This window comes from Macrococcus sp. PK (genome assembly GCF_022501545.1).
GTDB lineage: Bacteria > Bacillota > Bacilli > Staphylococcales > Staphylococcaceae > Macrococcoides > Macrococcoides epidermidis.
Genome location: NZ_JAEPRF010000008.1, coordinates 57,672 through 155,895, shown reverse-complemented (window position 1 = coordinate 155,895; position 98,224 = coordinate 57,672). Strand labels below are relative to the sequence as shown.

Annotated in this window: 92 protein-coding genes (1 of these 92 running past the window's edge); 22 read left to right on the top strand and 70 right to left on the bottom strand. The window is 32.2% G+C overall.

All coding sequences use genetic code 11. The features are described from left to right. The coding region (locus JJJ02_RS07225; RefSeq protein WP_240837646.1) for an IS3 family transposase at window positions 1-229 on the top strand (229 nt) is incomplete at its 5' end. 52 nt (window positions 230-281) lie between these two features. On the opposite strand, the gene JJJ02_RS07220 is transcribed toward JJJ02_RS07225, so the two are convergent. Genes JJJ02_RS07220 through cyoE form a run of 5 tightly spaced genes read right to left on the bottom strand, consistent with a single transcriptional unit; the run spans window position 282 to window position 5,195 of the window. Beyond that, window positions 282-635, bottom strand: coding sequence for a cytochrome C oxidase subunit IV family protein (locus JJJ02_RS07220; RefSeq protein WP_096076869.1), 354 nt, complete (start codon window positions 633-635; stop codon window positions 282-284). Beyond that, a complete protein-coding gene (locus JJJ02_RS07215) occupies window positions 635-1,264 on the bottom strand; it encodes a cytochrome c oxidase subunit 3 (RefSeq protein WP_239242898.1) in 630 nt (209 codons plus the stop codon). The genes JJJ02_RS07220 and JJJ02_RS07215 overlap by 1 nt, the downstream gene beginning before the upstream one ends. Then, window positions 1,264-3,126, bottom strand: a complete 1,863-nt coding sequence (gene ctaD / locus JJJ02_RS07210; RefSeq protein WP_170137303.1) for a cytochrome c oxidase subunit I — start codon at window positions 3,124-3,126, stop codon at window positions 1,264-1,266. Before ctaD ends, JJJ02_RS07215 begins: the two co-directional genes overlap by 1 nt. A gap of 52 nt (window positions 3,127-3,178) precedes the next feature. Beyond that, window positions 3,179-4,240 carry a cytochrome c oxidase subunit II gene (gene coxB, locus JJJ02_RS07205; RefSeq protein WP_099580742.1) on the bottom strand — a complete coding sequence of 354 codons (1,062 nt, stop codon included), beginning with the start codon at window positions 4,238-4,240 and terminating at the stop codon, window positions 3,179-3,181. A gap of 31 nt (window positions 4,241-4,271) precedes the next feature. Next, window positions 4,272-5,195 (bottom strand): heme o synthase, encoded by a 924-nt coding sequence (gene cyoE / locus JJJ02_RS07200; protein WP_096076873.1) that lies wholly within the window; start codon window positions 5,193-5,195, stop codon window positions 4,272-4,274. A gap of 252 nt (window positions 5,196-5,447) precedes the next feature. Here cyoE and JJJ02_RS07195 point away from each other — a divergent pair, with 252 nt between their 5' ends. Beyond that, window positions 5,448-6,356 carry a COX15/CtaA family protein gene (locus JJJ02_RS07195; protein WP_096076874.1) on the top strand — a complete coding sequence of 303 codons (909 nt, stop codon included), beginning with the start codon at window positions 5,448-5,450 and terminating at the stop codon, window positions 6,354-6,356. Between the two features lie 31 nt (window positions 6,357-6,387). Here the strand turns inward: JJJ02_RS07195 and JJJ02_RS07190 are convergent, their stop codons facing one another. From JJJ02_RS07190 to JJJ02_RS07180, 3 genes are all read right to left on the bottom strand, one after another. Then, window positions 6,388-9,825: a pyruvate carboxylase gene (locus JJJ02_RS07190; RefSeq protein ID WP_240838223.1), complete on the bottom strand. Its 3,438-nt coding sequence runs from the start codon at window positions 9,823-9,825 to the stop codon at window positions 6,388-6,390. Between the two features lie 229 nt (window positions 9,826-10,054). Continuing rightward, window positions 10,055-11,245 carry an FtsW/RodA/SpoVE family cell cycle protein gene (locus tag JJJ02_RS07185; protein WP_239242895.1) on the bottom strand — a complete coding sequence of 397 codons (1,191 nt, stop codon included), beginning with the start codon at window positions 11,243-11,245 and terminating at the stop codon, window positions 10,055-10,057. Window positions 11,246-11,295: 50 nt separating this feature from the next. Next, window positions 11,296-11,571 (bottom strand): Fpa/YlaN family protein, encoded by a 276-nt coding sequence (locus JJJ02_RS07180; protein ID WP_096076877.1) that lies wholly within the window; start codon window positions 11,569-11,571, stop codon window positions 11,296-11,298. A 118-nt stretch (window positions 11,572-11,689) separates the two neighbouring features. Between JJJ02_RS07180 and JJJ02_RS07175 the strand changes: the two genes are divergently transcribed. Continuing rightward, a complete protein-coding gene (locus JJJ02_RS07175; protein ID WP_239242950.1) occupies window positions 11,690-12,166 on the top strand; it encodes a hypothetical protein in 477 nt (158 codons plus the stop codon). A 58-nt stretch (window positions 12,167-12,224) separates the two neighbouring features. Here the strand turns inward: JJJ02_RS07175 and JJJ02_RS07170 are convergent, their stop codons facing one another. Then, on the bottom strand, window positions 12,225-12,566 hold the full coding sequence (locus JJJ02_RS07170; RefSeq protein ID WP_111745685.1) for a YlaH-like family protein: 342 nt from the start codon (window positions 12,564-12,566) through the stop codon (window positions 12,225-12,227). A 3-nt stretch (window positions 12,567-12,569) separates the two neighbouring features. Further along, window positions 12,570-14,414, bottom strand: a complete 1,845-nt coding sequence (gene typA / locus JJJ02_RS07165) for a translational GTPase TypA (RefSeq protein ID WP_239242894.1) — start codon at window positions 14,412-14,414, stop codon at window positions 12,570-12,572. A gap of 116 nt (window positions 14,415-14,530) precedes the next feature. On the opposite strand from typA, the gene JJJ02_RS07160 reads away from it, so the two are divergent. Both JJJ02_RS07160 and JJJ02_RS07155 read left to right on the top strand, forming a co-directional pair. Next, window positions 14,531-14,716 carry a DUF5325 family protein gene (locus JJJ02_RS07160; protein ID WP_239242893.1) on the top strand — a complete coding sequence of 62 codons (186 nt, stop codon included), beginning with the start codon at window positions 14,531-14,533 and terminating at the stop codon, window positions 14,714-14,716. A 93-nt stretch (window positions 14,717-14,809) separates the two neighbouring features. Continuing rightward, window positions 14,810-15,448, top strand: coding sequence for a hypothetical protein (locus JJJ02_RS07155; protein ID WP_240838213.1), 639 nt, complete (start codon window positions 14,810-14,812; stop codon window positions 15,446-15,448). Between the two features lie 300 nt (window positions 15,449-15,748). Here JJJ02_RS07155 and JJJ02_RS07150 read toward each other — a convergent pair whose 3' ends face one another. Continuing rightward, a complete protein-coding gene (locus tag JJJ02_RS07150) occupies window positions 15,749-16,570 on the bottom strand; it encodes an inositol monophosphatase family protein (protein WP_239242891.1) in 822 nt (273 codons plus the stop codon). Between the two features lie 134 nt (window positions 16,571-16,704). Between JJJ02_RS07150 and JJJ02_RS07145 the strand changes: the two genes are divergently transcribed. After that, on the top strand, window positions 16,705-17,316 hold the full coding sequence (locus JJJ02_RS07145; protein WP_239242890.1) for a YktB family protein: 612 nt from the start codon (window positions 16,705-16,707) through the stop codon (window positions 17,314-17,316). Window positions 17,317-17,338: 22 nt separating this feature from the next. On the opposite strand, the gene JJJ02_RS07140 is transcribed toward JJJ02_RS07145, so the two are convergent. The 12 genes from JJJ02_RS07140 to JJJ02_RS07085 form a co-directional block, all read right to left on the bottom strand. Next, window positions 17,339-18,181, bottom strand: a complete 843-nt coding sequence (locus tag JJJ02_RS07140; RefSeq protein WP_239242889.1) for a DUF4064 domain-containing protein — start codon at window positions 18,179-18,181, stop codon at window positions 17,339-17,341. 109 nt (window positions 18,182-18,290) lie between these two features. Then, window positions 18,291-19,364, bottom strand: a complete 1,074-nt coding sequence (locus tag JJJ02_RS07135; protein ID WP_239242888.1) for an ABC transporter substrate-binding protein — start codon at window positions 19,362-19,364, stop codon at window positions 18,291-18,293. Then, entirely contained in the window at window positions 19,361-20,173 is an 813-nt protein-coding gene (locus tag JJJ02_RS07130; RefSeq protein WP_188017933.1) for an ABC transporter permease, read from the bottom strand. The genes JJJ02_RS07135 and JJJ02_RS07130 overlap by 4 nt, the downstream gene beginning before the upstream one ends. Further along, window positions 20,170-20,976: an ABC transporter permease gene (locus JJJ02_RS07125; protein WP_239242887.1), complete on the bottom strand. Its 807-nt coding sequence runs from the start codon at window positions 20,974-20,976 to the stop codon at window positions 20,170-20,172. Before JJJ02_RS07125 ends, JJJ02_RS07130 begins: the two co-directional genes overlap by 4 nt. 1 nt (window position 20,977) lies before the next feature. After that, window positions 20,978-22,060, bottom strand: a complete 1,083-nt coding sequence (locus JJJ02_RS07120; RefSeq protein WP_111745705.1) for an ABC transporter ATP-binding protein — start codon at window positions 22,058-22,060, stop codon at window positions 20,978-20,980. A gap of 9 nt (window positions 22,061-22,069) precedes the next feature. Further along, window positions 22,070-22,612, bottom strand: coding sequence for a helix-turn-helix domain-containing protein (locus JJJ02_RS07115; RefSeq protein WP_096076890.1), 543 nt, complete (start codon window positions 22,610-22,612; stop codon window positions 22,070-22,072). A gap of 108 nt (window positions 22,613-22,720) precedes the next feature. Beyond that, window positions 22,721-22,996 (bottom strand): UPF0223 family protein, encoded by a 276-nt coding sequence (locus JJJ02_RS07110; protein ID WP_239242885.1) that lies wholly within the window; start codon window positions 22,994-22,996, stop codon window positions 22,721-22,723. A 66-nt stretch (window positions 22,997-23,062) separates the two neighbouring features. After that, complete coding sequence (gene lpdA / locus JJJ02_RS07105) at window positions 23,063-24,469, bottom strand: dihydrolipoyl dehydrogenase (RefSeq protein ID WP_239242884.1); 1,407 nt, start codon at window positions 24,467-24,469, stop codon at window positions 23,063-23,065. A gap of 4 nt (window positions 24,470-24,473) precedes the next feature. Beyond that, complete coding sequence (locus JJJ02_RS07100) at window positions 24,474-25,772, bottom strand: dihydrolipoamide acetyltransferase family protein (RefSeq protein ID WP_240838211.1); 1,299 nt, start codon at window positions 25,770-25,772, stop codon at window positions 24,474-24,476. A gap of 124 nt (window positions 25,773-25,896) precedes the next feature. Next, window positions 25,897-26,874, bottom strand: a complete 978-nt coding sequence (locus JJJ02_RS07095) for an alpha-ketoacid dehydrogenase subunit beta (protein ID WP_188017939.1) — start codon at window positions 26,872-26,874, stop codon at window positions 25,897-25,899. Between the two features lie 3 nt (window positions 26,875-26,877). Beyond that, window positions 26,878-27,993 carry a pyruvate dehydrogenase (acetyl-transferring) E1 component subunit alpha gene (pdhA, locus tag JJJ02_RS07090; protein WP_096076895.1) on the bottom strand — a complete coding sequence of 372 codons (1,116 nt, stop codon included), beginning with the start codon at window positions 27,991-27,993 and terminating at the stop codon, window positions 26,878-26,880. Window positions 27,994-28,185: 192 nt separating this feature from the next. Beyond that, a complete protein-coding gene (locus JJJ02_RS07085; RefSeq protein ID WP_239242882.1) occupies window positions 28,186-28,818 on the bottom strand; it encodes a YkyA family protein in 633 nt (210 codons plus the stop codon). A gap of 123 nt (window positions 28,819-28,941) precedes the next feature. Here JJJ02_RS07085 and def point away from each other — a divergent pair, with 123 nt between their 5' ends. Continuing rightward, entirely contained in the window at window positions 28,942-29,496 is a 555-nt protein-coding gene (gene def / locus JJJ02_RS07080) for a peptide deformylase (RefSeq protein WP_239242881.1), read from the top strand. Between the two features lie 44 nt (window positions 29,497-29,540). Here def and JJJ02_RS07075 read toward each other — a convergent pair whose 3' ends face one another. Next, window positions 29,541-29,804, bottom strand: coding sequence for a hypothetical protein (locus JJJ02_RS07075; protein ID WP_239242880.1), 264 nt, complete (start codon window positions 29,802-29,804; stop codon window positions 29,541-29,543). Window positions 29,805-29,815: 11 nt separating this feature from the next. Next, a complete protein-coding gene (locus JJJ02_RS07070) occupies window positions 29,816-30,592 on the bottom strand; it encodes a Cof-type HAD-IIB family hydrolase (protein ID WP_239242879.1) in 777 nt (258 codons plus the stop codon). 235 nt (window positions 30,593-30,827) lie between these two features. Here JJJ02_RS07070 and JJJ02_RS07065 point away from each other — a divergent pair, with 235 nt between their 5' ends. Next, window positions 30,828-31,040 carry a DNA-dependent RNA polymerase subunit epsilon gene (locus JJJ02_RS07065; RefSeq protein ID WP_096076900.1) on the top strand — a complete coding sequence of 71 codons (213 nt, stop codon included), beginning with the start codon at window positions 30,828-30,830 and terminating at the stop codon, window positions 31,038-31,040. Next, window positions 31,041-32,753, top strand: coding sequence for a ribonuclease J1 (rnjA, locus tag JJJ02_RS07060; RefSeq protein WP_111714467.1), 1,713 nt, complete (start codon window positions 31,041-31,043; stop codon window positions 32,751-32,753). 38 nt (window positions 32,754-32,791) lie between these two features. Here the strand turns inward: rnjA and JJJ02_RS07055 are convergent, their stop codons facing one another. From JJJ02_RS07055 to JJJ02_RS07045, 3 genes are read right to left on the bottom strand one after another with little or no spacing between them, the layout of a single operon-like run. Continuing rightward, entirely contained in the window at window positions 32,792-33,454 is a 663-nt protein-coding gene (locus tag JJJ02_RS07055) for a potassium channel family protein (RefSeq protein ID WP_099580690.1), read from the bottom strand. Between the two features lie 12 nt (window positions 33,455-33,466). After that, entirely contained in the window at window positions 33,467-34,486 is a 1,020-nt protein-coding gene (locus tag JJJ02_RS07050; protein WP_111714466.1) for a cytochrome d ubiquinol oxidase subunit II, read from the bottom strand. Further along, window positions 34,486-35,829 (bottom strand): cytochrome ubiquinol oxidase subunit I, encoded by a 1,344-nt coding sequence (locus tag JJJ02_RS07045; RefSeq protein WP_240838209.1) that lies wholly within the window; start codon window positions 35,827-35,829, stop codon window positions 34,486-34,488. The genes JJJ02_RS07050 and JJJ02_RS07045 overlap by 1 nt, the downstream gene beginning before the upstream one ends. 216 nt (window positions 35,830-36,045) lie before the next feature. On the opposite strand from JJJ02_RS07045, the gene JJJ02_RS07040 reads away from it, so the two are divergent. Both JJJ02_RS07040 and JJJ02_RS07035 read left to right on the top strand, forming a co-directional pair. Then, window positions 36,046-36,279, top strand: a complete 234-nt coding sequence (locus JJJ02_RS07040; protein WP_240838207.1) for a glutaredoxin domain-containing protein — start codon at window positions 36,046-36,048, stop codon at window positions 36,277-36,279. Continuing rightward, window positions 36,272-37,102 (top strand): metallophosphoesterase, encoded by an 831-nt coding sequence (locus tag JJJ02_RS07035; protein ID WP_240838205.1) that lies wholly within the window; start codon window positions 36,272-36,274, stop codon window positions 37,100-37,102. Before JJJ02_RS07040 ends, JJJ02_RS07035 begins: the two co-directional genes overlap by 8 nt. A 43-nt stretch (window positions 37,103-37,145) precedes the next feature. Here JJJ02_RS07035 and ptsP read toward each other — a convergent pair whose 3' ends face one another. From ptsP to auxA, 5 genes are all read right to left on the bottom strand, one after another. Beyond that, complete coding sequence (gene ptsP, locus JJJ02_RS07030; protein ID WP_255724818.1) at window positions 37,146-38,855, bottom strand: phosphoenolpyruvate--protein phosphotransferase; 1,710 nt, start codon at window positions 38,853-38,855, stop codon at window positions 37,146-37,148. Next, window positions 38,855-39,121, bottom strand: a complete 267-nt coding sequence (locus JJJ02_RS07025) for a phosphocarrier protein HPr (RefSeq protein WP_099580678.1) — start codon at window positions 39,119-39,121, stop codon at window positions 38,855-38,857. The genes ptsP and JJJ02_RS07025 overlap by 1 nt, the downstream gene beginning before the upstream one ends. Before the next feature lie 181 nt (window positions 39,122-39,302). Further along, the gene (locus tag JJJ02_RS07020) at window positions 39,303-39,836 is read right to left on the bottom strand and encodes a DUF697 domain-containing protein (RefSeq protein ID WP_111714461.1); all 534 of its coding nucleotides are present in this window, start codon (window positions 39,834-39,836) and stop codon (window positions 39,303-39,305) included. A 74-nt stretch (window positions 39,837-39,910) separates the two neighbouring features. Continuing rightward, window positions 39,911-41,080 (bottom strand): class I SAM-dependent rRNA methyltransferase, encoded by a 1,170-nt coding sequence (locus JJJ02_RS07015; RefSeq protein ID WP_111714460.1) that lies wholly within the window; start codon window positions 41,078-41,080, stop codon window positions 39,911-39,913. Window positions 41,081-41,281: 201 nt separating this feature from the next. Beyond that, window positions 41,282-42,562: a lipoteichoic acid stability factor AuxA gene (gene auxA, locus JJJ02_RS07010; RefSeq protein WP_240838198.1), complete on the bottom strand. Its 1,281-nt coding sequence runs from the start codon at window positions 42,560-42,562 to the stop codon at window positions 41,282-41,284. Window positions 42,563-42,702: 140 nt separating this feature from the next. On the opposite strand from auxA, the gene JJJ02_RS13320 reads away from it, so the two are divergent. Then, the gene (locus JJJ02_RS13320; RefSeq protein ID WP_255724817.1) at window positions 42,703-42,834 is read left to right on the top strand and encodes a hypothetical protein; all 132 of its coding nucleotides are present in this window, start codon (window positions 42,703-42,705) and stop codon (window positions 42,832-42,834) included. Between the two features lie 29 nt (window positions 42,835-42,863). Here the strand turns inward: JJJ02_RS13320 and purD are convergent, their stop codons facing one another. Genes purD through purE form a run of 11 tightly spaced genes read right to left on the bottom strand, consistent with a single transcriptional unit; the run spans window position 42,864 to window position 53,987 of the window. Then, on the bottom strand, window positions 42,864-44,096 hold the full coding sequence (gene purD / locus JJJ02_RS07005; RefSeq protein ID WP_239242872.1) for a phosphoribosylamine--glycine ligase: 1,233 nt from the start codon (window positions 44,094-44,096) through the stop codon (window positions 42,864-42,866). 9 nt (window positions 44,097-44,105) lie between these two features. After that, window positions 44,106-45,584, bottom strand: coding sequence for a bifunctional phosphoribosylaminoimidazolecarboxamide formyltransferase/IMP cyclohydrolase (purH, locus tag JJJ02_RS07000; RefSeq protein WP_111714457.1), 1,479 nt, complete (start codon window positions 45,582-45,584; stop codon window positions 44,106-44,108). 10 nt (window positions 45,585-45,594) lie between these two features. Then, a complete protein-coding gene (gene purN / locus JJJ02_RS06995) occupies window positions 45,595-46,161 on the bottom strand; it encodes a phosphoribosylglycinamide formyltransferase (protein WP_239242871.1) in 567 nt (188 codons plus the stop codon). 1 nt (window position 46,162) lies between these two features. Then, window positions 46,163-47,194: a phosphoribosylformylglycinamidine cyclo-ligase gene (gene purM / locus JJJ02_RS06990; protein ID WP_239242870.1), complete on the bottom strand. Its 1,032-nt coding sequence runs from the start codon at window positions 47,192-47,194 to the stop codon at window positions 46,163-46,165. A gap of 2 nt (window positions 47,195-47,196) precedes the next feature. Next, window positions 47,197-48,615 carry an amidophosphoribosyltransferase gene (purF, locus tag JJJ02_RS06985; protein WP_239242869.1) on the bottom strand — a complete coding sequence of 473 codons (1,419 nt, stop codon included), beginning with the start codon at window positions 48,613-48,615 and terminating at the stop codon, window positions 47,197-47,199. Beyond that, window positions 48,594-50,774, bottom strand: coding sequence for a phosphoribosylformylglycinamidine synthase subunit PurL (gene purL / locus JJJ02_RS06980; protein ID WP_239242868.1), 2,181 nt, complete (start codon window positions 50,772-50,774; stop codon window positions 48,594-48,596). Before purL ends, purF begins: the two co-directional genes overlap by 22 nt. Before the next feature lie 2 nt (window positions 50,775-50,776). Continuing rightward, a complete protein-coding gene (gene purQ / locus JJJ02_RS06975; RefSeq protein ID WP_239242867.1) occupies window positions 50,777-51,439 on the bottom strand; it encodes a phosphoribosylformylglycinamidine synthase subunit PurQ in 663 nt (220 codons plus the stop codon). Next, entirely contained in the window at window positions 51,439-51,699 is a 261-nt protein-coding gene (gene purS / locus JJJ02_RS06970; protein WP_099580658.1) for a phosphoribosylformylglycinamidine synthase subunit PurS, read from the bottom strand. Before purS ends, purQ begins: the two co-directional genes overlap by 1 nt. 2 nt (window positions 51,700-51,701) lie before the next feature. After that, window positions 51,702-52,403, bottom strand: a complete 702-nt coding sequence (gene purC / locus JJJ02_RS06965) for a phosphoribosylaminoimidazolesuccinocarboxamide synthase (protein ID WP_239242866.1) — start codon at window positions 52,401-52,403, stop codon at window positions 51,702-51,704. Next, on the bottom strand, window positions 52,400-53,518 hold the full coding sequence (gene purK / locus JJJ02_RS06960; protein ID WP_239242865.1) for a 5-(carboxyamino)imidazole ribonucleotide synthase: 1,119 nt from the start codon (window positions 53,516-53,518) through the stop codon (window positions 52,400-52,402). Before purK ends, purC begins: the two co-directional genes overlap by 4 nt. Beyond that, window positions 53,505-53,987, bottom strand: coding sequence for a 5-(carboxyamino)imidazole ribonucleotide mutase (gene purE / locus JJJ02_RS06955; RefSeq protein ID WP_111714449.1), 483 nt, complete (start codon window positions 53,985-53,987; stop codon window positions 53,505-53,507). Before purE ends, purK begins: the two co-directional genes overlap by 14 nt. Before the next feature lie 210 nt (window positions 53,988-54,197). Here purE and folD point away from each other — a divergent pair, with 210 nt between their 5' ends. Beyond that, a complete protein-coding gene (gene folD / locus JJJ02_RS06950; protein WP_111714448.1) occupies window positions 54,198-55,046 on the top strand; it encodes a bifunctional methylenetetrahydrofolate dehydrogenase/methenyltetrahydrofolate cyclohydrolase FolD in 849 nt (282 codons plus the stop codon). Window positions 55,047-55,083: 37 nt separating this feature from the next. Here folD and JJJ02_RS06945 read toward each other — a convergent pair whose 3' ends face one another. Then, window positions 55,084-56,232: a globin domain-containing protein gene (locus JJJ02_RS06945; RefSeq protein WP_111714447.1), complete on the bottom strand. Its 1,149-nt coding sequence runs from the start codon at window positions 56,230-56,232 to the stop codon at window positions 55,084-55,086. 176 nt (window positions 56,233-56,408) lie between these two features. Here JJJ02_RS06945 and JJJ02_RS06940 point away from each other — a divergent pair, with 176 nt between their 5' ends. Beyond that, the gene (locus JJJ02_RS06940) at window positions 56,409-56,822 is read left to right on the top strand and encodes an RrF2 family transcriptional regulator (RefSeq protein ID WP_240838196.1); all 414 of its coding nucleotides are present in this window, start codon (window positions 56,409-56,411) and stop codon (window positions 56,820-56,822) included. Between the two features lie 36 nt (window positions 56,823-56,858). Here JJJ02_RS06940 and JJJ02_RS06935 read toward each other — a convergent pair whose 3' ends face one another. From JJJ02_RS06935 to JJJ02_RS06870, 14 genes are all read right to left on the bottom strand, one after another. Then, on the bottom strand, window positions 56,859-57,443 hold the full coding sequence (locus JJJ02_RS06935) for a YdcF family protein (RefSeq protein ID WP_240838194.1): 585 nt from the start codon (window positions 57,441-57,443) through the stop codon (window positions 56,859-56,861). A gap of 16 nt (window positions 57,444-57,459) precedes the next feature. Beyond that, window positions 57,460-58,026, bottom strand: a complete 567-nt coding sequence (locus JJJ02_RS06930; RefSeq protein WP_240838192.1) for a YdcF family protein — start codon at window positions 58,024-58,026, stop codon at window positions 57,460-57,462. A gap of 79 nt (window positions 58,027-58,105) precedes the next feature. Further along, a complete protein-coding gene (locus JJJ02_RS06925; RefSeq protein ID WP_240838190.1) occupies window positions 58,106-59,242 on the bottom strand; it encodes a DegT/DnrJ/EryC1/StrS family aminotransferase in 1,137 nt (378 codons plus the stop codon). Window positions 59,243-59,271: 29 nt separating this feature from the next. Continuing rightward, a complete protein-coding gene (locus tag JJJ02_RS06920) occupies window positions 59,272-59,862 on the bottom strand; it encodes a sugar transferase (RefSeq protein ID WP_240838188.1) in 591 nt (196 codons plus the stop codon). After that, window positions 59,859-60,848 carry an NAD(P)-binding domain-containing protein gene (locus tag JJJ02_RS06915; RefSeq protein ID WP_240838186.1) on the bottom strand — a complete coding sequence of 330 codons (990 nt, stop codon included), beginning with the start codon at window positions 60,846-60,848 and terminating at the stop codon, window positions 59,859-59,861. The genes JJJ02_RS06920 and JJJ02_RS06915 overlap by 4 nt, the downstream gene beginning before the upstream one ends. Before the next feature lie 8 nt (window positions 60,849-60,856). Next, window positions 60,857-62,059 (bottom strand): hypothetical protein, encoded by a 1,203-nt coding sequence (locus tag JJJ02_RS06910; RefSeq protein WP_240838184.1) that lies wholly within the window; start codon window positions 62,057-62,059, stop codon window positions 60,857-60,859. Between the two features lie 38 nt (window positions 62,060-62,097). Beyond that, window positions 62,098-63,909, bottom strand: coding sequence for a polysaccharide biosynthesis protein (locus JJJ02_RS06905; protein ID WP_240838182.1), 1,812 nt, complete (start codon window positions 63,907-63,909; stop codon window positions 62,098-62,100). Between the two features lie 24 nt (window positions 63,910-63,933). Beyond that, the gene (locus JJJ02_RS06900) at window positions 63,934-64,635 is read right to left on the bottom strand and encodes a CpsD/CapB family tyrosine-protein kinase (RefSeq protein ID WP_099580633.1); all 702 of its coding nucleotides are present in this window, start codon (window positions 64,633-64,635) and stop codon (window positions 63,934-63,936) included. 26 nt (window positions 64,636-64,661) lie between these two features. Beyond that, complete coding sequence (locus JJJ02_RS06895) at window positions 64,662-65,330, bottom strand: YveK family protein (protein WP_099580631.1); 669 nt, start codon at window positions 65,328-65,330, stop codon at window positions 64,662-64,664. A 171-nt stretch (window positions 65,331-65,501) separates the two neighbouring features. After that, window positions 65,502-66,782: a flippase gene (locus tag JJJ02_RS06890; protein WP_111714439.1), complete on the bottom strand. Its 1,281-nt coding sequence runs from the start codon at window positions 66,780-66,782 to the stop codon at window positions 65,502-65,504. Window positions 66,783-66,809: 27 nt separating this feature from the next. Next, complete coding sequence (locus JJJ02_RS06885) at window positions 66,810-67,925, bottom strand: glycosyltransferase family 4 protein (protein ID WP_240838180.1); 1,116 nt, start codon at window positions 67,923-67,925, stop codon at window positions 66,810-66,812. Between the two features lie 42 nt (window positions 67,926-67,967). Beyond that, on the bottom strand, window positions 67,968-68,981 hold the full coding sequence (locus JJJ02_RS06880) for a glycosyltransferase (RefSeq protein ID WP_240838178.1): 1,014 nt from the start codon (window positions 68,979-68,981) through the stop codon (window positions 67,968-67,970). A gap of 10 nt (window positions 68,982-68,991) precedes the next feature. After that, window positions 68,992-69,615 (bottom strand): acetyltransferase, encoded by a 624-nt coding sequence (locus JJJ02_RS06875; RefSeq protein ID WP_240838176.1) that lies wholly within the window; start codon window positions 69,613-69,615, stop codon window positions 68,992-68,994. Further along, window positions 69,615-70,535 (bottom strand): glycosyltransferase family protein, encoded by a 921-nt coding sequence (locus tag JJJ02_RS06870; protein ID WP_240838174.1) that lies wholly within the window; start codon window positions 70,533-70,535, stop codon window positions 69,615-69,617. Before JJJ02_RS06870 ends, JJJ02_RS06875 begins: the two co-directional genes overlap by 1 nt. A gap of 129 nt (window positions 70,536-70,664) precedes the next feature. Between JJJ02_RS06870 and JJJ02_RS06865 the strand changes: the two genes are divergently transcribed. Next, on the top strand, window positions 70,665-71,234 hold the full coding sequence (locus JJJ02_RS06865; RefSeq protein WP_240838172.1) for a hypothetical protein: 570 nt from the start codon (window positions 70,665-70,667) through the stop codon (window positions 71,232-71,234). 40 nt (window positions 71,235-71,274) lie between these two features. Here JJJ02_RS06865 and JJJ02_RS06860 read toward each other — a convergent pair whose 3' ends face one another. The 8 genes from JJJ02_RS06860 to JJJ02_RS06825 all read right to left on the bottom strand — a co-directional run bounded on the left by JJJ02_RS06860 (window position 71,275) and on the right by JJJ02_RS06825 (window position 82,657). Next, window positions 71,275-72,528: a nucleotide sugar dehydrogenase gene (locus JJJ02_RS06860; RefSeq protein WP_240838170.1), complete on the bottom strand. Its 1,254-nt coding sequence runs from the start codon at window positions 72,526-72,528 to the stop codon at window positions 71,275-71,277. 267 nt (window positions 72,529-72,795) lie between these two features. After that, window positions 72,796-74,571 (bottom strand): hypothetical protein, encoded by a 1,776-nt coding sequence (locus JJJ02_RS06855; protein ID WP_240838161.1) that lies wholly within the window; start codon window positions 74,569-74,571, stop codon window positions 72,796-72,798. A 36-nt stretch (window positions 74,572-74,607) separates the two neighbouring features. Then, the gene (locus JJJ02_RS06850) at window positions 74,608-75,402 is read right to left on the bottom strand and encodes a glycosyl transferase (protein WP_240838159.1); all 795 of its coding nucleotides are present in this window, start codon (window positions 75,400-75,402) and stop codon (window positions 74,608-74,610) included. Window positions 75,403-75,406: 4 nt separating this feature from the next. After that, window positions 75,407-78,040, bottom strand: a complete 2,634-nt coding sequence (locus JJJ02_RS06845; RefSeq protein ID WP_240838157.1) for a glycosyltransferase — start codon at window positions 78,038-78,040, stop codon at window positions 75,407-75,409. Between the two features lie 2 nt (window positions 78,041-78,042). Beyond that, window positions 78,043-78,969, bottom strand: coding sequence for a hypothetical protein (locus tag JJJ02_RS06840; RefSeq protein WP_240838155.1), 927 nt, complete (start codon window positions 78,967-78,969; stop codon window positions 78,043-78,045). After that, on the bottom strand, window positions 78,969-80,174 hold the full coding sequence (locus JJJ02_RS06835) for a glycosyltransferase family 4 protein (RefSeq protein WP_240838153.1): 1,206 nt from the start codon (window positions 80,172-80,174) through the stop codon (window positions 78,969-78,971). The genes JJJ02_RS06840 and JJJ02_RS06835 overlap by 1 nt, the downstream gene beginning before the upstream one ends. A 155-nt stretch (window positions 80,175-80,329) precedes the next feature. Then, window positions 80,330-81,613, bottom strand: coding sequence for a glycosyltransferase (locus JJJ02_RS06830; RefSeq protein WP_240838151.1), 1,284 nt, complete (start codon window positions 81,611-81,613; stop codon window positions 80,330-80,332). 126 nt (window positions 81,614-81,739) lie between these two features. After that, window positions 81,740-82,657: an SGNH hydrolase domain-containing protein gene (locus JJJ02_RS06825; protein WP_240838149.1), complete on the bottom strand. Its 918-nt coding sequence runs from the start codon at window positions 82,655-82,657 to the stop codon at window positions 81,740-81,742. Window positions 82,658-88,573: 5,916 nt separating this feature from the next. On the opposite strand from JJJ02_RS06825, the gene JJJ02_RS06820 reads away from it, so the two are divergent. Next, a complete protein-coding gene (locus JJJ02_RS06820) occupies window positions 88,574-91,084 on the top strand; it encodes an N-acetylmuramoyl-L-alanine amidase (protein WP_240838147.1) in 2,511 nt (836 codons plus the stop codon). Window positions 91,085-91,199: 115 nt separating this feature from the next. Here JJJ02_RS06820 and JJJ02_RS06815 read toward each other — a convergent pair whose 3' ends face one another. Next, the gene (locus JJJ02_RS06815) at window positions 91,200-91,646 is read right to left on the bottom strand and encodes a MarR family winged helix-turn-helix transcriptional regulator (protein WP_111714420.1); all 447 of its coding nucleotides are present in this window, start codon (window positions 91,644-91,646) and stop codon (window positions 91,200-91,202) included. Window positions 91,647-91,837: 191 nt separating this feature from the next. Here JJJ02_RS06815 and JJJ02_RS06810 point away from each other — a divergent pair, with 191 nt between their 5' ends. After that, window positions 91,838-92,827 (top strand): acyltransferase family protein, encoded by a 990-nt coding sequence (locus JJJ02_RS06810; RefSeq protein WP_239242261.1) that lies wholly within the window; start codon window positions 91,838-91,840, stop codon window positions 92,825-92,827. A 156-nt stretch (window positions 92,828-92,983) separates the two neighbouring features. Further along, window positions 92,984-94,531: a M20/M25/M40 family metallo-hydrolase gene (locus JJJ02_RS06805; protein ID WP_240838145.1), complete on the top strand. Its 1,548-nt coding sequence runs from the start codon at window positions 92,984-92,986 to the stop codon at window positions 94,529-94,531. A gap of 65 nt (window positions 94,532-94,596) precedes the next feature. Here JJJ02_RS06805 and JJJ02_RS06800 read toward each other — a convergent pair whose 3' ends face one another. Continuing rightward, window positions 94,597-95,076: a competence protein ComK gene (locus tag JJJ02_RS06800; protein ID WP_111714417.1), complete on the bottom strand. Its 480-nt coding sequence runs from the start codon at window positions 95,074-95,076 to the stop codon at window positions 94,597-94,599. 217 nt (window positions 95,077-95,293) lie between these two features. Between JJJ02_RS06800 and JJJ02_RS06795 the strand changes: the two genes are divergently transcribed. The 3 genes from JJJ02_RS06795 (at window position 95,294) to JJJ02_RS06785 (ending at window position 96,656) form a co-directional block, all read left to right on the top strand. Beyond that, window positions 95,294-95,767 carry a sigma-70 family RNA polymerase sigma factor gene (locus JJJ02_RS06795; RefSeq protein WP_111714416.1) on the top strand — a complete coding sequence of 158 codons (474 nt, stop codon included), beginning with the start codon at window positions 95,294-95,296 and terminating at the stop codon, window positions 95,765-95,767. A gap of 102 nt (window positions 95,768-95,869) precedes the next feature. Then, the gene (locus JJJ02_RS06790) at window positions 95,870-96,052 is read left to right on the top strand and encodes a YkvS family protein (RefSeq protein WP_111714415.1); all 183 of its coding nucleotides are present in this window, start codon (window positions 95,870-95,872) and stop codon (window positions 96,050-96,052) included. A gap of 4 nt (window positions 96,053-96,056) precedes the next feature. Then, window positions 96,057-96,656 (top strand): CPBP family glutamic-type intramembrane protease, encoded by a 600-nt coding sequence (locus JJJ02_RS06785; RefSeq protein WP_111714414.1) that lies wholly within the window; start codon window positions 96,057-96,059, stop codon window positions 96,654-96,656. 7 nt (window positions 96,657-96,663) lie between these two features. On the opposite strand, the gene JJJ02_RS06780 is transcribed toward JJJ02_RS06785, so the two are convergent. Further along, window positions 96,664-97,533, bottom strand: a complete 870-nt coding sequence (locus tag JJJ02_RS06780) for a bifunctional UDP-sugar hydrolase/5'-nucleotidase (protein WP_239242263.1) — start codon at window positions 97,531-97,533, stop codon at window positions 96,664-96,666. Window positions 97,534-97,597: 64 nt separating this feature from the next. On the opposite strand from JJJ02_RS06780, the gene JJJ02_RS06775 reads away from it, so the two are divergent. Continuing rightward, window positions 97,598-98,224 carry the start of an ATP-binding protein gene (locus tag JJJ02_RS06775; RefSeq protein ID WP_239242264.1) on the top strand. 891 nt of this gene lie beyond the right edge of the window, so the window shows 627 of its 1,518 coding nt (coding positions 1-627); its start codon is at window positions 97,598-97,600; its stop codon lies off the right edge, out of view.

Below are 98,224 nucleotides of genomic sequence, written 5' to 3'. Positions count from 1 at the left end.
TCAAAGCATGTCTAGAAAAGGTAATTGTCTAGATAATTCTCCAATGGAGAATTTCTTTGGAATATTGAAACAAGAAATGTTTTATGGTGAATCATTTGATTCGTATGATGAGTTAGAAGAGGAAATTAATGATTATATGGAATATTATAATTTCGTCAGAAAGAAGAGAAAATTAAAAAGCAAGACTCCTGTAGAATACAGAAATCTTGCTTTAATGAAAGTAGCTTAATAAAAAGTTCAACTTTTTGGGTTCACTACACAATCGTCTCAGTTTTTATTGATTATTTTAATAATGGCTCACCTAACCACGTGATATATAAAGCCATTACTACAAAAGTCCCGGCAATAAACAATCCAGAAAGCATCATTAATTTAGCTGTCCCATGACCTGGATGTTTCATATGCATGAAATAATAGAATTGAAGTATGACTTGAATTAACGCCATTAATAATACTGCAGGAATAACAAATTCTTTACTTAATCCAGCTGCAACCATAGCAAAAGCAATTAACGTCAAGAAAATCATTATAGCAAATGTAGTAACCTGCATTCTCATTTCTTCAGTTCTTGTTCTTTTTTCGAAATTGTAACGATCCTGATTAAACTTTAAGTTGTTGTTAGTTTCATTTGACATTATCCTAACACCCCTAACAAGTAAACTACTGTGAAGATAAATACCCACACGACATCAATGAAATGCCAGTATAAAGCAGCTGTATTGAACTTCGCAGCGTTGTATACACTTAATCCACGTTTCATATTACGGATGATTAAAAGTATATTCCAAGTCAAACCAATAATTACGTGGAATCCGTGAGTTCCTACTAAGAAGTAGAAGGCTGAACCAAATGCACTTGATCTGAAAGTATGACCTTGATGGATATATTCAACGAACTCATAAATTTCTAAACCTAAGAAGCTTAAACCTAAAATTACAGTAACGATAAACCATGTAATCATTTTGCCGAAATCATAGTTTTTCATATGATATAGCGCATACACACTTGTTAATGAAGATGTTAATAATAACATCGTCATAACAAATGCTAAAGGTAAATTGAATAAATCTTTTGCTAAAAGGTGATCTTCACTTGGGACACGATCTTTTAATGCTAAGTAAGTAGCGAATAAAGATGCGAATAATGCAGTCTCTCCACCAAGGAATACCCAGAATCCTAATAACTTATTTTTACCTTCTAAAGAAGCTGTTTCAGGATGACTTGGCCATCTTTCAGCCGTCATTTTCTCTTCGTGATGTGCCATTATTTAACACCTCTTTCGTACTCAATTAGCTCATCTTTAGTAATATGATATCCTAAATCATCTTTTAGTGAACGCGCAATCATTGCGCCTGCTGTAATCGCTAAACCTAAAATTAATACAAATGGAGCCCAAGGTTGAGCTGGTAAATCTTTTACTGCATCTAACGCCCATTTTTGACCATCAGCTAAGTATAAAGTACCAAAAGCTGCTACAAATAATCCAAGTGATTGCATAAATGGCAAGATTGAATTATTAGGCATATGAATATCACCTAAAGATTCAGCAGGTAAAATCTCACCGTTACCTTGTTTTTTCTCTAAATCAAACGCATCTAAACCACGAACAAGTGGTGTTTGAGCAAAGTTGTAGAATGGAGTTGGTTGTGGAAGTGACCATTCTAAAGTACGACCGTCGCCCCAAGCATCGCGACCTACTTTTGGCGCTTTAGCTAAAGTAATCACAACGTTAACTAACAAGATAATTACTGCCACAGCCATCGTTAATGCACCGATCGTGGATACTAAGTTAAATGTATCGTAACCTTGACCAGGTAAGTATGTGAATACACGTCTTGGCATACCCCATAAACCTAAGAAATGTTGTACTAGGAATGTTAAATGGAAACCTGTTACGAATAAAACAAATGAAATTTTACCTAATTTTTCGTTTAAAATCTTACCGAACATTAACGGGAAGTAAAAATGTAATCCTGCAAGTAATGAGAATACTACCCCACCAACGATAACGTAATGGAAATGCGCTACGATAAAGTAAGAATCATGATATTGATAGTCAGCTGGCGCTGATGCTTGCATTACACCAGTAACTCCACCCATAACGAATGATGGAATAAATGCTAATGCATAAAGCATCGGCGTCGTAAATTCGATACTACCACCCCAGATTGTTAATAACCAGTTAAAGATCTTAACACCTGTTGGTACTGCAATTGCCATAGTAGCAACCGCGAAAATTGCGTTTGCAGTTGGACCCAGACCTACTGTAAACATGTGGTGAGCCCAAACCATGAATCCTAAGAAACCAATTAATACTGTAGCGAATACCATCGCTGAATATCCGAATAAACGTTTTCTTGAGAATGTAGCGAAAATCTCAGAGAAAATACCGAATGCCGGTAATACTAAGATGTAAACTTCTGGGTGACCGAAAATCCAGAATAAATGTTCCCAGATAATTGTGTTACCACCTTGTGATACTACGAAGAATCCTGTACCAAACATTCTATCGAAAATTAATAAGAATAATCCGATAGTAAGTGGTGGGAATGCGAATACGATTAATACTGAAGCAACAAACGTTGTCCATGTAAATAACGGCATACGCATATATGTCATACCTGGTGCACGCATATTCATAATTGTAACCACAAAGTTAATCCCTGCAATTAATGTACCAGCACCAGAAATTTGTAAACCTAAAGCATAGAAATCAATACCGTGTCCAGGTGATGCTAAAGATAATGAAGCATATGATGTCCAACCTGCGTCAGGTGCTCCACCTAGGAACCAAGATAAGTTTAAGAATATTCCACCAAAGAAGAATAACCAAAAACCTAATGCATTTAAGAATGGGAATGCTACGTCACGTGCACCAATTTGTAAAGGTACTACAGCGTTCATAAATGCGAATAATAACGGCATAGCCGCTAAGAAAATCATTGTTGTACCATGCATCGTAATTATTTCATTAAATAGACCTGCTGAAACAAAATCATTTTCAGGAACAGCAAGTTGAATTCGAATAATCATTGCTTCAATACCACCCATGGCGAAGAATAATCCACCCATGATAAGATATAATATTGCAATTTTTTTATGGTCAACTGTTGTTAAATATTCCATAATTAAACCACGTTTTTTTTGTGTAGCCAATTGTGTAACCTCCCTTTATTTATTACTCTTCAACTTTTCGTTCCATTAAGTATTTAGTTAATGCATCGATGTCTGAATCAGATACTTTATACGAACCAGTCATTTTATTCCCTGGTTTGTATTTTTCAGGATCTTTAATCCATTTTTTTAAGTTTTCTTCGTTATGTTCTAAAACGCCAGCAACTGTTGTTCTTTCTCCGAAAGTTGTTAAGTTAGGACCTTTTGCTCCTTTACCAGTTGGTGTTACCGCGTGACAACCTTGACAAGATTGTTTAAATACCTTTTCACCTTGTTTAGCATCAGTTGTTGCCACAGGTTTTTTCACATCCTGCATTTTAGATACCCAAGTTTTAAAATCATCTTTAGACATTGTTTTAACTTTAAAGTCCATCAATGCATGTGAAGGTCCACATAACTCTGCACATTTACCATAGAACATATTTTTAGCATCTTTAGCTTTATCACCATCAAATACTAAATAGAATTTATTGATGTTCTCAACATTCGTATCCATCTTACCACCAACTGCTGGAATCCAGAATGAGTGTTTAACATCTGATGAATGTAATTTGAAATAAACTTTTGTATCCGTCGGTACAACAAGTTCTTGGCTTGTCACAATCTTTTGGTTTGGATATTCAAATTCCCACCAGTAAAGATTTGCAGTTACATCGACTACGATTTCTTTATTCTTTCCTTTTGCATCTACTTTATCCATAGCTTTCGTATCAGCTAATTTAAAAGTTAGCATAACTGTTGGAATTGCTAAAATTATTAATAAAAGAATTGGAATAGTTGTCCAGATAATCTCTAACTTATGATTACCGTGCACATCTTTCGGTACAAAATTCTCTCCAACTTTACTACGTCTGAATTTTACAACTGCTAAAACGAAAATAACGACAACAACTGCAATAACAAATAGCATGATGTAAACCGCTAACATCATTAAGTTGAATTGATCTTTTGAAACTTCCCCTGCTGGACGTAAAGCTGATAAATGTGGTTCACCACAACCAGCTAAAGTCATTAATAATAATGAAATTAAGCCCATCAACTTTACATTCTTAAATTTGTTTTTCATTAAATTCTAACCCCTCTTTCACCATTCATAATCAAATCATTTGAATTAATGTAACTACTACTATCATAACAAAAAAGATCATCAAATAGTTTAAAGAATAAATAAACATTGTCATTGCCCATCTGTTTTCTTTAACATTTGACTTAAACCCTGATACAGCAAGCAAAAGCCAACCTAGATTTAAGATTGTGGCAAGTACTATAAAAATAGTTCCTAGTTCATCCATTAAAAATGGTGTTGGAAGAAGTAAAGCAACCCAGAAAAGCATTCCAAGTCTAGTTCTTTCAAAACCTTTAACAGATGGCAACATCGGTATCCCCGCCATAGCATATTCTTCTTTACGTTTTATAGCCAGCGCATAAAAATGTGCCGGTTGCCAAATAAACATAATGACGAATAACATCCATGCTACCTTTGAAAGATTAGGATCAATTGCAGCCCAACCCACAAGTGGTGGAATCGCTCCTGGAAAACTACCTATTATAGTATTTGACACTAAATGACGTTTAGACCAAACAGAATACATCACCACATAACCAAATATCCCTAAGAATCCGATTATTCCTGTTTCAATATTTATCATGAAAAGTAAAACTTCTCCGATGAACATCAATAATAAACTCAGCTGGAATAGTGATTGAGAAGCAATTTTCCCGGTAACACTTGGCCGTTCCTGTTTACTTGGCATAATGCGGTCAATATCTTGATCATAAAAATTATTTAATGCACAACTTCCTGCCATAATAAGTGTAGATCCCGTAAGCATCGTTAATAATTCAGGAATGCTATTTAAAAATGAACGTTGTGTCATCATGATAGCAAGAAATGCTCCCGCAAACGTCGGTATCAAATTACCTTGAACGAGACCAAGTTTGACAATTGCTTTGACATCTTTAAATGTCAATCGCGTTTGTTCGACCGATTTGACGCTCTTTAAGACTTGTTCATTTTGCATTTTCACCCTCCTTTAACAATACTAACGCATATAATAACAATAATATATGAAAACTGTCACATTTTCTATACATTTTCGAAATTAAATTGTGACATTTTTCTATTTCTCTACAATTATAAATAATTCACGAATGTGACACATTTACTTTAAAGTTAGATTGTTATACTATATCTTAAGTATATACTGAAGTCGCGATGTAATAAAGTTTACATTTACACTTCACGTGCATAATGATAATTAGAGGTGAAGTATTTGTTAAAAGAAAAGAATTTAAAATGGTTATCTTTGTTTACGACCGTACTGATGATACTAGTACAAATCGGTGGTGCGCTAGTAACAAAGACGGGTTCTGCTGACGGATGTGGTAATAGCTGGCCACTTTGTAATGGTAAGTTTGTACCGACACATATTCCTATGGAAACATTGATTGAACTCGCACATCGTGGTGTATCTGGACTTGCTTTGATTTCGGTAACATGGCTTGTTGTTTTAAGCATTAAATATATTGGTCATAAAAGAGAAACAAAGTTTTTATGCTGGATGAGTATCGGCTTTATTTTTGCACAAGCTTTAATCGGTGCAGCTGCTGTAATCTGGCAACAAAATGGATTTGTATTAGCATTACATTTCGGAATTTCATTAATTAGTTTTAGTTCTGTGTTTTTACTCACATTATTAATATTTGAAGTAGATCAAAAGTTCGACGCTACAAAATTAGTGATACATTCTCATTTAAGAAGACATACAATAGCTTTAACAAGCTTTATTTATATTGTAATTTATAGTGGCGCCCTTGTACGTCACGAAAAAGCTAGCCTTGCTTGTCTGAGCTGGCCACTTTGTAAACAAGGACAAATCGGTTTGCCCGAAACATTTTTTGAATGGGTACAGATGAGTCACCGTACACTAGCTTTTATCTTATTTATATGGTTAAGTTACGTTGTTTACCATGCCGTAAAAAATTATAGTCAGTATCGTGTTATTAAATACGGATACTCAATCGCATTTTTATTAATTTGTTTACAAGTAACGACAGGTGCGTTGTCAATATTTACGATGCTAAATTTATATGTGGCATTATTACATGCATTATTTATTACCTTACTATTTGGGTTGCTGTGCTATTTCTTACTTCTCATTTCTCGTGCAACGCAAAAATAACCTGCCACGGCAGGTTATTTTTTTCTATTTTTTAAGCTTCTGAAATTTCCACTAATAAATCTGTCGTTTGTATACTATCTCCCGTATTAACATAAACTTTGTCAATAGTACCTGAGAATGGTGCTTGGATTGTCGTTTCCATCTTCATCGCTTCAGTAATAATTATAGGTTGACCTTTCGTTACAACATCACCTTCTTTTACTTTTACGTCACCGACTGTTCCTGGCATTTGTGCACCGATATGACTTCTATTTTTCGGATCTGCTTTAGGAATTGTTGCTAGACTAGGTTCAACGTTTGTATCCTTAACATATACTTTACGACTCATACCATTAAAGTCGAAGTAAACCCATCTATATCCATCTTCATGAACATGTCCTACACTAATTAAATTCACAATCAATGTTTTACCTTCATCAATAGCTATTTCAACTTTCTCATTTTTACGCATTCCATAGAAGAATGTTGGTGTATCTAGTAACGATACATTTGCAAACTTTTCATGTGTTGCAATGTATTGTTCATAAACTTTTGGATATAAGGCATAACTGATAATATCTTGTTCTGTTACTTGTTTATGCTGTTTTTCCTCAAGTTCATTGCGTAACAAATCGAAATCAACCGGTGCTAATAATTCACCAGGACGAACATCGATACTTTCAATATCTTTCAGTACTACTTTCTTAAGTGCTTCCGGGAAACCATTCACTGGTTGGCCAATCTCACCTTTAAAGAACGATACAACAGATTCCGGAAAATCTAATGTTGCCCCACGCTCAATAACTGACGTTTCATCTAAGTCATTTTGAACCATGTATAAGGCCATGTCTCCTACTACTTTAGATGACGGTGTAACTTTAACGATATCCCCAAACATTAAGTTAACGCGTCTATACATATCTTTAACTTCACTGAAACGTTCTCCTAAACCTAAACTCTTTGCCTGCATCCCTAGGTTAGAGTATTGACCACCAGGCATTTCATGTTTATATATTTCTGTATGTGGCGATTTAATATCACTTTCAAAATCTTTATAGTAGTGACGTACGCCTTCCCAGTAATGCGATAATTTTTCCATACCATCAATGTCAGCTCTCATTTGACGCGTTTTACCATTTAATCCATAGAATAATGTATTGGAACTTGGTTGACTTGTTAACCCACTCATTGCTCCAAGTGCTGTATCTACGACGTCAACACCAGCTTCTATAGCTCTTGAATAAAGCATGACACCATTTCCACTCGTATCATGAGTATGCAAATGAATCGGCATATTTACAGTTGCTTTCAATTCACTTACAAGCTCAAATGCAGCTTCTGGTTTAAGCAGACCGGCCATATCTTTAATCGCTAAAATATGGAATCCTTCGCGCTCCATTGCTTTTGCCATTTTTTTATAATAATCTAGCGTATAAATGCTTGAACGTTCTGGGTTTAATATATCACCAGTATAACAAATTGCGCCTTCAGAAATCTTACCGGCTTTGAGAACCGCTTCATTTGCCACTTTCATTTGATCTAACCAGTTTAATGAATCAAATATTCTGAATACATCGATTCCAGCTTTCGCACTTTCTTCTACGAATTTTGTTACTACATTGTCCGGATAATTTTTATATCCAACAGCATTGGAAGCACGGAGTAACATCTGGAATAAAATATTCGGTATAGCTTTACGTAATCGCTCAAGACGTTGCCACGGATCTTCTTTCAGAAAATTATACGCTACATCAAATGTAGCTCCTCCCCACATCTCGAGAGAAAAACTATCCTTTAGATAATGACTAGTCATCGGTGCTACTTCTAATATATCTTTCGTACGGACACGTGTTGCAAGTAATGATTGATGTGCATCACGAAACGTTGTATCTGTTATTAAAACATCTTTTTGATCAAGCAACCATTGTTTAACATATTCAGGTCCATGCAAATCTAATAACTGTTTCGTTCCTGATTCTGCACTCGGTTCCATTTTTTCAATATAAAGTGGCTCGAAATTAGGTTTTTCTTTTTTCTCAACACCTGGAAAGCCATTCACAGTCACATTTGCAATATATTCTAACGTCTTCGTACCGCGGTCGCGCGGTGTTTTAATCTCAAATAGTTCTGGCGTATCATCGATAAAATTCGTTGTATAATTGCCACTCACAAACTTAGGGTGTTTCACGACATTGATTAAAAACTGCAAGTTCGTTTTAATACCACGGATACGCATTTCACGTAATGAACGTATCATTTTTTCTTCTGCTTGTTTAAAAGTAATCGCTTGGGTAGAAATTTTTACAAGTAAAGAATCATAATAAGGAGAAATTTCAGCTCCCTGAAAACCATCACCGGCATCTAAACGCACACCAAAGCCTCCGGTAGAGCGATATGCCATAATTGTTCCTGTATCTGGCATAAAATCATTCAATGGATCTTCTGTCGTAACACGACACTGAATTGCATAACCTAATGTAATAATATCCTCCTGCTTCGGCATAGCAATGCGCCCATCATGCATGTTCTCACCGTCAGCAATCAATATTTGTGTTTTTACAATATCAACACCCGTTACCATCTCAGTTATAGTATGTTCAACTTGAACACGTGGATTCACTTCTATAAAGTAAAAATCATTCCCGCTCACTAAAAATTCTACAGTACCTGCATTTATATAATTGATCTTTTTCATCAACTGAATAGCTGCTTCACAAATGCGCATTCTTAAATCATCATTTAAACCAACAGAAGGCGCAACTTCAACTACCTTTTGATGACGACGCTGTACTGAACAGTCACGTTCAAATAAATGAACCAGATTACCATGCATGTCTCCAAGTATTTGAACTTCAATATGTTTTGGTTGTTCAATATACTTCTCTAGGTAAACTTCTGCATTACCAAATGATTTTAATGCCTCTGACTGGGCACGTTGATAGGCATCTTCCAATTCTTCCTGATTGTTAACGATGCGCATCCCTTTTCCGCCACCACCAGAAATGGCTTTAATAATTATAGGGAAACCATATGAATCTGTAAATTCCTTTACTTCTTCAAAAGAAGTAACAGCATCCTTCGTACCAGGAATAATCGGTAATTCTGCCATTTCTGCTGTCGCACGTGCTTTCACTTTATCTCCAAACATATCTAAATGTTTCGTTTCTGGACCAATAAATATAATACCTTCTTCAGCACAACGTTCAGCAAAAGTCATATTTTCACTTAGGAAACCATAACCAGGATGAATTGCATTTGCACCACATTTTTTTGCTATTTCAATAATTCGTTCGATATGAAGATAACTTTCAGTCGGACCAATATCCTCACCAACTAAATAAGACTCATCCGCTTTGTATCTATGAAGAGAACCTTTATCTTCTTTTGAATAAATTGCTACAGTTGGTATATCTAGTTCGGTTGCTGCGCGGAAAATCCTTATTGCGATTTCCCCACGATTTGCTACGAGTAACTTTTTAATGTGTTTCATACAATTCCTCCTCGGCTTATTATGTTATCCTTTTCACATATATTATATACAATCCTTTACCGAAATAAAATTGTTAAGTCATATTATACATAAAATATTCATTTGCGTCATACTAATATTATAATGTGTTATACTCATAAAATGTGTTTACATCAATGATTAATTCAAAAATGCATGTGTCAAAAGACACATGCATTTTTGTAAACGTATTCATTTTTTTGAATAAAATTTATTGTTCTAATGATTTCTTTTTCACATCTTTTGCAGCCATTAATAGTAATCCAACCGCTATCGATAAGCTTAACAAGCTTGATCCACCATAGCTTAAAAATGGAAGAGGAACACCTGTTAAGGGAATTAAGCCAGATATACCTCCAAGATTAATAAAAGTCTGAATTCCGATATAACTTGCTACACCAACACATATAAGCTTATAGAAAACAGTATCTGCAAGTGCGGCATACATAAATCCTTTATATACGATAAAGAATAATAATGAAATAATGATAATGACACCAACGAGCCCTAATTCTTCAGAAATAACTGCAAAAATAAAGTCTGTATGTGGTTCAGGAAGATACCCCAGCTTCATTACACCATTTCCTAAACCTTTACCAAATATCCCTCCATTACCAATTGCCATTAAAGAGTTAGATAAATGATAACCTGCGCCTTCTTCATCTTTAAAAGGATTTGCAAGCACTTCAAAACGTTGTTGTTGATGCGTCGCTAATAGCTTTCCAGTGATTAAAAACATTCCGGTCATAATAAGTACAACCGCCCCACTTACTAAACCAACCATAATCATCATGGCACGAAACGCGATACCTGAATATAAAAAGATACATCCGATAATCATTAATATTATCATCGTTGAGCCAAAGTCATTCTGAATAATTACAAGCCCTGCACATATACCTACCAGAACAAGTGGCGCTATAATATCCCAGCTCATCTTTTCCAGGTTTTCTTTCTTATCATAGATATAGGCTAAATAAATAATTACAACAATTTTTAGTAATTCTGAAGTTTGTAACTGCATGAAACCAAGAGGCAACCAACTTTTTGCACCATTAACTTCTATTCCAAACAAACGCGTAAAAAGTAATAGAATCATAATCGCAATGATCGAAAATTGTTGGACACGTTTATTTTTAATGATTTTTATGGACATGAAATATGCCATAAAAAAGACGATTCCAAAACTTAAAATAATAGTCACTAATTGACGTATATAAAAATAATTTGGTGATTTAGGTATACCACCTGTCAACGTCCCACGCGTTGCAGCGACCATACTCGCACTGTAAATCATCACTAAACCTATCAATACGAGTGAAACATAACTCAATAGTAGAGGGAAATCCACGTACTTTGTATAATCTTTTATGTATTCGATAAAATTTCTTATGTGTTTCAAAAGAATCCGCTCCTGAAATAAAATTAAGTCTAAAGCAAACGCTCTAGACTTTAGACATTTGTGAAGGCATCATGTAATTTAGAAAGTTCTTTCTCGAGAGCAGATAAAATCTTTTTGCCTTCATCTTTTTCAATTAATCCGATACGTGTTGCAAAATCTACTTCACGACTTAAACCGAACATCTGTGTATCTAACACCTCTTCATAAAGAGGACATTGTGGCATTGTTAAATTGTCCATTTGAACTTTAATCAACTGCAAAATTTTCTCTGCATCTTGATTGAGCTGGTCATATGCCTTTTGTTTGTAATCTAAATGGTCACGCATAGCATACACCTTCATTTCATTATTCTTATACTTTAAAATTCTATATGACAAGTCCTTAAAAATCAAGCATTTACTTAAATAGAATATGGTATTATAAATATGAAAGGGTGATAGTATGATTATACAGATTAAAGGGAAAGTAAAATTCAATATTACATTAGATCCATCTACTTTTATCTTTGATGATCGCAAAGTTGAAATGGAAGCGCTTTTACAAGGTGAATCTTCAGGTGAAGAAAAAATAAGCTTCCAGGATAATTATGAATGGAACCGTGAAATATTAGAAGGTGGTTCAAAACCTCCGACACTTGTTTCTGAAAAGAAATTTAAGAAACAAGCATTATTAGAAGGTACTTTCTTAATGAATATGCATTCATTTATTATTAATGCAGAACCAGATAGCGATGCAACAAAAGTCGAATTATCGAATGAAGATACTAAAGTGCAAATTACTTTAGCTGAATTGAAGACACTATACTTCCAGTTTTCTAAAGACGGTAAACGTTTATACGACGATGGCATGGTTGATGCTTACTTATATAACGACGAACTCAAATTAATCATGAAACACGTTACAGGTATTGCGTTAATTTAATTATTTTAGTTAATCATTCGAAATTTATTATCACAAAAAGAAGCTCAAGACATTCGTCTTAAGCTTCTTTTTGTTGTCGCTCTTTATGCAATCGATATCGATACAATCCAAGTACAATCGCTGCAATGATTAAACTTTCACCGACAGGTAAAAATACTGCCAGGAAGTTTAATATAATACAACCCAGGAATAATAAAATATATATGACCACATTTTGCCAAGGTTTTAATTTTCTCGCAAATCCTAAATTATAAACTATTGCACTTAATATAAATATCGCAATCAGCAAATACCACATTCCACTCTCTGGATGTTTATCAACTGCAAAAAGTTTAGCAAGAAATGACATTCTTTGTTCAGGATCTACGCTGACTTGCGCATTGCCGATCATAAAATTCATTGATTACTCCTCCTCTTGTATCGCTGCTTTTGCTTTCTTTTGCTCTCTTTCACGTTGAGATTTATCTAATGTTTTCTTTCTTAAACGAATTGATTCAGGTGTAACTTCAACTAATTCATCGTCATTTAAATATTCTAAAGCTTCTTCTAACGTTAAAGTTCTTGGTTTTTTCATCGTTGTTGTTTGTTCTTTAGTAGCACTACGGATATTGTTTGCAGCTTTAACTTTAGTAATGTTTACTGTTAAGTCATTATCACGTGAGTTTTCACCAACGATCATACCTTCGTATACTTCAGTACCCGGTTCCATAAAGTTTACACCACGATCTTCTAGAGCTAAGATAGCATATGTTGAAGCTACTCCTTTATCCATAGAAACTAATACGCCGTTACGACGTCCACCGATACGCCCTTTTAATAATGGACGGTATTCATCAAATGTGTGATTTAAAATCCCATAACCACGTGTCATTGACATGAATTCAGTACGGTAACCGATTAATCCACGTGCAGGTACGTTAAAGATTAAACGTGTTTGACCATTACCACTGTTAACCATATCAACCATTTCACCTTTTCGTGTTCCTAAAGATTCAATAACTGATCCAGTATTTTCTTCTGGTACATCAATTTGAACGCGTTCATATGGCTCATATTTCTTACCATCAATTTCTTTTACGATAACTTCTGGTTTAGAAACTTGTAATTCGAATCCTTCACGACGCATATTTTCAATTAAGATAGATAGATGTAATTCACCACGACCAGAAACAGTCCAGCTATCAGGACCAACAGACTCAACGCGTAATGATACATCTGTCTCAAGCTGTGATTCTAAACGATCTTGGATATTACGCGCAGTAACAAATTTACCTTCTTTACCTGCAAACGGAGAATTGTTTACTGAGAAAGTCATTTGTAATGTAGGCTCATCGATACGTAATATCGGTAAAGCTTCCGGTGTATCTACAGGCGTAACAGTTTCACCTACGTTAATGTCTTCCATACCAGATACGGCAATTAAATCACCAGCATATGCTTTTTCAATTTCAACACGTTTTAAACCGAAGAAACCAAAGATTTTAGTAACACGGAAATTTTTAATTGTTCCGTCAATCTTTATTAATGAAACTTGTTGTCCTACTTCCATCGTTCCACGGAACACTCGGCCAATACCGATACGACCTACATAGTCATTGTAATCTAATAAAGCGACCTGGAATTGTAATGGCTCGTCACGGTTATCAACTGGTGCTGGTACATAATCGATAATCGTTTCGTATAAGCTTTGCATGTTTTCATCTTGAGTCGACGCATCAAGACTAGCAGTACCATTAATAGCTGAAGCATATACTACAGGGAAATCTAACTGCTCATCATTTGCTTCTAATTCAATAAATAAATCATATACTTCGTCTAAAACTTCTTCAGGTCTTGCTGAAGGTTTATCTATTTTATTTACTACCACTACAGGTTTTAAGTTTTGTTCTAATGCTTTCTTTAATACGAAACGTGTTTGAGGCATAGTTCCTTCGTATGCATCTACAACCAAACATACACCATCTACCATTTTCATGATACGCTCTACTTCACCACCGAAGTCAGCATGCCCTGGTGTATCCAGAATGTTGATACGCGTTCCTTTGTAATCGATTGCTGTGTTCTTTGCTAAGATCGTGATACCACGTTCTCTTTCGATATCATTCGAATCCATCGCACGTTCTTCAACGTGTTCATTTGAACGGAATGTACCTGATTGTTTTAATAATTCATCAACTAGGGTAGTTTTACCATGGTCAACGTGGGCGATAATTGCAATATTACGAACATCTTCTCTAAAATTTGTCATTAATTTGTTTCTCCTTAATCGAACTAGAGTTTATTATGTAACTGTGATATTATAACATATTATAGGTTAATTATATATCGATAAATTCCAGATTCAAAATTTAAGGGGTGTTTTTTTTGAAAAAAAGTAAGTTACCATTTTTTATGTTAGCAATTTTTGCCGTGTTAATGTTAATTCTCTTCAGCATCGGATTAGCTGAATTAAATTATTTATTAATCGTCATATCAATTATTTTATTCACAGTAACGTTTGGATATGGATTTACACTAAAAAGTCAATACCGAAAAAATGATTGGTTATAGTAATTTTGTAAAACTGCATAGTAATCTTTGCAGTTTTTCTTATATTTAGAATCAAAATTAATTTTCTGAACAAATATTTATTAAAAAATTGAAATGCTGCAATTTGCACACAATTCAATCGTCTATTATATTATGGATGTATTGATTCTATATAGAGGTGATAACATGATATTAAAACCAAGACAAAAGAATAAACATCTTGCTTATTTAGAAGCTTTAGAAGGAAGAATTGAATTTTCTGAAGACCAGTTAGAAAGATTAGCATTACTGCGTAATACCGAAAGATTAGAAATTGAATTTGAAACTTTTCTTAATCATTTAAACGCCGATTGTTTTGATATGATATGGCAATTTAATTATTCAGATTATCATGTTGATGCATTAATTAACGTCATATTAGTATCTGAATCTGCAATTTATCTTTTTAAACTCAACAATTATTCAGGTCCGCATTATGTTAATAACGAAGGCATTCTTGCGCACTACATTACTGAACAGCCGCAGTTGGATATATTGCAGTTAAACTGCGTAAAATATTCAATATATTCAATATTAGATACCAAATACAAACATTTACCAATATATATTAAATGTGTGTGCATGGATGAAATGTTTGAACTTGATTCCAATTCTGATCACTATCCATTTCTTTTTAGACACGATATCATTCCATATATAAAAAAAATCAACAAAATGAATAAAAAAAAAGCACTCAGAACAGTGAGTACTTAAAAAGTGCACATATTGAGCCAATCATTATCAAACAATCTACTTATAATACAGGCATCGTCTGCCCAAAATGTAAAGCATTAAATCACATTTCAAAATACAAATCACTTGCATATTGCAGTCAATGTCAGACGATACATACTATCGATGAAATTTTTAACTATACTTTGAATGCGTTAATACAATTACACTCCGATCAATCCATCACTAAAGCGAAAATACAAAGATTTTCTGATTACTTCTTTACGAATTATCAATTACAAAAACTTTTTCCGAAATCCAAAAAGAAACAAATAAACCAAATTATCGTTTAGAAAATCTACCTTGATGTATTTTTTCTAATTCAACTTTAAAAGGATTAAGATAATCATTCATTATTTCAGCATGTAGAGTCTTATTCGCTACGACGATTGAATTAGCAGTTAATAGATTAACCGTTTCACCTAACTGGTTAGTAACGACACCGCCAACTTCTTCGACAATAATTAATCCGCCAGCGAAATCCCATGGATGTAGTCGAAGTGTAATATATGCATTTATCTTGCTTGATGCTACATAAGCAAAGTCTAATGCAGCAGAACCATAACTTCTTGCACTGCGTGAATCTCTGACAAGCGGGATATAAATATCACGCGTAAAATCTTTCGTTAACCAATTGGGGTTCATAGAAATAATAGACGTCGCGAGTGGTGTTTCTATTAGATTTTCTAACTTTACACCGTTTTTGTATGCACCATGTCCTGCACGTGCTTCAAATAATATATCTCTCATAACATCATAGACAACACCTGCATATTTTTCACCGTCAATAAATATCCCGATAGATATCGCAAAATTTTCTTGTTGATGGACAAAATTTAATGTACCATCTATCGGATCTATAATCCAGAGGACGCCGTTTAAATTGTCTATATCTTTTCCACTACCTTCTTCACCAATAATTCGATGGTCAGGATATTTATCTTGTATACGATTAAAAAGGAATTTTTCTGTTGCTTTATCCATATTTGTAACAAGATCATTTGGATTTGATTTTGTTTCTATTAAAAGTGGTTCATTTAATTGTTTGCGGATATTTTCTCCAGCCTGCAATGTGATATCTTTTAAAAAATTATAAAGTTCCATAAGCACTCCTCCTGTTCCATATATTATACACAAGAATAAATATATGCAAAAAAGTTTTATCTTTATGTTTTTTCATGTAATGTTGTAATTATCATAATTCAAATGAATTTAAATTAAAAATAAGCGAGGTTTCTATGGTTAAATATACTTTTACAAAAAAAGATTTCGATGTTTTTAATATTGATGGCCTTGCACCACGTATGGAAGCATTGATTGAAACGACACGTCCTAAGCTAGAAGCTCTAGGAGAACATTTTAGTGCATATTTAAGTGAACATACAGATGAAACTTTCTATCCGCACGTTGCCAAACATCTACGCAGAAAAACTAATCCCCCAAATGATACATGGGTTGCCTTTGCTACGAATAAACGGGGCTATAAAATGTTACCACATTTTCAAATTGGATTGTTTGGCAGTCATGCATTTGTATTATTCGGAATTATTTATGAGTCTCCTGATAAGGAACGTATGGCGAAAAAATGGAAGAAACAAATCAAAACAATTCAAGAATTAGGTGATGAATATATCATTAAGGGCGATCATATGAAAGAAAATTATGATGTCATTAAAGATATAAAAAAGAAAGATATCGAAGCTTATATCGATCGGCTTATTAATGTCAAAAAAGGTGAATTAATGTTTGGTAAAGTGTTTTATCCTGGTGATGCTGCATTAAAATCGGATAAAGCATTTATTCAGGAAATTGAGAAAACATACTTTGAATTATTACCTTTATATCAATAAAAAACGCCCTAGGGCGTTTTTTTTATTGATTATGATTATTATTATAATTATCACGACGTTCGTCAACGGCATCTTTTGTATTATCTACATAAGTTACTCGGTCACGGTCACCATCATGATTGTTATCAAATGTGTTTCGCTCATTTGTAGCGTTGAAATCATGATCAACGTTTGAATGATTTTTCTGCTCGATTACTGTATCACGATCAGCTTCAACTGTACGATTGTTATAGTTAACTTCACGTTCTTTCGATACATCTGCATCATAAACGTATTCGTTATTACGTTCACGTTCGATATTTTCATCACGTTCCACATAATCAGGTGCAACGTTACGTTTTCTTTCAACAGTTTCTACTTCACGATGATCTTCATAAAAATCATTATTAGTTATTACTTTATCTTTACGCGCAAACAATAAAATTGCTGCGATAAAGAAAAATAAAGGGATAAATCCTAATACGATAGTTAAGAATAATGGTGCAGTAAGTAATCCTGCTAGTAATAACATAACTCCCGCTAAAATGCGCTTTTTCATTTTAAGTAAACCAATTAGACCAAATAATAACGGTAAAATTGTATATGCTATAATGCCCCATACACTCTTAATCATTAATGGAACTAATTCATCAACTGACATATTTGCTTCATTTAATGAATTCTGCAAATCAGGATTTTTTCCTAATTCATTATTCAATGCTTCTTTTAACTGTGTCACAAACTCAGGATTATTACCATTCACTAATAATTGATAAAGACCGAAGATTGATAGTGCAAGTAATGGTAGCCAAGCTAACCAACCAAAGATTTTTTCCGGAACGCGGCTTACAGGTTTAACTGTTTGTGTGTATTCTCTACGACTCATATGTTCATCTCCTTATTACTGTATTTAAATATTCTATACCCTACTATAACCTATATATGCATGAATTTAAAAATAAAATAAAAAAGTAAGCCAATAACCTTAATTATTATCAATTTAAACTCATCTTAAATTTTAAAAATAGTTCATTATAGCGCTTAATATTCTCAAATCCTAGATTTTCGTATACTTCAAGTTTTTCCTGTAATGCTTTACTTGGGTAAAATCGCTCATCTTCTCTCGTTTCTTTATCAAGTAATTTATAACTTGCTGTGTTTGGTGTAGCATAACCAACCCATTCAGTATTCTGCTTACCAATTTTTGCATCTAATAAAAAGTTAATAAATGTATGCGCACCATCAACATTTTGAGCTGTTTTGGGAATGACCATATTATCAAACCATAGATTCGATCCTTCTTTCGGTACTACAAAATCTAAATTTTCATTTTCAGTCATAATATCAGCACCCATACCACTCCAAACAACTGCAACGTCCGCTTCCTTTTGAACCATCATCGTATTGATTTCATCACCAACGACACCTTTAACATTCGGACCTAACTTTTCAAGCTTTTGTTCTGCCTTATCAAGTTTTTTGGGGTTTGTTTCATTTAATGATTCACCCATGCTGTTTAGTGAGAATCCAAGTGCCTCACGCGCACCATCTACAATAAGGACGTTATTTTTAAGACGTGGATCCCAAAGACTTTCCCAGCTTGAGAAGTCAATGTCTTTTGTTTTATCAGGATTATAGAGAACGCCTACTGTTCCCCAGAAATATGGGATCGAATATTTATTTCCTTTATCAAAATCAAGATTCATAAAATCCGGATTAATATTTTTTAGATTCGGTAGTTTCTTATGATCTATCGGAATAAGAAGTTTCTCTTCCTTCATCTTCTGAATCGCATATTCACTTGGTACTGCAATATCATAATGTGTACCACCATTTTTAATTTTTGCAAGCATTGATTCATTAGAATCGAAAGTTTCTAAAATTACGCGAATCCCGTACTCTTTTTCAAACTTTTTAAGTAAAGCAGGATCAATATATTCTCCCCAGTTATAGACATAAAGTATATTACCTTTACCGCTTTTTGGTGGTGGATCGATAAATTTAGCTGAGAAAAGTAAAAGTACAGCTACTGCTAGTGATATAAAAATTAACTGCATTAATCGCTTCATTTCACAACACCTGCTTTCACTTTTCTTCTTTTATCTTGTTTATTTGAGATAAAGTAGTAGATTAAAATAATTGTCATGACAATTATGAATAGTAATGTACTAATCGCATTGATTTCCATAGAAATACCTTTTCTCGCCATTGAGTAAATTTCAACGGATAACACACTAAATCCATTACCAGTTACAAAGAAGCTTACTGTAAAGTCATCAAGACTATAAGTTAATGCCATAAAGAAACCGGCAATAGCGCCAGGTAATATATGCGGAATGACAACCTTTGAAATCGTCTGGTAAGTACTTGCACCTAAATCATAACTTGCATTGATAAGCGATTGATTCATATCGTATAACTTCGGTAATACCAGTAGTACGACAATCGGCACACAAAATGCGATATGCGAAATCAATACAGACCAAAATCCTAGTCCCATACCAGTATAGTGCCCGATGACAGTAAAAAGAATCAGGAATGATGAACCGATAACGACATCACTACTTACCATTAAAATATTATTTAGTGTCAGTAAACCAACCTTTAATTTCTTGTTTCTCATGTAGTGTATTCCCAATGCACCACAAATACCAATCACTGTAGAAATACTTGCTGCAATTAATGCAACAGCTAGTGTATTGACAATGATGACCATCAACCGTTTATTTTGAAAAACTGCTGCATAATGATCCAATGTAAATGATTTAAAATGATTCATATTTCCTGCTGAGTTGAAAGAATAAAACATGAGGTAGAATATTGGAAAGTATAAAATGAATAATGCAAATGCTAAAAATATTTTAGATCTTAGTTTCATTTGACACCCTCACTTCCTTCTTTCGACTTCGTAATAATCATCACTAAAGCCATTGCTAAAATTAAGAATACTGCTATTGTAGAACCCATTCCATAGTTTTGTGTGACAAGGAATTGTTCTTCAATCGCTGTACCTAAGTTAACAACTTTGTTGCCTGCAATAAGACGCGTAATCATGAATAAACTTAATGCAGGAATAAATGTCACTTGAATACCTGTTTTAACACCTTCCCATGATAAAGGCATAATAACTTTTCTAAAAGTTGTCATTTCATTCGCACCTAAATCACGTGAAGCCTGTATTAAGTTTTCCGGAATTGCGTTCATGCTATTAAATATCGGTAAAATCATGAAAGGAATATAAATATACACCGATACAAAGATAAATGCAGTGTTTGTAAATAATAAACTAGTAGCAGGTAGATGCATCCAGTTCAATAAATCGTTTATAGTACCTTGTTTACTAAAAATACCGATAAATGCATATGTTTTTAATAAAAGATTTATCCATGTCGGCAGAATGATAATAAGTAGCCAGAACTGCTTATTTTTAGCGGTACGTAAAACCATTGCTATGGGATAGGATATGATTAAGCACAACAATGTGATTATTACTGCATACCAAATTGAACTGATTGTCATTTTAAAATATGACATCGTAAAGAAATCTTTATAATTTTCTAATGTGAAATGACCACTGTTGTTTGTGAAACTTGTATAGAATATCATCACTAACGGTGCAATGATAAATATAACAATCCAGATTAAATAGGGAATTAGAAAATATTTTTTTGCTTTTTCCATATTACACCTCGTATGACTCAATACGTGCATCAAATTCTTCTTCAGTTTCTCCAGGTAGCATAATATGAATGGCTTCCTCATCAAATGTTAGACCAACATGTTCTCCAGGTGTGGCCCTTTTCGTTGATTGAATAATCCACTCATTACCAGCCTCGTCAAAACAGCAAATTTCATAATGTACGCCACGGAATAATTGCGAATCTACAACTGCTTTAACTTTACCCGCATGAGTAGTAGTTATTTCAATATCTTCAGGGCGAATGACAACATCAACCTTAGCATTTGCTTTAAACCCTTTATCTACACAAGCATATTCATTGTCATACATTTCAACAACAAAATCGCGTTTCATCACACCAGAAACGATATTAGATTCTCCTATAAAATCTGCAACATATCGATTTACTGGTTCGTCATAAATATCAGTTGGTGTGCCACTTTGCTCAATTCTACCTTTGTTCATAACGAAGATATAGTCACTCATTGCTAGTGCCTCTTCCTGATCATGTGTAACAAAAATAAATGTCTTACCTAATCGTTGCTGTATTTCGCGTAATTCATACTGCATCTCTGTTCTGAGTTTTAGATCAAGTGCTGATAATGGTTCATCAAGTAAGATAATTTCCGGCTCATTGACGATAGCGCGTGCAATAGCAACACGTTGACGTTGTCCACCACTCATATCTTTTATTTCACGATTTTCAAAACCATCAAGTTTTACTAACTTTAAAGCATCCATTACGCGCGTTTGCACTTCATTATTATTTACTTTTTTGATGCGTAAACCATATGCTACATTTTCAAATACATTTAAATGTGGGAATAATGCATAATCCTGAAACACTGTATTAACGCGTCGTTTATTCGCAGGAATATCATTAATACGTTTACCTTCAAAATATATGTCACCCGTCGTAGCCTTTTCAAAACCAGCAATCAAGCGTAAAATTGTTGTTTTTCCACAACCAGAGGGTCCAAGTAAAGTGTAGAATTTACCCTCTTCAATTTCAAAATTAATATTATCCAGAACTTTGTTTTCGCCATATGATTTAGACACATTGTTAAATTGTATAAAATCTTTCATGACACTCTCCTATAAATATGATTCAGTTGCGACGATTAATACACGTGCATCTTTTTTATATTTGTTAAATAATTGATGTGATTCATTTGCTTTAAAATAAAATGATTCCCCACGACGTGCTGTATATTCTTTTCTACCAATTCTTATACTTGCTGTACCATCTAATACATAAATAAAGCTGTCAGACAGACTCGGTTCAAACTTTTTATATTCAGAATCTGGTCTTAATGTAATAATAACAGGCTCCATATCAAATTCGTTTGAATCCGGAACCAACCACTGAATTAAATAGCCATTATCATATTCATCATATATTGTCTGTTCAGATTTAGGGTAATAAATGCGCTGCTCATGCATCTTTTCATTAAAGAAGTCTGATGGTTCTGATCCTAAAACTTCAAGTATATTAAAGAATGTCTCCATAGACGGTGAACATAAATTACGTTCAAGTTGAGAAATATATCCTTTTGATAAATCCGTTCTTTCCCCTAGTTCTTCTTGCGTTAAATTCTTTTGGCGTCGTAAATCTTTTATTTTTTTCCCTATATCCATGTATTCACACCTTAGTTTAATAATTGTAAACAATTTGTTTAATAACGTTTTAAATATAGCAGAAAAAAAGGTTTAAAACAACAGTAATACTAAATTTTTATTTCAAAACTACACTTTAAAAGTTTTTTCGTTAGCAGTTTGTGCTTCTTTAAAGCGTTTCGTTACAACATATCCGTCATAGTCAGAAACTTCCTTAAAATCTTTATAAATTTTATTTTCATCTGATTTCATTGGTGCGATTCTTTTAAATGCTTTATATACTGCAGCATAATCCTCAGTGTTCACTTTAGATTCATAAGCATCTTCAATAAGTGCCAAAAAATTAACAACATCAATGATTTCTTCCTGTGTCCATTCTGGATTAATTGGATAACTATAGCTCATTTGCTTCCTCCGTTAAAAAAAGCACTATTCATCTCTGAATAGTGCTTAATATTTTGTAAAAATAAATTACATAGTATGAATTGGATTACCTAAAGCTACTTCTGCTGCTTCCATAGTAATTTCACCTAATGTTGGGTGTGCGTGGATTGTTAATGCAATATCTTCTGCTGTCATTCCAGTTTCAATTGCTAAACCTAATTCTGCAATGATATCAGAAGCGCCAGCACCAGCAACTTGAGCACCGATTAATAGTCCGTCTTCTTTTAATGTGATTAATTTTAAGAAACCATCAGTTTCACCAATCGATAATGCACGGCCATTGGCTGCGAATGGGAATTTAGAAGCTTTGTATTCTAAACCTTCTTCTTTAGCCATTGCTTCAGTATAACCAACTGTTGCAAGCTCAGGTTCTGTGAAACATACTGCAGGAATTGCTAAGTAATCAACTTCTGCTTTTTCTCCACCGATAACTTCTGCAGCGATTTTACCTTCATATGAAGCTTTATGTGCAAGTGGTGGTCCTGCAACGATATCACCGATAGCAAAAATGTTTTCTACTGAAGTACGTCCTTCTTCATTTACTTCTACTAAACCACGTTCAGTCATCTTAACACCTAATGACTCTAAACCGATTTCTTCAGTATTAGGACGACGACCAACAGTTACTAAACAGTAATCTGCTTCAATTGTTTGAGTTTCACCTTTAGCTTCATAAGTTACTTTAACACCAGTTTCGCTCTCTTCAGCTGATTTAGCCATCGCTTCAGTAACAATGTCTACACCTTTAGCTTTAAGACCTTTTTTAACTACTTGTGTCATTTGTTTTTCGAATCCGCCTAAAATATCTTTCGCGCCTTCTAGAATTGTAACTTTAGTACCGAAGTTAGCGTAAGCAGTTCCTAATTCAGAACCGATATATCCACCACCAACTACTACTAAGCTTTTTGGAATTTCAGTTAATGCTAATGCACCTGTTGAATCGATTACACGTTTGTTGAATTTGAAATTAGGAATTTCAATTGGACGTGAACCTGTAGCGATAATTGCATGTTTGAAAGTATAAGTTTGAGATGATTTTTCAGTCATAACTTTTAAGTTGTTTTGATCAACGAAATAAGCTTCACCTTCAACGATTTCAACTTTGTTACCTTTTAATAATGCACCAACACCGCCAGTTAATTTCTTAACAACGCCGCCTTTGAATTCTTGCACTTTAGAAAAATCAACAGTAACGTTTTCAGCTTTAATTCCGAAATCTTCAGAATGAACAGCAGTTTCATATTTATGAGATGCTGATAATAAAGCTTTTGAAGGAATACAACCGACGTTTAAACAAACGCCACCTAAACTACCTTTTTCAACGATTGTTACTTTTTGTCCTAATTGAGCTGCACGAATTGCTGCAACATATCCTCCAGGACCTGCTCCGATTACAATAGTATCTGTTTCAATAGGAAAATCTCCAACTACCATGTGCTTACCCCTCCATTAATAATAATTCTGGATTATTTAATAAACGCTTAATATGATTCATAGCATTTTGTCCAGTTGCACCATCAATTTGACGGTGGTCAAAACTTAATGATAATGCTAATACTGGTGCTGCAACGATTTCTCCATCTTTAACGATTGCTTTTTGAGCAATTCGACCAATACCTAAGATAGCAACTTCAGGGTGATTGATTACTGGAGTGAACCATTGTCCACCAGCTGAACCTATATTACTAATTGTACATGATGCACCCTTCATTTCGCTAGGAGAAAGTTTTCCATCACGAGCTTTTACAGCCAATTCGTTAATTTCATCAGAAATAGCGAAGATTGATTTACGATCAGCATTTTTAACGACAGGAACTAATAATCCACGTTCAGTATCAGCTGCAATACCGATATTGTAGTAATGTTTGTGTACCACTTCTTCTGTAGCGTCATCTAAAGAAGTATTTAATGCAGGATATGCTTTAAGTGCAGATACTAACGCTTTAACAACATATGGTAAGAATGTTAATTTCGTACCTTGTTCTGCTGCAACTTCTTTAAATTTCTTACGGTGATCCCATAATGCCTGTACTTCTACTTCATCCATTAATGTAACGTGTGGAGCAGTGTGTTTTGAGTTAACCATCGCTTTAGCGATTGCTTTACGCATTGCAGGAATTTTTTCACGTGTTTCAGGGAATTCACCTTCAGGTGCTGCGATTGGTTGTGGTGCAGCCTTTTCAGTTGATGCTGCTGGCGCATCAGCTTTTGGTGCTTCTGTAGCTTGAGTATTACCGCCACCATTTAAGTAAGCAGTGATATCATCTTTAATTACACGACCATTTTTACCTGTACCAGTAACCGCTTTAATATTTACACCTTGTTCACGTGCAAATTTACGTACTGATGGCATAGCGATTACTCGACGATTTTCATCAACTTCAACATTTTGTGCAGGTGCTTGTGCAGGTTTTTCTTCTTTAACTTCTTCTGTAGCTTTTTCTTCTGTAGCCGGTGCTTCTTCTTTTGATTCAGAAGCTGATTCTTGTGCATGTGCATCATCAGAATCAATTGTTACGATTACGTCTCCTAAGTTAGCTACTGTTCCTTCTTCAGCAACGATCGTATTGATTGTTCCTGTTACTGGAGATGGAATTTCTACTACTGATTTATCATTTTGTACTTCACATAAAATATCGTCTTCTGCGATGTTATCGCCAGCTTTAACGAACCACTTAACGATTTCACCTTCAAAAATCCCCTCACCAAGAGCGGGTAATTTAAATTCAAATGCCACAATAAATTCCTCCTAAGAATTAATTTAAAAATTATAAAATTCATTTTATTACATGTTGAAAAGTAACATAGTTAAAACAATGTTACTTTTCACATTACCTTATTACTTGATTTTAAAACTCAAATTAGAATTCTAAAGTCTTTTTAGCTGCTTCAATGATGTCTTCTTTGTTAGGTAACCAGACATTCTCAGCTTGAGTGTATGGATATGCTGTATCAACAGCTGCTACACGTGCAATTGGAGCTTCTAATGATAAAATCGCACGTTCTGAAATTTCAGATACTACAGTTGCACCAACACCAGCTTGTTTTTGAGCTTCCTGAACCACTACAACACGTCCAGTTTTTTCAACTGATGCAATAATCGTTTCGATATCTAATGGTTGAACAGTACGTAAGTCGATTACTTCAATTGAGTGACCGTCTTTTGCTAACTCTTCAGCAGCTTTCAATGATTCCTGAACCATTGCACCATAAGTAATGATAGATAAGTCAGTACCTTCTTGTTTCACTGCTGCTTTACCGATTTCAATTGTGTACTCTTCTTCTGGCACTTCTTCACGGAATGAACGGTATAATTTCATATGTTCTAAGAATACAACTGGATCATTATCACGAATAGCAGAAATTAATAATCCTTTTGCATCATAAGGGCTTGATGGAATTACCACTTTTAAACCTGGCGTTTGAGCTACTAAACCTTCTAAGTTATCTGCGTGTAATTCAGGTGTGTGAACGCCACCACCGAATGGTGAACGGATAACAACTGGTGCAGATTTCGTTCCACCAGAACGGAAACTTTGACGTGATAATTGTGCTGCTAATGAATCAAATACTTCGAATACAAATCCGAAGAATTGAATTTCCATTACCGGACGGAATCCAGTTAAAGTGAAACCTACTGCTAAACCACCGATACCTGATTCTGCAAGTGGTGTATCGAATACACGATCTTCACCGAATTCTTTTTGAAGTCCTTCAGTCGCACGGAACACACCACCGTTGACACCAACATCTTCTCCGAATACTAAAACGTTTTCGTCATTTTTAAGTTCAGTTTGAAGTGCATTTGTTATTGCTTGGATCATCGTTAATTGTGCCATGACTTACTTCGACTCCTTCTCTTTATAAATTTCATATTGCTCTTTTAAATGGAAAGGCATTTCCTCTGTATACATTAATTCGATTAATTGAGATACAGTTTGTTTAGGAGTTGCATCTGCTTCTTTAATCGCATTTTTAATATCTTCTTTAGCTTTTTCAATAATTTCGTTTTCTTTATCTTCAGTCCATAATCCTTTGTTTTCCAGGAATTTACGGAATCGAACTAATGGATCTTTCTTAACCCATTCAGCATCTTCATCTGAAGTTCTGTAACGTGTTGGGTCATCCCCCGCCATTGTATGTGGACCATATCTATATGTGATTGTCTCGATTAATGTAGGACCTTCACCAGCAATTGCTCTGTCACGTGCTTCTTTTGTTGCAAAGTAAACAGCTAATGCATCCATACCATCAACAACGATACCTGGAATACCTGCTGCAACTGCTTTTTGAGCTAATGTTTTAGCAGCAGTTTGTTTACTACGTGGTGTAGAGATTGCATAGTTATTATTTTGGATTACAAAAATTGCAGGTGCTTTGTATGCAGACGCAAAGTTAATACCTTCATAGAAATCACCTTGTGAAGTACCACCGTCTCCTGTATATGTAATCGCAACGGATTGAGTGCCACGTTTTTTAAGTCCTAACGCTACACCAGCTGTTTGAACGTATTGCGCACCGATAATGATTTGAGGTGATAATGCATTCATTCCTTCTGGCATTTGAGAACCTAAATAATGACCTCTTGACCATAAAAATGCTTTTGTTAATGGTAGTCCTTGCCAGATTAATTGAGGAACATCACGATATCCTGGTAAAATAAAGTCATCTTTTTCAAGAGCATAATGAGATGCTAATTGAGAAGCTTCCTGACCAGCTGTCGGTGCATAGAATCCTAAACGGCCTTGTCTGTTTAATGAGATAGAACGTTGATCTAACACACGTGTCCAGACCATTCTTTCCATTAATTCTACTAATTGTTCGTCCGTTAATTCAGGCATATATGCATCATTAACTACATTTCCGTCTAAATCTAATACTTGAACTACTTCAAATTTTTCTTCGATTTCACGTAAATTTGAAACAGCGTCGAATGGGGCTTTTTTCTTAAGAGCCATTCTTTTCACCAAACCTTTCATTTATGTTTTAATTACATAATCTATCATAGCATATTTGTGTACTACAGATAAAGAAAAAGATATAAAAGAAAAAACAGCGTCACAACAATAGTTGTCGGCACTGTATTACCACAATATTTCCGCTGTTATATATCAGTAAACGCTTTCATTTTAACAATTTTGTCACAATAATTAGTTTTTATTCAATGTTTCTACAATTGGCTTTTTATTTTGTTCAACAAGTCGCGTTATCTTAGTATAATCATCTGTCTTTGTCTGAAACTGTTTATATAATTTAGAAATAACATTGATTTTTTCATTAACCACGTTTTTATCTAATGTATCTTCTTTTAAATATTGAAATAATTCATTCTCTTTATTAAGGATATTTTGATATGAAGTCATTAAGTTTGAGTGTTTAGCATATTTCTCGTCTAAAGTACCAACTAACTTCTCAACCTGTTGCTTTTGCGTTTTATCTTCAATTGCTTTTGCATCTTTCTTTGATTTATCAAAAATTTCTTTAGATTTCTTCATAATTTCTGCTTCTTTTTTAGCGATTGCTTTACGTTCTGAAGTATTTTTTATCAGTTGATCTGCAAGGCCAGTCATCTCACCTGATTTCGCTTTATTCACCTTATTAAATAGCTGTAATTTATTATTTTCAAATTTCTCTAATTTTTCACTGACACTAACTATTTGCTGCTCTTTAGTATTTGCTTCATCAATTTTTTGATAAAAAGCTTCTAAGTTTGCTGTTTTGTTCGTACATGCTGCAAGTATTACAACAAAGAATAATAATATAAAACCTTTTAAACACTTCATTAACATTGCCTCCTCTTATTTGCTTATAATGTTATATTTTTTTACATATTATTTCAATGTATATAATGCATTTCCACTGATTATCTGATATATTTTATAATAATAAAGTGAGGAGATGTTACGATGCTAACAATGAACGACATCATTCGAGATGGCCATCCAACTTTGCGAGAAAAGGCACAGGAAGTTGAACTACCATTATCAAATGAGAACCAAAAATTAATCGATGATATGCTAGAATTTCTTAAAATGAGTCAGGATGAAGAACTCTCAAAAAAATATAAATTGCGTAGCGGTGTTGGTATAGCTGCGCCTCAGCTTAATCATAATAAACGTATGCTTGCTATTTATTTTTATGATGAAAAAACTGAAAAGTACGTTGAACATCAATTGATTAATCCAAAGATTATCAGTCACAGTGTTGAAAAAGCTTATTTACCTACTGGAGAAGGTTGCCTTAGCGTCGACGAAAACATTCCAGGTTTAGTTCATAGATATGCTCGTATTACTGTTAAAGCATTTAAACCTGATGGCAGCGAAGTAAAATTACGTCTAAAAGATTTTGCTGCGATTGTTGCTCAACATGAAATTGACCATTTAAACGGTATAATGTTCTATGACTATATCAACAAAGAAAATCCGATGGCAGTTCAGGACAACGCTATCGCTGTGCAATAAAAAATTATCTGTTAAAACATTAATGTTTTAACAGATAATTTTTTTTAAATAAATTCATCTTTTCTTTTTTCGTAGTGAATTCCTACTTCTTCTAAATACGAAATCACTTCTCGCATCGTTTCTACATCCATAAATATTGGATCATTAACATGCGGTGCCGTGTGTACTTCTACTGGATTAAATTTCTGATATACAAAGTTCATAATAACTTCGTTATCTCTTCTGTTAAACTCAAGATGATCTAGTATTAAAGTTTCATGATTGGCAGCGCTACTAATGACTTTTTTTATATTTGCTATATTATCCATTTAATTATCTCCTAGTCTATCAGATTAAAATGTTTGAACGCTTTTGTTAATCCTTCTTCATGCACATCTTCTGTCACATAATCTGCTACTTCTTTTAATACATCTACCCCATTACCCATTACAATACCTAACCCGACACCGTGAATCATTTCCAGATCGTTCAAACCATCTCCGACAGCGATACAATCTTCTATCGGAATATTCAATGCCTCACTTACTTTTTTAATGCCTTCAAACTTCGAACCGTTTACTGGCACAACATCACGACTAACTTCATGCCATCTAATAAACTTTATCATTTTATATTGATCGTCATATAATTTATCTTCTTCTTCACCATTGAAGATCAAGGTCTGATAGATTGGTTTATCGATATAATATTTTTTTTCGTATCTTGGATGTTCAAACTTTAAAGTACTAATACTTTCCCTAATGTTCTCATGAAATTCAATATTAGAGACCATCTCATGTTCATTTAAAAATACGAGTGGATGTTCATTTGAACTTGCATCTTTCTCTAATTGCTTCAAAGTTTCCAGATCTAACGGATTTTCATAGATTACTTCTCCATTCATCACCGCATATTGTCCATTAAATGAAATATAATTTGTTATCCCGGTTTCTTTAATTACCTCTTGTAACATAAAAGGTGCACGGCCAGTAGCAATCGCTAATAAATGCCCGTTTTCCTGCAACTTTTTAATCGTTTCTTTCGTATCCTCACTCATTTCTTTATCGTCATTATATAATGTTCCATCAATATCAAAGAAAATCAAATGCTGCTTCATGTTTAAGCCTCCGTACAATATTTTTACTTTTAGTTTACCTTTTTGTACGCATTATTTCAAAAATGTATTATTATATATATGAAGAAGTTGCATGCAAAGACTTTACACTACCATATTAATTCATGTAAGATAAGAATACTTATACATTTAATATAAATGTCTTGTACGGTTTATGTTTAGCCCTAGACTCCTAGGGCATTCTTTATGTATATAATAATAAGGAGGCTATTTATTAATGGCAATTTTTAAAGTATTTTTTCAAGAAGACAAAAGTGAAGTAATTATTCGTGAGAACACACAAGTTAAATATTTTGAAGCTGTAAGCGAAGAACAAGTTAGAAGATATTTAATTGATCGTCCTTATAACATTGAATTTGTTCAGGAATTAAAAGGTGCTCATTTAGAGTACGAACAAAAAGCTGAAAATTACAGCGTGGAGACGATCTAAATGAAGCCTTTACAAAAAAATGAAGTTGGTGTATTCGCCCTTGGTGGTATGGGTGAAATCGGTAAAAATACCTACGCCGTTGAGTATCAGGACGAAATTATCGTTATTGATGCAGGTATCAAGTTTCCCGAGGACGAGTTACTTGGTATCGATTATGTCATTCCTGATTATACTTATCTTGTACAAAATCAGGAACGTATAAAAGGATTATTCATTACCCATGGACACGAAGATCATATTGGTGGTGTACCATTCCTATTAAAACAGTTAAACGTTCCAATTTACGGTGGACCACTTGCACTAGGTTTAATCCGAAATAAACTTGAAGAACATGGTTTACTTCGCACTGCACAGTTAAATCCAATTACAGAAGACAGTGTCTTTGAATTTAAACATCTGAAAGTGTCGTTCTATTTAACAACGCATTCTATACCAGAAGCATATGGTGTAATCGTTGATACACCAGAAGGAAAAATAGTGCATACTGGTGACTTTAAATTTGATTTCACGCCTGTTGGTGAACCTGCTAATATCGCAAAGATGGCACAGCTTGGTGAAGAAGGTGTGTTATGTCTATTATCAGATTCAACAAATGCTGAAATTCCGAACTTCACGATCAGTGAACGTGAAGTTGGACAAAACGTAGAACAAATTTTTAGAAAATGTACTGGCAGAATTATTTTTGCTACATTTGCTTCAAATATATATCGTGTTCAGCAAGCTATTGAAGCGGCAGTTAAGTTCGATCGTAAAATCGTTATATTCGGCCGTTCTATGGAAAATAATATTAAAATCGGTACTGAACTTGGTTATATTAAAGTACCACCTGAAACATTTGTAGAAGCAAATAAAATTAATAGTATCCCAAAACATAAATTATTGATTTTATGTACGGGTTCTCAAGGTGAACCGATGGCTGCATTATCTCGTATCGCTAACGGAACACATAGACAAATCTCAATCATTCCAGATGATACTGTTATATTCTCATCTTCACCAATTCCAGGTAATACATTAAGTGTTAACCGAACAATCAATGCATTATATAAAGCTGGTGCGGATGTTATTCATGGTAAGCTATCAAATATTCATACATCAGGTCACGGTTCACAGGAAGAACAAAAATTAATGCTTAGATTAATGAAACCTAAATTCTTCATGCCGATTCATGGTGAATATCGTATGCAAAGTTTACATGGTCAACTCGGTATTGATTGTGGTGTAAATCCTGAAAATGTATTTATCCATGAGAACGGAGATATTTTAGCATTGACTAAAGACAGTGCTCGTTTTGCTGGTCGTGTACCATCGGGTAATATACTCGTTGATGGAAGTGGTATCGGTGACATCGGAAATGTTGTCATAAAGGACCGTAAAATATTATCTGAAGAAGGACTTGTTATTGTCGTTGTGAGTATTGACTTTAAAACAAATCAGTTGCTTAGTGGTCCGGATATTATTTCACGAGGATTCGTCTATATGCGAGAATCAGGTCATTTAATTTATGATGCAAGTCGCCTATTGAAAAAGAAAGTAATCGAGAAATTAAATTCTGGTGAAGAACTCGAGTGGCATCATATTAAAAATGTCATTACTGAAAATTTATCACCGTATTTATATGAAAAGACGAAACGAAAACCAATGATCTTACCGATGATTATGGATGTTAATAAAAATAACGAACAACTTGTTGAACAAGAAACGACAAAATAAAAATAGACCCGCAAGGGTCTATTTTTATTTCGAATAATTTAGTCATTAATAATCTTTTTCTCAAAACGATTTAAGTCATTATCATGGCCAATCATAATTAATATATCTCCATTTTCAATAACTACACTTGGATCTGGTGATACAATTATTTCTTTACCGCGTTTAACTGCAATAATATTTAATCCATAATTTGCACGTATATCTAAATCAAGTATAGAATTGCCAGCTAGTGTTTCTCCGGCACGTATCTCAACGATCGAATGCTGATCTGAAAGTTCAAGATAATCCAATACAGAAGAGCTTGCTACATTATGTGCAATTCTTCTTCCCATGTCTCGTTCAGGATGAACAACTGTATCTGCACCAATCTTATTTAATACTTTCGCATGATAATCATTTTGCGCTTTTGCTGTAACTTTTTTTACACCGATATCTTTTAAGATTAACGTTGTTAATATACTTGCCTGTATGTTATCTCCTATTGCAACGATAACGTGATCAAAGTTACGTATACCTAAACTCTTTAATACGTTCTCATCAGTTGTATCTGCAATAACTGCATGCGTTGCAATATCTGCATATTCATTGACACGCGCTTCATCAGAATCTATAGCCATTACGTCCATATCCAATGCATTTAATTCTTTAACAATGCTCCCACCAAAACGTCCTAAACCAATAACTACAAATTCTTTTTCCATACTACCCCTCCGTTATTTCTTCTTACCTTTAACATATTCAGTATCAAATACGAATAGTCTCAATAATAAATATAAAGAAGGAAGTAATAAAAGTAAACCTAAAATAAACACCACAACTAATCCAAATGCCATCGTTTCATTTACAACAGCTTTGTCCATATTGACATAAGGATATAAAATATAAGGTAACTTAGAAATCCCATACCCATAGAATGCAGAAGCAAATTGCAGAATGACCATGATAAGGCCTATTTCAAGATTTTTCTCAAAATAATATAATGCAAAAGCAATTAAGAAAAATACGATACTTAGTCCAAATAACCACCAGTATTGTCCTGTTGCAACATCGAAATGTTCTTTATTTTGCTGTCTTAAACTCAAAAATGTAAACTGACAAATTACAAGCATTGGTAATGCCCATATTAAAAACCATGTTCGAAGTATCTTATACGCAGGTCTATCTTTTGCTTTGTGTGCATAAACTGTTAAAAATGCTGAAGAAATATATAACACTGAGATGATACATAAAAATACAACACTCCATGCAAATGGACTCATTAATAATTCGAACCATTTCAATTCAACACCTTGAGCAGTCTTTGTGATAAAGCCACCTTCTGATATGGTTAATACTGTTGAAAAAGCTGCAGGAATCAGTAATCCTGAAATACCATATAAGGCTACCCATGCAAGTTTAGAGTCTTTCCCATACGTTTCAAATGCATAAAATGACCCTCGTATTGTAAGCAGTATTAACGCTATACTTACAGGCAGCAACAAAGTTGAACCGAAATAATAAGCTGTATCAGGGAAAAATCCTACAATACCTACGAAGAAGAACACTAAAAATACATTAGTAACTTCCCATACAGGATTCAAATATCTTGATATAACGTCTTTTAATTCATTTTCCTGTGATGTAAGTTTCGCATATAAAATAAAGAAACCGGCACCGAAATCAATTGCTCCTAAAATAACGTAACCAAATAGAAAAGTCCATAATACTAAAATACCAATATGTTGATAATCCATTATTTGGCACCCCCTTCGGCAAATTGCTCTACATCAAATTGTGCCGGCTTATCTTTATACATACGGAGTAATACGTAGCTACATGAAAAACCTAAAACAAGATAAAGTAATCCAAAAGCAACAAGCACAAGGCTCACACCATCTGCATGCGTAGCACCTTCAGCAACTTTCATATAACCTCGTAATAACCATGGTTGACGTCCCATCTCAGCTAGGAACCATCCAAATTCAATAGCTAACATGCACAGAGGCCCAGTTAAAGCAATGAGATATAGCATAAAATTATGCGTTGCTAACTTATTTTTAACTTTATTTAATATTACATAAAGTACACTGACAGCAAAACTAAACATACCGAAGAACACCATAAGATCGAAGAAATAATGAATGATCAAAGGGGGTTGTTCATCTTTAGGTATTTCATCTAATCCTTTAACAGTCGTATCAAAACTGTTATCAGCAAGAAAACTTAACATACCAGGTATTTTTATTGCGCCTTTTACTTCCTGTGTTTTTTCATCAAGAACACCAAATAAGACTAAGTCAGCATTTTTATCACTTTCAAAATGCCATTCCATTGCCGCTAATTTTTCCGGTTGTTCATTGTGCAGGAACTTCGCTGATAAATCACCCGCTAATATCGTCAATAAACTAAAAATCAACCCTACAATCATCGCCATTTTTAAAGATTTCATGTGATAATCTTTATCTTCTGGAAATTTATTACGTAATAATTTTACGGCTGCTACACTCGCGATACAAAAAGCAATTGTCATTCCACCTGTTGTTACAACATGGAAAGAACGCACAAAAAATGAGCTATTTAACATTGCTTGTATTGGATCAATATCTACTAGCACTCCATTTTTTACTTTGAATCCTTCCGGTGTATTCATAAATGAATTTACACTTGTGATAAATAACGCGCTTAATGTTGAACCGATAATAATTGGTATATTAAGTAACCAATGTGTCCATTTATTTTTAAAGCGATCCCATGTATATAAATATATACTTAAGAAAATTGCCTCAAAAAAGAATGCAAATGTTTCCATAAAGAGTGGTAATGCTATAACCTGACCACCCAACTGCATAAAAGATGGCCATAGTAATGACAGCTGTAAACCGATAATCGTTCCTGTAACAACACCTACAGCTACTGTGATTGTAAATGTTTTTGCAAAACGTCTTGCCATTGCCGTATATTTCGGATTATTATATTTTATGCCTAATCCTTCCGCAATCATTATCATCAGTGGCATTCCAACACCTATTGTGGCAAAAATAATATGAAAACCTAACGTCATCGCTGTTAATAAACGACTTAACACAACACCATCCATGTATATCCTCCTTTTGTGATTGTACTCACATTTCTTTAAGTTTAATACACCTTATAAGGAATATAAAGCGAAACGCCTAACAGTTTTGTGACAAATATGTGATCATCTTCAAACGATTTAAATTACATTTGACCATAATACCATTAATATTGATAATTCTGTCTGAAATCGCTATAGTATTTATAGTTATTAAAAAGTAGTAAAAGAGGTAATGATATGAATATTGAAATATACACACAAGATAATTGTCCACCATGCGAATTTATTAAAAACTACTTCAGACAATCTTCACTTCAATTTAAAGAAAAAAATATCAAAAATATGGCATATAAAATAGAGATGATTGATTACGATGCTTTGAGTACCCCACTTATAAAAATAGATGAAAAATTATTCTATACACCAGATATCGAAGCCATTGAAAAGTATATGGAGACTAAAAATGTTTAAGTTATTAATGTATAGCATGATAGACCGCTTCGGAAAAAGTTTAGTACCATTATTCCATTCCAATCCCAAAAATGTTGATGTAGATAATATAACTATTAAAGGCTTGAGATTACACCATGCTCGACCGCTATCAATTGTACATATCTCAGATTTACACGTCGGCTTTCAGTATAATTATCATGATTTAATAGAACACATTAAAATAATCAATAAACTACAACCTGATATCGTCATGATTACCGGAGATTTATTTGATAATTTAGAAGTGTTTAAAGAAAATCCTAATGATTATATACCATTACTAAAAACAATTAAAGCCCCTTTAGGCGTGTACTTTTCTTATGGTAATCATGATCAGCGTACACACTTAACACATGATTTAGAAACAGTATTGACTAATAGTCATATAACAGTGCTGAATAACTTTGGTAAATATATTAATTATGATGGCGAAGAAATATATATATGTGGTACTGATGATATTCTTAATGCTTCCGGAAATATCGAACAGGCAATACGAAACAGAAATCATCCCAATGACTACACTATTACTTTAGTACACGAACCAGATTATGCAGATTTTGTAAAGAAATTCAATGTTGACCTCCAATTATCTGGCCATAGTCACGGGGGACAAATTTTTATTCCTATGCTTGGTGCACCAATTAAACCATCATTAGGAAGAAAATATTTAAAAGGTTTATTTAATTTGAAATATAAAAAACATAGCATGTATCTTCATGTTTCCCGTGGTCTTGGTAGTACACATTTACCAATTAGAATATTCGCTAAACCACAAATTACAAAGATTTACATCAAATAAAGAAGAAGCTGAAAATTTTCAGCTTCTTCTTTATTTTGTTTAACTATAGATAAGCATCTACTAAAGAGATTACTTCTTCTTGCGTTGAGCAGTTTAATGCCTGTTCAGCTATTTTAGCCATTTCAACTTGACTTAAGTTTTTAATTTGACGACGCGCTCTTAAAATACTTGTCGCACTCATAGAAAACTCATCTAAGCCTAATCCTAATAATAGTGGAATAGCTGTTGTATCCCCAGCCATTTCTCCACACATACCTGTCCACTTACCTTCTTTATGGCTTGCATCGATGACTTGTTTCACAAGTCTTAATATTGCAGGGTTATATGGTTGGTATAAATAAGAAACACGCTCAGACATACGGTCAGCAGCCATAGTATATTGAATTAAATCATTCGTACCAATACTAAAGAAATCTACTTCTTTAGCAAAGATATCAGCCATAGCTGCTGTTGATGGGATCTCAACCATGATACCTAATTCAATATTATCGCTAAATTTAATATTTTCTTTCGTTAAGTTAGCTTTTTCATCTTCTAAAATAGCTTTTGCCTCACGGAATTCGTTAATTGTCGCGATCATCGGGAACATGATACTTAAATTACCATGAACAGATGCACGTAATAAAGCTCTAAGTTGAGGTCTGAAAATTTCAGGTTGTGCAAGACATAAACGAATTGCTCTGTAACCTAAGAATGGATTCATTTCTTTAGGTAAGTTGAGATAAGGTAACTCTTTATCTCCACCAATATCTAATGTTCTTACAACAACACGTTTACCTTTCATCTCTTTTAAAACTTTAGCATAAGCTTCATACTGCTCATCTTCAGATGGCATAGTATCGCGTCCCATATATAAAAACTCTGTACGATATAGACCAATACCCTCAGCGCCATTGTTTACAACACCAGTTAAATCATCAGGTGTTCCAATATTTGCTGCTAGTTCTACATGTTTTCCTTCTGAAGTTACAGTTTTATCATTAACAAGTTGTTTCAGTAATTCTTTTTCTTCAATAAATTGAGATTGTTTCTGCTTATAGGCAGTAATTGTCGCTTCAACAGGATTAAGAATTACTTCTCCTTCGATGCCATCAACAATTACAAAATCACCTTGCTCAACGAGAGCAGTAATACTTTTTGTACCCACAACCGCAGGAATTTCTAACGAACGACTCATAATTGCAGAGTGTGAAGTACGTCCACCGATGTTCGTGGCAAATCCCTGAACAAAAGCCTTGTTTAATTGGGCTGTATCAGAAGGTGTTAAATCTTCTGCAATAATTACTACAGGCTCATCAATTAAAGTTGGATTCGGTAATGTAACACCTAATATATGAGATAAGACACGTTTCGACACGTCTTTAATATCTGCTGCACGTTCTCTCATATATTCATTATCCATAGATTCAAATATAGTAACAAAATTAGTTGCAACTTCAGATAAAGCAGCTGCAGCATTTGCTTGATTATTTTTAATATTTTCTTCAATTGGGTTAATAAGTTCCGGATCTTCTAAAACTAATAAATGCGCATCAAATATAGCAGCTTTATCAGCTCCTAATGCAACTTCTGCATTATTTCTAATTTGCATTAACTCTACTTTTGATTGATTAACAGCTGCTTTAAATTTTTCAACTTCAGCAGCTGTATCTGTAACTTTTTCTTCTGAAAAAGATAAGTCTGGCTCAATCATAAGGTAGGCTTTAGCAATCGCTACACCATCAGATGCGCCTATCCCTTTAATGTGTTCCATTATTTACTTAAACCTTCTTTAACTAAAACATCTGAGATAGCTTCGATAGCTTCTTTCTCATCTGAACCTTCAGCATAGATAGTGATTTCAGCATCTTTGCCTACTCCTAAACTCATTACACCCATAATTGATTTTAAGTTAACTTTTTTAGCGTTATATTCTAATTGAATATCTGATTCAAATTTACTTGCAGTTTGCACTAACATCGTTGCCGGACGTGCATGAATTCCTGTTTCATCAATAATTACGTAAGATTGTTGTTCCATAATAAAAACTCTCCTTTGGTTGCATTTGCAACAGTTTATTTTATATATAACTTTATTAGTCTATACGATAGATAATATATCAAATAAATACCTTAACTTCAATTAATTCAACGTCTTATAACAAACAATTATCATTATATATATCAAAATATCTGAAAATAGTAAAATTTTAATTTTTGATTTACATTAATTCTCTTGCTACTTTTTCACATTTTTCAATATGTGCTTTGCCTAACTTTTGCATCATATAATAGCTTATTGTTCCAGAGACAGCTTGTCCGATAACCGGTACCCATTTCGATTGTTTCAGTACTTCTCTTCGAAGCAGTGTTTTAAATAAAACAGCTACTAATCCTTTAGTAATTTTTTTACCGATGAAATCGCTGCCTGTTTTAGCAGCCGAAAAAACTATTTTTTGTTTCATTTCATCACTATAACCACTCACTTGTTTATGGCTTAAACCATATACTGCATTAATTTCCTCAATAATATCTGACATTAATTTCATATCTGCAGTCACATCAATGCCAGGAATCGGAACAACTGCTGCTGCTGAACTCATTAACGATTTATTATGAATTAATTTTTCTGAGCGTTCACGACGATCAATTAAATCACTTTCATTTTTAGGAAGCTGATTAATTTCTTTCTTAACTTTTTGATCTTTATTCATAGCATTGGTCGCTATATTAATTGCTGAATTTAAAATACCCATATTATCACCTCTAAAATTTAATCAAATTTCTTAAAAGTATATTCCCTAAATAATTTAGTTTTAATCTAAAAGTTTTATTCTGATAAGATTTTAATTGTAATTACTTTTAAATATTTCGAAGCTTTATATTTATCAGTTGTTTTAAAGTCTTTAGGAAGACCCATAATTGATTCAATTTCAAATTGGCATAATGGCGTTAGCGTATCTGTTATCATTTTTTTAAATTGTTTTAACGGTACATTAGAAGCATTCGTCGATAAAATTAAATAACCATTATAGTTCACGAGCGGAACAGCAGCCTCTATGAGTTCATGATAATTATCTTTTACAGAGAATACTTTTTTCTTATTACGTGAAAAACTAGGTGGATCTATGATGATCGCATCAAATGTATTAAGATGACGCGCAAAATATTTCAATGCATCGAACGCATCTAAAGTATAAAACTTCTGAGATTCTAAAGGTAATTCGTTAATAGCGAAATTCTGTTCCATCAGTTCAATAGATCGCTTTGCAATGTCCACATTTGTAGTTTTATAGCTATTCGTTGCTGCAGCAATAGAAAAGCCACCCGAATAAGCAAATAGATTCAGGAAGTCATTTCCTTTCGTCTCAAGCTTCAATAATTTCTTACGTACATCTCGTTGATCCAGAAATAGACCGGTCATAGCACCGTCATTTAAATCAATCATGTAACTGAGATTATTCTCTAAGATCATTATTGGAAATTCAATAGTTTCATCAGTTATTTGGTGAGTCGTCACATTTTTATCATATCTAAGTTTTTCAAATATACTTTTATATTCAAAGATTTGTTGAATTGCTTCTACAATCACAGTTTTAAACTGATAGATTCCTTTTGAATACCACTGAATTAATAAATGTCCATCATAACTATCTATCGTGAAGCCACCTAATCCATCGCCCTCACCGTTGTATAGTCGAAATGCATTTGTATCAGTCGCATTGAATAAAGACGCTCTAAATTCTTTAGCAGTTTCAAATAAATTAATAAAGTATGATGTCTCTAAAGCTGATACATAGCCTTCACTAACTTTCCAGCCAAATCCTCTATTTTGTAATCCACAATAAAATGTACCTAAATGCTGGCCAGTATCACTTTGAACAATAAATAATTCTCCCTCATGGATATCATCTTTTTGATAAATATCATCATTTTCTATTAAAAGATAACCTTGTTTAAATTTTTCCTGTTTATTTTTTTTGAGTAATACGCTTTTCATGTTTGTACTCCTTTAGTTTGATAATTTTACTATAACACAAAAACGGCAGTTGCCATCAGAGGCAACTGCCGTGATATATATTCGGAAAAATTAACTCCCATCCCCATGGGTTAATGTTTACTCTTTGATTATATACCGTATTGTTGTAGTACACAACAATAATTTCACAAATTAATTAAGCAGTGTGTTATATCACGCGTATTAATATCGTTTACGTATGTGAATAATATATAGCGGTACAACAAACATAAACATCAGCAATAAAATAGGTGGGATAAACAGTGCTAAGTTTATACCTTTAAATACCATTAAATAAATACTCGTCACAATTTTTAGCGTCAAAAAAGAAATTGTAAAAAGTTGACCAAAGTATCCTTTTCTTTTGAAATGAATTCTAATAGAGAAATAAATATATGCTATGATAATCATCAGTAGTCCAACAAGATTAATCCATTCATAGAAATATTGCATTTTTACGACATTAAATTTACTTGCATCAAATAAGATATTACGATTATTCAGTTCAATAACTGTAATGACGAACATTAATGCACTAAGTAAAATTTCAATATGAAATGACCTTATCCATCTTGGACGTTTAAACCACGAAGGTATGTCTTCTTCTTCAAGATTAATTTTATCTTTAATAGAATTAATCGCTCTTTTAAAGCATAATATTATTTTTTCATCAACCTTTAACGACGTTGTTGATAGTTTTTCAATCGTTGAATTTGTTCCTTCCTGTAACTTCTGATTGATTTGTAAATCTCTTTTCTTTTTATTGCGGCGACTTAATTTTTCATGATCATCATTTTTTGTTGGTAATGTTCTTTTCAGGAAAACATAATTAAACAAACATAATGCTGCAATTAAAAGTAGTACTATAAAATAAAAGTTAATACTCATAACATCTAACGGTGATACTTTTTCTTTATTTAAATTATCATAGACAGCAAGTTGTGACATAAAATAAGCTATCCCGTATACTCCAATCAATACCACAAAATGAAATTTACGGTAATGCTCATTGAGTTTACGACGATTAATCGTATAATAAACAAGAAAGATAAAAAATAATAAATAAAACAATGAAAATATACCATATACTTCAAATAAAAAGATGATGATTACAAGCAAAATGATACTTGCTGCTAAAAGATAATAGTATGCGATCGTTTTATCAAAAATGGTCGTTTCTTTAAGCTTTCTTGAAATATAGATAAATGATAAACCTATAATAATTAATAGAACGCCGTAAATAGCAGGATAATTTTTGATATAATGGCTTAATAGTTTAATTAATTCAAAAATATAAATATTAATAAAATCAAAAAAGTTATACATATGTAATTTATTGATATCTATATCTTTAAAATGCGCAATCTGATTGCCATGATAAATAATAAAAATACCCAAAAATATACTTATGGCAGCTATAAAGTAGCCAATTAGTATTTCAAAATGTGTTTTAATCCAGTTCATAATTCCACCTCTCTACCATTATATGAAAATACTTATTAAATGTCTTTTAAATCATAAAAAATCATCCTTAAGTATGAGAATGTTTAACCTATTTAATTCAGGGAATAAATAAAACATAACAAGTATAGGAGGTAGTTAGTATGACTGACAAATACGAAGAAATTAAAGAAGCTGCTGAAGAAGCAAAAGAAAATAATGATAAGCAAGAGCAAGAGAATGAAAATGGTGGCAACGAGCAAACAAAAGAAGATATCCAAAAAACATTTGAATAATAAATAAAGTCGCCAAATTGGCGACTTTTTTAAATACCTTTATTACCAATATCTGTTCGATAAAACAATCCATCGCTTTTAATATTTTTAACAAGTTTATAGCTATTTGACTGAGCCTCTGCTAAATCATGACCTTCTCCTAGAGCAATCATTACTCTGCCTCCTGTAGTGACCCATTCACCGTCTATTTGTTTTAAAGCCGATACAATATAATCTTGTTGATAATCATATCCTTTAACAACCGTTCCCTTATCATAATTACCCGGGTATCCCTTTGACGCAAGAACTACACCACATATCGTCTTATTTCTCCATACTAAATCAAGAGGTTGTTTTTGATCAACCGCTTCAATCAAATCAATGAAATCTGTTTCTAATCGGCGTAATAAAACTTGTGCTTCAGGGTCACCAAACCTTGCATTAAATTCAATGACTTTCGGACCTTCTGCAGTTACAATAGCACCAACATAAAGTATTCCGAAATAATTGAGTCCTTCTTTATGCATCGCTTCAACGATAGGATAAACAATTTCATTATTTGTGCGTTCGATTATTTCATCACTAATATGACTTACAGGGCAGTATGCACCCATGCCTCCTGTATTTGGTCCGTTATCACCATCATATGCACGTTTATGATCCTGAGCTATCGTATCAAACGGAATACAGAAATCATCGTTTACAAATACCATCAGTGAAAATTCCTCACCTTCAAGGTACTCTTCAAAGACAACTTTAGCATCCTTTTCTGTATAAAAATCATTAATAGCGTCAAAGGCAGTTTCATCATCCATAGCAACTACTACACCTTTACCAGCTGCTAATCCGTCATATTTAATGACGATTGGTGTTCCTTGTGCTTTCACATAGGCGATTGCTTCTGTTTTATCGTTGATTGTTTTATATTTTGCTGTCGGAATATTATATTTTTCCATTAATACTTTTGCAAAATCTTTTGACCCTTCCATTTGGGCTGCATTTGCATTCGGACCAAACGACTTGATACCTGCTTCTGTTAAACGATCACTTAATCCATCAATTAATGGTTGTTCCGGACCTACAACGACTAAATCAATTTGATTGTCTTTTGCAAACTTCACAATTGCATCATGGTCATTTTCTGCGATATCAATGACTTTAGCTTCTTTTGCCATCGCTTCATTGCCTCGAATTACATATACCTCATCTACGCGTTCAGATTGACCAACCTTACGCGCTAAAGCATGTTCTCTACCACCAGAACCAATAACTAATACTTTCATAACTGCCTCCTAGTGTTTAAAATGACGAACGTCTGTCATAACCATTGTGATACCGAATTCATTTGCTTTATCGATTGAATCCTGATCTTTAATTGATCCTCCTGGCTGAACGATACATTTAATACCGGCAGCATGTGCTGTTTCAACAGTATCACTCATCGGGAAGAATCCGTCACTTGCCATGACTACATTATCATTTATTTCAATTGCACGTTCAATGGCAATTTTAGCTGAACCAACGCGGTTCATTTGACCAGCACCGATACCGACAGTTTGTTTTTCATTCGCTAAAACAATGGCATTCGATTTCACACTTTTCACTACTTTCCAGCCTAATTCGATCGCTTTCCATTGTGCTTCTGTAGGTTGTGTATTTGTTACAACACGCATGTCTTCTTTTTTAACGTTTAATAAATCTTTATCTTGTACTAAATATCCGCCAGAAACAGAAACAAATTCTTTTTCTTTATCTTCAATCGTCATATCAATTTCAAGTAAACGTAAATTTTTCTTTTGCGTAAGCACTGCTAAAGCTTCGTTGCTAAAGCTTGGTGCAATAATAACTTCTAAGAATATTGAATGCATAATTTCAGCAGTTGCTTTATCAACTTCACGGTTCACTGCAACAATACCCCCAAAGATACTTTGTGCATCCGCATCATAAGCATTTTGGAAAGCCTCCTGAATTGTACTGCCCGTTCCAACACCACAAGGATTCATATGTTTTACAGCCACTGCTGCAGGCATATCAAACTGTTTCGCTAAGAAAAGGGTAGCATCTGCATCTTTAATATTGTTAAAGCTTAGCGGCTTACCATGCAATTGTTTCGCACCTGCTAATGTATTATTTGCGTCACTCGTTTTTATGAATTCAGCCGCTTGATGAGGGTTCTCACCATAACGTAATGATTCTTTATTATTGCTAAAGAAGTTTACTATCGCTTCGTCATATTTATTTGTGTGAGAAAATACTTTTACCATTAATGATTTACGGAATTCGTAATCAACCGCATCTGCTTTAATTTTTTCAATTATTGTATTGTAATCTGACGGATCAACTACTGTAATAACATGTTTAAAGTTTTTAGCAGAAGAACGTAACATTGTTGGTCCACCAATATCGATATTTTCAATTGCATCTGCTTCAGTAACATCTGGTTTAGCTACCGTGGCTTCGAACGGATAAAGATTTACTGCAACAAGGTCTATTGGGGCAATGTTATGGGCTTTTAATGCTGCAACATGTTCGCTATTATCACGATCCGCTAAAATACCACCATGAATTTTAGGATGTAATGTTTTTACTCTTCCATCCATAATTTCAGGAAAGTTAGTTAATTCGCTCACTGATTTTACGGGTATATTATTTTCTTCTAAAGTTTTTTTAGTTCCACCAGTAGAATATACTTCATAGTCATTTGCTACTAAATTTTGTGCAAATTCAATAATGCCAGTTTTGTCAGATACACTTAATAATGCTTTTTTCATTGTCGACTCCTTATTGAATCAATTTTTTTATTACTCTAGGGTACAATTCATATTCAAGATTTTGTACACGCAATTGTAAAGTAGCTTCGGTATCGTCTTCGTAAATCGGACAACTCATCTGATCTATAATCTTTCCAGTATCCATTCCCATATCGACATAATGCACTGTTGCACCTGTCACTTTAACACCGTATTGCAAAGCTTGTCCAACTGCATTCTTGCCCGGAAAACTCGGCAAAAGTGAAGGATGAATATTGAGTATTTTTCCTTCATAAACATCCAGCAAAGTTTCCCCAACAAGTTTCATATATCCAGCAAGAATTATCCATTCTACTTTATCTTTTTGAAGTTGTTCTAATATAGCTTTTTCGTAAGCAATTTTATTGTCATATTGTGCAAGCTCAAAGATTTGAATAGGGGTTCTAAATCTTCTTGCGCGTTCTATAGCAAAAGCTTCTCTTTTGTCAGTATATAGTCCAACTACTTTAATATCTGTTAAATAGTCTGCCTGAATATTTTCCATAATCTTTTCATAGTTAGAACCATTACCAGATGCAAAAATTGCAACTTTCTTCATGTTATACCCCCGTGATTTCTATCTCTTTATCACCTGAGACAACTTTACCAATCGTATAAATTTCTTCATTGAATTGAGATTGAATAATTGATTGAATTTTTTCAACTTCACTTTCATTCACGATAAAGATGAAACCAATACCCATATTAAAAATATTATACATTTCTAAAGCATCGATTTGACCTTTTTCCTGTAATAAATCAAAGATCGGTAATTTAGGTATTGAAGTAACATCGATTTCCGGATAAACGCCAGCAGGAAATACACGTGGAATATTTTCGATAAAACCTCCACCAGTAACATGACACATGCCATTTACTTTTGCATTTTCTAATACTGCTTTAGCTGCTTTGACATAAATTCGCGTAGGTTCTAATACTGTGTCTAGAAGGGTTTTACCATCAGCAAACTCAGCATTTAAATCTAAATGATTATCTTTAATAATTTTTCTAACTAAACTATAGCCATTAGAATGAATACCGCTTGATGCTAATCCTAAAATAACATCACCTTCAGCAATTTTTGAACCATCGATGTATTCAGGTTTCTCAACAGCACCAACTGCAAATCCAGCAATATCATAATCTCCGGTGTGATACATATCGCCCATTTCAGCGGTTTCTCCACCGATTAATGCACATTCACTTTGTACACACCCTTCAGCTACACCTTTAACAATTTGTTCAACGATGACTGGGTCTACTTTATTTAATGCTAAATAATCTAAGAAATATAGCGGCATTGCACCTGTCGTTAAAATATCATTAACACACATTGCCACAGCGTCAATACCGATTGTATCGTGTTTGTCAGCATCAATTGCTAATCGTAATTTCGTTCCGACACCATCAGTACCTGAAACAAGTACAGGTTGCTTCATGTTTAACTGTGAAAGATCAAATGCAGCACCAAAGCTACCTAATCCACCAAGTACCTCTTTACGCATCGTCCTATCAACGTGTTTCTTCATTCTTTCTACCGCTTCATACCCAGCGTGAATATCTACTCCAGATTCTTTATAACTCTCAGCCATGGTTAGACTCCCTTCTTCTTTTTCTCTTTGTCTTCAGGTAATAAGTGATCAATAATTTCGATCGGATAATTTCCAGTGAAACAAGCGTTACATTCACCTTTTGAATCGAATTGACTAAACACTTCGTGCATACCTTCAACAGATAAATATGTTAATGAGTCTACTTCTAAAATGTCTTTAATTTCTTCTACACTTTTATCGGATGCGATGAGTTCGGCATGTGTTGAAACATCGATACCGTAATAGCAAGGATGAATAAGTGGCGGAGAAGAAATAGCCATATGTACTTCTTTTGCACCCGCATTTTTTAAAGTCTTCACAATAAACTTACTTGTTGTCCCACGTACGATAGAATCATCGATGACAACGACACGCTTCCCCTCAATGACGTCTCTAACTGGTGAGTGCTTCATACGTACCGCACGTTCACGTAGCGTTTGGTTAGGTGCGATAAATGTACGACCCACATAACGATTCTTAATTAATCCTTGTTCATTCGGAATACCAGATTCAATAGAGAATCCTTTTGCTGCTTGTAAAGAGGAATCAGGAACTCCGATAACGATATCTGCCTCTATATTCATCTCTTTTGCAAGTTGTTTCCCTAAAGCTTTACGAACTTCATAAATCGAGTGTTTTCTGAATTCAGAATCAGGTCGAGCAAAATATACATATTCCATTGAACACATATGTGATTCAGTGTTCGTTGTATAAGTATCTTCTACTAAACCGTCATGAGAAAATACAAGTACTTCACCTGGTTCTATATCACGAATGTAATCAGCACCTATTGCTGTAAATGCACATGTTTCACTTGCAACACAATAAGCGCCGTCTACTTTTCCTAACATTAACGGACGTACACCATTACTATCACGTGCCACAAACATTTGATCCGGATGTAAAACTAAAAATGCAAATGCACCTTTAATTTGGTTTAGTGCAGCTTTAAAATTAGCTAATTTATTATTTGATTTCGCCTTTAAAAGTAGATGCCCTAATACTTCAGAATCGCTAGATGTCTGGAAGATTGCACCTTCAGATTCTAGTGCTAATTTAATTTGTTCTGCGTTTGTTAAGTTACCGTTGTGTGCTAAACCGATATCACCTTTAGAATGTTTAAAAATAAACGGCTGCACATTTGACAGTTCAGATGCACCTGTTGTTGCATATCGAACATGTCCAATCGCATGATTAAAATCACTTAATGAACTTAGTTTAACTTGACTGATCGCCTCTGGTAATAAACCCATACCACGTGCACCGTAAATATTCGACTCGTCAGAACATACAACACCAGCACCTTCCTGCCCACGGTGCTGTAATGAATGTAGTGCCATATACGTGAGGTCAGCGGCATTTGGGTGACCCCAAATACCGAAAACGCCACATTCTTCATTTAGGCCTCTGATGTCATACATGTTTCGATTGCCCCTTTCCAAGACTGACTGATTGTTTCAACACTTTCAGTAATTTCGCCTTGGTTTGTTTTTAATGTAAATGTATCTCCACCAAATGTTCCAATTTCAACTGCATTTTCAGGAACATAACCTTCTTTTGCGATTAAAATATAATTGCCTTGTGTTTCTGCAAATACTTCTGCGTTTGATGCATCCACTCGAGCATCAATTCCTGTATTAAAGTAAGCAGTGATTTGCGCTAATTTAATCGCTAATCCACCTTTACCTACTGCTTGTACGTGTGATAATTTACTTTCAGTAATCGCTTTACGAATTGTTTCTCCACGTTCTACTTCTTCTGTTAAATTTATATTTGACGTTACGTGAGATACTTCATTGAATAATAATTTTTCAATCTGTGATCCACCGAAATCTGGTTTAATATCTCCAACTAAGTAAATTTTCTCACCAGATTGTGGTTTGAAATCATTTAAATAATTTACATCTTCAATTAATCCAACCATACCTACAACTGGTGTTGGGAAGATTGCATCACCTTTTGTTTCATTATATAAAGATACGTTACCTGATACTACTGGCGTATTAAGTGCAGCACACGCTTCGGCCATACCTTTAGTAGAATCAGCTAATTGCTGATAAATTTCAGGCTTTTCTGGATTACCATAGTTTAAGCAATCTGTCATCGCAAGTGGTAAACTACCAACTGCAATTAAGTTGCGGTAGCTTTCCGCTACTACCATTTTTCCGCCTTCATATGGATTATTAAAGACATATCGTGCTTCACCATCAATTGTTGAAGCAATTGCTTTATTTGTGCCTTCCACACGCGTTACACCAGCTGATAAACCTGGTTTAATAATCGTATTTGCACCAACTTGTTGATCATACTGTGAATATGCCCATGTTTTAGATGCAATTGTTGGATGATTTAACAGGCGAGTAAATACATCTTTTGCATCAATGTTGTCATAGTTATGATCAACATCAGCAAATTCAGCTGCTTTACCTTCTAATACGTAAACAGGTGCTTCATCGCTTAACGGTTGAACAGGAATGTCTGCAAAGACTTCACCTTCATATGTTAAAACGAAGCGATCTGTATCTGTAACTTCTCCGATTACTGCTGCGTCTAATTCGTGGTGTTCAAATAAGTCTAAGAATTTTTGTTCCGTACCTTTTTCTACTACTAGTAACATACGTTCTTGTGTTTCTGATAACATCATTTCGTATGGTGAAATACCCGCTTCACGTGTAGGTACTTTCTCTAAATGTAAGTGAATACCGGACTCACCTTTTGCAGCCATTTCTGAACTTGAAGAAGTAAGACCTGCAGCACCCATATCTTGAATACCGACTAATTCTGGATAAGTAATCGCTTCAAGTGTTGCTTCCATTAACTTTTTACCTACGAATGGATCACCAATTTGTACTGATGGACGTTTCGCTTCACTTTCTTCACTTAACTCTTCAGATGCGAATGTCGCGCCGTGAATACCGTCACGACCAGTTTTTAAACCAACATAAATTACAGGGTTGCCAGTACCTTTAGCAGTTCCTTTTTGAATTTTGTCGTGATCAATAATACCAACACACATTGCATTAACAAGCGGGTTACCATCATAGCGAGAATCAAATTCAATTTCACCAGCTACCGTTGGAATTCCGATACAGTTACCGTATCCACCGATACCAGCAACGACACCTGAGAACAAACGTTTATTTTGTTTTTCGGTTAATTCACCGAAACGTAATGCGTTTAATAATTGGATTGGACGTGCTCCGATTGATACGATATCACGAACAATCCCACCAACACCTGTTGCTGCACCTTGGTAAGGCTCGATTGCAGAAGGATGGTTATGAGATTCTACTTTAAATACTACAGCTTGGTTATCACCGATATCAACGACCCCAGCACCTTCACCAGGACCCATTAATACGCGTTCACCAGTTACAGGGAATTGCTTCAAGAAAGGTTTAGAATGTTTATATGAACAATGTTCACTCCACATTACAGAAAAAATTCCGATTTCAGTGTAGTTTGGCTTACGCCCTAATATTTCTACTACTTTATCGTATTCTGTATCTGTTAGGCCCATTTCTGCATATAACTTATTATCTTTAATCTCTTGTTCATTTGGCTCTAAAAATTTAACCATTCTTATTTCCCCCAACTTTCTAAAATTGATTGGAATAACTTCACGCCATCATCTGTACCTAATAATGATTCCATTGCACGCTCTGGGTGAGGCATCATGCCGCATACGTTACCTTCTTTATTCACAATGCCAGCAATATCTTCAATAGAACCATTTGGATTGTTTTTATAAGTTAAGATAATCTGATTGTTGTCCTGTAATTCTTTTAACGTTTCAGGTGAGCAATAATAATTACCTTCACCGTGTGCGATAGGATAGATGACTGTTTCGTCTTTATCATATTGATGCGTAAATTTCGTCTCATTATTAACAATTGTTAATGATTCATTTTGACAAATAAACTTATGACTTGTATTATGCATTAAAGCACCAGGTAATAATCCAATCTCCGTTAAAATTTGAAATCCATTACAAACACCTAATACAGGACGACCTTCTTCTGCTAAACGCTTAACTTCAGGAACAATCGGAGCAACGCGAGCCATCGCGCCACAACGTAAATAATCACCAAATGAAAATCCACCAGGAATTAATACACCGTCAAATCCTTCTAATGAAGTTTTTCTATAATCAACATATTCCGCTTCAAAGCCTGTGTTAAGAGCTGCATTGAACATATCTCTATCACAGTTAGAACCAGGAAATTCAATAACAGCAAATTTCATTATTTTGTCTCCTCATCTTCAATAATTTTGTAGCTGTACTCCTCGATAACTGTGTTTGCAAACAATTTTTCACTTAATGTATTTACAACATTCGCTACTGCCTGCTCACTTGCTTCGTCAACCGTCATATATAATACTTTTCCAACGCGAATGTCATCAACCTGTTTATATCCTAAATCGTGTACTGCACGTGTTAAAGCTTGGCCTTGAGTATCTAATACCTGTGGTTGTAAAGTGATGTGTAATTCAATTTTAGTCATGATTATAATGCCTCCAGTTTATTATAAAATTTAGTATATGTTTCAATTAGTGATCCAGTATCATTGCGGTAAACATCTTTATCGAAGTTCTCATTTGTTTCTTTATCCCAAATACGACAAGTATCCGGAGAAATTTCATCAGCTAACAATATATTGCCATCGCTATCTTTACCAAATTCAATTTTAAAATCAATAAGTTTTAAATTCATTTCATCCATTATCTTAATTAATGTTTCATTTACGATTAATGCCTGACGTTTTAATTCAGCGATATCTGCGTCATTTGCTAGACCTAATAACTTAACATGGTCATCGGAGATAAAAGGATCATTCAATGCATCTTCTTTGTAGTAGAATTCAACGAGCGGCTTTTCAAATGCCTGACCATTTTCAAAGCCCAGTCTTTTTACAATTGATCCTGCAGCAAAATTTCTTACAACAACTTCTAACGGAATAATCGTTACTTTCTTCACGAGTTGCTCAGTGTCACTCGTACGTTCAATAAAATGACTATCAACGCCTTCTTTTGCTAATCTTTCAAAGAAATAACTCGTAATTAAGTTATTTAAGCGCCCTTTTCCTTCCATCTTATCTTTCTTTGCACCATTACCAGCTGTTACTTCATCTTTATATTTAATACGATAAATATTACTATCATCAGTATTGAATACGCGTTTAGCTTTACCTTCATAAACTAATGTCATGACATCATCTCCTCATATATAGGATAATACGTATCCTCTTTATCGTCTAATAAAAGGGTAATATGTCCCATTTTACGATTTTCTTTTCTCACTTCTTTGCCATACACATGAACATGCCATTCCGGATGATTATTGAAATAATGCTCCATAGCATCTAAATCTTGTCCTAATAAGTTATACATCACAGCTTTTTCGTGTAGTCTGATTTGTTTAGGTAATGTATAGCCAATTACTGATAGGATATGTGTATCAAACTGTGAATAATCACATGCTTCTATAGAATAATGACCTGAATTATGAGGTCTTGGCGCAATTTCGTTAACGTATAATTCACCAGTCTTATCAATAAAGAATTCAACAGTAAATGTACCAACAAAGTGAATTTTAGAGATAATTTTTTCAACTTCTGCAACTGCTGCATCTTTATAAGCATGTTCCTTTTCAACTGTTGTCTTAAAAAGAATTTGATTACGATGAATATTTTCCTGTACAGGAAAATAAACAATTTCCCCTTGTATGTTTCGTGATGCCGTTATAGAAATCTCTCTATCAAGTTCGATCATTTTTTCAGCAACAAGTACTGCATCTTCTACCATTTTATATGCTTCATCCAGCTCAGCATCACTCTTTAATACAAGCTGACCTTTACCATCATATCCACCAAATACAGTTTTCAATACAATCGGATAGTCAAGATCGGCTATCGCAATATCAAGAGAAGCTTTAGAATCAACTTTATAGTATGGTACAACTTTAGCACCGCTTGATGCGATTGCTTCTTTTTCAGAAAGACGATTTTGCAAAATGCCAACAGTTTCATATCCTTGGGGAACATTGTTTTCACTACAGATTTCTTTTAATGTTTCTGCATTGATATTTTCAAATTCATATGTGATTACATCACTAACGTTGCTTAACGCTTTCAAACCTTTTAAATCATTGTAAGGTGATTCAATAAATTTATGTGCAACAAATCTTGCTGGACATGTTGGATCTGGATCTAAAATATTCACTTTAAATCCCATTCTCTGAGCGGACTGTGCCATCATCTTTCCAAGCTGTCCACCGCCAATGATTCCAATCGACTGACCAATTTTAAACTTATTTAAGGTCATGCTGCATCGCCTCAACTTTCTCTACTAGTGAAGCTTCATATCGATCTAACTGCTCAATTAGCTTTGCATCTTTTAAGCTCAATATTCGCGCAGCTAGTATACCAGCATTTTTAGCACCCGCTTTACCGATAGCTGTTGTTGCTACAGGAATTCCACCCGGCATTTGTACGATAGAAAGTAATGAATCCATTCCTTTTAACGTCTTCGTTTCGATTGGCACACCAATCACCGGAACAGTAGTCATAGAAGCTACCATACCTGGCAAGTGAGCAGCACCTCCAGCACCAGCGATAATAATATCGATTTCATTATTACGTGCATTCTTTGCAAATTCAACCATTTCTAATGGGGTTCTATGCGCCGAAACAACTTGTTTAATATAAGAAATATCAAAATATTCTAACATTTCGCAAGCTTCCTTCATTGTAGACCAGTCAGAAGAGGATCCCATAATTACTGCTACCTTCACCTTTTATCACCCTTTATGAATTATTTGATAAACGCTTTAAATTAAGTGTATATTACTTATATAGCATAACAATTAGGGTTTGATTTTTCAATGTAAATTACGAACAATTACAAACTTTTTTATGAAAATATTAATATTCGTTCGTATTTTTGATTGTTTTTTTGCTATAATAAACTTAATCGTTCGAAAAAAAGATGGAGGGATTTTTTCATGACAGCAAAAGTGTTAGATGGTAAACAAATTGCGGTAGATTATCGCGCAGGATTAGCAAAAGAAGTAGAAGCGTTAAAAGCACAAGGCGTTACACCAAATTTAACAGTAATCCTTGTAGGAAATGATGGTGCAAGTCAAAGTTATGTAAATAACAAGAAAAAATCAGCAGAAAAAATTGGAATGTCATCTGAAATTATTCACTTAGATGAAACGACAACAGAAGAAACTTTATTAAACGAAATTGAAAAATTGAATAATGATGCAAATGTTCATGGTATTTTAGTACAAGTGCCACTACCTAAGCAAATTGATGAAACAAAAGTATTAGAAAAAATTGCACCAGAAAAAGACGTTGATGGATTTAATCCAATCAATATAGGTCGCTTGTATGCAGGTGTTGAAACATATATTCCATGTACGCCACTTGGCATCATGGAGATCTTAAAAAATGCTGATATGGATTTAGAAGGCAAAGACGTTGCAGTAATTGGACGTAGCCATATTGTAGGACAACCTGTTTCTAAATTATTAACTGATGCAAACGCAACGGTAACATTATTACACTCTCGTAGTAAGAATATGAAAGATGTATTAAAACGTTCTGACGTTATTGTTTCAGCGGTTGGTAAGCCTGGATTGGTTACTAAAGAAGATGTTAAGCCAGGAGCTGTTGTAGTAGATGTTGGTAACACTGTAGTAGATGGTAAATTAACAGGCGACGTGAAATATGATGAAGTAAGTGAAGTAGCCAGTGCAATTACACCAGTACCAGGTGGTGTTGGTCCATTAACAATTACAATGGTATTAAACAATACATTATTAGCCGCAAAACGCAGTATGAAGTAAATATAGACAAAAAAACTGGTACAAATGTACCAGTTTTTTATATTGTTATACTCATTTTTGGACCAAATGGTTCAAAGTGAACTTGGCTACGATCAATATTCATTTCATTGAATACTTCTAACATCGCTTCCATGAAAGCAACAGATCCACACATATAAATTTCCTCATTACCATTTATAATATCCGTTAATTTTGCTTTATTTAAACGACCAACAGATTCTGAATAATTGAAGAAAAATTGAACATTTTCTTTATTATGAAATTTCTTTATTTCTGCTTTAAATGGCACAGCGTCTCTATTATAAGCAGAATGTATGAATTTAATATTACGCCCTTTTTTATCTTCATCTTCTAGCATTGCCATAATTGGTGTCATACCTACACCACCACTGATTAATACGATATCTTTCTCTTGCGGTGCATCTACAGTAAACTCTCCTGCCGGTGCTGATAATAATAATTCATCTCCAACTTTTACATTATCATGTAAGTAATTAGAAACCATTCCTTTTTCACTGCCTGCTACATCACGTTTCACTGCAAATTTAATCCCTTTAGTAGAATCTACTGAACAAATTGAATAATGGCGTAATGCATCATTTTCTTCATTTTCAGGATGTACTTTAACTGTAATATATTGTCCAGCTTTAATCGGTTGAACTTTAATATCATCAGAAATAACAGTATATGATTTAATTTCTGCACTTTCTTCTTTAATATCAATAACTTTAAACGGTTTAAAATCATGCCATTCTTCTTCTTCATATAACGCTTTTTCCATTTGAATAAAGACATCAGCGATAACGCCATATGTTTTCGTCCATGCATCAATAATTTCTGGTGTCGCTGCATCTCCTAATACATGACCAATCGCCCAAATTAAATTCTCTCCAACGATTGGATAATGTTCTTCTTTAATTTGTAAAGCTCTATGTTTATGTGCTATTTGATTAACATTTGGAATAATGGCTTCTAAATGATCAATATGTTTTGCTGCTGCAATTACTGTTTGAGCTAATGCAGTCTGTTGTCGGCCTAATTTTTGATTTGTTTTATTGAAAATATTCAGTAATTCCGGATGTTCTTCAAACATATGTTTATAAAATGCTGTAGTAATTGCGTCACCATGCTCTTCTAAAACCGGAATCGTTGCCTTGATAATACTTTTTGTTTCTTCTGTTAACATTTTTCTTCCCCCTAAAAGTAGTATTTAAAATATATCTTTAAAACACATCTATAATGTTACATCTATAAAGAGAAAAACTCAACCATAATCCTTTAATAATATTCATAAATTAGTAAAATAATAAATATTTTTTTGATAAAAAAAAGACTATAATAATGGTATGAGGAGAGGATTACATGAAGCTTACTTTATACTCAGACTATTCTTTACGAGTACTCATGTTTCTGGCGAGATCTGAGCAACGTACACAAATAGATGAAATTGCAAAATTTTATAATATCTCTAAAAATCATTTAACTAAAGTTGTAAATAATTTAGGTACCTTAGGATATATAGAAACAATACGTGGTCGTGGCGGGGGGATTACTCTTAAGATGGCTCCTGATGAAATCAATATTGGCAAACTTATCAGAAAAACAGAAGAACATTTCAATATTGTTGAATGCTTTGATAGAGAGACGAATACTTGTCCAATTATTGATCATTGCGGTTTGATGAGTGTGTTAGGAGAAGCTTTGACTGCATATTTAAAAGTGCTTGATCAATATACACTGAAAGATATACTTGCGAAAAAAACATTTACACTATAAAAAGCACTAGGATTTCTCCTAGTGCTTTCAATATGTTTATAGGTCAATAATTTTATACAAACCTAACCAATATGCCGGAAGAATATATGCTTCACGGAATGCTTGATCTTTACCTGCTTGATATTCATTCCATTTAAGTCCATCTTTACTTTTAACACCGACTACTGAAATATCATAGCCATAATCTTTATTTGCACGATCGTATGCAAGTTTCGTACGTGTTGCATGATAATCACTTGTTACAACTAGAGCTGATTTTAAATTATGTGCTTTCATTAATTTTAAAGTTTCTGTTGCATTTGTCCAAGTTGATGTAGCCTTCTTCTCTTTTATTATAGCCTTACTTGGTACACCCGCTTCTTCTACTGCTTTAACATTATTTAAACCATTTTTATCTTCAATTGCAGGTGAAATCATGACTTTAGGTGCATAGTTCTCTTCATAGAAACGACCAGTCTCAGTATATCGACCACTATCTCCACCATCAATCATTATGATTACATCGCTTTTTTTCGGTTTATCACCATGATCAACATTGTTATAACTCCATATTCCAATTCCCACTGCAATGATTGCTAATAATAATAACACACCGATAATACCAAGCAATTTCTTCTTCATTGATTTGTTCCTCCTGTTATCGATTTAACCATAGTTTTGGATATTGCCATAACTCATGTTCTGCTGATTTTCTACCTTCAGCTGTTTCTAAATAATTTTTACCTTTTAATTTCACAGACTGATGATAAAAGTTAAATAATGGATTAGTTTTCTCAAATGTTGAAACTAAACGTTTCATTTCATAGTCACGCCCAACAAGAATACAATCATCCATATTTTCATTATGCATAATTTCAGCAGCACTTATCGCTGAATCTTTCATAGAAACACTATAATATTCTGGAATAACGCTCGACTTATTAATGCCTACTTCTTTCAGTAATTGTAAACTATTAACATCATCATTGACAATAAAAGGCGTATATATAAGTTTACTTTCTGGATTTTTAACTAATAATTGTTTTGCAGTGCTTAATATCTCTTTATCTTGCTCAGGGTTATATACCAATACACAATTACTTGATTTTAAATGATCATTTATCGCTAGATGTTTGAATTGATGATGAAAGATTGTAAATACTAATGTACTTCCAATATATAAAAGAATGGTAAATATTAATAATAGTCGCCAAAAGTTTTTCATATAAAACCCACTTTCAACAGCTCATTTTTCACTTTATTCAAAAAAAAACTGAAACTTTCATTTCAGTTTTTAATTGGATTTATTTTTGAATAATTTTCTTAATTGAATCGCAAACAAATACAACATCTTCGTCAGTCATTAATGAAGCTGATGGTAAACATAATCCTCTTTCGAATAAATCTTTGGCAACATCTTCATCATGTGTATAATACTTTGTACCTTCAAATACAGGTTGCATATGCAATGGTTTCCATACAGGACGAGATTCAATATTTTCTTCAGCTAATTTAGCAATTAAATCATTAGGTTGAATACCTAATTTAACTGGATCAATCGTTAAAGCTGTTAACCAACGATTTGATTTCGTTTCTGCTAATTCAGGCATTAATTCAATACCATCGATATCGCCAATTTCACGCGCATAAATATCAAAGATTTCACGACGACGATTTACACGATCATCTAAAACTTCCATTTGTGCACGACCAATACCTGCACATACGTTACTTAAACGGTAATTATATCCAACCACGCTATGTTGATAATGAATAGCCTGATCACGAGCTTGTGTAGATAAGAAACGAGCTTTTTTCGTTAATTCATCATCATCTGTCATCAACATACCACCACCACTTGTTGTGATGATTTTGTTGCCATTGAATGAAAAGATAGAGAACTTACCAAAAGATCCTGATTTCTTTCCTTTGTATTCAGCACCTAAACTTTCAGCTGAATCTTCAATTACTGGTACACCGTATTCATCACATAATGCAAGTAATTCATCGAACTTCGCAGGTTGACCATAAAGGTTTACTATCACAACTGCTTTCGGTAATTTACCATTTGCTTTCGCTTCTTTTAATGCTTTTTCTAATGCAACAGGAGACATATTCCATGTTTCGCGTTCACTATCGATAAATACAGGCGTTGCTTTTTCGTAGCAAATTGGATTTGCACTTGCAATAAATGTCAGTGAAGAACAGAAGACTGTGTCTCCTTCTTTAATATCTAACAATTTAATTGCTAAGTGAATCGCTGAAGTTCCAGAATTTAAAGCCGCACCTGAATGTCTTCCTACATAATTAGATACTACTTCTTCAAATTTATCTACGTTAGGTCCGAGAGGAGCAACCCAATTTTGATCAAATGCTTCTTTAACATATTTTTGTTCATTTTCACCGATATGTGCAATTGATAAATGTAAACGTTTATTCATTATAATGCCCTCTTTCATTTAATACGATTTTATTTTGTACCAGTAAATGCCGGTACTGTAGCATGCCCATCCTGACTAATATCTGACTGCTTAAATACTTTTAAAACTGTTAAGTATATGATGTATAAATCTAGTATAAAACTTTGATGGTCAACATACCATACATCTAAATCAAATTTTTCTTCCCAACTGATGTTATTACGACCATTTACTTGTGCCCACCCAGTAATCCCAGGTCGAACTTCCATACGTCGTTTTTGATGTTCATTATATAATGGTAAATATTGCATCAGTAATGGACGAGGTCCGACTAAGCTAATATCACCTTTTAACACATTTAACAATTGAGGTAATTCATCGATACTGAGTTTACGTAATGTTTTACCGAAATCAGTTAAACGCTCTGCATCAGGTAATAATTCACCTTGTGTATCTCTCTCGTCAGTCATTGTACGAAATTTATAAATCTCAAATGGTTCACCGTTTTTACCAGGACGAGTTTGCTTAAATAATACGGGTGAACCAAGCTTTTTCTTAATCAGCACTGCAGAAGTTACGATAACAGGGCTAAGTAATACAAGTGCTGTCCCACTTACTGCGATATCAAATAGTCTTTTCATTTTCTATCTGCCTCTTTTCGAATTTCTTCATTAATGATATTGATTTGTTCTTTTTCTTTATCACTGATTGTATCAACTGGTTTTACACCACCGATGCCATTAGCAATGCCTATAACGCGTTTAGGAATATGGATTCGATCAACGATTACATCTCCCTCTTTTCCAATAATACCACCAGATACGATATGGATACCATTAAAATCCTTTTCACCTTTAATATCAGTAAAGAAATTAGAATTATAAGATTGATCTATACCATTTAGTAGGTCATTTGAAATTCGTACGTCTAAACGTAATACATTGATATCTTTTAAATGTGCATTTTTAATAAATCCTTTAGAGAAATTGCCGATGCCTCCGTCGATTGCAAGCGCACCATTTTTAAGGTATGGAATATATGAATCATCAATTACTTCAACTGCAGAAACCATCGAGCATAATACATCTATAGATTCTTCGTTCCATGCTTTAATTTTTTTACTATATTTTGGTAACATTTGATTTATCATCGTTACAAAGTTATCGACCTTTTCTTTATTACGTCCGTGTAAGAAGACATTATAGTTACGTTCTGTTAAACGTATAGCAAGTTTAATACCTATATTTCCTGTACCAACAATTAATACATTTGAATTCTTATCTTTAATTGTTTTGTAGATTAAAATATCTGCCGCTTCCATTGCTAAATCGTTAGGCTTCATTTCACGTAAACGACTTATTTGTATATTCTCTTGTGCAATCGTAATAAAATCTATATTTTGCTTTCTTTCAACATCTACATAAATATATTTTGCAGTACCATCAAAGATTTGAATTACTTCTGTCGCTATCGATGGATTAGCGATTGAGAAACTCATACATTTCTGACCATTAATATATTTATCAGGTAATCTAAGAAAATCGGAACGATGATTAGAAGTTGTCGCTAGAACAATTGAATCATAACTTTGCGTTTTAAACTCTTCTCTTAATTTTAAGAAATCCATAGGTCACCTCATCTTCTGTTTACAAACTGACTTTTATTTTTCCAAATTTCATGTTTTTCATCTATTTTTTTGCCCCAATTTTTCATATAGAAAATTTTTGCAAATACGAGCAAGATAAATAAGTAGCCTGAAATTCTAAGACGTGAACCTGTACCTAGATTATCATTTGTTATTCCAATAAATAAAAACCAGATTAAACTTTGTGTTAATAACATTTTATCGATATATTCTAATGATTTTCTATTTTTATATATATAAAAGAAAATAATTGTCATAGGTATTGATTCTGTCAAGAATAAAACTAGTGTACTAAATCCACGAACTTGGAATGGTAATGGTCCTAAAGCATTGCTCAGTAGACTATAAGCATAACTGAATAAGAAGAAAATATAATTAGGTTGGTCTAATGAGATATTTAGCTGACTTGCACCAGCATATAATTCTTGTCCATTTTTACGATAATTTAAGGCATCTGCTAAGCTTAAGCCAACAAAAGGAATTTGGAAGTCTTTTAAGGCAGTGTAGTAAATCCCAAGTAATACAAGTACAGTAATAATTACGAATCCAGTATTTGTAGATTTATTTTTGCGATTAAAGAATATAAATAATCCTGCCGCGCCTAAAAATGAGGCTGCCGCATAATCTCTATAACTAAATAATAGAAACATAGATAACAATATAGGTATTATTAATAAAACTTTTGCAATACTATTTGATTTTAGAAAAATAGCAAATAACCAAACCGTTAACAAGAAGAAATCAAATATCCAAATATCACGGATAATGGAAATGGTTGAAACATAGACGAAACTAATAAATAGTAACATCATCCCTAAAAACAAACTATAAAGATTCATTGCATGTCGACTACCAACTAATGTACGTATTAATAAATACGAAACAATCGCAAACAGTATAACACCTAAAAAGTTAAACATCTTTAAGTAAAATACATATTCTGTATTAAAGAGCTTTAAAACATAGCCTAATACAAGAACATGCACTGAAGTAAGAATGGCATTACCACCATTCTTAATTTCAAGTGCATTTTCTAAATAGAATACTCCATCATCACTACCACCTAAAATGGGGATAGCGAGACCATGGTATCCAGTAGCTAAGCTCACATAATACAAGGCGATGGTTATTAAAAACATTATTGTAATAAACGCTGTAAAAATTACAGCAGTTCGTATTTGACTTTTTTCCATTGCTTGTACTCCTACTCACTTATTTTGTTCGGTTATAATTAAAACTTCTTATTTGCTTCACCGATCACAAGTGCCTTAACATCATCATCAGACATTGACATTAATCGATCAATATCTGCCATTAACGCATCATAGTCTTTAGGTACTGCACGACCAACATAAATTTTTTCATGAACTTGATCTTCAGAAACCTCATTTTCATTCAATAATTCTTCATACATTTTTTCACCAGGTCTTAAACCAGTAAATTCAATCCCTATGTCTTCTATTGAATAGCCTGCAAGCTCAATAACATTTTTTGCTAAATCGACGATTTTAACTGGTTCTCCCATATCAAGTACAAACACTTCCCCACCATCAGCTAGTACTCCTGCCTGTATAACAAGTCTACTTGCTTCTGGAATCGTCATGAAATATCTTGTGATATCAGGATGTGTGACTGTTACAGGACCACCGTTTTCAATTTGTTTTTTAAATAATGGAATTACTGATCCACGACTACCTAAAACATTACCAAAACGAACAGCAACAAATTTAGTTTCAGATCGTTTGTCTAAATTTTGTACAACCATTTCTGCCCAACGTTTCGTTGCACCCATGATATTTGGCGGATTAACTGCTTTATCAGTTGACACCATTACAAATGTTTTAACGCCAAATGCATCACTCGCTTCAGCAATATTTTTTGTGCCAAAAATATTATTTTTAATCGCTTCTTTAGGATTAGCTTCCATTAATGGTACATGTTTATGTGCTGCAGCATGGAAAACAATGTCTGGACGATATTTCTCAACAATTTTAAACATTCTGTCACGATCCTGAATATCGGCAATAACAGGTACAAAATTAATGTGTCCATCCTTAAAACGATTCTTCATTTCCATTGTGATGTTATAGATACTATTCTCACCATGACCTACTAATAACACACGTTTCGGGCCAAAGCTAGAAGCTTGTCTAACGATTTCAGAACCAATAGAGCCTCCAGCGCCAGTAATTAATATTGTTTTATTATTAATTTCATCTCGAATACCATCTGAATCTAATCTAACAGGATCTCGACCGAGTAAATCTTCTAAATCAATATTTTTAAGATGGGCAACTTCTTTTTTTCCTGTTAATACATCATCAATATTAGGCATTATTTGAACTTTAACGCCTGATTCAATACATATATCATAAAGTTCTTTTAATTTATATTGAGTCAACGATGGAATCGCTAGAATTACTTTATCAATATTATATTTATCGATCGAAGCACGTAAATCATTTCTAGAACCCATCACTTTAACACCGTTAATGACTTGCTTATATTTGTTAACATCATCATCTAAAAATACTACCGGCTTCATTTTCATAGAAGGTACATTTTCCATTTGGCGTGCGAGTGTTGTACCGCCTCGACCAGCACCAAATATTAATACACGTTCAAATTCTTCAGTATTCTCATTATTCTTATTGAAAACTCTAAAGAAAATACGAGTTGCTCCAATAAAGACGATAAGACATAACCAAATGATGATTACTGCACCAAAGATAATGTTGTTCGTTTCTTTCATCAAAGTTAAAACTAAATATGTTAATACTGTACCGACAAATACTGCTAATGTTACGGCATAAACAATAGATAATAATTCTTTAACACTTGCGTAAATCCATAATCTATTAAACAAATTAAATAAAAAGGCAAATAAGAGATAAGCTAATAATATCGATACAGCTGTTACTACAAAGTATATATTCGGCTCAGGAGTCGATCCTTTAATAATTAACCAGGCAAGAAATACTGAGCCAATTACTATTAAGGTATCGATTAAGACGAGTAGTAACGTTTTGAAATTCTTTTGCATACAAAAAATCCTCTCTATAACTAATTATTGATAAACGTAATATTTATCTGTGTCATACTCATCATTATTAAATACTATACCTAATAATTTAGAGTTTTCACTTACAGTTAATAAATCACGCGCTTCTTTAACATTAGATTTATTATTTTCTTGTTTATCAATAACTAATACCATGCCATCTACTTTTGCGGAAATAATTTGTGAATCAGTTACAGATAATACTGGAGGACTGTCAAAGATTATTAAATCATAGTATGTGCATAATTCATCAAGCATTATGTCTAAATTTTTTGAGTTTAATAACTCAGAAGGATTTGGTGGGACAGGCCCAGCTGACATAATATCTAAGTTTTCTACTTCAGTTGGTTGAATAGTTTGTTTCAATGTGCTTTGTTCTGTGAGGTATGTCGACAGACCAACAGCATTTTTTACTCCAAACGTATTATGAACAGTCGGTTTTCGCATATCTGCATCAATGAATAAAACCTTTGTATTATTTTGCGCAAATACACAGGCAAGATTTGCTGAAACTGTTGACTTACCCTCTTGTTGTACAGAAGATGTTACAAGTAACTTTTGTAATTGGCTACCTGGTGTCGAAAATGAAATGTTTGTTCGTAAAGTTCTGAATTGCTCTGACACAGGCGATTTAGGATCTTCTAAAGTGATTAATTTTCTAGCTTTTTCCGTTCTATTTTTTATCTTACTTTTACTTTTCTTGAACATAATAAAACTCCTTTGTCATTCAATGATTATTTGATATATGGAATGTTACCGATTACTGAAACGCCAATTTCACGTTCAACTTGCTCTGAAGTTTTAAGAGATACATCCATTAAAGCTTTAGCTAAAACATAGAATAGACTTAATAACAGACCTAAAGCTGCACCAATACCGATATTGATTAAAGGCGTAGGTTCAACTGGTTTTGCATTGCGGATAACACGTGCTTTAGAAGCAACTTTTAAGTTGTTTAAATCTAATGAGTTTTTTTCTACCATTGTCTTCGTAATTTCGTTTGCAATATCTACAGCACGTTTTTGTGAAGGATTCTCAACTGTAATCGTTAATAATGTCGAGTTTTGAACAGCTGTTGCATCGATATCTTTTGCTAAATCTTCTGGTAATACATTAAGATTCAACTTATCTATTACCGGTAAAAGTGTGTCTGGTAATTTTGCGATACTTGCATATGTAGTAATAGATTGTAAGTTCGTTTGTAAATCTACAGCATCATTACTCTTGCTTGTACGCGTTTCTTGATTTACAAGTAAAGTAGCTTCTGACTTGTACACTGGTGTTAGTAAAAAATAAGAAATTGCTGCAGCGAGTAAAGCAAATAAAATCGTAACACCGAGAATAAATTTCCAACCTTTCTTTAATGCCTCAAAAATTTGAGTGAAATTCATGGTATCTTGCATTTTGTTACCTCCAAAAAGTTCTAATTAATTTTATAATCAATTTATTTTACCATAAGAAATTTATGTTTTTACTACATTTTAGAAATTTTGTTTATAAAATGTCTATTTTAAAATGAATTTACAAAAATTTTAAGTGATATTTACAAAAACTTTACAATAAGATATTTGTCGCTAACTATCCAAATTATTTTCAGTTGCATTAGCTACTAATCGATTTAAATATTTATGAGATACGATAAATACAATGATTGCCATTGTAAATTCAGAAATAAGTGTAGCAAATATAGCACCTTCCACTTTAAATATAGGAATTAATATAATATTTGCAATGAGGTTGATGATTGCAATAATCGCATTGATTCTCATCATTTTATAGACCATATGTTGCGTAGAAAGTATTGTGCCATTTACCGCAGTAGCAAATTTAAATAATATCGCCAGACTCAATAGTTGAAGATAAAACACTGAATCTAAATATTTTTCTCCAGCCGTGAACAATATTAAGTACTTCGCTGTGAACCATATAAATACTATCCCTACTACACCAAGTAAAAATAATATTATCGAGCTTCTTTGATTAAACCTTTTTAGCTGTACTGGATCATGGGTTGCCCAGACATGTATTCGTGTATAAAAAATACGTCTAAATATTAAATCAGGAAACATAAATGCAAGTTGAATTATTGCAAATGCAGCATTGTATTCACCTACTGCTACTTTTCCAACTAAAAATGATAATAATAATACATTACTTTGATAATAAATAAAATAAAATATACCTATCAAACCGAAAGGATAAGTTTCTTTAAATGTTTCTAAAACTGTAGCATCTTCAGGAATCTTGGCATCTTGTAATACAGGTACTTTTATTTCGCGAGTATATAACTTTCTAACAACACGCCAAAAAGGAAAAATAGCAAGTATAGATAGAATTACAATATACCATCCTAATGCAATAATATCTTTGAATGTTAATACTGCTAGTACGGCTGCAAAAAAGCGTACAAAGTATAATAAGAAGTTGCTTAATGAAACAGCTTTAAAATTTTCTTCAATTTGGTTGATTGAATTGTTTATGGCATATATACCTTGCAAGAAAATATTCGGTACAATTAATAATAGAAAGTATTTTGTTTCAAAATCATACATTGGTGAGAATACAACTATTAAAAGTATTAACAAGGTGATCGTAAAGCTAATGGTAAATAATGAAATACATGCATTCACATAACGATATGCTCTTCTACCTTCTACAGCGAAACTTTTAACAATAAAATCTGCTACACCAAAGCCAATTATCACTGATAATATATTAATAAAAGTTAGACCTATACCAAAGATACCGTAATCTTCCTTAGCAAGATTACGTGCAAGGAGAATGTTCATGAGTAACCCCATAATGGCACCCATACCAGTGCCTAAAAACATCCAAACAAAATTCATTTTTTTCATCTAGAAAAAACTCCAATCACGTGCATATTAATTAAGATATGCCTGTTCATAATCCTTCATTACAGAATCTAAAGTGAAAGATTCAACCTTTTCCTTACTTTTATCACCCATATTCTTACGTAGATTATCATCATTTAATAATTTAACAAATGCATAAGTTAAACTTTCATCATTTCCTTTTTCTACGATATAACCATTTTCATTATCATCTACTAAATCTACTAAACCACGTGTATCAGTTACAACACATGGCAAACCTTGTGCCATACCCTCCATAATACTTTTAGGTAAGCCTTCACGATGACTTAATAATGTCATAACATCAGAAATTTGCAATAAGTTAGGAACATCCCTTCTGAACCCTAAGAAATGTACATCTTTTAAGTGATTGTTAGTTTTATACTGTTCATATAATTCCAGATTTGGGCCAATACCAGCAAATAATAATACAGCTTCTGGTACTGCTTCCTTGATATTATTCCAATTTTGTAAAATAAACATTTGATTTTTATTGTCATTCATTTCAGCAACACAAATAATCACTTTGTCTGATGAAGACAAACCTAATTCAGTTCTCAAATTTAATTTCTCTTCATCTGTTAATTGTGGGTGATCAATTTCAACCCCTACACCTTTAATATGTATTGAATTGTCATTTGAAAACCCTATTCGTTTAGCTGTCACAGTATCTTCATTATTAGTAGTAATTAATAAATCAGTTTTTGCAGCAGTCATTTTTTCTAATGGAAAATACAACAACCAGTTCATCAGCGGCGCATCTTTAAAGAAATGAAATCCATGAGCTGTATAGATTAACTTTCCTTTCATATGAGCCGGTTTTGCTAAACGCGTTAAGAATGCTGCTATAGGTGTATGAACATGAACAATATCAAAATCTTCACATTTCATCGTTTCTTTTAATATTTGATAACTTTTTAAATTATCTGTAGATAGTGGATTACGATTTATCGGTACTTCAATCGTATGTACACCAATTTGATCTAGCTGTTCTTTATGACCGCCATAATCTTCATTCGCTATAGCATAAACTTCATAACCTTTATCCATTAACATTTTCATATACGGCGTATGGAACGCAGTAAAATGACGAAATACATTCGCTGAAAATAATACCTTTTTCATTTTAATCCCTCTTTTATTAATGTTTTATCAATATCGCTACGATTATTTGCCCTTAATTTTTCTGTAGATAGGTAAAACGATACTAAATAATTTAATCGTATTTTTAATACCTATACCACTTATCAATAAATTTATACGTTTCGTTAACTTAGTATATGCATATTGACGCAAATAATCATGAGATTTTAATTCGGCTATTAATTGATTTCGCTCATTTCTATTTAATAGTGCACCATAGATGAAAGCAATAAAATATTTATTCGCTATATTGCACATCAATTTAAATTCAGTGTTTTCATTCAATTTTATATCATGCCTTTCAAATAAATCATCAACGATTTTTGAAGCATATAGAGGATCAACAATATTTTTGTAACTCATCGTACCCGTAATTTGACCTGCTCGTTGTTGACGGTATTCTAATACCGCTTCATCAAAGTATGCAACTGACTTTGCTAAGGCAAATACAATCGGTGTCCACATCATATCTTCGTAATTCTTATTCCTAATAAAATAAAGTTCATTATCTTTAATAATTTTAGTTTTTACAAAAAATGGCCATGCATACCAACTAAACATCAATTCTTTATCTAAAATCATTTCTAAAACTTGCTTACCAGATAATCCTTTAAAATCTTCTGGCATAAATGGTCTTTTAACACGTTCATGTTTATTATCAAGCATATAAAAGTAATTATAATCAAATAGCACAATATCTGGATGATTATTTTGCTCAATAAAGCTAAAAATATCATCAAAAAATACTTTTGAATAAAAATCATCTGAGTCAAGCATTACAATGTATTCACCCTGTGCTGCGCGAATACCTGTATTTCTAGCAGCAGCTATTCCACCATTAGCCTGACTGATTATTTTAATATTTGAATGATTCTTTTTATAATCTTCTGCAATATGTAATGAATTGTCCGGAGAATCATCATTTACAATAATCATTTCATATAAATTAGGATCGACGTCCTGTTTAAGTATACTTTCTATACATTCAGATAAGTATTGTTCAACATTATAAACTGGCATAATTATACTTAATTTCATAAAATGCTCCTTATGTATTCTTTATCACTTTTGCAGGTACACCTACAGCAATTACATTTGATTGAATATCTTTTACGACACTCGCACCACTACCTATAGTCACCCAATCTCCCACACTTATCGTGGGATTCACCACAGCTGAAGCACCGATTTGTGTTCCTTCACCAATTTTGACAGCACCTGTTAAAGTAGCATTTGGAGAAATATGAGCATAATTATTTACAACACAATCATGTTCAACGATTGCCCCACTGTTAATGATCACCTGTTTATTTATTTTTGCATCAGCATTGATTATTGCGCCTGGCATAACTAAAGTACCACTACCTATTTGGGCACTTTTAGAAATAATCGCAAGCGGAGAGAGTAACCGAGCAAACATTTCATCTGTTAAATTTTCTCTTTCAATAATTAATTTACGAACTTTATTATTTCCAATGCCGAAGAAAAGCAATGCGTTTGTTTCTTTTACCATTTCAGAGATGTGATGTGAGTTGCCGTATAACACACCATTCTTTTCAAATCTTTTCTCAAAAGCATCATCAGCGATACCTACTATTGTATAGCCCAAGTGAGTAGCTACTTCCGAAACAACCTTTTTATGTCCGCTATTTCCAATAATGATTAACTTCATTACTTTTGTTTCCTTTTGTGATTTTCATATACTGCTTTAATAAAAGGTAATAATTCAGCTTTATCAAATAATGTATGCCATTCAAAATGACTTAAGTCAGGTGTAACAAAATCGAATTTTTCTAATGCGTCTCGATTTAAATTTGATAAATCACCATTTAATTTGTAAAAACGTGCATTATTTTCTTTCTCAAATTCATTCACCCATTCATAACTTGTCGTTACCACTTTTAAATTTAAAGCGCAATATTCAAGTAATTTCGTGGAAGTTTGTTTGTTAAATGGAAATACATCAGGAATATAATTCATACCATAGCGTGCTTTCGCTGCTGTTAAAGGTAGTTCTTCATACGGTACACGGCCAATAAAATGAACATTCGGCAACTCACCATAATCTTTTTCCAGATTCGGATCAGGTGTTCCGATTAAAATAATTGAAAGGTCACTATTTTTCTTAAACATTTCCAGCATCTTATTTAGTTCTCTTGATGGATCCATCGTACCTATGTATACAAAATCATATTCTTTTTCTACATCATTTTGCAGAAAGTATTGCTTGTTAATCCCCATATCTCTATATATAAATGGTTGATTATCTTTAAAATTAAAAACTTGATGCACCTTTTTATTTTGGAAAATACGACCATCAGGTTTTGCATTTAATAATTTTTTTAGGAAGTCTTTTATTTTAGCATTTTTTCCTACTGTTATCGTGTTGTATTCATGAATCAAAGCTTGCTTGTTATTACGTTTACGGTCTAGTCCCATGACTTTCCAGACGATATCGTATTCTTCCGTAATTTGAGCAGCATCTTCTACAACATCAACCAAAAATTCTCCAGATTCATTTAAATAAGAAGCATAAGCACCGATTTCTGGCATATATGCTTTACCTTCATGCAAGATAGCTATTTTTATCACAAGTTAATCCTCCACACATTAGTTTTAAACTTAATTTATTATAGCATTATTTACATAGATATACATCAGAATTCCAATAAAATGGAACTTATGTTATATTGATATACAAGATATAAAAGGAGGCATATTATGCACAAACAACTTAAAAATCTTTCTATTCTATTTTTGTCATCTATATTATTTCTTACTGCTTGTGGAGGGGATAACAAAGAAGAAAAAGCAATAGAAAAAGCTAAAAAGGAAGCACAAATCGCAAAAGACAAATTAAAAGAAAAAGAAGAAGAATTAAAAGCTGAAAAAAAGAAAAATAGCAAAAACACTTCTACCGAAGAAAAAACAAATGAAACTGTTACTACTGAAACGCCACAAACAGAAACTAATGATGAACAAACACCGGAAGAAATAAAAACTTCAGTGGCAAATCGTGATGAAGCTATTCAAAATGCCGTATCAACCCGAAATAATGCGTTACAAGCTGCTTTATCTGAAAGAAACGCAACATATCAAAAAGCCGATGCATTATTAAATAGTAGTTCTAATGCAGATGCAGTAAGACAACACGAAGGTATGCGTGCAGAAGCTGACCGTATTTATGAAAATAAAGTAATCGAAATCAATCGTAATTATTATGGTCAAGTGAATGAAGCATATCGCCAATTTAAAGGTCAAATGAATGAAGTAATTAACCAGAACTCATAAAAAAACAGAAACAGCGCTGCTGTTTCTGTTTTTTTATGGATTATAAATTTTGGATATTTCCATAGTTGTAGTATTGTACTTCCTTAAATTCATTAGGTACTACGTTTTTCGTATCAAAGATGACTTTATCTTTCATCGCTTTGAAATCTTCATCTTTTAATAATTTAAATTCAGAATGATCACTTAATACTAATACTAATGAACTGCCTTCTAATGCTTTATCGATATCTTTTTCAACCCAATCTAATTGCACATGTGGATCAAATGCAGATACTTCTAAATCTTTTTCAGCTTTAAGCATTTCATAGATGTCAAATGCTGGTGATTCACGAATATCATCAACATCACCTTTGTATGTTAAGCCGAAAACAGTAACTTTGTTACCACCAACTTTAGCTAGTGCTTTTTTAGCATATTCAACTACATATTCTGGCATAGAAACGTTAATATCACGTGATAATTTAATTAATTTAGCAACTTCAGGAGCCTCTGCAATGATAAAGTATGGATCTACTGCTAAACAGTGACCTCCAACGCCAGGACCAGGTGTATGTAAGTTTACACGTGGATGTTTATTTGCCATAGAAATAACATCATGAACATTAATGTTTAATTTGTTACAAATCTTAGCTAATTCATTAGCTAATGCGATATTTACGTCGCGATAAGTATTTTCCATTAACTTAGACATTTCAGCAGTTTTAGCTTGTGTTTCAATCATTTCACCTTTTACAAAAATACCGTATACTTTTTTACCAGCTTCCACACATGCAGGTGTGATACCACCGATAATACGGTTATTGTATATTAATTCATGCATAATTTGTCCAGGTAATACACGTTCCGGACAGTGAACTAAATAAATATCTTCTCCAATAACAAAACCTTTTGATTCTAAATAAGGTTTTACAAAGTCATCCATTGTACGTGGTGCAATTGTAGATTCAACAATAACTGTATCACCTTTTTTAAGCAATGGTACGATACTTTCTACACCAGCCATTACGATCGAATTATCACAAGATTTGTGCTCGTCATCTTTATTTGGCGTTGGTACAGCAATAATATACACATCAGCTTCTTCAGGTTTAGTTGATGCTCTGAATTTACCACTCGCTAGTACTTCATCTAAAGCCTCCTGAAGACCTGGTTCTTCGATATGAATTTGACCACTATTTAATTTATCAACTGCCTCTTGTTTAATGTCTACTCCTAATACATCTACCCCATGTTTAGCGAACATAATAGAAGTAGGTAAACCTATGTAGCCTAATCCGATTGTTGTTAATTTCAAAATAAACACCTATCCTTTAGTTTACGCTTTGCGTATATTTTTCATATATTTACTTTTGAAAGAAGTTAAAAAGTTCTATGCGGTAAATATACTTTTCCAAACTTATGTTACATTATTATAGCTATAAATGCTACAATAATCTACTTAAATTGCTCTATATATATTATATGCATTCCATTAAAATTACATATTTTAAAAAAACGAAAAAAATTAAAATTAAACTATTAATAATAAAAAAGATGGCACATATGTCCATCTTAAAATAAGTTATTTTATATATAACGTTCCCGCTTTAATCCATGAAGCCGTAGCTGTAGGTTTTTGATATTTTATCTCTATTTCATACTTTTTTTCTGGATATATTGGATACCCTTTTGATAAGTCTACTATATCAACAATATCTGTTTGTTCATTTTGCTTAATATGCACCTTAATATAATTTCTACCTTTTTCATTATTGTAAAAAGAAAGCAATGTGCTTGGGAGTTTTCTTTTTACGTCTGCTTTATAGATTAAACTTGCAGTATCATTTAGATTTACTTTTGGTATTAAGGCATACATATCTTCGTCTAAATCAAAATCAATATTTACTTCATTTAATATTCCCGCATCTGAAGCTATATTTTGCATAATATCATTTCTTTCTAAAGAATACAGTGTATCTGTCCCGTTTTCTTCAAAGAAATTTAATATTGGCCAATACGTATCGATTAAATCTTTATGGAATAAATGATTTCTTCTCACTTCTACAGGTAGATGAAGTAATAAATTCAATGTTTGTCTATCATTTAAGTAATTAAAAAAGTCCATCACTCTATCTGTTTCTTTTATTAATTGACTATGCCAGTTTCCCATCCTTGAATCAATATGAATAATATCTAATAGTTCTATAAAATCATCTGTGTCTATATTCGTAAGCGTTCTATCAAAATAATCATCTGCCGCTTTCACTGCATTATCATAACTCTCTTCTTTGAGCATTTTGTTATGAAAATATTCATAGATATCTTTTATTGACATCTCTTTTTCCAGGTAAGCTTTAGGATAATCATATTTTGCATTTGAGAAAATCACACTTCTAAATTGTAAAACATCTTCCTCTTCTTTCTTATACTTCTCTTCAAAAATTTCAGCAATTGGATGATTGAATGTCGTTCCAGTGATTTCAAACATATTCTTTGAAAACTCTTTGTCAACGTCATTTAAATTAAATTCAATCATCTCATGATCTAAATTGATATTTTTCGTTAAGCGATTTACGATAACTTTGTCATTTTTATAGATTTGTCGTGCCCTTTTTTCCTGGATAGAATAAATGTCTTTCATATAAGTAAAAGTATGCACTGGTTTTGTCAAAGGTTTTGTAAGTGCTAATGTGCATTTCGAGTCTATACCACCGGTAATACCAACTAACAATTTGTTATTAACTTTATTTAAAGACAGGTTCAAGTGTTTAATATGCTTTTTCATTTCAGATAATATTTCCTGATAACGATGATGTTTCAAAGCAGGATTAGGATATATTCGCACTTTTGCTTGTCCAATAGTCAACTTCACAGAAGGTACAAGTTTAAAAACATCTTCATATCTGGAATGATCAAGGATATTAGTTCGTGATGTTATTTTTTTATTTCCAAAATTATCACCGATTAATTTATCATGAGATGAAACAATTGATAAATCAGAAGTATAATATGGAGATCTGAAGCCTGCTGCATCAGAAAAGATTTCAATTCCGTCGGCTGTTGATTTAACAATTACGAAACTACCATTTAAATGATTTATTGAATGACTACTTGCAGAAAGCTTTTCATTAAGGACACGATTTAATATTTCAAAAGGTGTGATGTTGGGTATGCTTATATCAAATGCATATCCTAATAAATAAGCACTTCCATTTCTTGTTTCATAACTGGATACACGTAAATCCTTTGAAGTATATAATTGATATCCTCCGTCTAAACGATATTTTTCTTGTAAATGTTCATTTTTAATTGTTTCTTTTGTAATTAAAAAGGCTTTATGGATTAAATAATCAGACATAATTTTATCTCCTTCAGTAAAAACAAACAATCGAAATTAAAGATGATGATGTATTAATCGAATTGTTTGATCTTTTGATAATGGACTATGACCTTCTTTCGGATGTTTGTAATAATAATATTCAATATTATTTAATGGTAAATTTAAATCAGAAAGCTCTGTTTTAAAAGGTTTTACATGGTCTCTCATATCTGCTAAACTTGCTCTATTTTGCATATATAGCATATCAGGAATATATTGATATTTTTCAAAGGCCTTTGTAATAGATAATCTATCTATATATTTATCTATTACTTCTTGTTTTGTAAAGCCAGGATATACGATTTCAAGCATTTGATTTACACTTTTTTCTAAATAGTTTAACACATTCGTTTGAGGATTGTTGACAATTACTTTCGATCCTTTAATTAATATACCTAAATACATCGACATAAATCCACCAGCTGAAGATCCGTAAAAAAGTGTTGCTTCATGACTATAATCTAAACGTTTCAATATGACTTCAATTATTTCAGCAACCAATTCTAATGCAAATGAATCTACTTTACCTTGGCCCCACCCAATCTTTAAACCATTTTCGTGTAATGTGATGTCATCGATAAATAAACAACTTGATTTAAATTCATTCTTCCAAGTTGATCTTTGATATAGAGGCGGTTTTTTCTTAGATGGATCAATTGCTCCATTACTAAAACAAATTATTTTTTTATAATTCTTGTTATATTTTAATAAGAAATAGAATGATTTATCTTTGTGATTAATACAAATTTCATCATTGAATTCAGATTCAAATATGAAATGTTGTAATTCGTCAAATGAAAGTTTGAGCATTACATCACCCCTTATAATTTACCTCTTTTTTAAGTTGAGCAATTGTTTCATTTAATTCAATATCCTGAGGTCGTTTAATACCATCATACAAGCTATAAATATCTAAAAATCTTGTGATAGCCTGATGTCTTTCTTCCGATTTAATTCTATCAAATCTAACCATGTACCAACCTTTAACGTAAAAATTAAATCTTTCTGTCATGTAAGCATCTAATAATTTATGCTTTTTAAGGAAAGGGATACGTTCCGTCTCTAATTTGTAATATTTATCAAAGAATTTTGCGCCAATTGTATTCGTAACAGACCCTGATACAGCTGCATAATACATATGAACGTATACATTCATCGCTTCCACTTTATTTGAATAAAGCATCAACTCCTGGAAGAACATTGTATCTTGTCCAGCAGCCCCTTCAACCATCCTAATATTATTATTTTCAATAATTGATTTTTTAACAATTAATGCCTGAATACTTTGCGCTCTTAAACCAGAATCTTTCATAAACTGATGCGTATTTTCTATCAACAATTGATTTTGATTATATTTTTTTATCGTTTGTGCAAAGTTGAAATTAGAGCGGCGCACGTTATCTTCTTTCATTATATTACCTACTACTAAATCTAAACTAGAATCACTCATTAATCGTTCAAATAATTTAGCATATCCGTCACCCATCGCCTCATTATCTGGATCTAGATATGTTATGTAAGGTGACGTTGCAAGTTCAATACCTACGTTTCTAGGTCGTGATGCAGAGCCTGATCCTTGCTCAAACGCTTTATAAACAATATGATTTGGGTATCTTCTTCGGATACGATTAATGATTTTTATCGTTTCTTCGTCCGTACTACCATCATTTATAAATACAATTTCCATTTTATTAAAAATACTAGAACGTCTTAAACTTGCAAAGCATTTATCCTCTAGGTAAACGCCATTGTTATGAATAGGAACGATAACACTTAATTTTTTAGATGACTTTGGCACGCGTCTGTTATTTTCAATTTCTATGTCATCAGCTAAATAACCATTGGTTAAAGTCTCTTTTTCTTCAATGTTTTTTAAGCTTGATAATTTAAACATCGTTAGTGTCTCATCAGAGAATTGATTGATTAGGTTATGGACTTCACCATTTCCTTTTTTAGTTACAAAATCAACTTCTACAAACTTAAATGGCGTTAACAAGTCCTCTAAATAATATTCTCCATAAATATTTTGTTTACTCATATATGTTATATAATCATATTCATTTAAATTAATTGTTGAGAGTTCTGATGCATTTACTAATGTTTTATCAACGTATAGCTGACGTTCAAAATTTTCTTTTACCACTTCACTATCTTCTACGTTTACCACTAAAATTCGATTATGTTCTTCCAAAAGTGGTGTGTCTAATACAATATTTTCAATATAAGATAAACGATGGTAAGTTGTATGTTCTCTAAATACATTACGTATTGCTTTACCTTGGAATTCACGTAAATCTAATTCATTATAACTATTTACAATCGGACCAACATCAGCATTATTATTAATCATAAAAACATTTGGGAACTGATTATTAACGCCTACACTATAGTTAGATAACAACAGGTTACCAAAGGCTTGTAATTCAAAAATACGATTTGCAAACATCGTTTCGCTGTATTTTACAGAATTTAAGTTAATCGCCCATCTAAATAATTTATGTGTATTCATTAAATCTTCATGATTCATCGGATAAGTAAGGTATGGAATATATTTTGCAGGGAATAGATAACGATCTTTCTTAAGATTTAAATTTCTATCAATAATTGTAAACTCTTTTTCTGCATGAATTAAACCGTCTAAAATCATGCTTGTCTCTTTATTACGCGTCGGATATTTTGTTAGCCAACTTCCAGCAAATAAAACTTCATCTTTAACTTTTTTCGCATAATCTGAACGCGTTCCAATAGGGTTATGGTAATAAGGGTTAATTCCAAACTGAAGACTGTGGACATTAACATGACCACATAATTCAACATACGTCGGTACCATCTCACTTGCACTAGTAAATACTACATCACATAATTCAGCAACATCTTTAAATAAGTTGTAATTGACGGGATCTTCTTTAGAATAAAATACTGTCTTTATTTTTCTGTCCTTAAATTTTTTAATGATGTTATAAATATCTTGTCTCAATTCACTGTTCGGGCTAGCGCTACCTTCCCAGGACATATCGATGCCTCGCCAACTCGTTGCATACATAAAATAATCAACATCTAATGAAGAGACTTTGTCAATATCATTATGTGAAATATATATTAGATCAGAAACATCTTTAAATGAATTATACAAAAACTCATCACAGATAATCGCCACTTTTTTACCCGACTTTTTGAAATAAGTACTTGGTTGAACTTTTTTTAAATTTGGAAAATATGATTCGACTTCATTAAAGAAGTCAATTTTAGCTTTTTCATCAACTAATTTAAAATAATTATGGAAAGAATGATAATCAGAATCATTCAGTAAATGAAATTTTGCTAGATTATAATTCGTTTCCAGCATATCATAGTATGTTTTATATCTTTCAATTTTAGACATTTCTTCAAAATTAATATCTTCTACAGTTTGATCAGTTTCAATTGCTTTCTTATCATCATTTACCACAACTAACGTCTCCTCTTCCATATTTGTCTTTGGATTCTTCCTAATTTAGAATTAGATAAATTATTATAAAGTTCTTCTAAACGTGCTTTACGCTCTTCTGCTTTATAAATTTGCTCCGTCAAAGCAATATTTTCATTGATTAATTTTTGTATGATACTTCGCGAAGTTTCTCTCTCTTCATCAAATAAACCGAGAAGATTATTAATTAAACTTGAATTATTATCTAGTATAGGTTTAGTAAATTCTATTGAAGTGATATCAAAGCCATGTAAATTTTGTGCTTTAGTATAATAATATTTATTTCTATGATGGAAACGAACTAAATTTATTGATGGAAAAGCTAATACAATCGTTATAGGTTCATCACTAAAGTCTATATATTGACTGAATTGAGATTTTAAATCAGAATCTTTGTAACATACATCTGTAGTAAGATTTTTAGCAATCATCGGCTCGCTCATTTTCTTTGAATAATAAATATCATCTTCATAAACGAAACCTATGAATTGAGATTTTTTATAAAGTCCTAAAGTCATTCTACCTTCTACTTCAAGCGCTACACGAGCTGTAAAACTACCTGTATTAAAAAAGAGCTGATAATCACGTTTCGCATTTATCATTTTATTAATAGGTACGACTTCGAAATGATCTAAGTTTACTTTAACCGTCAAAGGATCGATACTCGTTAATAAAATTGACGAAATAATTTTAATCCATCCTCTAAGCTCGCCGTTTTGTTCAATCAATCCCCAAACTTGTTCATCTATTTTTTCTGTAGTTATTACTTTTACTACTTTCTGATTAAGTTCACTCAATACACCAATCGCTTCAGATTTATCATCTACTGCTGTTATTAATTCATCTTCATTTTCCTGACATAAAATATAGAATGACAAATCCCTCGTCGCATATAATTCTAAAAGATTCATTATTTATTCTCCTTATTAATTAATTCAATCAATGCTTTAATATTATTATCCCAAACAAGATGTTTCGTTGTATAGTCGGAACAATTATTACAATAATGTTCATACTTTTCTGAATCTAATTTGAATGTCTGAATGTTTGTAATAATATCATCGATACTGGCTTTCTCTTTTGCATAACCAAGAAAATTATTGTTAATCATCTCTGAAGCTTCGTTACCTATATTTGTGATTACTGGAATTCCTAAACTGATAGAGTCTATAATTTTCCCAGGTAAAATATTCATAAAAATATCATCTTCAATGAGTAAAGATAACGATAAATGCCTTGCTTTCATAAATTTTAAACATTCTAAACGTGGTAAAACATCGTAAATCGTAACATGTTCTAAATTTAATTTGCGTACATTTTCTTTAAATTCATTTGCATGTAATCCATATACAATCGCATCAAATTTTATATTTAATTGATTCAATCTTTGTGCTATGGCTAAAAGTTCATCAGAATTTTGGGCAAATCCTAAATTACCAGAATAGAAAACTGTAAACTCTTCTACTTTTTTAGTTAATACTGAATTTAATTCTTCTTTATTTATACTGTTAGGTAAATATAGTAAAGGTTTATCTTTTCTTTTCATTCTTTTAAGAATATGATTTTTAAATCCTCGATGGTTATATATAATTTTTGCACTTTGATTATAAATATATCTTTCAAGATAATTAAGAACAGGCTTAAATAAATTAATCCATTTAATATTTAATGCATAAATACTATCTGGCCATAAATCTCGTACATCTAAAATAATTTCAGCATCAATCTTCTTCCTAAGCGGTGCAATTGCAAGTGGCATAAATATATTTGGACTTGTAACAATAATACTTTCATAATGATGTGCGTTTTTATTGATGAACTTATACGTATGAAGCATAATCTCTATGTAATACATAATACGTTTAATATGAGATTTAGATTGTTTGTCTAATAACGTCTTAATTCTATAAATTTGACGCTTGTTATCATTTATATATGTATCATTCCAATATTCATCAGTCTTGTACATCGAAGCATTGGGATATGAAGGATCAGATGTCAGCACATCTGCTTCGATACCATTCTTATTTAATAATGTAAAAATATTTTTATACCGATTTGCACCACTACCAATTTCAGGATAAAAATTTTGAGTAACCAATAAAACTCGACCCATATAATAACTCCAATCATCTAAATAGTTAACGTGAAATTTTGTATATTTAATATATTGTTTATATTATACCAATTAATAAAAGATATTTATAACAATACATTAAAACATTAATTCAAAAATAATGCCCGTAAATATAAACATTTACGGGCATTATTTTATAGGGCATTATAAACATCTAATAATTTTTGTTTTTCATTTTCCCAGTTATAGATACGTTTTATCACTTTACATTTTTCACTATATTGATCACGTAATGTCTCATCTGCAACAAGTTTATTTACCGCTCCTGCTATTTGATTGATATCGTGACTATCTACTGAAATACCGACACCTTGATCCACCACTGCTTTAACTTCAGGAAAATTACAACTCACTACAGGTACATGAGCCATAATATATTCAAACAATTTATTTGAGCTTGCAGAATAATGATTAAAACAAATATTTTGTAGTACCTGAAACCCTAAATATGCTTGTTTTGTATATGAAGGAAGTGCTTTGAAGTGAACTTTTTCAACAAATTTAATGCGATCACTTTCAGAACTTTGTGACGCCATTTCTTTCAGTGTCTTCTCAAGTTTACCTGCCCCTAAAAATACAAGTGTACCTTCTTTAACTTGAGGCATCATTTCAATCAGAAGTTCTAAACCACGACCTTGCTGCAAACCACCTTGATATAATAATATCTTTTCTTCTTTCGGTAATCCTAGCTCAGCATGTAAGTCAACATCAGGTTTTTCTTCAATATCATATAACTCCGAATAATTATATAGTGTTTTTGGATAAAAACCGTATAACTCTTCATTCTTTTTCGCACGTGTATGATTTTCTACCATCATTTCATCAACAAATTTTATCATGAATGACTCAAAAAATTTTATCGTTTTAGGATTATAACCTGTTCTTGAAGTTTGAACTTCATGTGAATCATAAACTAACTTTTTAGGTTTCAATCTAAATTTTGAACAAATAATCCCCTGCGGTAGCGTATTTAAATCATTTGAATGATAAATATCGGCATTATCTTTATAACCTTTAATTATCATTCGACCGATAATTGCTGCATTGACAATATTTTTACGAACTTTTCTAAGTTTAACGCTCAGCGCCATCATCAATAATAAAGATGCAAAGTATATTAACAGCATAAGATTAAAATAAAGAAGTGTAACGCCAATGACAGTACTTACTGTACCTACTTTTATCAGAAATGAATTTTTGTCTTTTTGATATGCTGTAATGAAAGAAGGATAGCGTTGCACACGCGATACTTTAAAGTTATCTTTCACGCTTTCTTCTTGTAATACTTTTTCATCTTTAGGATCATCGATCGCTATAAGATGTACATCAAAGTTATTATCAGACAACGCGGTGCACTCTCTATTCACACGAGCATCGTTCGTAAAATGATTCCAGACAAACATCGTAACTTTTTTCAATTCTCTTCACCTTCGAATGCACCTAATGATTATGTGCTTATTTTTATTAATATTTATTCTACCATACACATGTTAATAATATAAATACTAATTAAAAGGATGAGACATGATTTGTCTCATCCTTTTTTAAGCCACACCTTTTGCAACACGTTCTGCATGCGCTTCTAATAAAAAGCGATAAATATCTTTATAAATATAATAACTAAATGTTGAAGAATATGAATTTGTAAGATGGTGTTTGTCTCTTACTAGTATCACATTACCTTGAGTAGGATTACAATATTTACCCGTGTTACAAATTAAATTTGTATAATCTACATATTTCACATATGGCTCTGCTCTTAATCTTGTCACCCAAGCAGGTTTTGGAGGGATATGTGATTTAGCTACTTTACATTTCGCAGAATTTCTACCATATTTTCTTACACATTCAGGTATATAAACATTAAAATAAGGTGTATCACGAATTGCGAAAACTTTAATATTATTCGCGTTTAATTCTCTAAACTTTTCAATAATACCCGGATCATGTTTATAGCCTGATTGTGTATTATTTGCCTTTATAAGTGCAACATCAGGTTTATATTTTGCAATTCTCGGAATAATTCTTTGATTCCAGGTAGTACAAGATGGGTAATCAGGTCTTGGTGTTGAAGACAAAGTACACCCACTTTTCGTTGCATATAAAACACGAATTTTATACTTTTCAGCAAATTGTTGCACTGCACCTAACCAATGTGCTGAATGAGAATCACCAATAATAGCTATCGTTGAACGATAACCAGTTTTAGTACCATAGACACAAACTTTTTTAGCATAACCAACATTTTTACCAACGTGACATCCATCAATAAATCCTTGATTATGATCTGTTGGTGCATTTTTGGTAGTCGGTCTAAGTGATTTATATGGTACATATGATTTAGTATTTACCATTACACCTGGATGCGTTTTTTTATTTAATGTTTCTGCATTAACATTAAATTCACTAATAGTTAAAACAAAACTAAAAATAACAACAAATAACAATATAAATTTTTTCATAACTTCTCCTACGTTAATTTTTTTACATATTTCATTATAGTATAGTATATATAAATTGTGTATAGGTAAAGGCAAAATATACATATTCTTAACATATTAKAGNTATWKTATRTWTWAWTTRYSNTAWAKGTAMARRMAAARWATWSAKMTTYWTAAMWTRYTMNANATWYTTTAYKTTWTAWWTWSYATRAWKSTACWAAWRAWNGNAATTSMGMWTWATAAAWTRMWMRWTWMTWTANTTYRTAAAWTSWATSRTRYTASNAWTSMTTKTMAWKNCGWWTRWTRMWRTWRWWGTTWWTMTANTCRTWWRNTCWWTYRTATTMRATTYSTTNTTCWWKSGWTTNTWGCTKTWRWWGTTYTYMTAWNATTTRWCWTWNNTATNAWTYAMTTTRTTNCNTTCTYYRKATTYARCKNNAMWWSTYCWMAWWWWWWYMACAWRRCTWTRWMWYACWTTWTTWYWWTYTSMMTNTKCARMGWSWKMKMCRAAAWWTAWCSWCWWRSCTTKWTYWYRMAWKTYTTTYATTYGWYYTRYASAKTKAKWKNNGAAAAWNTWTCRTCTYMMMYTGWTWKTGMWNNTCWTYMAYWMKTWMTAYAYMTNNTTMWKTGWRWATGKYWNATMKCMAANNCTRAWMGWGMTYNCATNAMCRMTTNAATAMMTYTKRWTMRGNTGNTRWATRRMWWTAKCMAATYCTRAAMRAKMWMSMATAYCNNGMWNTSWWTMAYTWWTMWKWKGTTSANTMAATMMATKYATCMAAYWYTKMAWWMTYAWNAWTWTCTTSAMMKSTTWNATTMATYWKTTNGTYCAGYYRATMYAKSMATCAAASAWNTTCWTYCTTMWANTTTTNCWKYACCRGYKRNTTSRTTRTNTTASTYCWGCTRWYNANTWGCNNAATSWNAGAWYTTCYWSMWYCAWTWWKWMCARTAMYASCKRYWGRWTSWSYTWCTTCWRCWWTMAANGTWRCNTTWMTSWAKRYWWWSYAKRRYSATKMARWYYWMTWMTWYCTAMANAMTMAMYWWYKWMAWMATYWWATSTWWYNTTKCTCRNATKYAAAKYATRKWSWTKSRATWYWYTWSTTWCTWMWACTWNNTAMTSAWWTANATCYNATCYWWWTYRYTYNTATTTWMRTSATAWACWNTGKWTACNTWARTTNNTTMTAMWTWAYYSATWWRCWTMYWTCYAAANTYAWWKTNNAYYTKMSTGMYMAMSAWKWTTAMTNAATWWWRTWAWTRAYCNAKAASCWWAWWTSWWMANNCYWARNASYGWAMMTKAMTRCMNCRCKWWTWKTNAATRMTRAANGWTAWWKACCWNNACYAAAAAWSMWMATGSMNNAARTRCMKTRAWTTWATRCATNGMTTKKKKTNGMATKCTSAASKAYMMAWAMNTAYTRRARWAMCAAAWRRMKYMAWTSNCATTNAYWTTMTGYAWRATKKKKTTAGYRTYNCKCAMRNASYMWAAMTAKNGGWGNTMAYWAWAARCGMSAWWCYMAWTAYAWWNTGYAWAAYKTKYWNTARTRWMRYRMAYAARYNAKAAMTARKGYSMYCATKRTAMKMNAGWRRYYAAAWATARATRMAWWAMWTNNAATAWTRAANATRWNATWAANCAGAWNTAATSMMASYATNNTMMTAARTGRNNTTRAAARTARNATAMWWKAMRKAAWWTTSAWKWTNGTKAYTARNCMKAKTMWYSAWWGWATYNCANTMRATSMAMYYRWAAKTRANTRTRMWWKAMRKAWMYWTSRKWWTARTYNACTRRTYMWANTSWMKAWTGAATSGMACWYGMYCMACMYMTRMNNTTNNGMCTSTSAAAYMWANATCCNNATRSRANATAATMYAMNNAWTAAMTKRMNAATRAAKGKWRYAWGMMMWWCMWMWRCWYKYSYRMMTMKYRAWYYKAATMCRWAYWYWWWATAWTATNAAATRRCTWRYWNTAWAKRTTRWAWKAAWWTSYRWWAYMYGNCTMWWTARWSAKYKSRATAMGTWCYTTYAAKWTWNATRMMTKSYTWNAWTTMTANATTANAAKYWAYAYGTKTWAWMTSMTMTKTMMWYWRMNCGANTRAGTKMMTYMWASKWAWMNTGYCTTCTTTNCWRWTMKRATTAKNNGCYMCAYNTTTRWMATYATNTGTMMWWYAWMRAYTGARTKWWTCNTACKMRKYRYKTYWTMTTTMYTKAKWGSAWWNATGMMCSRWTTWNNCAWTRTTKTWMMAYATMAMNTTKAMWWYKTSYAYTYKGWANNNTATAWTWNTKTASNGCRRNCRTGWWYKKATKWSWWTNTYWTTSCANNTAYYAMCKWKANAACGTSCAKYWTNNATRTMWTWTKWAYGNCKKCKTSWKWYWWTSNTGKWWWYAYTGCWYTKAMTNAACGAKMWACRKCYRSYWTATNTMTWTTTARTGWCWTMNNTTYRSRSATTMYTKGMAATWNCWGYWKWGMMTWWAYGWWMWRYWGCTRMWTNTATTNAYATWWAGYSACMTRMKKWWGMRSMWTAKTNNTRCAMKTNCWKTASWKYCTTTRYSWAWARTTKCWMAANATMTTSACRWWWANCYWCMTRMTRAWSAACYAWARNAATRYMYGTCTTTMSTYYCTWYRNNCCAAYMAWTTCRMANNNAATSWTCAYNGAKTRNTTCNATMATMNATSAASWWRRMAMTGWMTKYMTNTTCRKSMYKMCAYSMMWWYCWNATWMRAAKTGRAKGNTSWTGSNGYGWTYTRKNATCNTAKGMASNATKKSASWRAAYTMMTAKTSRKNGATRNCNTSAWYTTYTMATRMWAATTKRARRTRWWRMKCRATWYSNATCWTWKRYAMYMTTTRNAGMWAAYWAMTWRTKRTYSANTAMWMATCKTTTAWTKMWAWYTTNAAAATWRAWNTSAATWNCATMTYTYNTAWYCYYTNTAKMNAATRAATNTAWYATCMATWRWMWATYGYWWMTTTAAATYTWCAANAANTTRATTKWATTYAYNATCTYTWTNCCCNTATMNATSAWYRTANNACATSMWTMRTYTAWTRNAAYTTKANANATTTAMRNATWMTWYAWTTTKNANTTTAYAATYTTWWWCMCWATMAWYNTCATWYWWYAKGMKTNATTWWATWAANTTNANATMWWWAWSWWTTCKAYWNTTNTTGWWMTTTWWMATWWTWARCWMWATAAWTTMATWKWTTAKKARWMTWATNTTRAKKARYMWAANATSAWTWMGAYKTTYAKWGYWATWTTAMWTNNTTASNCTMTWTRAKTTNNTAGTWNATTRWACYWRTWTSMKRWGCWKMATATKWATAWNANGTWCARMRMAAKRTKMAWTTKAYTYNTCKTTKAGYWWANNAATWGTNAYMWRTMTMMTWTGMKRSAWAWWKMTRTMGWWCMWYMAAWGGWKCANATTKMTKTRTYRTTYWKNARRWATWGWNGATARMWYTWMYWKRAGAGAAAAWGSYSWSRAWSYKTCWRWRGMWCRTAYKNNTNCWRTRWTAYTMKYWRSWWTTGANCGNANTARYAWWYMMAKAAGASWWRNTGRSYAKMMMKYGTSWKAMKYWMGYWYRKATKCMWTSWKWMWAGCNANANNTNAYSRTARWAWTAMRCAMRYAMRWSYTGWGRGTRNTCCMKMRWGMTMYWTKNANGCTKWTNAWWMCWTCTKTAAWGNNCMWKWTGATWNNATTAYGCACGYRYAWRCNTGNAGGSWKKTSYWGAWAKCNTCKATGMATKMKGTKGMAWWSAWNTTTAATGTWCCWKTTGATWWYKATGMACSTRYAAANATKNAGRYAWWKGTWGANATCRWMGWWRAAWWAGGWRRNCAWTKAATTWAMKGTRMYRWWKSAYWTNGMYSWWSNTANARAAKTAGAYAWNNGTRGAWWCARASTWARRMMRNGGWAAACRWYWAATKMAMRNTGANTGAAGCAMTYGYYMWWRWARNGNAAGNTASMMANTSTRKWTMMARACTWNAKGMMSTSGTWRAMRTYRWMKGCNANAATGMWWRAMRYAATNNTTAAMMWWKSRAAAKATWMCAWCWYTRKNTTCMWNACTAKANNTSWAMTSRTKKARAKTNTCRRMMANAATGCARWWMANAAKKTAMMSWTTRWAWRTATWACRKYRTTKRCTWNCTAYWATMCWKYWWWTGAWSNTAKWKWTMARAYAWMTRMASTTMWAMGSWANAGANTTAYAWKTANNTRAMGRKRWKWAMTMSTMNAWTMCWSKATTNTRAASWTATYKMTWWRAWAKSWAAWYTWMTACSYWWAGAWWNASAWTKACCNTGAASARAWNGAAAWMGWYWTTAMWCRAYTNATNAAAGWYAWMRMKWWNAAAARKAARWWWAATAMNTWYARWARAGAWTRAMMYWNAACNAAAYTRAWAAWGAWWNTTMAWCAAMWKMTNAWAGAMAMWNAAGMRSMAAAAWMWGWARAANARTRCRMYWGWKAMTRNAACAANNACSAMNASTAATANAWGARMSTKCAYCWRMWYCTRTWRWWACTGARGCRCCARWAANTNTMSAMARYRMRMYWRTWANCWGAWNAAKCANNAYCAGKMAYMSRMKASYNCWGMASYTRMTCCWRWYAWTWCWRAKGSWNNARTWMTKYYACNAAYANAAATAWTAWTNAGANARTSANATCARKSNNCMRMTASTWNASAANTYAAWSYRRWCAAKNCAMMWSRWAAYKYTGTKASKMAKMCRRNTAWNATYARAANTRATAYYRWTSCWNAATAKYAACAATNAAAKTGGWSWNGMWCCWYWAWRSSWWSTSRKRMARCCKRTRAAWMRWAWKAAYAMWKTWMCNCAANATSWWYRATAAATTRSNAGWKATCMTTKMTKNCAMCTCGTRAWWNNTATSAAAWRWAYGWAMARAYTWWYMWWWTGNTTGATRNATTAYMAKMNAKCAKWRYTWCRMMKCKTKRTTWATMWAWTAWACKKAWRSASKWWWMWWTYSYYNNTKATKRWCRNTNCAKSMKAWWTAYKNAGCWWTKYYARYRNANTATWCWNATSMARKWAAYAWTYYYSNTTATGRANNGTGCMWKNTAKATNTTMGYAWTTSMWGNGWKAWNNAATYWAAKTNNAAYATTYWNNTSAYTNTGAWGTNNNATTWRATYWMNTAYTTRATNNTGMARMNNTTTWAGNNAARYATYCNACATCMMKWKMTKTAYWYMATCARKRYWTRMKWKSRGCMNGWYTYASWRGKATNNAWSAWCCAKATSYNNTTAYWYYRKCARKRTANTGCRATRKKMAWRAYKCAYTRRNAYAWRWAYMAWMYRCMAYYAWTTTSGMWATATAMWKYRATRKTRRWWWTKYNATTMAACNAAANTWTAANAMMAYMACMAATKWNNATWTNATMMWTTRAWSGTNGTKYWTWTATTMAWYWAMATTWTNAAKWWARTAWYWMATRWATTWAAKYMWTWWWACRWKTNCAWATMNTTWATWTACNAWTNTGAATWWAKKNNTYCMTATAWTANAAGWRANATKAMAWTNTSAAWTMMWTTNAKAWASKAAKTRMAYAWRKRTMMYWNATWWTAKWASARAAYRMMWKYAYKAATKWWAWTGANGWWWGSWRGTACAMMWRSAKMNTRMWTWTKMTKMMRAAAMWSMKGYWSTAAWRNNAAWGAYGYNNTTGMTRGYACRACAAMMGMWRCWKWTRMTSCARRWAMTGMKRWTGWAWMAAAAGWYSCARTTRATRKSAYKACWNACRAAWSAKTTNATCMAAKNNTRCWKCTAWTGMNTSAAMARTNTYCANTTAAYKYRAKTAMWAMANAATRMTKWAWCARMTYCTRCWWCNAYWRCTNAACAANTAYKSAWWMACNCAANNGYWRAARMKRWTACTKMWRMAGYKYCYACTAYASAWMYRACWWCTACGGAAACACCAACGGCTGAAGCGGTTACTACTGAAGCGCCTAATGTAGATACGACTTCTACGGAAACACCAACGACTGAAGCGGTTACTACTGAAATGCCTAATGTAGATACGACTTCTACGGTAACACCAACTGTTGAAGCGGCTACTTCTGAAGCGCCTACTGCAGCTGTTCAACCTAAAAAAACAGCAATTACTTCAACTACAAAAACAAGAAGTTTAGGAACTACGGCAACTACTAAGGCAAAAAATATCGATTCTATGTCAGTTAATGAAGTCATAAAATATAATAACTGGACAGTTCCTGTGTATGAAAAAAGCTTTTTCAATTCACCAAAAATTGCATATCGCAATGGTGTCGCTAAACCGGAAGGTATCGTAGCACACGAAACAGCTAACCCTACATCTAAAATTGATGGTGAAATTGCTTATATGAAACGTAATTACACGAATGCTTTCGTACATGCATTTATCGATGATAAGCGTATCGTTGAAGTTGCAGATACTGATTATATTTCATGGGGAGCTGGTCCTGTTGCAAACCCCCGTTTCATCAACGTAGAATTAGTTCGTGTATATGGTAAAGAAGCATTTAGCCGCTCTATCAATAATTATGCAGATTACTTTGCTACAAATTTATTATATTACGGTTTACCGTTAGATAATGCTCACTATGATGGTAATGGTACTGTTTGGAATCATAAAGGCGTATCAAACTTCCTTGGTGGAACTGATCATACTGATCCAATCGGGTGGTTCCAAGCCAACAACTATACTTTCGATGAATTCTACAATCTTGTTTCTGAAAAATATAATTATAAGTTAACTGGCAAGATGCCAGCCACACCTGTGCCAGCACCGGGTAACACACCACCTAAGGTGACTCCTGCACCCAACAATACGGGCAAAGTCGTCACATCGAATGAACGTCGTATTGCCAAAATTAAATGGCAAAATACGGATGTGTATACTTCAGTTGGTAACCCTGCGACAGCGAAAGCAGGTTCAAAATCAAACACCGCTTATTATGTAAACAAGAAAGCTGTGTTAGATGGTGTTACTTATTATTCATTAACTGACAATAAAAACATCCCACGTGGTTGGGTAAAAGCAAAAGATACAAAATCATTTTCGATTACTCCACCATCAAAAACGTCAAAAAGGTTTACATTAAATAGTACTGCTAAAAGTATTTATTCAACACCTTGGGGTAGTTCAAAACAAGTGGTTGGAAGTTTAAAAGGATTAACAGGAAAAGAATTTAAAGCTTCTCAATTTGTAAAAGTAGGTCAAACATCATATTATTTTGGCACAGTGAATGCTTTAACTGGCTGGGTTAATTTAAATCAAATGACCTTAAAATCAGTTTCTCCATCAAAGACTGCCGTTAAAATTACTGACATGAAAAATGTTAAATTAATTGGTCGCACAGATGCTAAGAATACTGTTTTATATACAGATATTAAATCTACAAAAAAAGCACAGACAAAGCCGGTTAATATGCAACTCTACATTAATCAGTCAGCAAAGAAAAATAACAAGCAATATTATGGTGTAGCCGATCCAAAAAATAAATTTTTAGGTTGGATCAGTGATACATTTATTAAAGAAAAGCAATTTAAAACAGTATCATGGACAAAGATGCCTTATACGATTAAGAAATCTTCAGGATATATTTATTCAATTCCTGGTGGTTCTAAATCTCAACGTATTAAAAAATTAAGTACATTATCTTCTAAAACTATACAAGTCATTCGTACAGATAAAGTTGGCAATGCTGTTTGGCATAAAGTATTATTAGATGATAAAACAACTGGATATGTTCCAGATAGCTATCTTTATTCACAAAATGTCGTAAAATTAAAAGCACCTGAAAGTTTAGATGTTGCTGTTGCGAAACAATCTCGTTTAAAAAATCCTGCACGTAATGCGGGCCCTAAAGTAGTATTCTCAACACCGGCAAGAGTATATAACGAACGTTTAGCAGAAGATAGTGAAATTAAAGCGAATATGGATACAAAAAATGCTTTAAATGATCCTGAGTTAAAGTATCAATTTTTAGATTTAGGGCAATCTGAAGGTATTTCAGCTAAAAATTTAAATAAACTACTTGCTGGAAAAGGTGTTTTAGAAAATCAGGGGGCTGCTTTTGCAGCTGCTGCAAAACAATTTAAAATTAATGAAATCTATTTAATCGCACATGCGCTTGTTGAAACAGGACATGGAAAAAGCAGATTATCAAACGGTCTAGGTATCAGTGACGATAATACGCGTATTATTGAAAATGCAACGAAGAAATACTATAATACTTATGGTACTAAAGCTACTGATAATAATGTAGAATTAGGTGGTATTACATACGCTAAGCAAAACAGTTGGGATTCTGTTTCTAAAGCAATCATCGGTGGTGCAGAATACGTACGTAAAGCATATATTGACAACGGTCAGCGTACGCTTCATCAAATGCGCTGGAATCCAGAAAATACTGCAACACATCAATATGCAACAGATGTTAGATGGGCTGCTAACAACGCGAAAAATATCGCGCGTTTATATAAGTCATTAGGTCTAGATGGATTAAATTATATCGTTCATGAATATATCTAATGTTAAAAAAATAACCTTCCTAATAGTTATTAGGAAGGTTATTTTTTCGGCATTTAGGCTATATAATACTAAATTGAATATTTAAGTCGATTTACTAATAGCTGATGATTTACAATTAAAAACGAAATGGATCTCTAAGAGCAAATGAATGATATATTTTTTCAAGTAACTGAATCAATTCTTCAGACTCTGCAGAATTTAGCTCTCGCATAAAGCTACGTACAACTTTAGCTTTAATTTCTTCTGCACGTTCTAATGCTTTTTCACCTTGTTCAGTTGCAATTAAGACGGTAGATCTTAAATCATAAATACTCTGCTCTTTTTTTACAAAACCGTTATCAACTAATTTTTTTATTGCTCTCGAAACCGCCGTCTGTTCTTTATTTAACTTATAGATTAACTTTTTTTGTGTCATATTTTCTTCTGATGCAATAAGTTCTAGCATATATAATTGTTCACGCGTTAAAGTTACATCAGTTAATTCTGCAGAAGCAATTTCATCAATTTTAGAATCCATAAAATAAATTAATTGTCCAAATCTTTTAAGTCGCTTTTCATCCATGTTATTGTCTCCCAACTTTTTTCTTATATAGATTATAAGCCCAATTATTTAGTTTAGCAACGATATATAATGAATTAATAAAAAATTGTGAGCTATTTATATTTTATCATAGCATATTTAATTTGTAGATTTAATTCATAAGTGTGCAATATAATTAATTTTTTGTGAGAATATTTTTAAGGAGATTTTTTATGAATAAAGAAAGAGATCATTATTTTGATAATGCAAGATTTTTATTAATTGTTTTAGTAGTTTTTGGTCATTTATTACGTTCTTTCATAAATGAAAGCCATTTTTTACAAGCTTTATATATGTTTATCTATAGCTTTCATATGCCTGCATTTGTATTGATTTCTGGTTATTTTGCTAAAAGTATACATAAACCAGGCTATATCAAAAAAGTAACTAAGAAGTTATTATTACCCTATATTATTTTTCAAAGTTTTTATGCTTTTTATTATTATTTTATCGATGACGTAAATACCGTTGATTTAAATCCATTCGATCCGCAATGGGCGATGTGGTTTCTACTCAGCTTATTTTCATGGCAGGTCATGCTATTTATCGTAAAAGATATAAATCCTTGGGTTACCCTAATCGTTTCATTCATCATTGGAATAATCGTCGGCTACTTACCATTTATTAATAATACTTTAAGTTTATCAAGAACATTTGTATTCTTTCCTTTGTTTTTAATTGGGTATTATGCGCAACCAGAACAATTTAAATATATTAGAAATAAGAAGTATATTCCTGTTTCTATATTTATATTGACGATTGTTTTTATTTTCTATATGTTAACAGATTTTAATTTTGAGTGGCTTTTCGGGAGCAAACCCTATATCAAACTTGAACATGAAGCTTCTGATCTGTATAGTGGCTTAAAACGTGCCATTATTTATGTAATCATTCTAATTAGCACTGCAAGCTTTTTAAATGTTGTACCGAACCGAAAACTTCCTCTAACGTATATAGGCTCAAGAACCATGTTCATTTATCTCTTACATGGTATGTTTATTGGGTTATTCAGAGCAAATAATTGGGGTAAATATTTTAATGATCATGTGGCTTCAATATTAATCTTTATGATTCTTGTTACCATCTTCTTAGTTTATACACTTAGTATGAATGCTACTAAAAAGATAACCTCACCGGTTGTAGAAATTAAAAAACCTCATTAGAGGTTTTTTTAATTTTGTAAATTTAATATGAATTAATTTTATTTAATATTTTTTATTTGTGAAGAAATATGTATAATTGTTATAAGAGAGCACGAATATGTCTGATATAAATAAAATTACATATTGCTTTTAAATATGAATTTAAGGAGATTTTTTATGCGTTTACTTTGGCAAACACCAGAAGACAGAATTGCACTTTTAAAAGACCTTGTTAAACATGACAGCATCACAGATACTGAAGGTGAAGTCAACTTTCCTTTTTATATTAAACGGACACTAAAACAATTAGATTATTTTAAACAGCATGATTCACATATTAAATTAATTGAGACGAATGATCACAAGAATGCTGTAGCTGCAATGTATCGTTCACATGTAACAGATGATACGGTGATTATTATGAGCCACTATGACACTGTTGATACAAATGATTATGGATCATTTGAAGCATATGCATTCGATAGTGATGCGTTAGCAAAATCATTTGCTAATAACCTTATTGAATTTAGTGAGTATCATCAATCTGATATATTATCAAATCAGTATTTATTTGGACGTGGCATCATGGATATGAAATCTGGATTAATGATGCATTTAAGCATACTTGAAAAAGCAATCCATGAAGAATGGCCAATTAACATTATTTTATTAACTGTTCCTGACGAAGAAGTAAATTCCTCGGGTATGAGAAGTGCTGTTTCTGAACTATCGGAATTTATTGAACAGGAAAACTTAAAATTATTGCTGATCATGAATGGTGAGCCTGCATTTAGTCAGTTTCCACATGATGAAAATTATTATATTTATAATGGTAGCATCGGTAAAGTCATGCCATCTGTATTTGTTTATGGAAAAGAAACACATGTTGGAGAACCATTAAATGGACTTAGTGCCAATTATTTAATTAGTCGTATTAACTCTGAAATTGAATACAATACACAATTTCTTGAACGATATAAAAATGAAGAAACACCTTTACCTGTTAGTCTCTATTTGAAAGATCTAAAAGAAGATTACAATGTACAGACACCTTTTATGGCATCAAGTTACTACAACGTATTCATATTTGAACAAAGTGCAGCACATGTTTTTAAACTATTTAATCAAATCGTTGAACGTACTGTTGCAGAATGTTCTCGTGACTTAGGATTAGTATTTGAAACATCACCAAAAATAAAAGTAATAACTTTTGAAGCATTAATTAAATCTATGAAAAAGAAACATGGCTATGAAACTATCCATAATATTATCAGTAATACAGAACAATCTGATAATCGTCTATATGCTCAGACAGTTATTAAAGATTTATTGCTTTTAGATAACAGTAATGATTATACGGTCGTGACATACTTTAATACACCTTATTATCCTTCTGTTAATAGCAGTCAAGATAAATTAATAAAATCAATTACAAAATATGCAATTAAACAAATGAAGAAACAGTTTAATCGCGAGACAACAAAAATTCATTACTTTAATGGAATTTCAGATTTAAGTTATGTTAACTATACACACGATGATAGTGATACTAATATATTTGCTGATAATACACCTGGTTTCAAAACACATTACGATATACCTTTTTCAGCTATGAAAAAATTAAAAGCACCAGTAATTAATATCGGTGCTTTTGGGAAAGATGCACATCAGTTAACTGAGCGTATTCATATTAAAAGTGTATCTGAAGAAGTACCTTTTGTATAAAATAAAATTTTCCACAAATTTTTTATCGACAAATAATAAATTCATTATAATCCTTAAAAACATTTCTAACGGTAATTGCTTAAGTGCAATTGCCGTTTTATTATTTTGGATTGTAAGTCTGCGAGTAACAGTGCTTTTTGATGTTGCTTATGTATAAAATTTATATTTTGAGGCACAATCAATTCCATATTATTTATAAAAAGTATTCTTGTCTGATCCTTCTTACCTTCAAAATGATAAATCATCTGATGCTGTATAAATAATTGAAAATGCGTTTTTGACTGATGGATTGGATAATACATCCATTGAATAGATGGTTCGATAATAATTGGAAGATGATGCATATGCCTGGTTAATACTTTTGCAGACTGCTTACGGGTTTTTATATTACTTCCAAAGAAAATTAATGTTTGATCCAATAACTTTTCTGGCCTTTCATCAACCATTCTAACTTCCCCACAAAAGGAATAAATTTGAGTCTTCCCTTCTGCTTCCGGACTTTGATAAATACACATATCAGTTGCACAAAGCGGCATTTCTAACATAATATTCACCTCTTATCAAATTATCATTTCTACATTATTATAATTAAATCCATCTAAATACTTCACTTTTTAATCAATTTTTGACAATAAAACTATATTTATTTAATAAACTAAACAATTATTATCGAAATGTTAATTTTTAATTAACAAAAATTTTGAATATACTTACTTCATCCGGAAATAAAAATAGAATATCTAGATATTCAATGGGGAAAATATGTTTGAAGAAACAAAGAATAAATATGAAAAGTTAATCTTTCACCTCATTCATAAATATCAATTAACTTATGACTTTGATGAGTTTTATCAAATGGCATTAATAAAACTTTGGGAATTAGATCAATCTTATGATTCCAACAAAACATCTAATAAAGATCACTATGTCTATACAAAACTCAAATTTTTCTTTATCGATGAAATTAGAAAGTTATCTAAAAGAAATGAACGGTTTATCTTAATGAATGACGACATTATATATCATAGTAATCATTTCAATGATTCATATGATCATTTGACATTAAAAGAAATAAAGCATTATTTAAATCTTGAAGAATATCAGTGGCTGACGTTATTTTTGAAAGGTTATTCAATGAAGGAAATAGCAGATGAGATGAAGGTTAGTGTGTCTACAATAAAAAAATATAAGAAAAACGCACAAAAGAAGTTAACCTTCTTTTATCACAATCATTAAAATAAACTTCATTAAAAATCTATTGAATAATCAATAAATTTTTATGTTCAATATGCATCAAATTTAGTATAATAGCAATTAGCATGTTTTTAAGGAGGAAAAATTATGGCAGCTAAAGTTGGAGATATTATTGAGTTTCACGAAGGTAAACAAGGTATCGTTGAGAAAGTTAATGAGAATTCAGTGATTGTGGATTGTACGATTATGGAAAACTTCGAAAAATTAGAAATCCCTGAAAAAACTGTTATTAACCATAAACGTTATACAATCATTACAGAGGCATAAAATAATGAACATTTTAAAAAAGCCTATCTATGGTTTTTTAATTTTATTTACTATCTTTCACATTATATTGTTCGGAATGAGAAGTGAACATCAGGTGTTCTGGCATTTATATACCGGCTTAATGTTATTCTCTTCTATCGGTTATATCTTCTATGAACGCAATATTCATTCTAAGCGTTTATTAGACGCGATCATCACAGGTATTCTTGCAAGTTTTGTGATCGTTATATTATATACCTTCTTATCTTTCATAATGAAAGATATTACTTATTTTCATTTACTGAAAGTAATTGTAGGACTTGGTGTTTATGTAAAATGGCAGCTTATTATTTCATTATTTATATCTATACCGTTGCAGGAACTGTTCTTTCGTAATATGTTGCAAAATTATCTTGATGATCGATTTAATCAGTTTGTTTCAGCTTGTATCATCAGTTTATGTGTAACAAGCTTATTTATGTATTCCTTAAGTATTGAGTTATTGCTTTTCATCTTTTTAACTCAGTTTATTTTAGCTCTGAGCTATCATAATACAAAACGTTTGATTACACCTATTATAGGTCAAATATTTGCAATAATAATATTAACGCTCATCCATAGATAAAAAATCCTTAGTCACTAAGGATTTTTTTCTTTCTGACAAGTGAATATTCTTTTTCTTCGTAGTAAGTGGATTCTTTTAATAAATAATCTTCTTCATATCTAGAAACATCTATAAATTCATATGAACATCCTTTGTTCTCAAAGGAGTCTGTACGTTCTTTAAACATCAGTTTTATATGTAGTAGCGACGAACTTTCTGGTAATTGAATAATTTCAGTGTATTCATGCTCAATACCCTGGGCTATATTATTTGTCAGTAATAAATGAACACCTTCTACACATAAAATATCTTCTTCTGTAATTAAATCTGAGATTTGTCCATTATGTAATGCAATGACATAATCCGGACTCTCATTATCGTACATGTATCTCATCCAAGTTTTAATCGATGCCATTGGATTGGATGCAATCATTGTTTCATGATCTATTTGCACTGCTTCTGATAAAGCAATCACACCAATTTTAATACCTTTATATTGATGAATAATATATGGGGTATTAAAATACGGCTCTTTCGTAGATTCATTTAAAATATTGCATGATAAAAATGGAAATTCACTCATCGCATGTGCCCGGCTAAAATAATTAAAGCCTAAAGAAAAGTCTTTAATCGTAATATTAGTTGCATTAAATTTCAAAAGATTCATAAGTGATATTAATGGAATGCGTTTATATTCTTTTAAACCTGCATAATACTCACTCACTGGTGAACCTGTGATCAGCTGACCATTATTAATTAACAGAACTTGTCCACTTTGCCTAGCTAATTTAATATAAGTTGCTGCTTTATAAATATTAAATGTATTATTTTCTTGAAACATTGCACCTTTGATGTTATTTGTTGTTATAATATGTATATTAATTAATCCTTTTTTCATGCTTCCACCTCTTTGTGATATTATAGCATGATTTTTAATATGACTTTTTAAATTGGAGAAATATATGAATAATATCAAAAAATACGTCATTTATAATATCATAATTACATTGTTATTTTCGGCATTATTATGGTATTTATTAGCGCATAACGAAGAAGTACATCTTCGTGAAAACATAAAGAAATCTATCGGAATACATACGGAACAGGTTGATTCGTTTTTTAGTGAAACAACTTCTGCAGTTGAAAATGTCGCTACTACTGTTATCTATGAAAAAGATAAAGTAAATATCGATAAAAAGATACAAGTGCTTAAAAATCGTGACCACCGTATCATCAATATTTATGTTCTAGATGATAAAGCAACGGTTATCAACTCAAATTCTGAAGCAATGATTGGTAAAAAAATAGAATCCATGAAATTCTTCAATCATATTGAAAAAAGAACTTTGAATAATGTGGCGATTAGTGACGTTCGTAAAAATAATATGAATAAGAATGTCGTCTACATTACAAAAAATATTACAGATGAGAGAAAAAGTAATCTTGTTGTTGCAGAAATTGATATTAATACGATTGGTACAGTCATTGACTCTCTTCAAAAAGATAATACTGTGACGATTACAGATTTTAAAGATCATATCATTTTTCAGTCAAATCACCCCGTATTTACTAATATAAAAGAATCACAG

What these genes read in the sequence shown, in the direction of transcription:
- JJJ02_RS07220 (WP_096076869.1), bottom strand. Translation starts at nt 635, where the DNA reads ATGTCAAATGAAACTAACAACAACTTAAAGTTTAATCAGGATCGTTAC.
- JJJ02_RS07215 (WP_239242898.1), bottom strand. Translation starts at nt 1,264, where the DNA reads ATGGCACATCACGAAGAGAAAATGACGGCTGAAAGATGGCCAAGTCAT.
- ctaD (WP_170137303.1), bottom strand. Translation starts at nt 3,126, where the DNA reads ATGGAATATTTAACAACAGTTGACCATAAAAAAATTGCAATATTATAT.
- coxB (WP_099580742.1), bottom strand. Translation starts at nt 4,240, where the DNA reads ATGAAAAACAAATTTAAGAATGTAAAGTTGATGGGCTTAATTTCATTA.
- cyoE (WP_096076873.1), bottom strand. Translation starts at nt 5,195, where the DNA reads ATGCAAAATGAACAAGTCTTAAAGAGCGTCAAATCGGTCGAACAAACG.
- JJJ02_RS07190 (WP_240838223.1), bottom strand. Translation starts at nt 9,825, where the DNA reads ATGAAACACATTAAAAAGTTACTCGTAGCAAATCGTGGGGAAATCGCA.
- JJJ02_RS07180 (WP_096076877.1), bottom strand. Translation starts at nt 11,571, where the DNA reads ATGCGTGACCATTTAGATTACAAACAAAAGGCATATGACCAGCTCAAT.
- JJJ02_RS07170 (WP_111745685.1), bottom strand. Translation starts at nt 12,566, where the DNA reads ATGAATTTTATGATCGGCAATGCGCAAGTCAGCGTAGATCCTGAACAA.
- typA (WP_239242894.1), bottom strand. Translation starts at nt 14,414, where the DNA reads ATGACAAATTTTAGAGAAGATGTTCGTAATATTGCAATTATCGCCCAC.
- JJJ02_RS07155 (WP_240838213.1), top strand. Translation starts at nt 14,810, where the DNA reads ATGCTGCAATTTGCACACAATTCAATCGTCTATTATATTATGGATGTA.
- JJJ02_RS07150 (WP_239242891.1), bottom strand. Translation starts at nt 16,570, where the DNA reads ATGGAACTTTATAATTTTTTAAAAGATATCACATTGCAGGCTGGAGAA.
- JJJ02_RS07145 (WP_239242890.1), top strand. Translation starts at nt 16,705, where the DNA reads ATGGTTAAATATACTTTTACAAAAAAAGATTTCGATGTTTTTAATATT.
- JJJ02_RS07140 (WP_239242889.1), bottom strand. Translation starts at nt 18,181, where the DNA reads ATGAGTCGTAGAGAATACACACAAACAGTTAAACCTGTAAGCCGCGTT.
- JJJ02_RS07135 (WP_239242888.1), bottom strand. Translation starts at nt 19,364, where the DNA reads ATGAAGCGATTAATGCAGTTAATTTTTATATCACTAGCAGTAGCTGTA.
- JJJ02_RS07130 (WP_188017933.1), bottom strand. Translation starts at nt 20,173, where the DNA reads ATGAAACTAAGATCTAAAATATTTTTAGCATTTGCATTATTCATTTTA.
- JJJ02_RS07125 (WP_239242887.1), bottom strand. Translation starts at nt 20,976, where the DNA reads ATGGAAAAAGCAAAAAAATATTTTCTAATTCCCTATTTAATCTGGATT.
- JJJ02_RS07120 (WP_111745705.1), bottom strand. Translation starts at nt 22,060, where the DNA reads ATGAAAGATTTTATACAATTTAACAATGTGTCTAAATCATATGGCGAA.
- JJJ02_RS07115 (WP_096076890.1), bottom strand. Translation starts at nt 22,612, where the DNA reads ATGGATATAGGGAAAAAAATAAAAGATTTACGACGCCAAAAGAATTTA.
- JJJ02_RS07110 (WP_239242885.1), bottom strand. Translation starts at nt 22,996, where the DNA reads ATGAGCTATAGTTATCCAATTAATCCAGAATGGACACAGGAAGAAATC.
- lpdA (WP_239242884.1), bottom strand. Translation starts at nt 24,469, where the DNA reads ATGGTAGTTGGAGATTTTCCTATTGAAACAGATACTATTGTAATCGGA.
- JJJ02_RS07095 (WP_188017939.1), bottom strand. Translation starts at nt 26,874, where the DNA reads ATGGCACAATTAACGATGATCCAAGCAATAACAAATGCACTTCAAACT.
- pdhA (WP_096076895.1), bottom strand. Translation starts at nt 27,993, where the DNA reads ATGGCTCTTAAGAAAAAAGCCCCATTCGACGCTGTTTCAAATTTACGT.
- JJJ02_RS07085 (WP_239242882.1), bottom strand. Translation starts at nt 28,818, where the DNA reads ATGAAGTGTTTAAAAGGTTTTATATTATTATTCTTTGTTGTAATACTT.
- def (WP_239242881.1), top strand. Translation starts at nt 28,942, where the DNA reads ATGCTAACAATGAACGACATCATTCGAGATGGCCATCCAACTTTGCGA.
- JJJ02_RS07075 (WP_239242880.1), bottom strand. Translation starts at nt 29,804, where the DNA reads ATGGATAATATAGCAAATATAAAAAAAGTCATTAGTAGCGCTGCCAAT.
- JJJ02_RS07070 (WP_239242879.1), bottom strand. Translation starts at nt 30,592, where the DNA reads ATGAAGCAGCATTTGATTTTCTTTGATATTGATGGAACATTATATAAT.
- JJJ02_RS07065 (WP_096076900.1), top strand. Translation starts at nt 30,828, where the DNA reads ATGGCAATTTTTAAAGTATTTTTTCAAGAAGACAAAAGTGAAGTAATT.
- rnjA (WP_111714467.1), top strand. Translation starts at nt 31,041, where the DNA reads ATGAAGCCTTTACAAAAAAATGAAGTTGGTGTATTCGCCCTTGGTGGT.
- JJJ02_RS07055 (WP_099580690.1), bottom strand. Translation starts at nt 33,454, where the DNA reads ATGGAAAAAGAATTTGTAGTTATTGGTTTAGGACGTTTTGGTGGGAGC.
- JJJ02_RS07050 (WP_111714466.1), bottom strand. Translation starts at nt 34,486, where the DNA reads ATGGATTATCAACATATTGGTATTTTAGTATTATGGACTTTTCTATTT.
- JJJ02_RS07045 (WP_240838209.1), bottom strand. Translation starts at nt 35,829, where the DNA reads ATGGATGGTGTTGTGTTAAGTCGTTTATTAACAGCGATGACGTTAGGT.
- JJJ02_RS07040 (WP_240838207.1), top strand. Translation starts at nt 36,046, where the DNA reads ATGAATATTGAAATATACACACAAGATAATTGTCCACCATGCGAATTT.
- JJJ02_RS07035 (WP_240838205.1), top strand. Translation starts at nt 36,272, where the DNA reads ATGTTTAAGTTATTAATGTATAGCATGATAGACCGCTTCGGAAAAAGT.
- ptsP (WP_255724818.1), bottom strand. Translation starts at nt 38,855, where the DNA reads ATGGAACACATTAAAGGGATAGGCGCATCTGATGGTGTAGCGATTGCT.
- JJJ02_RS07025 (WP_099580678.1), bottom strand. Translation starts at nt 39,121, where the DNA reads ATGGAACAACAATCTTACGTAATTATTGATGAAACAGGAATTCATGCA.
- JJJ02_RS07020 (WP_111714461.1), bottom strand. Translation starts at nt 39,836, where the DNA reads ATGGGTATTTTAAATTCAGCAATTAATATAGCGACCAATGCTATGAAT.
- JJJ02_RS07015 (WP_111714460.1), bottom strand. Translation starts at nt 41,080, where the DNA reads ATGAAAAGCGTATTACTCAAAAAAAATAAACAGGAAAAATTTAAACAA.
- auxA (WP_240838198.1), bottom strand. Translation starts at nt 42,562, where the DNA reads ATGAACTGGATTAAAACACATTTTGAAATACTAATTGGCTACTTTATA.
- JJJ02_RS13320 (WP_255724817.1), top strand. Translation starts at nt 42,703, where the DNA reads ATGACTGACAAATACGAAGAAATTAAAGAAGCTGCTGAAGAAGCAAAA.
- purD (WP_239242872.1), bottom strand. Translation starts at nt 44,096, where the DNA reads ATGAAAGTATTAGTTATTGGTTCTGGTGGTAGAGAACATGCTTTAGCG.
- purH (WP_111714457.1), bottom strand. Translation starts at nt 45,584, where the DNA reads ATGAAAAAAGCATTATTAAGTGTATCTGACAAAACTGGCATTATTGAA.
- purN (WP_239242871.1), bottom strand. Translation starts at nt 46,161, where the DNA reads ATGAAGAAAGTTGCAATTTTTGCATCTGGTAATGGTTCTAACTATGAA.
- purM (WP_239242870.1), bottom strand. Translation starts at nt 47,194, where the DNA reads ATGGCTGAGAGTTATAAAGAATCTGGAGTAGATATTCACGCTGGGTAT.
- purF (WP_239242869.1), bottom strand. Translation starts at nt 48,615, where the DNA reads ATGTATGACATCAGAGGCCTAAATGAAGAATGTGGCGTTTTCGGTATT.
- purL (WP_239242868.1), bottom strand. Translation starts at nt 50,774, where the DNA reads ATGGTTAAATTTTTAGAGCCAAATGAACAAGAGATTAAAGATAATAAG.
- purQ (WP_239242867.1), bottom strand. Translation starts at nt 51,439, where the DNA reads ATGAAATTTGCTGTTATTGAATTTCCTGGTTCTAACTGTGATAGAGAT.
- purS (WP_099580658.1), bottom strand. Translation starts at nt 51,699, where the DNA reads ATGACTAAAATTGAATTACACATCACTTTACAACCACAGGTATTAGAT.
- purC (WP_239242866.1), bottom strand. Translation starts at nt 52,403, where the DNA reads ATGACATTAGTTTATGAAGGTAAAGCTAAACGCGTATTCAATACTGAT.
- purK (WP_239242865.1), bottom strand. Translation starts at nt 53,518, where the DNA reads ATGACCTTAAATAAGTTTAAAATTGGTCAGTCGATTGGAATCATTGGC.
- folD (WP_111714448.1), top strand. Translation starts at nt 54,198, where the DNA reads ATGACAGCAAAAGTGTTAGATGGTAAACAAATTGCGGTAGATTATCGC.
- JJJ02_RS06945 (WP_111714447.1), bottom strand. Translation starts at nt 56,232, where the DNA reads ATGTTAACAGAAGAAACAAAAAGTATTATCAAGGCAACGATTCCGGTT.
- JJJ02_RS06940 (WP_240838196.1), top strand. Translation starts at nt 56,409, where the DNA reads ATGAAGCTTACTTTATACTCAGACTATTCTTTACGAGTACTCATGTTT.
- JJJ02_RS06935 (WP_240838194.1), bottom strand. Translation starts at nt 57,443, where the DNA reads ATGAAGAAGAAATTGCTTGGTATTATCGGTGTGTTATTATTATTAGCA.
- JJJ02_RS06930 (WP_240838192.1), bottom strand. Translation starts at nt 58,026, where the DNA reads ATGAAAAACTTTTGGCGACTATTATTAATATTTACCATTCTTTTATAT.
- JJJ02_RS06925 (WP_240838190.1), bottom strand. Translation starts at nt 59,242, where the DNA reads ATGAATAAACGTTTACATTTATCAATTGCACATATCGGTGAAAATGAA.
- JJJ02_RS06920 (WP_240838188.1), bottom strand. Translation starts at nt 59,862, where the DNA reads ATGAAAAGACTATTTGATATCGCAGTAAGTGGGACAGCACTTGTATTA.
- JJJ02_RS06915 (WP_240838186.1), bottom strand. Translation starts at nt 60,848, where the DNA reads ATGGATTTCTTAAAATTAAGAGAAGAGTTTAAAACGCAAAGTTATGAT.
- JJJ02_RS06910 (WP_240838184.1), bottom strand. Translation starts at nt 62,059, where the DNA reads ATGGAAAAAAGTCAAATACGAACTGCTGTAATTTTTACAGCGTTTATT.
- JJJ02_RS06905 (WP_240838182.1), bottom strand. Translation starts at nt 63,909, where the DNA reads ATGCAAAAGAATTTCAAAACGTTACTACTCGTCTTAATCGATACCTTA.
- JJJ02_RS06900 (WP_099580633.1), bottom strand. Translation starts at nt 64,635, where the DNA reads ATGTTCAAGAAAAGTAAAAGTAAGATAAAAAATAGAACGGAAAAAGCT.
- JJJ02_RS06895 (WP_099580631.1), bottom strand. Translation starts at nt 65,330, where the DNA reads ATGCAAGATACCATGAATTTCACTCAAATTTTTGAGGCATTAAAGAAA.
- JJJ02_RS06890 (WP_111714439.1), bottom strand. Translation starts at nt 66,782, where the DNA reads ATGAAAAAAATGAATTTTGTTTGGATGTTTTTAGGCACTGGTATGGGT.
- JJJ02_RS06885 (WP_240838180.1), bottom strand. Translation starts at nt 67,925, where the DNA reads ATGAAAAAGGTATTATTTTCAGCGAATGTATTTCGTCATTTTACTGCG.
- JJJ02_RS06880 (WP_240838178.1), bottom strand. Translation starts at nt 68,981, where the DNA reads ATGAAATTAAGTATAATTATGCCAGTTTATAATGTTGAACAATACTTA.
- JJJ02_RS06875 (WP_240838176.1), bottom strand. Translation starts at nt 69,615, where the DNA reads ATGAAGTTAATCATTATTGGAAATAGCGGACATAAAAAGGTTGTTTCG.
- JJJ02_RS06865 (WP_240838172.1), top strand. Translation starts at nt 70,665, where the DNA reads ATGCACAAACAACTTAAAAATCTTTCTATTCTATTTTTGTCATCTATA.
- JJJ02_RS06855 (WP_240838161.1), bottom strand. Translation starts at nt 74,571, where the DNA reads ATGTCTGATTATTTAATCCATAAAGCCTTTTTAATTACAAAAGAAACA.
- JJJ02_RS06850 (WP_240838159.1), bottom strand. Translation starts at nt 75,402, where the DNA reads ATGCTCAAACTTTCATTTGACGAATTACAACATTTCATATTTGAATCT.
- JJJ02_RS06840 (WP_240838155.1), bottom strand. Translation starts at nt 78,969, where the DNA reads ATGAATCTTTTAGAATTATATGCGACGAGGGATTTGTCATTCTATATT.
- JJJ02_RS06835 (WP_240838153.1), bottom strand. Translation starts at nt 80,174, where the DNA reads ATGGGTCGAGTTTTATTGGTTACTCAAAATTTTTATCCTGAAATTGGT.
- JJJ02_RS06825 (WP_240838149.1), bottom strand. Translation starts at nt 82,657, where the DNA reads ATGAAAAAATTTATATTGTTATTTGTTGTTATTTTTAGTTTTGTTTTA.
- JJJ02_RS06820 (WP_240838147.1), top strand. Translation starts at nt 88,574, where the DNA reads ATGCCTAATGTAGATACGACTTCTACGGTAACACCAACTGTTGAAGCG.
- JJJ02_RS06815 (WP_111714420.1), bottom strand. Translation starts at nt 91,646, where the DNA reads ATGGATGAAAAGCGACTTAAAAGATTTGGACAATTAATTTATTTTATG.
- JJJ02_RS06810 (WP_239242261.1), top strand. Translation starts at nt 91,838, where the DNA reads ATGAATAAAGAAAGAGATCATTATTTTGATAATGCAAGATTTTTATTA.
- JJJ02_RS06805 (WP_240838145.1), top strand. Translation starts at nt 92,984, where the DNA reads ATGCGTTTACTTTGGCAAACACCAGAAGACAGAATTGCACTTTTAAAA.
- JJJ02_RS06800 (WP_111714417.1), bottom strand. Translation starts at nt 95,076, where the DNA reads ATGTTAGAAATGCCGCTTTGTGCAACTGATATGTGTATTTATCAAAGT.
- JJJ02_RS06795 (WP_111714416.1), top strand. Translation starts at nt 95,294, where the DNA reads ATGTTTGAAGAAACAAAGAATAAATATGAAAAGTTAATCTTTCACCTC.
- JJJ02_RS06785 (WP_111714414.1), top strand. Translation starts at nt 96,057, where the DNA reads ATGAACATTTTAAAAAAGCCTATCTATGGTTTTTTAATTTTATTTACT.
- JJJ02_RS06780 (WP_239242263.1), bottom strand. Translation starts at nt 97,533, where the DNA reads ATGAAAAAAGGATTAATTAATATACATATTATAACAACAAATAACATC.